This window comes from Acinetobacter kookii (assembly GCF_900096895.1).
Taxonomy (GTDB): Bacteria; Pseudomonadota; Gammaproteobacteria; order Pseudomonadales; family Moraxellaceae; genus Acinetobacter; species Acinetobacter kookii.
Map to the genome: position 1 here is coordinate 519,041 of NZ_FMYO01000001.1, position 115,343 is coordinate 634,383.

At 43.3% G+C, this 115,343-nt stretch carries 108 protein-coding genes (1 of these 108 cut by a window edge); 56 read left to right on the forward strand and 52 right to left on the reverse strand.

Annotated elements, in window-relative coordinates; all coding sequences use genetic code 11:
- Positions 1-112 precede the first annotated feature (112 nt).
- Positions 113-817: an SIMPL domain-containing protein gene (locus BLP85_RS02570; protein WP_092818569.1), complete on the forward strand. Its 705-nt coding sequence runs from the start codon at positions 113-115 to the stop codon at positions 815-817.
- A 158-nt stretch (positions 818-975) separates the two neighbouring features.
- Positions 976-1,572: a phosphatase PAP2 family protein gene (locus BLP85_RS02575; protein WP_092818959.1), complete on the forward strand. Its 597-nt coding sequence runs from the start codon at positions 976-978 to the stop codon at positions 1,570-1,572.
- 60 nt (positions 1,573-1,632) lie between these two features.
- Here the strand turns inward: BLP85_RS02575 and proB are convergent, their stop codons facing one another.
- On the reverse strand, positions 1,633-2,766 hold the full coding sequence (gene proB / locus BLP85_RS02580; protein WP_092818570.1) for a glutamate 5-kinase: 1,134 nt from the start codon (positions 2,764-2,766) through the stop codon (positions 1,633-1,635).
- A 29-nt stretch (positions 2,767-2,795) separates the two neighbouring features.
- On the reverse strand, positions 2,796-4,007 hold the full coding sequence (gene cgtA / locus BLP85_RS02585; protein WP_092818571.1) for an Obg family GTPase CgtA: 1,212 nt from the start codon (positions 4,005-4,007) through the stop codon (positions 2,796-2,798).
- Positions 4,008-4,276: 269 nt separating this feature from the next.
- Here cgtA and BLP85_RS02590 point away from each other — a divergent pair, with 269 nt between their 5' ends.
- Positions 4,277-5,470, forward strand: a complete 1,194-nt coding sequence (locus BLP85_RS02590) for an MFS transporter (RefSeq protein WP_092818572.1) — start codon at positions 4,277-4,279, stop codon at positions 5,468-5,470.
- A gap of 211 nt (positions 5,471-5,681) precedes the next feature.
- On the opposite strand, the gene BLP85_RS02595 is transcribed toward BLP85_RS02590, so the two are convergent.
- The 5 genes from BLP85_RS02595 to uvrB all read right to left on the reverse strand — a co-directional run bounded on the left by BLP85_RS02595 (position 5,682) and on the right by uvrB (position 11,784).
- A complete protein-coding gene (locus BLP85_RS02595) occupies positions 5,682-6,062 on the reverse strand; it encodes a winged helix-turn-helix transcriptional regulator (protein ID WP_092818573.1) in 381 nt (126 codons plus the stop codon).
- A gap of 188 nt (positions 6,063-6,250) precedes the next feature.
- Positions 6,251-7,708: a glyceraldehyde-3-phosphate dehydrogenase gene (locus tag BLP85_RS02600; RefSeq protein ID WP_092818574.1), complete on the reverse strand. Its 1,458-nt coding sequence runs from the start codon at positions 7,706-7,708 to the stop codon at positions 6,251-6,253.
- Positions 7,709-7,977: 269 nt separating this feature from the next.
- Positions 7,978-8,907 (reverse strand): EamA family transporter RarD, encoded by a 930-nt coding sequence (rarD, locus tag BLP85_RS02605; protein WP_092818575.1) that lies wholly within the window; start codon positions 8,905-8,907, stop codon positions 7,978-7,980.
- A gap of 147 nt (positions 8,908-9,054) precedes the next feature.
- A complete protein-coding gene (locus BLP85_RS02610) occupies positions 9,055-9,642 on the reverse strand; it encodes a lipocalin family protein (protein ID WP_092818576.1) in 588 nt (195 codons plus the stop codon).
- A gap of 117 nt (positions 9,643-9,759) precedes the next feature.
- Complete coding sequence (uvrB, locus tag BLP85_RS02615; protein WP_092818577.1) at positions 9,760-11,784, reverse strand: excinuclease ABC subunit UvrB; 2,025 nt, start codon at positions 11,782-11,784, stop codon at positions 9,760-9,762.
- 182 nt (positions 11,785-11,966) lie between these two features.
- Here uvrB and BLP85_RS02620 point away from each other — a divergent pair, with 182 nt between their 5' ends.
- A complete protein-coding gene (locus tag BLP85_RS02620; RefSeq protein ID WP_092818578.1) occupies positions 11,967-12,755 on the forward strand; it encodes an A1S_2505 family phage non-structural protein in 789 nt (262 codons plus the stop codon).
- Positions 12,756-12,939: 184 nt separating this feature from the next.
- A complete protein-coding gene (locus BLP85_RS02625; RefSeq protein ID WP_092818579.1) occupies positions 12,940-14,397 on the forward strand; it encodes a sensor domain-containing diguanylate cyclase in 1,458 nt (485 codons plus the stop codon).
- Between the two features lie 75 nt (positions 14,398-14,472).
- Here the strand turns inward: BLP85_RS02625 and BLP85_RS02630 are convergent, their stop codons facing one another.
- Positions 14,473-14,652, reverse strand: a complete 180-nt coding sequence (locus BLP85_RS02630) for a hypothetical protein (RefSeq protein ID WP_092818580.1) — start codon at positions 14,650-14,652, stop codon at positions 14,473-14,475.
- A 420-nt stretch (positions 14,653-15,072) separates the two neighbouring features.
- On the opposite strand from BLP85_RS02630, the gene BLP85_RS02635 reads away from it, so the two are divergent.
- From BLP85_RS02635 to BLP85_RS02655, 6 genes are all read left to right on the forward strand, one after another.
- The gene (locus tag BLP85_RS02635) at positions 15,073-16,155 is read left to right on the forward strand and encodes an OmpW/AlkL family protein (protein WP_092818581.1); all 1,083 of its coding nucleotides are present in this window, start codon (positions 15,073-15,075) and stop codon (positions 16,153-16,155) included.
- 153 nt (positions 16,156-16,308) lie between these two features.
- Entirely contained in the window at positions 16,309-17,520 is a 1,212-nt protein-coding gene (locus BLP85_RS02640; protein ID WP_092818582.1) for an MFS transporter, read from the forward strand.
- Positions 17,513-17,647: a hypothetical protein gene (locus BLP85_RS15095; RefSeq protein WP_265733816.1), complete on the forward strand. Its 135-nt coding sequence runs from the start codon at positions 17,513-17,515 to the stop codon at positions 17,645-17,647. The genes BLP85_RS02640 and BLP85_RS15095 overlap by 8 nt, the downstream gene beginning before the upstream one ends.
- 190 nt (positions 17,648-17,837) lie before the next feature.
- Positions 17,838-18,800, forward strand: a complete 963-nt coding sequence (locus BLP85_RS02645) for a TauD/TfdA dioxygenase family protein (RefSeq protein ID WP_092818583.1) — start codon at positions 17,838-17,840, stop codon at positions 18,798-18,800.
- 477 nt (positions 18,801-19,277) lie between these two features.
- Positions 19,278-20,516, forward strand: a complete 1,239-nt coding sequence (chrA, locus tag BLP85_RS02650) for a chromate efflux transporter (protein ID WP_092818584.1) — start codon at positions 19,278-19,280, stop codon at positions 20,514-20,516.
- 166 nt (positions 20,517-20,682) lie between these two features.
- Positions 20,683-21,015 (forward strand): four-helix bundle copper-binding protein, encoded by a 333-nt coding sequence (locus BLP85_RS02655; RefSeq protein ID WP_092818585.1) that lies wholly within the window; start codon positions 20,683-20,685, stop codon positions 21,013-21,015.
- Between the two features lie 180 nt (positions 21,016-21,195).
- Here BLP85_RS02655 and sthA read toward each other — a convergent pair whose 3' ends face one another.
- Positions 21,196-22,611 (reverse strand): Si-specific NAD(P)(+) transhydrogenase, encoded by a 1,416-nt coding sequence (sthA, locus tag BLP85_RS02660; RefSeq protein WP_092818586.1) that lies wholly within the window; start codon positions 22,609-22,611, stop codon positions 21,196-21,198.
- Positions 22,612-22,820: 209 nt separating this feature from the next.
- Here sthA and lipA point away from each other — a divergent pair, with 209 nt between their 5' ends.
- A complete protein-coding gene (lipA, locus tag BLP85_RS02665) occupies positions 22,821-23,834 on the forward strand; it encodes a lipoyl synthase (RefSeq protein WP_092818587.1) in 1,014 nt (337 codons plus the stop codon).
- Between the two features lie 144 nt (positions 23,835-23,978).
- Here lipA and miaE read toward each other — a convergent pair whose 3' ends face one another.
- From miaE to BLP85_RS02720, 11 genes are all read right to left on the reverse strand, one after another.
- On the reverse strand, positions 23,979-24,632 hold the full coding sequence (gene miaE / locus BLP85_RS02670) for a tRNA-(ms[2]io[6]A)-hydroxylase (RefSeq protein WP_092818588.1): 654 nt from the start codon (positions 24,630-24,632) through the stop codon (positions 23,979-23,981).
- An 18-nt stretch (positions 24,633-24,650) separates the two neighbouring features.
- A complete protein-coding gene (pdxJ, locus tag BLP85_RS02675; protein ID WP_092818589.1) occupies positions 24,651-25,376 on the reverse strand; it encodes a pyridoxine 5'-phosphate synthase in 726 nt (241 codons plus the stop codon).
- 25 nt (positions 25,377-25,401) lie between these two features.
- Entirely contained in the window at positions 25,402-26,112 is a 711-nt protein-coding gene (recO, locus tag BLP85_RS02680; RefSeq protein ID WP_092818590.1) for a DNA repair protein RecO, read from the reverse strand.
- A 12-nt stretch (positions 26,113-26,124) separates the two neighbouring features.
- Positions 26,125-26,316, reverse strand: a complete 192-nt coding sequence (locus BLP85_RS02685; protein ID WP_092818591.1) for an NF038104 family lipoprotein — start codon at positions 26,314-26,316, stop codon at positions 26,125-26,127.
- A 30-nt stretch (positions 26,317-26,346) separates the two neighbouring features.
- Positions 26,347-27,375, reverse strand: coding sequence for a GTPase Era (era, locus tag BLP85_RS02690; RefSeq protein WP_092818592.1), 1,029 nt, complete (start codon positions 27,373-27,375; stop codon positions 26,347-26,349).
- Positions 27,375-28,073: a ribonuclease III gene (rnc, locus tag BLP85_RS02695; protein ID WP_092818593.1), complete on the reverse strand. Its 699-nt coding sequence runs from the start codon at positions 28,071-28,073 to the stop codon at positions 27,375-27,377. Before rnc ends, era begins: the two co-directional genes overlap by 1 nt.
- Complete coding sequence (locus BLP85_RS02700; RefSeq protein WP_092818594.1) at positions 28,045-28,419, reverse strand: DUF4845 domain-containing protein; 375 nt, start codon at positions 28,417-28,419, stop codon at positions 28,045-28,047. The genes rnc and BLP85_RS02700 overlap by 29 nt, the downstream gene beginning before the upstream one ends.
- Positions 28,420-28,439: 20 nt before the next feature.
- Positions 28,440-29,267 carry a signal peptidase I gene (lepB, locus tag BLP85_RS02705; protein ID WP_092818595.1) on the reverse strand — a complete coding sequence of 276 codons (828 nt, stop codon included), beginning with the start codon at positions 29,265-29,267 and terminating at the stop codon, positions 28,440-28,442.
- Positions 29,268-29,291: 24 nt separating this feature from the next.
- Positions 29,292-31,109: a translation elongation factor 4 gene (lepA, locus tag BLP85_RS02710; protein ID WP_092818596.1), complete on the reverse strand. Its 1,818-nt coding sequence runs from the start codon at positions 31,107-31,109 to the stop codon at positions 29,292-29,294.
- 173 nt (positions 31,110-31,282) lie between these two features.
- Positions 31,283-31,744, reverse strand: a complete 462-nt coding sequence (locus BLP85_RS02715) for an acyl-CoA thioesterase (RefSeq protein ID WP_092818597.1) — start codon at positions 31,742-31,744, stop codon at positions 31,283-31,285.
- Between the two features lie 141 nt (positions 31,745-31,885).
- Positions 31,886-33,268 (reverse strand): Do family serine endopeptidase, encoded by a 1,383-nt coding sequence (locus BLP85_RS02720; protein WP_092818598.1) that lies wholly within the window; start codon positions 33,266-33,268, stop codon positions 31,886-31,888.
- A gap of 226 nt (positions 33,269-33,494) precedes the next feature.
- On the opposite strand from BLP85_RS02720, the gene nadB reads away from it, so the two are divergent.
- Positions 33,495-35,138, forward strand: coding sequence for an L-aspartate oxidase (gene nadB / locus BLP85_RS02725; protein ID WP_171259620.1), 1,644 nt, complete (start codon positions 33,495-33,497; stop codon positions 35,136-35,138).
- 67 nt (positions 35,139-35,205) lie between these two features.
- On the opposite strand, the gene BLP85_RS02730 is transcribed toward nadB, so the two are convergent.
- From BLP85_RS02730 to pabC, 4 genes are all read right to left on the reverse strand, one after another.
- A complete protein-coding gene (locus BLP85_RS02730) occupies positions 35,206-35,622 on the reverse strand; it encodes a PaaI family thioesterase (RefSeq protein ID WP_092818599.1) in 417 nt (138 codons plus the stop codon).
- Between the two features lie 74 nt (positions 35,623-35,696).
- Positions 35,697-36,302 (reverse strand): dTMP kinase, encoded by a 606-nt coding sequence (tmk, locus tag BLP85_RS02735; protein ID WP_092818600.1) that lies wholly within the window; start codon positions 36,300-36,302, stop codon positions 35,697-35,699.
- A 9-nt stretch (positions 36,303-36,311) separates the two neighbouring features.
- On the reverse strand, positions 36,312-37,358 hold the full coding sequence (gene mltG / locus BLP85_RS02740; RefSeq protein WP_092818601.1) for an endolytic transglycosylase MltG: 1,047 nt from the start codon (positions 37,356-37,358) through the stop codon (positions 36,312-36,314).
- Position 37,359: 1 nt separating this feature from the next.
- Positions 37,360-38,172, reverse strand: a complete 813-nt coding sequence (pabC, locus tag BLP85_RS02745; protein WP_092818602.1) for an aminodeoxychorismate lyase — start codon at positions 38,170-38,172, stop codon at positions 37,360-37,362.
- 160 nt (positions 38,173-38,332) lie between these two features.
- Here pabC and BLP85_RS02750 point away from each other — a divergent pair, with 160 nt between their 5' ends.
- From BLP85_RS02750 to BLP85_RS02785, 8 genes are all read left to right on the forward strand, one after another.
- Positions 38,333-39,337: a sulfate ABC transporter substrate-binding protein gene (locus BLP85_RS02750; protein WP_092818603.1), complete on the forward strand. Its 1,005-nt coding sequence runs from the start codon at positions 38,333-38,335 to the stop codon at positions 39,335-39,337.
- 177 nt (positions 39,338-39,514) lie between these two features.
- Positions 39,515-40,528: a sulfate ABC transporter substrate-binding protein gene (locus tag BLP85_RS02755; protein ID WP_092818604.1), complete on the forward strand. Its 1,014-nt coding sequence runs from the start codon at positions 39,515-39,517 to the stop codon at positions 40,526-40,528.
- A gap of 27 nt (positions 40,529-40,555) precedes the next feature.
- Positions 40,556-41,161 (forward strand): alpha/beta hydrolase, encoded by a 606-nt coding sequence (locus BLP85_RS02760; RefSeq protein WP_092818605.1) that lies wholly within the window; start codon positions 40,556-40,558, stop codon positions 41,159-41,161.
- Positions 41,162-41,246: 85 nt separating this feature from the next.
- On the forward strand, positions 41,247-42,080 hold the full coding sequence (gene cysT, locus BLP85_RS02765; protein ID WP_092818606.1) for a sulfate ABC transporter permease subunit CysT: 834 nt from the start codon (positions 41,247-41,249) through the stop codon (positions 42,078-42,080).
- Positions 42,077-42,970 (forward strand): sulfate ABC transporter permease subunit CysW, encoded by an 894-nt coding sequence (gene cysW / locus BLP85_RS02770; RefSeq protein ID WP_092818607.1) that lies wholly within the window; start codon positions 42,077-42,079, stop codon positions 42,968-42,970. The genes cysT and cysW overlap by 4 nt, the downstream gene beginning before the upstream one ends.
- Before the next feature lie 11 nt (positions 42,971-42,981).
- A complete protein-coding gene (locus BLP85_RS02775; protein ID WP_092818608.1) occupies positions 42,982-44,043 on the forward strand; it encodes a sulfate/molybdate ABC transporter ATP-binding protein in 1,062 nt (353 codons plus the stop codon).
- A gap of 53 nt (positions 44,044-44,096) precedes the next feature.
- Positions 44,097-45,020: a CysB family HTH-type transcriptional regulator gene (locus tag BLP85_RS02780; RefSeq protein WP_092818609.1), complete on the forward strand. Its 924-nt coding sequence runs from the start codon at positions 44,097-44,099 to the stop codon at positions 45,018-45,020.
- Between the two features lie 253 nt (positions 45,021-45,273).
- A complete protein-coding gene (locus tag BLP85_RS02785) occupies positions 45,274-46,470 on the forward strand; it encodes an outer membrane protein transport protein (protein WP_171259621.1) in 1,197 nt (398 codons plus the stop codon).
- Positions 46,471-46,537: 67 nt separating this feature from the next.
- Here BLP85_RS02785 and carO read toward each other — a convergent pair whose 3' ends face one another.
- Entirely contained in the window at positions 46,538-47,290 is a 753-nt protein-coding gene (gene carO / locus BLP85_RS02790; RefSeq protein WP_092818611.1) for an ornithine uptake porin CarO, read from the reverse strand.
- 301 nt (positions 47,291-47,591) lie between these two features.
- On the opposite strand from carO, the gene dapD reads away from it, so the two are divergent.
- The 5 genes from dapD to BLP85_RS02815 all read left to right on the forward strand — a co-directional run bounded on the left by dapD (position 47,592) and on the right by BLP85_RS02815 (position 50,999).
- The gene (gene dapD, locus BLP85_RS02795; protein WP_092818612.1) at positions 47,592-48,413 is read left to right on the forward strand and encodes a 2,3,4,5-tetrahydropyridine-2,6-dicarboxylate N-succinyltransferase; all 822 of its coding nucleotides are present in this window, start codon (positions 47,592-47,594) and stop codon (positions 48,411-48,413) included.
- A 130-nt stretch (positions 48,414-48,543) separates the two neighbouring features.
- Complete coding sequence (queE, locus tag BLP85_RS02800) at positions 48,544-49,254, forward strand: 7-carboxy-7-deazaguanine synthase QueE (protein ID WP_092818613.1); 711 nt, start codon at positions 48,544-48,546, stop codon at positions 49,252-49,254.
- 38 nt (positions 49,255-49,292) lie between these two features.
- Complete coding sequence (queC, locus tag BLP85_RS02805; RefSeq protein WP_092818614.1) at positions 49,293-49,964, forward strand: 7-cyano-7-deazaguanine synthase QueC; 672 nt, start codon at positions 49,293-49,295, stop codon at positions 49,962-49,964.
- Between the two features lie 13 nt (positions 49,965-49,977).
- Positions 49,978-50,388 carry a hypothetical protein gene (locus BLP85_RS02810; RefSeq protein WP_092818615.1) on the forward strand — a complete coding sequence of 137 codons (411 nt, stop codon included), beginning with the start codon at positions 49,978-49,980 and terminating at the stop codon, positions 50,386-50,388.
- A gap of 152 nt (positions 50,389-50,540) precedes the next feature.
- A complete protein-coding gene (locus BLP85_RS02815; RefSeq protein WP_092818616.1) occupies positions 50,541-50,999 on the forward strand; it encodes a peroxiredoxin in 459 nt (152 codons plus the stop codon).
- Between the two features lie 84 nt (positions 51,000-51,083).
- Here BLP85_RS02815 and BLP85_RS02820 read toward each other — a convergent pair whose 3' ends face one another.
- Positions 51,084-51,683 carry a LysE/ArgO family amino acid transporter gene (locus BLP85_RS02820; protein ID WP_092818617.1) on the reverse strand — a complete coding sequence of 200 codons (600 nt, stop codon included), beginning with the start codon at positions 51,681-51,683 and terminating at the stop codon, positions 51,084-51,086.
- Positions 51,684-51,802: 119 nt separating this feature from the next.
- On the opposite strand from BLP85_RS02820, the gene BLP85_RS02825 reads away from it, so the two are divergent.
- Positions 51,803-52,696, forward strand: a complete 894-nt coding sequence (locus BLP85_RS02825; RefSeq protein ID WP_092818618.1) for a LysR family transcriptional regulator ArgP — start codon at positions 51,803-51,805, stop codon at positions 52,694-52,696.
- Between the two features lie 39 nt (positions 52,697-52,735).
- Here BLP85_RS02825 and BLP85_RS02830 read toward each other — a convergent pair whose 3' ends face one another.
- Both BLP85_RS02830 and BLP85_RS02835 read right to left on the reverse strand, forming a co-directional pair.
- On the reverse strand, positions 52,736-53,305 hold the full coding sequence (locus tag BLP85_RS02830) for a YceI family protein (protein ID WP_092818619.1): 570 nt from the start codon (positions 53,303-53,305) through the stop codon (positions 52,736-52,738).
- A gap of 57 nt (positions 53,306-53,362) precedes the next feature.
- Positions 53,363-53,932 (reverse strand): nicotinate-nicotinamide nucleotide adenylyltransferase, encoded by a 570-nt coding sequence (locus BLP85_RS02835; protein ID WP_092818620.1) that lies wholly within the window; start codon positions 53,930-53,932, stop codon positions 53,363-53,365.
- 104 nt (positions 53,933-54,036) lie between these two features.
- Between BLP85_RS02835 and BLP85_RS02840 the strand changes: the two genes are divergently transcribed.
- Complete coding sequence (locus tag BLP85_RS02840) at positions 54,037-54,837, forward strand: enoyl-CoA hydratase-related protein (RefSeq protein ID WP_092818621.1); 801 nt, start codon at positions 54,037-54,039, stop codon at positions 54,835-54,837.
- Positions 54,838-54,935: 98 nt separating this feature from the next.
- Positions 54,936-55,697, forward strand: a complete 762-nt coding sequence (locus BLP85_RS02845; RefSeq protein ID WP_092818622.1) for a nitroreductase family protein — start codon at positions 54,936-54,938, stop codon at positions 55,695-55,697.
- 178 nt (positions 55,698-55,875) lie between these two features.
- Here the strand turns inward: BLP85_RS02845 and BLP85_RS02850 are convergent, their stop codons facing one another.
- A complete protein-coding gene (locus BLP85_RS02850; RefSeq protein WP_092818623.1) occupies positions 55,876-56,193 on the reverse strand; it encodes a YqfO family protein in 318 nt (105 codons plus the stop codon).
- 361 nt (positions 56,194-56,554) lie between these two features.
- On the opposite strand from BLP85_RS02850, the gene BLP85_RS02855 reads away from it, so the two are divergent.
- On the forward strand, positions 56,555-59,059 hold the full coding sequence (locus BLP85_RS02855) for an acyl-CoA dehydrogenase (RefSeq protein WP_092818624.1): 2,505 nt from the start codon (positions 56,555-56,557) through the stop codon (positions 59,057-59,059).
- A 523-nt stretch (positions 59,060-59,582) separates the two neighbouring features.
- On the opposite strand, the gene BLP85_RS15100 is transcribed toward BLP85_RS02855, so the two are convergent.
- Positions 59,583-59,723 carry a KGW motif small protein gene (locus BLP85_RS15100; protein WP_265733817.1) on the reverse strand — a complete coding sequence of 47 codons (141 nt, stop codon included), beginning with the start codon at positions 59,721-59,723 and terminating at the stop codon, positions 59,583-59,585.
- 316 nt (positions 59,724-60,039) lie between these two features.
- Positions 60,040-63,876, reverse strand: a complete 3,837-nt coding sequence (purL, locus tag BLP85_RS02860; protein WP_092818625.1) for a phosphoribosylformylglycinamidine synthase — start codon at positions 63,874-63,876, stop codon at positions 60,040-60,042.
- Between the two features lie 449 nt (positions 63,877-64,325).
- Here purL and BLP85_RS02865 point away from each other — a divergent pair, with 449 nt between their 5' ends.
- The 3 genes from BLP85_RS02865 to ruvB all read left to right on the forward strand — a co-directional run bounded on the left by BLP85_RS02865 (position 64,326) and on the right by ruvB (position 67,650).
- Entirely contained in the window at positions 64,326-65,666 is a 1,341-nt protein-coding gene (locus BLP85_RS02865) for a deoxyguanosinetriphosphate triphosphohydrolase (protein ID WP_092818626.1), read from the forward strand.
- A gap of 122 nt (positions 65,667-65,788) precedes the next feature.
- Complete coding sequence (ruvA, locus tag BLP85_RS02870; protein WP_092818627.1) at positions 65,789-66,391, forward strand: Holliday junction branch migration protein RuvA; 603 nt, start codon at positions 65,789-65,791, stop codon at positions 66,389-66,391.
- A 251-nt stretch (positions 66,392-66,642) separates the two neighbouring features.
- Positions 66,643-67,650, forward strand: coding sequence for a Holliday junction branch migration DNA helicase RuvB (gene ruvB, locus BLP85_RS02875; protein WP_092818628.1), 1,008 nt, complete (start codon positions 66,643-66,645; stop codon positions 67,648-67,650).
- A gap of 29 nt (positions 67,651-67,679) precedes the next feature.
- Here the strand turns inward: ruvB and BLP85_RS02880 are convergent, their stop codons facing one another.
- Positions 67,680-68,453, reverse strand: a complete 774-nt coding sequence (locus tag BLP85_RS02880) for a hypothetical protein (protein ID WP_092818629.1) — start codon at positions 68,451-68,453, stop codon at positions 67,680-67,682.
- Positions 68,454-68,532: 79 nt separating this feature from the next.
- The gene (locus BLP85_RS02885; protein WP_092818630.1) at positions 68,533-69,114 is read right to left on the reverse strand and encodes a hypothetical protein; all 582 of its coding nucleotides are present in this window, start codon (positions 69,112-69,114) and stop codon (positions 68,533-68,535) included.
- A gap of 306 nt (positions 69,115-69,420) precedes the next feature.
- On the opposite strand from BLP85_RS02885, the gene BLP85_RS02890 reads away from it, so the two are divergent.
- The 7 genes from BLP85_RS02890 to pal all read left to right on the forward strand — a co-directional run bounded on the left by BLP85_RS02890 (position 69,421) and on the right by pal (position 75,961).
- The gene (locus BLP85_RS02890) at positions 69,421-70,770 is read left to right on the forward strand and encodes an amidohydrolase (protein WP_171259622.1); all 1,350 of its coding nucleotides are present in this window, start codon (positions 69,421-69,423) and stop codon (positions 70,768-70,770) included.
- Between the two features lie 247 nt (positions 70,771-71,017).
- Positions 71,018-71,428 (forward strand): tol-pal system-associated acyl-CoA thioesterase, encoded by a 411-nt coding sequence (ybgC, locus tag BLP85_RS02895; protein ID WP_092818632.1) that lies wholly within the window; start codon positions 71,018-71,020, stop codon positions 71,426-71,428.
- 25 nt (positions 71,429-71,453) lie between these two features.
- Positions 71,454-72,152: a protein TolQ gene (gene tolQ / locus BLP85_RS02900; protein WP_092818633.1), complete on the forward strand. Its 699-nt coding sequence runs from the start codon at positions 71,454-71,456 to the stop codon at positions 72,150-72,152.
- Positions 72,152-72,601: a protein TolR gene (gene tolR / locus BLP85_RS02905; RefSeq protein ID WP_092818634.1), complete on the forward strand. Its 450-nt coding sequence runs from the start codon at positions 72,152-72,154 to the stop codon at positions 72,599-72,601. Before tolQ ends, tolR begins: the two co-directional genes overlap by 1 nt.
- A gap of 3 nt (positions 72,602-72,604) precedes the next feature.
- Positions 72,605-73,852 (forward strand): cell envelope integrity protein TolA, encoded by a 1,248-nt coding sequence (gene tolA, locus BLP85_RS02910; RefSeq protein WP_092818635.1) that lies wholly within the window; start codon positions 72,605-72,607, stop codon positions 73,850-73,852.
- A gap of 208 nt (positions 73,853-74,060) precedes the next feature.
- Positions 74,061-75,344, forward strand: coding sequence for a Tol-Pal system beta propeller repeat protein TolB (gene tolB / locus BLP85_RS02915; protein WP_171259639.1), 1,284 nt, complete (start codon positions 74,061-74,063; stop codon positions 75,342-75,344).
- 47 nt (positions 75,345-75,391) lie between these two features.
- On the forward strand, positions 75,392-75,961 hold the full coding sequence (gene pal / locus BLP85_RS02920) for a peptidoglycan-associated lipoprotein Pal (RefSeq protein ID WP_092818637.1): 570 nt from the start codon (positions 75,392-75,394) through the stop codon (positions 75,959-75,961).
- 39 nt (positions 75,962-76,000) lie between these two features.
- On the opposite strand, the gene BLP85_RS02925 is transcribed toward pal, so the two are convergent.
- Positions 76,001-76,195, reverse strand: a complete 195-nt coding sequence (locus tag BLP85_RS02925) for an NF038105 family protein (RefSeq protein ID WP_086196183.1) — start codon at positions 76,193-76,195, stop codon at positions 76,001-76,003.
- 186 nt (positions 76,196-76,381) lie between these two features.
- On the opposite strand from BLP85_RS02925, the gene BLP85_RS02930 reads away from it, so the two are divergent.
- The 5 genes from BLP85_RS02930 (at position 76,382) to BLP85_RS02950 (ending at position 79,679) form a co-directional block, all read left to right on the forward strand.
- Complete coding sequence (locus BLP85_RS02930; RefSeq protein WP_092818638.1) at positions 76,382-77,356, forward strand: class 1 fructose-bisphosphatase; 975 nt, start codon at positions 76,382-76,384, stop codon at positions 77,354-77,356.
- Between the two features lie 54 nt (positions 77,357-77,410).
- Complete coding sequence (locus BLP85_RS02935; RefSeq protein WP_092818639.1) at positions 77,411-78,187, forward strand: TrmH family RNA methyltransferase; 777 nt, start codon at positions 77,411-77,413, stop codon at positions 78,185-78,187.
- Between the two features lie 166 nt (positions 78,188-78,353).
- Positions 78,354-78,968: an RNA polymerase sigma factor gene (locus BLP85_RS02940; RefSeq protein WP_092818640.1), complete on the forward strand. Its 615-nt coding sequence runs from the start codon at positions 78,354-78,356 to the stop codon at positions 78,966-78,968.
- Positions 78,965-79,285 (forward strand): hypothetical protein, encoded by a 321-nt coding sequence (locus BLP85_RS02945; RefSeq protein ID WP_092818641.1) that lies wholly within the window; start codon positions 78,965-78,967, stop codon positions 79,283-79,285. Before BLP85_RS02940 ends, BLP85_RS02945 begins: the two co-directional genes overlap by 4 nt.
- Positions 79,275-79,679 (forward strand): DUF3106 domain-containing protein, encoded by a 405-nt coding sequence (locus tag BLP85_RS02950; protein WP_092818642.1) that lies wholly within the window; start codon positions 79,275-79,277, stop codon positions 79,677-79,679. The genes BLP85_RS02945 and BLP85_RS02950 overlap by 11 nt, the downstream gene beginning before the upstream one ends.
- 61 nt (positions 79,680-79,740) lie before the next feature.
- Here BLP85_RS02950 and BLP85_RS02955 read toward each other — a convergent pair whose 3' ends face one another.
- From BLP85_RS02955 to cxpE, 4 genes are all read right to left on the reverse strand, one after another.
- Entirely contained in the window at positions 79,741-82,158 is a 2,418-nt protein-coding gene (locus tag BLP85_RS02955) for a CSLREA domain-containing protein (RefSeq protein ID WP_092818643.1), read from the reverse strand.
- Positions 82,159-82,174: 16 nt separating this feature from the next.
- Positions 82,175-83,977 (reverse strand): rhombotarget A, encoded by a 1,803-nt coding sequence (rbtA, locus tag BLP85_RS02960; protein ID WP_092818644.1) that lies wholly within the window; start codon positions 83,975-83,977, stop codon positions 82,175-82,177.
- Positions 83,978-84,095: 118 nt separating this feature from the next.
- Positions 84,096-84,800, reverse strand: coding sequence for a DnaA regulatory inactivator Hda (gene hda / locus BLP85_RS02965; RefSeq protein ID WP_092818645.1), 705 nt, complete (start codon positions 84,798-84,800; stop codon positions 84,096-84,098).
- A 15-nt stretch (positions 84,801-84,815) separates the two neighbouring features.
- Positions 84,816-86,036 carry a chloramphenicol efflux transporter CxpE gene (cxpE, locus tag BLP85_RS02970; protein ID WP_092818646.1) on the reverse strand — a complete coding sequence of 407 codons (1,221 nt, stop codon included), beginning with the start codon at positions 86,034-86,036 and terminating at the stop codon, positions 84,816-84,818.
- A gap of 134 nt (positions 86,037-86,170) precedes the next feature.
- On the opposite strand from cxpE, the gene purM reads away from it, so the two are divergent.
- Together purM and purN are read left to right on the forward strand one after the other, a co-directional pair.
- Entirely contained in the window at positions 86,171-87,238 is a 1,068-nt protein-coding gene (gene purM / locus BLP85_RS02975) for a phosphoribosylformylglycinamidine cyclo-ligase (protein ID WP_092818647.1), read from the forward strand.
- Between the two features lie 9 nt (positions 87,239-87,247).
- A complete protein-coding gene (purN, locus tag BLP85_RS02980; RefSeq protein ID WP_092818648.1) occupies positions 87,248-87,877 on the forward strand; it encodes a phosphoribosylglycinamide formyltransferase in 630 nt (209 codons plus the stop codon).
- A 69-nt stretch (positions 87,878-87,946) separates the two neighbouring features.
- Here the strand turns inward: purN and BLP85_RS02985 are convergent, their stop codons facing one another.
- Both BLP85_RS02985 and sppA read right to left on the reverse strand, forming a co-directional pair.
- Positions 87,947-88,750: an alpha/beta fold hydrolase gene (locus BLP85_RS02985; RefSeq protein WP_092818649.1), complete on the reverse strand. Its 804-nt coding sequence runs from the start codon at positions 88,748-88,750 to the stop codon at positions 87,947-87,949.
- Positions 88,747-89,772: a signal peptide peptidase SppA gene (sppA, locus tag BLP85_RS02990; protein ID WP_092818650.1), complete on the reverse strand. Its 1,026-nt coding sequence runs from the start codon at positions 89,770-89,772 to the stop codon at positions 88,747-88,749. Before sppA ends, BLP85_RS02985 begins: the two co-directional genes overlap by 4 nt.
- Before the next feature lie 131 nt (positions 89,773-89,903).
- On the opposite strand from sppA, the gene BLP85_RS02995 reads away from it, so the two are divergent.
- Positions 89,904-90,887: a lysophospholipid acyltransferase family protein gene (locus BLP85_RS02995; protein WP_092818961.1), complete on the forward strand. Its 984-nt coding sequence runs from the start codon at positions 89,904-89,906 to the stop codon at positions 90,885-90,887.
- Between the two features lie 22 nt (positions 90,888-90,909).
- Here BLP85_RS02995 and BLP85_RS03000 read toward each other — a convergent pair whose 3' ends face one another.
- From BLP85_RS03000 to BLP85_RS03010, 3 genes are all read right to left on the reverse strand, one after another.
- Entirely contained in the window at positions 90,910-93,360 is a 2,451-nt protein-coding gene (locus tag BLP85_RS03000) for a DNA internalization-related competence protein ComEC/Rec2 (protein WP_092818962.1), read from the reverse strand.
- 202 nt (positions 93,361-93,562) lie between these two features.
- Entirely contained in the window at positions 93,563-94,246 is a 684-nt protein-coding gene (lolD, locus tag BLP85_RS03005) for a lipoprotein-releasing ABC transporter ATP-binding protein LolD (protein ID WP_092818651.1), read from the reverse strand.
- On the reverse strand, positions 94,239-95,474 hold the full coding sequence (locus BLP85_RS03010) for a lipoprotein-releasing ABC transporter permease subunit (RefSeq protein ID WP_092818652.1): 1,236 nt from the start codon (positions 95,472-95,474) through the stop codon (positions 94,239-94,241). The genes lolD and BLP85_RS03010 overlap by 8 nt, the downstream gene beginning before the upstream one ends.
- Before the next feature lie 23 nt (positions 95,475-95,497).
- Here BLP85_RS03010 and BLP85_RS03015 point away from each other — a divergent pair, with 23 nt between their 5' ends.
- Entirely contained in the window at positions 95,498-96,067 is a 570-nt protein-coding gene (locus BLP85_RS03015) for a PilZ domain-containing protein (protein ID WP_092818653.1), read from the forward strand.
- A 4-nt stretch (positions 96,068-96,071) separates the two neighbouring features.
- Here BLP85_RS03015 and BLP85_RS03020 read toward each other — a convergent pair whose 3' ends face one another.
- Both BLP85_RS03020 and BLP85_RS03025 read right to left on the reverse strand, forming a co-directional pair.
- The gene (locus tag BLP85_RS03020; protein ID WP_092818654.1) at positions 96,072-96,983 is read right to left on the reverse strand and encodes a DMT family transporter; all 912 of its coding nucleotides are present in this window, start codon (positions 96,981-96,983) and stop codon (positions 96,072-96,074) included.
- Positions 96,984-96,995: 12 nt separating this feature from the next.
- Positions 96,996-97,466, reverse strand: a complete 471-nt coding sequence (locus BLP85_RS03025; protein WP_092818655.1) for a YaiI/YqxD family protein — start codon at positions 97,464-97,466, stop codon at positions 96,996-96,998.
- A 271-nt stretch (positions 97,467-97,737) separates the two neighbouring features.
- Between BLP85_RS03025 and BLP85_RS03030 the strand changes: the two genes are divergently transcribed.
- Positions 97,738-98,667: a hypothetical protein gene (locus BLP85_RS03030; RefSeq protein WP_092818656.1), complete on the forward strand. Its 930-nt coding sequence runs from the start codon at positions 97,738-97,740 to the stop codon at positions 98,665-98,667.
- Positions 98,668-99,305: 638 nt separating this feature from the next.
- On the opposite strand, the gene serC is transcribed toward BLP85_RS03030, so the two are convergent.
- Positions 99,306-100,385 carry a 3-phosphoserine/phosphohydroxythreonine transaminase gene (gene serC, locus BLP85_RS03035; RefSeq protein ID WP_092818657.1) on the reverse strand — a complete coding sequence of 360 codons (1,080 nt, stop codon included), beginning with the start codon at positions 100,383-100,385 and terminating at the stop codon, positions 99,306-99,308.
- A gap of 351 nt (positions 100,386-100,736) precedes the next feature.
- Here serC and BLP85_RS03040 point away from each other — a divergent pair, with 351 nt between their 5' ends.
- The 5 genes from BLP85_RS03040 to gltP all read left to right on the forward strand — a co-directional run bounded on the left by BLP85_RS03040 (position 100,737) and on the right by gltP (position 107,219).
- On the forward strand, positions 100,737-102,224 hold the full coding sequence (locus BLP85_RS03040) for a TolC family protein (protein WP_092818658.1): 1,488 nt from the start codon (positions 100,737-100,739) through the stop codon (positions 102,222-102,224).
- Positions 102,225-102,332: 108 nt separating this feature from the next.
- Positions 102,333-103,418, forward strand: a complete 1,086-nt coding sequence (locus BLP85_RS03045) for an HlyD family secretion protein (RefSeq protein WP_409449175.1) — start codon at positions 102,333-102,335, stop codon at positions 103,416-103,418.
- Positions 103,419-103,420: 2 nt separating this feature from the next.
- Positions 103,421-104,551 carry an ABC transporter permease gene (locus BLP85_RS03050; RefSeq protein ID WP_092818660.1) on the forward strand — a complete coding sequence of 377 codons (1,131 nt, stop codon included), beginning with the start codon at positions 103,421-103,423 and terminating at the stop codon, positions 104,549-104,551.
- On the forward strand, positions 104,548-105,654 hold the full coding sequence (locus tag BLP85_RS03055; RefSeq protein WP_092818661.1) for an ABC transporter permease: 1,107 nt from the start codon (positions 104,548-104,550) through the stop codon (positions 105,652-105,654). Before BLP85_RS03050 ends, BLP85_RS03055 begins: the two co-directional genes overlap by 4 nt.
- Before the next feature lie 269 nt (positions 105,655-105,923).
- A complete protein-coding gene (gltP, locus tag BLP85_RS03060; RefSeq protein ID WP_092818662.1) occupies positions 105,924-107,219 on the forward strand; it encodes a glutamate/aspartate:proton symporter GltP in 1,296 nt (431 codons plus the stop codon).
- A gap of 380 nt (positions 107,220-107,599) precedes the next feature.
- Here gltP and BLP85_RS15105 read toward each other — a convergent pair whose 3' ends face one another.
- The 5 genes from BLP85_RS15105 to BLP85_RS03080 form a co-directional block, all read right to left on the reverse strand.
- Positions 107,600-107,725, reverse strand: a complete 126-nt coding sequence (locus BLP85_RS15105; protein WP_265733818.1) for a hypothetical protein — start codon at positions 107,723-107,725, stop codon at positions 107,600-107,602.
- Between the two features lie 87 nt (positions 107,726-107,812).
- Positions 107,813-110,821, reverse strand: a complete 3,009-nt coding sequence (gene gyrA, locus BLP85_RS03065) for a DNA gyrase subunit A (protein WP_092818663.1) — start codon at positions 110,819-110,821, stop codon at positions 107,813-107,815.
- A 558-nt stretch (positions 110,822-111,379) separates the two neighbouring features.
- Positions 111,380-112,312, reverse strand: coding sequence for an electron transfer flavoprotein subunit alpha/FixB family protein (locus tag BLP85_RS03070; RefSeq protein WP_092818664.1), 933 nt, complete (start codon positions 112,310-112,312; stop codon positions 111,380-111,382).
- Positions 112,313-112,330: 18 nt separating this feature from the next.
- Complete coding sequence (locus tag BLP85_RS03075) at positions 112,331-113,083, reverse strand: electron transfer flavoprotein subunit beta/FixA family protein (protein WP_092818665.1); 753 nt, start codon at positions 113,081-113,083, stop codon at positions 112,331-112,333.
- Between the two features lie 500 nt (positions 113,084-113,583).
- Entirely contained in the window at positions 113,584-114,189 is a 606-nt protein-coding gene (locus BLP85_RS03080) for a LysE family translocator (protein ID WP_092818666.1), read from the reverse strand.
- A 113-nt stretch (positions 114,190-114,302) separates the two neighbouring features.
- Between BLP85_RS03080 and BLP85_RS03085 the strand changes: the two genes are divergently transcribed.
- Positions 114,303-114,797, forward strand: coding sequence for an Lrp/AsnC family transcriptional regulator (locus tag BLP85_RS03085; RefSeq protein ID WP_092818667.1), 495 nt, complete (start codon positions 114,303-114,305; stop codon positions 114,795-114,797).
- A 196-nt stretch (positions 114,798-114,993) separates the two neighbouring features.
- Here BLP85_RS03085 and BLP85_RS03090 read toward each other — a convergent pair whose 3' ends face one another.
- Positions 114,994-115,343, reverse strand: the 3' portion of a protein-coding gene (locus BLP85_RS03090; protein WP_228143239.1) for a hypothetical protein. 37 nt of this gene lie beyond the right edge of the window; only the last 350 of its 387 coding nucleotides appear in the window; the start codon falls outside the window, past its right edge — the gene reads right to left on this strand; its stop codon occupies positions 114,994-114,996.

Genomic DNA, 115,343 nt, shown 5'->3' on the forward strand with positions numbered 1-115,343 from the left:
AAATGAAATCATTTACAATCTTGACACAAAGTCTACAAAAAATCCTCATGAAGTAGCGATACCATGCCTATCAGAGGCTGAACTTCTCTTTACAAAAAAATAGGTAAAAATAATGCGATATTTAACTCTCCCCTCCCTGGTATTTGCCAGCCTGCTTTCAACCGCTGCCTTTGCTCAGCAGGCAGAACCACTGAACTATAATTTAGTCAACGTACAGGCTGAGGCAACGCGCCAGATTTCCAATGATGAAATGCATGCGGTTTTATATATTGAAAGAAGCAAGAAACAGCCAGCTGAACTTTCTGCACTCATCACACAGCTCATGAACCAAGCCATTGCAGCCTCGAAAAAATACCCGCAAGTAAAAGTCGAAACGGGTACGCAGAGCACTTATCCTGTGTATGACAATGACAGCCAGAAATTGAAAGAATGGCGTGGTCGGGCTGAAATTCGTTTAGAAAGTACCGACTTTAAAGCCGTCAGCCAGTTAATTAGCGAATTGCAGCAAGATTTCCAGACCCAGTCGATTGAATTTACCGTTTCCGATGCAAAGCGTAAAAAAGTGGAAAATGAATTGATGGTGGAAGCCTCAAAAAACTTCCAGCAACGTGCACAAATGTTGACTTCGGCATGGAATAAATCCAGTTATAATCTGGTGAACCTCAACCTGAATACCAATAACTATTACCCACAACCGGTGATGATGCGTGCCAATATGGCGAAATTTGCCGGTGCTGAAGCCGCAGATGCGCAAAATGTTGCTGCTGGTGAATCGAAAATTACAGTCAATGCCAATGGTTCAATCCAGTTTAAATAATTAAAGGGTGATTTAAATAAAACCGTGTGCACACACGGTTTTTTTATGAGCTAAATGGACGATTTGGAACAATATAGCGACAATCCTGTCGAATGTTTCATTTTATTTTTCTTGTAAAATCATCCTATCTTTCAGCTTTTATCTCTCCTCACTATCCCATGTCCCTTGAAAGTTTAAATCTTGATCTGTTTAGCATCCTGAACGTGCCCGAACAGGCTTCCCCATTGATGATGCACTTTGCCACTTTTGTCGCCCATGATTTAGTCTATCTGCTGATTACCTGCTTTGCCTTGTTTTGGTTTTATGGTCATCAAAATTCAAAAGTTCTGATTCTAAAAGCCTTTGTATTTTGTTGTGTCGCACTTTCGATCAGTGAAGTAGCATCTTACCTGTTCAATACTCCACGTCCTTTTGTGATGCATGTCGGTCAGACTTTAATTGCACACGAAGCAACAGGTTCTTTCCCCAGCAATCACATGACCATTTTTAGCAGTATTGCCTTTGCCTATTATTTTTCGGCGCGACGGGATATTGGCAGGTTTTTGCTGGCAGTTGCCTGGCTGGTGGCATGGTCACGGATTTATGTGGGAGTGCATTTCCCGGTTGATATGTTCGGTGCCTTTATTTTATCGTGGGCTGTGAATCTTGCTGGTTTAAAACTATGGCATCGTTATCAGACAAAACTGATGTGTTGGGTCATGTTCCTCTATGAAAAATTATTTAGTGCATTAATTCAACGTGGTTTAATTAAATAAGCAATTAAAAAATATATAAAAAATCCCGCTCTAAAGCGGGATTTTTTGAATCTATAAAACTTAATAGATCGCCATATGATTGCGGTGAATCATCTCAAGTGAACGCGCTTCACCTAAAACCTGATGCACTTTATCCGATGCCAGACCTTTGACAATTTCAGCTGAGCGCGAACTGAAGTTGACGCGACCGACAGCAATGCGATGTCCCTCTTGGTCCACACACTCCACTACATCACCACGTTCAAAGTGACCTTCCACCGCTTTTACCCCGACAGGGAGCAAGCTGCGGTGATTGTCTTTAATCGCTTTGACTGCACCATCATCCAGCACCAGACGGCCAGCGGTTTGTAAATGTGCCGCCAGCCATTGCTGATGTGCGGTAATGCGGTCATTGTCGGTAATAAACAGGGTTCCCAGCAATTCACCCGACATTAAACGCGCCAGGACATTGTCGCTTTCACCACTGGCAATCAGGGTTGGACAACCCGATTTTGCCGCCAGACGCGCAGCACGGACTTTGGTCAGCATACCGCCACGACCAAACTTGCCACCACCGCCTGCCATATCGAACAGGCTTTCATCCAGTGCACGCACGGTATGGAACAGTTTGGCATTTGGATTAGAACGCGGGTCGGAGTCAAACATGCCTTGCTGATCGGTCAGGATAATCAGCAAATCGGCATGTACCTGCCCGGCGACCATCGCAGCCAGGGTATCGTTATCACCAAAGCGGATTTCATCGGTCGAAACCGTGTCATTTTCATTGATCACCGGAATCACATGCCAGTCAATCAGGTGCTGCAAGGCATCACATGAATTGAGATAGCGACGGCGGTCTGCCAGGTCATCATGGGTTAACAAAACCTGCGCCGTTTGAATGGAATGCTTTTCCAGCACACTCGACCAGGTTTGAATCAGCCCCATTTGACCAATGGCAGCACAGGCCTGAAGACTGGGTAGATCGGTGGGTCGATTCTCAAGTTTCATTCGAACCATACCTTCAGCCACAGCTCCGGAAGACACCAGAATAATCTCATGCCCTGCATTGTGCAGATCTGCAATCTGTTTCGCCCAATGCGAAATTGCATCCAGATCTAACCCTGTTCCGTTTGCTGTAAGTAAAGATGATCCGATTTTAACAACGATTCGTTTACAAGCCTTGAGCTGACGTTGCCCATCTACCACTTCTATCATCTTGTCCTCAGTTACTCATATTTCAGAGCTTAACGTACGTAATACGACTCTGCTTCATCTTCGCCATCTTCATCATCTTCGTCATCGCCAAGAATACCGGCAAGACGTTGCTGACGACGCATCTCACGATACGCTTCTTTTGCAGCGATGGTTTGTTCACGTGTTTCAGCTTCAAGCTGGTCACGGAATGCTTTTACTTGTGCTGCGTATTCCGGATCTTCAGCTTCGAGTTCACGCTGTTTCTCGATTTCATCCATCAGGTAATACACAACTTCTTTGGTCCCTTCAGACATTAAGCCCGAAGTCTTGAATACCGGACCTGTCCACTGCATCTCTTCAAGAAGATGGTTACACCATTCTTCACGCGTCTCTTCAGGTAACTGGTCAACCTTGTTCAGCACCAGTACCACTGGCAATTTAGAAAGCGTTGGGGAGAATTTTTTCAACTCATTCAAAATTGCTTTGGCATTGTACGCCGGGTCCGAACCGTCAATCGGCTGGACATCGACAATGTGCAACAAGATACGGGTACGTGCCAGATGCTTAAGGAAACGAATACCCAGACCCGCACCTTCAGATGCACCTTCAATTAGTCCTGGAATATCGGCCATCACGAATGAACGGTGACGGTCGGCATCTACCACGCCCAGATTCGGTACCATGGTGGTAAATGGATAGTCTGCAACTTTTGGTTTTGCGGCAGAAACTGCACGAATAAAGGTCGATTTACCTGCGTTAGGCATCCCGAGCAAGCCAACATCCGCCAATACTTTAAGTTCTAAACGCACTTCACGGAATTCACCTTTGGCACCGTGGGTACATTTACGTGGTGAACGGTTGGTCGAAGATTTAAAGTGTGTATTCCCTAAACCGCCCTCACCGCCTGCTGCAACCAATACACGCTGACCATCTGCAACCAGGTCACCGATAATATCGCCAGATTCTGTATCGACAATGGTGGTTCCAACCGGAACCAGCAATACGGTGTCTTCACCGCCACGGCCTGCACAGTTTGCACCGCGACCATTTTTTGCACGTTCTGCACGGAATTTACGTGTATAACGATAATCTACAAGGGTACTGGTGTCGTCGTCGGCCTGAATATAAATGCTACCGCCACGACCACCGTCACCACCATCTGGACCACCAAATGGTACGAACTTTTCACGGCGAAAACTGGCTACGCCATTGCCACCGTCGCCAGCCTCTACGGTAATGACTGCTTCATCAACAAAGCGCATGCTGCCAATCCTCTAAAAACTTTAAAACCCCATATTCTGCCATATTTTAAAGCATTTCTCGAATATATTTATTCAGCACTTTATGAAGATGACTGAATTCAGTCTTATTTTATAAACATGCGTCGAAAAGCTGATGCTATCCGATCTTTTTGCCAAGCCATTATTTTCCGACCCTTAATATAAATTAATGATCACATGATTGATTTTACTTATTTCAGAATCTGAACAACTCTCCTTATAGTGCATGCAGCGTTGTTTGAGTCCTGATCATGTCTTTGCCAAAACCTGAAACTGTCCGCCCGTTGTCATCACAATTTGTATTGCTTATGGCAATCGCCTGCGGTTTATGTGCCGGTTCGGCTTATTTTAATCAGCCGCTGATTTATTCGATTGAAAAGAGTTTGAGAATTAGCACCAGTCAGGCTGGCCTAACCGTCGTGCTTGCCCAAATTGGCTATGTGCTTGGCTTGATGCTATTGGTGCCTTTAGGCGATTTCCTGAATAAACGCAAGCTTGTGGTCAGCCTGATGGTATTTGCAGCCCTCTCGCAAATTCTGCTGTCATTCAGCACGACTCTCAGTACCTTATATCTTTTCACCCTGTGTGCCACCTTTGGGGCAATTTCAGCCCAGGTTCTGATTCCCTTTGCTTCAACAATCAGTCCACCCGAATCGAGTGCTGCAACGGTCGGAAAACTCATGAGCGGTTTGGTGATGGGGATTATCCTGTCACGGACTTTCGCCGGTTTTGTCTCGACTTACTGGTCCTGGGAAGGTGTGTATTTATCCAGTGGCATCATCACCCTGATGTTCGCAATAGTGATGTGGAAAAAACTGCCCAATACAGAGCCTCAAACCGGCTTAACCATCAGCAGTATTTACCGTTCACTGTTTGTTCTTGCCCGAAACAATCCGCATTTAATCCGTAGAGCCTGTGCCGGTGCCTTGGGCTTTGGCATCTTGTCGATGGTCTTTACCTCGATGACCTTTGTTCTCGGCAATGCACCTTACGACTTTAGTGATTTTGAAATAGGCCTGTTTGGCTTGCTCGGCGTTATCGGGATTTATTCATCTAGCTGGTCGGGAAAAACCGTGGGGCAAGGCAAGGAAAACCTGGTCGCAAAACTGTGTATTTTCCTGATGCTGTTTTCATGCATTCCCCTGTTCTTTGCCCAGCAGAATATCTGGGTTTACGCGCTTGGGGTTTTGATGAGTTATTTTGGCCTTACCGCCTTTCATGTACTGAACCAAAATCTGGTTTACCGGATTGACCTGAAAGCACGTTCCCGGATTAATGCAGTCTATATGACCATCTATTTTTCGGGTGCAGCTTTGGGTTCGCTGGGTGCAGTATATGCATGGGAACACTTGGGATGGATGGGCTGTGTCGCGCTTGGCTTGGGCTTTTCAATTGGAATTTTGCTGATTGACCGTTTTGATTTTAAGCGGATGCAGAAGGCTTAATTTTTTAAAAAGGAATAAATTAAAAAGTTTATTGCTGATTTATTCAAACCTTATCAGTCTAATTCGAATAACTTAATTCGAACAACCTAGACCCATGATCGCTATATTGCAGTCATTTTTACTGATCAAGAATCGTGTAACTTGACCCGTACAGAATAACAGACTTGTTACGCAAAGCGCCTTTCCAGGTCTGGCTTTTCATGCATTCAACTTAAGGAGTCGTATTGATACGTTGCTGATTCTGCAAAATCTCAGGCAAATTTTTTTCAATCCAGCCAATCAGATAGTTCATTTTTTCTGCAGCTTGCGAACCTAAAATGGTCAATTGATATTCCACCTTGGGTGGCACCACCGGATAGACCGTGCGCAGAATAAAACCATCCTGTTCCAGCATTTTCAGCGTTTGTGACAGCATTTTTTCACTCACCCCTTCAATGCGCTGTTTCAGCTCGCTAAAACGGTGTACCCCATCACTTAAACAGCGCAGAACCAATACTGACCATTTATTCGCGAGATGTTCCAATATTTCACGTGATGGACACTCCGTGGATAAGACCTGGCCCAATACAGGGCTGATCGCATAATTTGTCATAGCGTCCTCTCAGTATTCTTATTACTTACTAATTTTAATGTACTTACTCTTTGTAAGTTAACAGAATAATATTTCAGCAGCAAGTTTGTTGATGAGTTTATATGGATTGATTAAATATCCCTTCCAGCAATCAACCGCCATAAAAAAAGAGCCTCAATTGAGACTCTTTTTTAATTCTGCTTTACAAATTATGCATTTGTTTCAGCAGGAATTTTTGGATAGCTTCCGCCGCCCATTTGTTCTGCAATACGCAATACCTGGCAGCTATAACCTACTTCGTTATCGTACCAAACGTAGCAAGTTAAACGGTTGCCTGAAGTGATTGTCGCTTGCGCATCAAATACACCTGCAGTACGTGAACCGATAAAGTCAGAAGATACCACTTCAGTTGAGTTGGTATAACCGATTTGACCTTGAAGGTTAGAGTTGATAGAGATTTGACGAATATATTCGTTCACTTCCTCACGATCAACTTCTTTATCAAGTGTTAAGTTAAGAATTGCAAGAGATACGTTTGGTGTTGGAACACGTACAGAGTTACCAGTCAACTTGCCTTTAAGAGCAGGAAGTGCTTTCGCAACCGCTTTAGCAGCACCCGTTTCGGTAATAACCATGTTCAGAGTAGCAGCACGACCACGACGGTCAGCTTTATGGTAGTTGTCGATCAGGTTCTGGTCGTTCGTGAACGAGTGAACTGTTTCAACGTGACCATTGATTACTTTGTATTTGTCATCTAACACTTTAAGTGTTGGCGTGATGGCGTTAGTTGTACAGCTTGCTGCAGAGATGATGGTATCTTCATCAAGAATGTCGGCCTGGTTCACACCAAATACAACGTTCTTCATGTCACCTTTACCAGGCGCAGTCAAGATTACACGTGCAGCGCCCGGGCATTGAAGGTGCTGAGCAAGACCTTCTACATCACGCCATTTACCAGTGTTATCAATCACTAATGCATTTTCAATGCCGTAAGCAGTGTAATCAACTTCAGACGGGCTAGACGCATAGATCACTTTAATGAAGTTACCGTTTGCAATAATAGCTTCGTTTTCTTCATCAACTGAAATTGTGCCTTGGAACGGACCGTGGATAGAGTCACGGCGCAGCAATGAAGCACGTTTTTCCAAATCGCCATCAGATGATTTACGCACCACGATTGCTTTAAGATTTAAACCACGACCCAAACCTGACTGGCCAATGATTAAACGAGCCAGAATACGGCCGATACGACCAAAACCGTAAAGCACAACATCTTTGCCTTCTACAGCCTTCGCATTACCTGCTAAAGATTTCACTGCATCAGCAACAAAAGCGTCTACATCGCCGCCTTTTTCCTTGAATTCAACAGCAAGTTTACCTAGATCAATTTCTGCTGAACCAATATTTTCAATTTTAGCTAAAGCTTCTAAAATCGGGAAAGTGTGAACCACTGAAAGCTCAACATCCATAACACGTGTACGGCGATGCGCTTTTAAAATCTGGATTACTGAACGGTTAACTAAAGAACGACCGTATACAGAAGTCACGATATTTTTTTCACGATATAATTGACCAATCAGGGCAATCATACGTTCCGCGATTTCTTCACGGTTTTTCCAGCGACCTTGGTGCTCTGCATGTAGGGCGATGATAGTGTCTTTGCTCACAGCTACGTCCTCTAATTAATTGTATATCTAGGCATAAATTTCAAAACCCGACAATTGTAAAGGAATTATCGGCAACTTTGAATCAAAAGCTGAATGTTCAACGTGCTTTTTACGATATATTCACTATAAATTTATAAAATAGTTGTAATTATTTTCATGATTTTACTGTTAAAAGATCAGAAAGCTGTCTAAACACAAAAACTATACTTTTTTGTTAAATGTTGCTTAATCAAACAAGCTGAGTTTTCACCCAGCTTACCGAACGCAGTCTATTTCAAACGATCCTGATAGTTTTCCAGATTTTGATTCAGCGCCTGCTGTTTACGTTTTTGCCTGAAGATATGAAGGGTGCCTTCAATGACCAGCAATAAAACCGCAATCCAGATGGGAATATAAGTCAGCCATTCTCCAGCCTCCACCCGCTCACCTAGCACAATAGAAGCACAGGCCAAAAGCATGGGTTCGAGATAACTCAGCAATCCAAAAATCACAAAGGGCAAATAACGGCTGGCCAGCATATAACTGCCCAGTCCCAACGCACTTAAAAAACCCAGGCCAATCACGGCCATAATTAAATGTGGAAAATGAGCCATTAAACTCAGACTATCGCTATGCATAAAGCCCAAGTAAAAAGCGACCGGTAAAATGAGGCATAAATCCCACCAGAAACCGCCTAAATGGTCCGTTTTAAAGGCACGGCGCAAAAAGAAATATAAGGGATAAGCCAAAGCGACATAAACGGTTTCCCAGGCGATACTGCCGATACGCCAGATTTCATGCCCTACCCCTAGCATGGCCAACATTACGGCAGCCAACTGCCATTTCGACAGTTTTTCCTTATAAAGTACACAACCGATCAGCACCATCACCAAAGGCAACAGGAAATAACCCAGTGAAACCTGCAAGCCACGACCATTCATGGGTCCCCACAGAAACAGCCACAATTGTGTGGTACAAAGCAGGGAACTAAAAATCAGCCAGATCAGAAATACCGGCTGTTGAACAATGCGCTTGAAAATCTGGGAAATATGCTGCAAATCACCCGACCACCACATAAACAGGGTTAGAAAAGGCAGCGTGGCCAGCATGCGCCAGGCAAAAGTCTGTTCGCTGTCCAAAGGTTTTAAAAATTGCGTATAAAAATACAGTACCCCAAAAGTAACAGATGCCAATACTGACAAAGCCAAGCCTTTATACATCTTTTACCTCAGGGAGATTATTCATTTCATGATGGTGCGAACCCATCCAAAATACTGGATCATTCAACTTTAAAACCGGCGCTATCTTAACAAATAAAAAACCATGCCTAAGCATGGTTTTAAACTTTTGTTAAAATATTGGGTATTTTATTTGATCGTTTGCTTGGTATGAATCACATCACCCAGATCATAGCCCAGAGTCTTGGCATATTCTAAATACTCGTTGACGACTGCCTGATCGGGTTGTGGGCTACGGGACAATACCCACATATATTTGCGGCGTGGCTCACCCACCAATACAGTCTGATAGTTTTCATCAAGTTTAAGTACCCAATAATCACCGCGACCGAAAGGCAACCAGCGAATCGCTTCAGGCAGGAAACTAACTTTTAATTTGCTATTGAAAGGTGCATTTTGAATAAATGCCTCTCCAATTGACTGGGTGAGTTTACCCTCTTTGGTATAGCAGCGGTTATCTACGACTACATTACCGTTCTCGTTCAGGGTATAGGTCGCAGTGACATCACGATCACACTTATTTTGAAAATATAAAGGCTTACGGGCAACTTCATACCAGACACCCAGATATTTATCCAGCTCAACCCTTTCCACCGTTTGCAGTGGCTTAGTTTGTGCATATGCCATTGTCGCCATGCCCAAACCCACCAACACCGCTCCACCCAGAGCAATTTTAGCCAGTGTATAGCCCGCTTTTGGAAGATTATTGCTTGTCATAAAAGTACCTTCAGTCAATTTTTTAAATTCTTAAAGTGCTTACGCTTTTAAAAATAACGACTCCGACCAAATCATACTGTAGCGTTATGTAATGATTTTGCAATAAAAATCATCCAACTAACTGAGCATCTGTGCCTTCAAGCGTACAATCTCATCCCGTAGTCGCGCTGCCTGTTCAAACTGCAGTTCCTTCGAGGCTTTGAGCATCTCTTTTTCCAGTTTGGACAAATGCTTTGCCAGCAATTTAGGGTCTGCCAGAATGTGGCGCTCATCGGCACTCAAGGCACGGGCCTGATCCGAAATTTTCTCGTCAATCTGGTCATCAGTCAGCACTTCACCGGTATCAATATCCTGGCTGTTTTGACGCTTGGTGCTGCGCGGTGTAATGCCATGCAGTTCATTAAATTCGATCTGTTTGGCACGGCGGCGTTCGGTTTCATCAATGGCTTTCTGCATAGAGTCCGTAATCCGGTCGGCATACAAAATCGCTTTACCTTTCACGTTACGTGCAGCACGACCAATGGTCTGGATCAATGAACGCTCCGAGCGCAGGAAGCCTTCTTTGTCGGCATCCAGAATAGCCACAAGCGACACTTCCGGCATATCCAGACCTTCCCGCAGCAGGTTAATACCGACCAGCACATCATGCACACCGCTACGCAACTCATGGATAATCTTGGTCCGCTCCACGGTATCAATGTCTGAATGCAGATAAGCCACCTTGACCCCGTATTCTTTTAAATACGAAGTTAAATCTTCTGCCATCCGCTTGGTCAAAGTCGTCACCAGAACACGCTCATCCAGTTCCTTACGGATATTGATTTCCGACAGTACATCATCCACCTGGGTCAGCACGGGACGAATTTCGATTTCAGGATCGACCAGTCCGGTTGGACGAACTACCTGCTCGGCAATCTGCTGCGCTTTTTCCAGCTCATATTTTGCTGGCGTTGCACTGACATAAATCGTGGAGGGAATAATCCGTTCCCATTCTTCAAACTGCATGGGACGGTTATCCAGCGCACTTGGCAAACGGAAACCATAGTTGACCAGATTCTCTTTACGCGAGCGGTCGCCTTTATACATGGCACCAATCTGCGGCACCGTAACATGCGATTCATCAATAATCAGCAAGGCATCATCGGGAATATAGTCAAACAATGTCGGTGGTGCTTCGCCTGCCGGACGGCCGGATAAATGCCGTGAATAGTTTTCGATGCCGTTGGTATAGCCCAACTGCTGCATCATCTCCAGGTCATAGCGGGTACGCTGTTCAATGCGCTGTGCTTCCAGCAGTTTGTCATTGGCCCGAAAGAAGCCTAAACGCTCCTGAAGTTCCTCGCGGATGGTGCCGATGGCACGCTGCAAGTTATCTTTCGGCGTAACATAATGACTTTTAGGATAAATGGTCACGCGTGGAACTTTACGCACCATTTTTCCGGTTAAGGGGTCAAACCAGCGAATCGAATCGACTTCATCATCAAACAGCTCGATACGAATTGCATCCTGATCCGACTCGGCCGGGAAAATATCAATAATTTCCCCACGGATACGGTAAGTACCGCGCAAGAATTCCAGTTCATTACGGGTATATTGCATTTCCACCAGACGGCGAATAATGTCATCACGGCTGATCCGGTCCCCCTGCACAATATGCAGCAACATGCTCATATAGGCATTCGGATCACCCAGACCATAAATGGCCGAAACGGAAGCGACAATAATGGCATCACGGCGTTCTAATAATGCCCGGGTCGCTGAAAGGCGCATCTGGTCAATATGGTCATTAATGGCCGAGTCTTTTTCAATGAAGGTATCGGAAGATGGCACATAAGCTTCCGGCTGATAATAATCGTAATAGCTGACAAAATATTCAACCGCATTATTGGGGAAAAATGACTTGAACTCGCCATACAGCTGCGCAGCCAGAGTCTTGTTATGTGCCATCACAATGGTGGGACGCTGCAACTGGGAAATCACATTGGCCATGGTATAGGTTTTACCTGAACCGGTTACTCCAAGCAGCAACTGGTCGTGATAGCCTTTTTGAATGCCCTTGACCAATTTTTCAATGGCTTGTGGCTGATCACCTGCAGGCTGATAGCTGGTCACTAATTCAAAAGGTTGATGACTATCCGACATATTATTCAGCTTCTATACTTAAATGCAGTTTCAATAATATGAGGATTAAAGCTCAACATTCAACATCAATGTTCCGATATTTACTGAGGGACTTATATCAAGAAAATTCCAACATTTTTGTCTTGACCGCATGCGCATTCAATAGCAACATGAAACAAAGCATCCTGATCACAATAAAGCCTATGACTTACCATTACCATGACGAAAGTATTGTCAAAAATTTACCGGAAGATACCGTTTTTGTTTTTGGCAGCAACATGGCAGGAAACCATGCAGGTGGGGCTGCGCGTACCGCCCTACAACATTTTGGTGCAGTGCAAGGCGTAGGTCGTGGCTGGGCCGGTCAAAGTTATGCCATTCCGACCATGAACGAGCATTTGCAGCAAATGCCCTTGTCGCAAATTCAGCACTATATTGATGACTTCAAGATTTATACCAAAAACCATCCGAAAATGACCTATTTCATTACCTCGGTGGGTTGCGGGATTGCCGGCTATAAAACCGAAGAAATTGCGCCAATGTTCAAGGGCATTTCCCATAATGTGATTTTCCCCATTTCTTTCCGCCCTTTTGTAGAAAGAGCCTTACCCAAACTGACCCGTCATTTTTTAAGAACGGTATTTACCGATGAGGTTATTTTCTCCTCTCCAGATGAAGATATTACTACCACTTTAGATTTGTCAGAAAATGAAAAAAGTGCTGCCCGAATTATTTTAAATACTCAAATGTACCCAACCGACAGTAATGGCCGGGACCGAAATTTTGAAATTTCAGACATTTTGCATGTATTAAACGGCAAGATTTTTGACTGGCAAAACCATTCTGAAGGTTCCATGATGTTTGGCGGAGTCATTCTAGCCTTGCTTGAACTCTACAATATCAATGAAAAAGACTTTATGGATGTCTGGCAAGGTGAACGTGAAATTTCTCCACCCAAGCCAGAAAATAAAGCCCGCAGAAAACCGCGTTAATTGTTAATTCCAGCGAATCAAAGCCAATTCCTGAATTGGCTTTTTTTATTCGTCTTACTTTTTTATTTTGCGACACAGCTCTCATTAAAGATAAATATTATTTTGCTTATCACATGATTTTAAAATAATTTTTTTAAGCATATACTTCATACTTAAATGACCATAAAAATGACGAGCACCTTGAATGGATATGCTGGACTCCCCTTTTTTTGAACTGTCTCCCGTTGCCATGTGGCTGGAAGACTATAGTGAAATCAAAAAACAATTTGATCTCTGGCGTAATCAGGGCGTGCAAGACCTGTTCAGTTTCCTGCAAGAAGATGAATCGCGCATTCTTGAATGCGCAAAAAAAATTAAATTATTAAAAGTGAATTCTAAGACCCTTGAGCTTTATCAGGCCAATAACTTTGAACATTTATCTCAAAACCTGGCGTCAGTCTTTAAGGAAGACATGACAAAAACCCATATTCACGAACTTGTTGCATTGTGGAATGGTGAAACCCGTTTTTCCAATCCCGCAGTAAACTATACCTTGACTGGAAAGCGCCTGGATATCCAGCTCAAAGGCCTTGTATTGCCTCAACATGAACAGGATTTATCCTTAGTCTTAATTACCACTGAAGACATCACGCCTTACACCGAAGCCTGCCGTATGGAAGAACGAAGCCGCCATATGGCAGAGGCGCGCTTTACTTATTCTCCGACCTCGCTTTGGATCGAAGATTTCAGCCGTATTAAAATTAAACTGGATCAATTACGTAGATTAGGCATTGAAGATTTTCCAACTTTTCTGGATGTGCATAATGAATTTGTCATTGAATGCATCAAGGAAATTAAAGTTATTGATGTCAATCAAGCCACACTCGATTTGTTTGGTGCCCCGAGCAAAGATATTTTATTAAAAAATATTCATATCGTTTTTGCCGAGGAAATGGTTCGGACTTTTCGGGAACAATTGATTGAACTGTGGAATGGTCATCTGCATCATCAACGTGAAGCGGTCAATTACGCAATTGATGGCAGCATTCGCCATGTACTGCTGCAATTTACCGTATTTCCAGACTATCTGGATGACTGGAGCATTGTACAGGTTGCCCTGACTGATATTACCGCGCGTAAAAAGGCTGAACATTATCTTGAATATTTAGGCAAACACGATGTACTCACCAAACTGTGCAACCGTTCTTTTTATGTGGCAGAACTGAACCGGCTTGAACGTAATCTATTACGTCCGATCTCATGTATTTTTATAGATTTAAACGGGCTGAAAACCCTGAATGACAGTCAGGGACACGATGCAGGTGACGGCGTCTTGCGGCGTATAGGCAATATCCTGAACCAGTTGATCCAGCATACACCCTATTCGGCCTCACGCATTGGCGGAGACGAGTTTGTAGTCCTTTTACCGGGTGCAGATGAAGCAGCCTTGCAAAACTGCCTGCAAAGCCTGCATGAACTTTTGCTGGTAGACAATCAATTTTACGCCAATCAGCCGATCAGCCTGTCTATAGGTCATGCGACAAATTTGGAGCACGAACGGATTGAAGATATGCTGAAGCGTGCTGACCTGGAGATGTATCACCAGAAAAAGAATTACTATCAGAACAATGATAGACGAAGCCAGCTTTCCAGCTCGAGTTAAAGGTTCCCCCCCGGGTTATACGGCAATAAAAAAGCCATGGTCTGACCATGGCTTTTTTATTTCTATATGAAGAATTTAACGCTTGCCCATGGAACGGCGTGTACCACGTGGTGGCATCCAGGTACGATCAGCATAGCGCTGCGGTTTAGGGCGTAAATCTTCAAAGACTTCATCGGAAGAATTTTCATCGACCTTTTTAATCGGGAAAGGTAAATTAACCAAGGGTTTTTTCTTGGGCGTATTTTGGGTGCTCATGTGATTCACTCAAGGATTTCTACGACATATTGTACGGAAAAATGCCTCTCAGTGCGAGACAGGATTTTTACTCAGCTTGCAAACCCTGGAGTTTGCTGAAGATGATCGGTTTTTAACCACACCGGCCTGTTCATTGATCAGGTCAGAACCTTATATTCACCCCAGAAATGCATTAAAAAAATATAAATATCATATTAATTTTTGGCTCTTTTTAAGCTCAAGAATTTTTTTCTATTAATCAAAATAACGTGTTACATAAAATTATTTTTCCACATGTTATTGAAACAAAATAGCTATTTTTTTACATGAATACTACCCGATTAATATTTTTTAGTAACAAAGTGATTTTTCTCTAAATATAGAATAAGAAAAGTGAACGAAAAAAAATGAATAATCGCAAAATGGACATGGAGTCCCTGAATGAAAAAAACATTCCTTTATATGATGTCGTCTCTTGCTGCCCTACCTGCTGTGAGCTATGCCGATTCCCCCTATTTCAGTTTAAAAGATGGCGATGGCTTTAAACGCTTTTCTGTTTCTGTGGGAGCACTACATGTCATGCCTCAAGGTAAAGCCCAGCCCTTTCAGGTGAATACGGCTGTTAAAAACGGTGAAGTGGCCAAGAATGGCGATATTCAGGTTGATACCGTACTCAACAATCTGAATCCCGAGGTCAATCAGGCTGCACTGGCCACCGTTTTAAGAGGTTTAGGCTTTTTTACCGGAGGTCAGCTGGGAAGCGAACTCAGTGGCAGCTCACAGATTTATGGGTTAGAGCAATGGGATAATCCGGGTACGGGTCTTGAGGCCGATGATGTTACTACCCTGGGGATCATGACCAATTATTTCTTTACCGATAATGTGTCCTTTGAGATGAAAGCAGGTATTCCGCCCAAAGTTGACTTACAGGGTAAAGGAAAAATTTATGCACCTTTCTCTGCTGTGGCAACACCGCAAATTGGCAACTTGCCTTTAGAGTTCCTCAATATTGACCTGAAAAATGATATTTTTATTACCGACCTGGAAGCTCATGGACCTGCGGCTTCAGCACGTGCCTGGACGCCTGCCTTTGAGTTCCAATATCACTTTGGTAAAACTGGAGTCAATAAATTCCGCCCTTATGTGGGTGTAGGTCTGATGTATGCTTATTTTAATGAATTGGAAATTAACCCGCGTACGGAACAGGACTTGATTGCAGCCGGTCATATGATTGCCAATATCAAACAGGGCAATGCCGGAGCCTCACTGGAAGGCAAACCGAGTCTAGCCAATCCTAAAGTCGACCTGGAAGCAACCGATGCTATTGCCCCAATTGCGACTGTCGGTTTCACCTATGATTTTAATGAGCGCTGGTTTGCTGTGGGATCTGTATCTTATGCTCATCTTAAAAATGAAACCACGATTACGGTATCTGATGAAAAATTAGGGACATTAATTACCTCCAAAGCGGATATTGAAGTCAACCCGATACTTGCTTATGCAGGGATCGGTATGCGTTTCTAAGTTTTCAATCATTAAAAGACGGCGTTATGTCGTCTTTTCATTTTTATAAACCTTTCTATAACTTAATTTTATCTTTTGTTGAAATTTAATTTAATCGCCTCGTCCTTTATAATCGAATAACATAGCCACAACACAGCCCAGCATGGATGAATTATGTCAGACACCCGTTTTTCCAAACCTCTGATTTACATGTTAATTGGAAGTGCCATTATTCTGGCTTTGTCCTTGGGTGTACGTCATGCATTTGGTCTGTATCTGGTGCCCATGAGCCATGAATTTGGCTGGGGCCATAATGTGTTTAGTCTGGCCATCGCCATGCAAAACCTGATTTGGGGCGCAGTGCAACCCGTTACCGGCGCTTTTGCTGACAAATATGGCAGTAAAGTTGTGGTTGCGGTGGGTGGTACCCTCTATAGCCTTGGCCTGTTGCTGATGGCGGTCAGCTCAAGTGGTTTGCTGCTGAATTTAAGTGTCGGCTTAATTCTGGGTCTGGCACTTTCTGCGACCTCTTTTCCCGTGCTGCTGTCTGCTGTGGGACGTGCCGCACATCCTGAAAAGCGCAGTCTGGCGATGGGTATTGCCAGTGCTGCAGGTTCTTTCGGACAGTTTATTATGCTGCCGTCTACCCTGCTGCTGTTACAGAGCATCGGCTGGTCGGCCGCATTGATGGTCAGTGCCATTTTAATTGCTTTAATTATTCCATTGGCATGGACATTAAAAGCTCCGGCTTATGTACATCCGAACATATCGGCTACCATCAAACCCGCATTGGGCATCAAAGAAATTCTGGTGATTGCCAAAAACCATAAACCGTTCTGGTTCCTGTCTTTAGGCTTTTTTGTCTGCGGTTTTCAGGTGGTCTTTATTGGTATTCATTTACCTGGCTATCTGATTGATCACGGTTTTGATGCCACTACAGGTACAGTGTTCTTGGCCCTGGTCGGTTTATTTAATATTGTCGGTACCTATACCGCAGGCTGGCTGGGTGGAAAATACTCCAAGCCTCATTTGCTGATGGGTCTATATGGCCTGCGTGGTATTGCCATTATTGGCTTTTTATTGCTGCCTTTGAGTACCTGGACAATTTACAGCTTTGGCGTCATTATGGGCTTATTGTGGTTATCCACTGTCCCCCTGACCAATGGCATTGTGGCGAACATGTTTGGCATAAAATACTTAAGTATGCTCAGTGGCATCGTGTTCTTTACCCATCAGGTCGGTTCATTTTTTGGTGGATGGCTGGGTGGTGTCAATCATGACATGACCGGCAACTATAATATGATCTGGATGTTTTCTATCCTGTTAAGTGTATTTGGTGTTCTGGTTCATTTCTTTGTCAATGAGGAGCATGTGGTTCATGACTGATTCTATGCTTGGACTTAAAATCCTGATTACTGCAGCGATTGTCCTGTTATTGGCCATCGCCATTATGCTTTGGGTCCAAACCCCACAACTGTTTGAGTATTTCAATCAGGCCTTTTGTGCGCATTAAACTGCTGATTTTCAAACACAGCAACAGCTATTTTTATACTAAAAAATACAGTTTTTATTAAAAGCTGTATTTTCAATATATTAGTTAAATTTATGTATTTTTTCATAAACTTAGAATAATTTTTGATTTTTCATCCCCTGCCTTTTTTCTTAGATTGAGTATTAACGAAAAAACAATCTGAGCAACAAACATGACCGCATTAACCCAACTTTCTCAAGCTATTCATGATGCACCGCGCTGGCACCAGCCAGAACAATTTCAAAACCCACAGGAAATTACGATTGTGCCCTTAGAGGGCGAAGCTTTAGGGGCTGTGGTTTTTGGCCTGGATGCGCGTAAAGCCCAAGCGGGTGAAACCATTTACCGTCTGAAGCAGGCACTGGCCGAGCATCTGATTTTAATCTTTAAAAACCAGCGTCTGGACGATTTACAGTATTTGGCCTTTGCCAGCTATTTTGGTTCCATTTTCCGCCCAAGCGCAGATAATCCCGTACTTGCCACCCAAGCCGATACCGGTACACCACCCGATGTCGTGCCTGTTTCCAATGCAGTGGGACAGGGTGATTACACCGGGCATGGCGAATTGAATCCGCATGCCGATCACCAATGGACGCCACAACCGTCTTTTGGCTCATTGCTTTATGCCATTGAATTACCTAAAGACGGCGGACAAACCTCCTGGTTTAATACCATCCGGGCTTATGACACTTTAGATGAAGCAACCAAACAGCAGATCGATCAATTACAACTGATTACCTATAACCCCTTTGTCCGCCGCCAATACCTAAAAGATAATGATACCAATGGTTATGGCAGCAGTCCCTTATACCGTTTTAAAGATCAGCCGATTATTGGCCATGCCTATCCCCATCCACTGGTGCGCACCCATCCTGAGAGTGGTCGTAAAGCGCTTTGGTTAAATACCCATTCCGAAGTAGAGCTGGTCAATTATGATGATCAGGCTGGCAGTGAATTGATTGCTTCATTGCGCGAACATCTGTTAAAACCTGAATTCCGCTATGAACATCAATGGCAACAGGGCGATATTGTATTTTGGGATAATCAGGTCACCCTGCATTCACGCAAACCTTTCCCAAGCGAGCAACGCCGCTTATTGAAACGCATCAGTCTGGCAGGCGGTCGACCTTATTAAGGCTATTCCTTGATCTGAAATAATAACAATAAAAAAGTGTTATAAAATTACTCCACAGCATCATGACCCCATCTACATTTACGAATACGCAAAATCGTAAATAAAATAAAAAATGTGTCATGATGCTGCAATTTTTTAACCCCTTTATCTTAGGATATGCTCCATTCCCTTATCAGTAACGACCCGGGTGATACATCAAATCGGGGATGATTAGACTTCTTTCATAAATTCCCCTTATTTCTCTCTAGGGGAGAAAAATAAAGAGGGTGTGAACAATCATGAAAGAAGTCTATTTTTAATGATGGTCATCTTGTTTAAATATTTACGAGTTAAATTAAAAAATAAAAGCCCATCAAAAGTAACTACTTGGGATGGGCTTTTTCATGTTAGAAATATGCATTGCGGAAAAACCGCATAACAAGGCAAATCTGGCCTGTTAATCTTGCTTAAGCTAAAACTCAAATATTTTGGATCATTATGTTGCCTTCTGTTCCTACGCTGTCAAATTTCAGCTTATTTAAAATATTTCTTAAATTAGGCTGTACGGCATTTGGCGGCCCGGCAGCGCATCTGGTGTTTTTTTATCGGCGTTTTGTGCAACAGCTTGGCTATCTGGATGAGCAGCAATATAGCCATCTCCTGGCCTTGGCACAAATTTTACCTGGCCCGACCAGTAGCCAGATGGGCATTGCAATTGGTTATCAACTGAAAGGTTATCGGGGTGCACTGCTGGCATGGCTGGGCTTTACTTTACCTTCAGCACTGCTTATGACCCTTGCGGCAATGCTGGGCCTGCAATTTTCTGCTTATTTTTCTGCCGATTTTTTCCATGTGATTCAACTGATTGTATTTAGCGTGGTGGCATGGGCATTCTGGCAAATGTTACGCAGCTTTTGCAAAGACCAATGGCAATATGTATTAATGCTGCTGTCGGGCTTATTTGTCTATCTGGTTCCCATCAGTATCAATCAGATGTTGGTGATCCTGTTCGGTGCTTTGGCAGGACTGGTTTATCTGCATTATTTTCCGCAAAAAAGTACCCTTAAACCTGTTACGAGCATCTCCATCACCGCTAAAAAATCTTTTGCTTATCTCTGGCTGATTTTATTTGCCTTGCCTTTTGTGCTGGTTCCACCGCTACAATATTTCTTTCCCCATATTTGGCTAGACAGTTTTACCGGTTTATACCGCACGGCTTCTCTAGTCTTTGGTGGCGGTCATATTATTTTGCCATTTTTACAGCAGGACTTTGTTGAATCCGGCCTGGTCTCCCAGCAACATTTTGACCTGGGCTATGCCATTGCCCAGCTGATGCCAGGCCCCTTATTCAGTTTTGCCAGTTATCTGGGTGCCTTATTGCCTTTAAGTTCATCGGCGGCACTGAATGCAGCTTTTGCAACGGCAGTGATTTTCTTGCCTTCTTTTTTCCTCATTTTTGGCGCTTTACCTTACTGGTCACGTTTAATGCAATTTCCGCGTTTATTTCAGGCTTTGGCAGGAATTAATGCCGCTGTGGTGGGTCTGTTATTATGCCTGGTGGTGCAGATGGGTGAAAAATATATACGGTCTGGCCTAGATATTGTTTTTATTATCGCAGTCATTGCATTGCTTAAGAGCAAAGTTCCAGTCTGGCTGACCTTAATCAGCAGTTTCTTCAGTTATTATGGACTGTTGTGGCTATTGGATCATTATGCCCTTTTCTCATTCGGCCTCTAATATGCAGTGATCTCATATTTACATACGGAAAGTTTTTATCTAGCGCATTTGATTACTTAAAGCGGACACTGTTTACCTTTAATCACTCAATCTCTCTATTTTCTTGCTCTATTTCTGATTAGCTTATTTAGATATCAATTTTAAACCTATCGATCAGGAAAATAGGATGAATAATATAGTCAGCTTTTCAGATTGTGCCCAAATGTGTATGACCTGCTCTTTGACCTGTACCGGTTGTGCAGCCGCTTGTCTGGATGAAAATGACCTGGAGATGATGCGTGAATGCATCAAGCGCTGTCTGGACTGTGCAGATATCTGCAACTTATGTGCCCGTTCTGAACAAAGGTCTTCCGCCTTTATGCAGGAAATCTGTCAGCTTTGTGCCCAAATGTGTGATTACTGCGCCAAAGAATGCAGCAAGCATGACGCTGAACATTGCCAGCAATGTGCAGAAACTTGCCAGCAATGTGCGGCAGAATGCCGTAAAATGGCAACCTAAATGCAGATGCTTGATAGAAAAAATAGCAAATCCATCTAATCACTATTTTTTCATTTGATCCGCTGGCTTGCACTGAGCACTATTTTACGCTCATACACTAATGAGATATTTTATCCTTCAAAATAAACAAAAACCCGCAAGCATGCACTTACGGGTTTCGCATCTAAAATTCAGAAAATCTTAGAATAAACGGTTCATACCATTCAATGTCGCTACACGGTACGCTTCCGCCATGGTCGGATAGTTGAACGTGGTTTCCACAAAATACTTGATTGTATTGTTCGGGCTGTTCATCACGGCTTGACCAATGTGAATAATCTCGGCAGCGTTATTACCAAAGCAATGTACACCCAGAATTTCCAGAGTGTCACGGTGGAATAGAATCTTCAATTCACCTACCGTATCCCCGGTAATTTGCGCACGCGCCAAATGACGGAAAGAGGCCTGCCCCACTTCATACGGGATTTTTTCTTCAGTCAGTTGCTGTTCAGTTTTACCAATCGAAGAAATCTCCGGAATGGTATAAATTCCTGTCGGGATATCAGTCACTGGTGCAACGTCTTTCTCGCCGCTCATATTCGCGCCCGCACAACGACCTTGGTCATAAGCAGCAGAAGCCAGGGATGGCCAACCAATCACGTCACCCGCAGCATAGATATTGTCCACTTCAGTCTGGTACTTATCATTGACATTCAATTGACCACGGCTGTTTGGTGTAATACCTACATTTTCAAGACCTAAACCATCCGTATTCCCTGAACGGCCATTACACCATAAAATGGCATCGGCTTTAATTTTCTTACCACTTTGTAAATGCATTACTACGTGATCATCAAAAGTTTCCAGATGATCAATCTGTTCATTGTGACGAATCAAGACACCCTGTTCACGCAAGTGATAAGACAGCGCATCTGAAATTTCATCATCCAGATAACTGAGCAATTTAGGCTGGGTATTGATCAAATCAACTTTATGGTCCAAACCAATAAAGATGGATGCATATTCACAACCAATCACACCTGCACCATAAATGATGATTTTCTTGATGGAGAAATCCAGATCCAGAATTTTGTCTGAATCAAATACACGTGGATGATTAAAATCAAGCACTGAAGGACGGTATGGACGTGAACCTGTCGCAATCACCAACTGCTGAAAACTTAAAGTTTCAGTAATACCTTCCGGACTGAAAATCAGGATGGTATTTTTGTCTTGTATATAAGCACGACCATGATAGATATCAATTTTGTTACGATCATAGAAGCGCGAGTGGGTATCGACTTGCAACTGAATGACTTTGTGTGCATTGCGCAGCACTTGTTTCATGGTGAACTGTTTCCATTCACCCACTTTTTGGAACATTGGGTCACGTTGGTAACGCAAAATACTCGATACAGTTTGACGTAATGCTTTACTTGGAATGGTACCTACGTGTGTACAGTTACCACCTAACTGTTCACGCATATCAACTATTGCAACACGCTTGCCTGATTTAGCAAGTTTCATTGCCGCGCCTTCACCCGCAGGGCCTGAACCGAGAACTACCGCATCGTATTTAACGAAAGTTCCACTAATGACCTCTTTTTTACGTGGCATTCAACGCTCCTATCTTCAATATTGGTCTATCTTGGCTATATTATGACGTAAATACTCGCAATTTTCTGTATTTACCTCACATATATTAAGTGATGACTACATTTATTAAATGAATATCCTTTTTACCCCATTTAGATTCAAGTCCGTTATAATGAGAGACCTAATATATCTAGTATCTCCCCCGTCAAAAAACAGTGGAAAAGTTGAATATGTCTGAAAACCGTAAACCTGAACAGGGTGTCAAACTTCGTGGCGCAGAGAAAGTCGCTCGTATTCCTGTAAAAGTTGTACCTACGGTTGAAACGCCACGCAAACCGGACTGGATTCGCGTGAAAATGGCGGCACCAGATGAAGTTCAACGCATTAAAACCACCTTGCGTGCACAAAAACTGCATACAGTGTGTGAAGAAGCCGCTTGCCCGAACCTGCCAGAATGTTTTGGTGGCGGTACCGCAACCTTTATGATCATGGGTGATATCTGTACCCGTCGCTGTCCGTTCTGCGACGTGGCACATGGTCGTCCAAACGCACTGGACCCGGACGAACCGCGTCATATGGCCGAAACCATTGCCAACCTAGGCTTAAAATATGCCGTGATTACTTCGGTTGACCGTGATGATCTCAGAGATGGCGGTGCACAGCATTTCGTGGACTGCATTAAAGAAGCCCGCAGCTTGAGCCCAAATACCTTATTGGAAATTCTGGTTCCGGATTTCCGTGGTCGTATGGACGTAGCGCTTCGCATCATGACCGAGTGTCCACCGGACGTATTTAACCACAATATTGAAACCGTACCACGCCTGTATAAAGCGATGCGTCCGGGTTCAGACTATCAGCATTCTTTAAACCTGCTGAAAATGTTCAAGGAATACTGCCCGGATGTTCCAACCAAATGTGGACTGATGGTCGGTATTGGTGAAACTGAAGAAGAAGTGATTGCCCTGCTGGATGACTTAAAAGCCCATGATGTCGATTACGTGACTATTGGTCAGTATTTACAGCCTTCTAAAGAACATGCACCGATTGACCGTTTCGTGACTCCAGAAGAATTTGAGCGCTACACAGCCCATGGTCAAAAACTCGGATTCAAGAATATCTGGGCAGCCCCGATGGTTCGCTCAAGTTACTTTGCCGACCGTCAATATTATGGTGAACCGGTTCCAGCCGTACGCCGTAAAGCTGACCCTGCGAAAAAAATTGCGGTTCAGACCATTGAAGCTTAATTGAAAATCAGCCTGAAACCAGGCGGTTCAACAAATGCCAATCTAATAAGTTTAGATTGGCATTTTTATTTCCGACTAAAAAAGATAAAACTGAGACATACAAAATTCCCTATTTGAATAAAGGATTTGTGAAATCAAAAGTATTTAAGCAGCTTGATGTGGTACACCACTATGGAAACGGAAAGTATCATCTTCAGAGAGGATTAAATTCTTTTCCACTTCACGGATATGTTCGATACGTCCCTGAATATCTTCTTCCGGATCTTTCATTTTAGACGTTTTGGCAACATCTAAAGCCAGTGCCAGATAATCTTCATAATGGCGTGATTCAGACTTGAGTAGGTAACGGTAATAACGTCCTAACTCTTCATCAACCAGTGGTGCAAGCGCATAAAAACGCTCGCAGGAACGTGCTTCCACAAAGGCACCAATAATCAGCACGTCAATTAGTGCTTCAGGCTCATAGGTGCGAATTTCCTTGCGCAAGATCCCTGCATAACGACCGGCACTCACTGCTTTCCATTCCTGTCCGCGTTTCGACATGAATTCCAGCACCTGCTCATAATGCAGCATCTCTTCGCGTACCAGTTGTGCCAGCTTGACCTGCAAATCGGTAAAAAAGCTGTAACGGAACATCAGGTTCATGGCTGTTCCAGCGGCTTTTTTCTCACAATTGGCATGATCCTGCATGAGCAATTCCAGGTTATTCACTGCTTCATCTAGCCAGGCTTTTGGCGTTTCACATCCCAGGAAGCCAATCACAGGTTTCATGAGATCATCATAATGGGTTATCGACATAACTTTTAAACTTAAATCTTAACGTGCTGCTTTAATCACAGCTTTCATTTGTTGAACAGCTTGCGCCAAACCGACAAAGACTGCATCGGCGATAATGGAATGACCGATATTAAGCTCATGAATGTGTGGAATTGCAGCAATTGGCGTGACATTGTCCAGGTTCAGACCATGTCCTGCATTCACGATCAGACCTTTAGATGCAGCATATTCCGCACCTTTGACAATACGCTCAAGTTCATGCTGCTGAGCTTCAGCGGTTTCAGCATCGGCATAGGCACCTGTATGCAACTCGATGGTGGGCGCACCGCAAGCCACGGCTGCGTCAATCTGCTCAAAGTCGGCATCAATAAATAAAGACACTTCACAGCCAATGGCAGACAAGGCTTGAGTCGCGGCTTTAACCTCTTCAAAATGCCCCACTACATCCAGGCCACCTTCAGTGGTGACTTCCTGGCGCTTTTCAGGCACGAAGCACACATGATGCGGCTGAATTTCCTTGGCAAACTCCACCATCTCAGGCGTGACTGCCATTTCCAGGTTCATATGGGTTTTTAGCACCGGACGCATACGGCGTACATCATCATCCTGAATGTGACGACGGTCTTCACGCAAATGCAGGGTAATCCCCTCCGCTCCTGCCTGTTCGCAAATTAAAGCAGCATTCACTGGATCTGGATAAGTGGTTCCGCGCGCCTGTCGCAAAGTCGCCACATGGTCAATATTTACACCAAGCAATGCAGCCATAACAATTTCCTAACCATGTTTAAAATTAAGATTGAGATTGAGTATTTTGAATCCACAATTGACGGCTTTTCAGCGGTCGGTCGCCCAAAAGAGCGGTGATAATCTGCCGATAAAGCTTAGTCAATAATTGTAACTGCTCATGATTGAAATCCCTACCTTTTTCATAATCACGCATCGAAAGAATCTGCTGTCCAGATAAAGTCGAACGTGACTGTTGCACTGTAGGAATAAAGCCATCATTGAGCTGAAACAGATAAGATTGTGATTCCTGAATTTTATGTTGCTGTGCATCCACCGTAAAATCAAGTGCATAGCCCAGTTCTTCCAAAAGTGCATGTTCGAACTGACGTAAAATTTGTCTTAAGAAAAGATCCGGATGCTCCTGCTGTGCCAGCTTTTGCAATTGCTGCAAGGTCTGATGATACTGCACAAAGCTTTGCGGCATTTCCACTTCAACCGGGCACAAGCGCAGGATAATTTCATTCAGATAAAAACCGGAAAAGAAGGCATCGCCAAAAAAGAAAATGGGCTGATTGACAATTTCCAGTTTGGTAAAATTTTTAAGCTCAGATTTACCGGAAGCCTGTAAACAGATCGGCTGGTATTGCGGTGGCGGTGTTTGCCTTAAAATTCCATCCACGCGTCCATGCTCCTGGGTAAACAGATGCACAATATGGCTGCGCTCACGGTATTTACGATGATGGATTAAATAGCCATGCAAGGTTTCATTGCGCATAAAGAATGAAGTCTAATCCTTTTTCTTTTCCGGATCAGAATCTTCATCCTCTCCATCCGGAATGACAGCACCCACCACAGCTGCTGTACCTTTCACCACGCCTTTGGTGGTTTTATACGCCACTTTTACCGGAACTGTAACAATCTTGTGAATACAGCCTTGCAGGAACACTACACATGCTACAACAGTCAGTACTCTAATCATTACAGTTCCTTTCAAAGTCAAACCTAGATTTTAGATATCACTATAACCCAAGCTTTTCAGTGCACGTTCATCATCAGACCAGCCACCTTTGACTTTCACCCAAAGAGTCAGCATGATTTTCTGTTCAAACATTTTTTCCATGTCGGTACGGGCATCCATACCAATTTTCTTCAATTTTGAACCTTTTTCACCAATCACGATAGCCTTTTGACCAGGGCGATCGACAAAAATGGTGGCATCAATATAGGTACATGCCGCTTTTGGACGGCCAGTTTTCGGATTGATGGTGGCTTCCTCAGTCTTGAAAGACTCAATTTGCACGGTCAAATCATACGGCAGTTCTTCACCCAGTTGACGCATGATTTTTTCACGAATCACTTCCGAAGCAAGGAAACGTTCTGAACGGTCCGTAATCTGATCCAGTGAATAAAGCGGCGGCTGAAATGGCAAATACTTTTCAATGGTATTCCGCAAATGCTCAAGGTTGGCACCACGTAAGGCTGATACAGGTACGATCTCGGCAAAGTTCATCAATTTTGCACGTTCCTGAATCAAGGGTAATGCCTGATTCTTGTTTTCAAAAGTATCCAGCTTATTGATCACCAGAATCACCGGCATTTCTGCATTTTTCAGCTTTTCCAGCACCAGCTCATCGTTCTGGGTCCATTTTTGCGCATCCACCACAAACAGCACCAGGTTCACATCTCGTAGTGCCGAATGAGCGGCACGGTTCATCATTTTATTGATGGCACGTACTTCTTTCTTGTGCATCCCCGGCGTATCCACAAAAACTGCCTGAGATTTTTCACGGCTATCAATCCCGACAATTTTATGACGTGTGGTTTGCGGTTTACGTGAAGTTATAGAGAGCTTTTGACCCAGCAAATGGTTCATCAATGTAGATTTACCCACATTCGGGCGTCCTACAATTGCAACAAAGCCACTTTTAAAGTCCGAAGGAATCGTGGTTCCTTGCGAACTGAAGAATTGATTAATTAAATCATTGCCACTGTCTTGCGGCTCGTGATCAGCATCGATGTGATCGGAATGAGTAGTCATTAAGACTTTTGCTCCAATTGTTTTAAGATATCTGCCGCAACTGCCTGCTCGGCAAAGCGACGACTTGAACCCTCACCATACAATACAGGCAAGCCCTCAATGGTACATTCCACCTTGAAATGCTGATTGGGAGCATCACCTTGAATATCTACAACATCATAAACAGGGAGAGGCTTTTTACGTGCCTGCAAATATTCCTGTAAGCGTGATTTAGGATCTTTGAGTTGGTCTGTAGGCTCAATATGGTCCAAATATGGCGCGTACCATTTCAATACGATGTCTTGTAAGACCTTCAGATCATGACAATCGACATAAATTGCACCAATAATCGCTTCTACAGTATCAGCAAGAATAGATTCCCGATGATGTCCACCCGATTTCAACTCACCCGTGCTCAGAATTAAACATGGGCCGAGTTTCAAATCGTTTGCAATTTTGCCTAATGCTTCCTGACGAACCAGTGTGGCACGCATACGCGTTAAACGCCCTTCATTTTCATGCGGGTAGGCTTGATACAAATAATGGGCAATGATCATCCCTAACAATGAATCGCCGAGAAATTCCAGGCGCTCATAGTTAGTTTTATGACTAACCGATCGGTGGGTCAGTGCAAGCTGCAATAATTCAGGCTGTTTGAACTGATAACCGATACGGTGGACTAAGCGCATATCACTTAGTTTGGACTGACCTTTGATCAAAACTTTTCTCGAACTTTAACACTAAATCTATATTGAGCAAGAAAGGCTTTCTTATCTCATAATCTTTTTTCACTTGTAGCCCATCAATATTGGTCACCTGTGCAATATCTTTAAAATTGATATCACGCACGCCATTCATATCTAAACGCTGTGACATTTGCTGAGCAAATTTTTCAGGCGATGTATTTGCCGGACTGTCTTGCATTAATTCCGTAATCTGGGTATCGATCAAACGATCATCGACATACGGTCCCCAAACAGCAATGGCAATTTTCACTAAAAAAGCGAAACCAATCACTGCAATTAAAATTGCAATATAGGATGCCCCTTGTTGATTTTTACGCATTTGTTATTTTCCAATCATGCTTAATCAATAATACCGTTGCGGTTAAACGACGGTAATTTAAATCCAGGTTCTTTATGCATCCATTTATAGAATGCACGACCTGTGAGGTTTTCTTCTGGTACAAAGCCCCAAAAACGACTGTCAGCACTTTGATCGCGGTTATCCCCCATCGCGAAGTAGTGACCTTCAGGTACTTTTACTTCCCAATATAAACCATTTTCAGATGAATATTTACCATTTTCAACATAGTTGATAAAGGGTGCCTGACGGGCAACATTTACCCCTTCAAGCTCACGCATCTTGAAGGTATGTTTACCGAGCGTTTCCTGATGGTAAATGGATTCTGGTGTATCGAGAATATCTTTTTCACGGCTAAATTCTACAGGAACTTTCGCCACTTTTTGTCCATTGATAATGAGCTGGCCATGGTCATAGACGATATGATCTCCCGGCAAACCCACCACACGTTTGATATAACTGATGGTCGGTTGTGGCGGATAACGGAATACAATCACATCGCCACGTTCCGGTTCACCGACATCAATTACCTTGGTATTGACAATCGGTAGACGTACACCGTAGTTAAACTTGTTGACCAGAATAAAATCACCCGTTTCCAAGGTCGGAACCATAGAATCGGACGGAATGTTAAATGGCTCATACAGGAATGAACGCAGCACCAGCACGACGGCCAGTACTGGCCAGAAATCATATGCCCATGTGATGATGAAATTTTCATTCCCCTTGCCCCGTGTTTGTCTTTGTTTAAAGACAAATTTATCGAGTAGCCACACCAAAAAGAAAATCAGTGTGACGGGTACAAGGATTAAATTAAAATCAAAATCCATGAGCGATATAACCTCTATTATTTATTATCTTTCTACTTTCAACACAGCAAGGAACGCTTCCTGCGGGATTTCAACACTACCCACCTGCTTCATACGTTTCTTACCTTCTTTCTGCTTGGCAAGAAGTTTTTTCTTACGTGATACGTCACCACCATAACATTTGGCCAGTACGTTTTTACGCATGGCTTTTACGGTAGAACGGGCAATGATTTGCGCACCAATCGCGGCCTGAATCGCAACATCAAACATTTGACGCGGAATCAGATCTTTCATTTTTTCAACCAGTGCAATACCACGGTGACGTGCATCCTGACGGTGACAGATCATCGCTAAAGCATCGACTTTCTCACCATTAATGAGCACATCCACTTTCACCAGCGATGAACTTTCAAAACGGATAAAGTTGTAGTCTAAAGATGCAAAACCACGTGAACATGATTTCAATTTATCAAAGAAATCCATGACCACTTCTGCCATCGGAATTTCAAAGGTAATCGAAACCTGATTAGCCATGAACTTCATGTCTTTTTGTACACCACGGCGTTCCACGCATAAGGTCATCACGTTACCCAGGTATTCTTGTGGTACCAGAATATGACACTCTGCAATCGGTTCACGCAAATCTTCTACCGTCGAACCATCCGGCATTTTTGATGGACTGTCGATATAGATCGTTTCACCATTCTTCATCACGGCTTCGTAAATTACGGTTGGCGCAGAAGAAATGAGGTCAAGATCGTACTCACGCTCTAGACGTTCCTGTACGATTTCCATGTGCAACATGCCGAGGAAGCCACAGCGGAAACCAAAACCTAAGGCATCTGAACTTTCAGGTTCAAAGAATAATGCCGAGTCATTGATTTGCAGTTTATGCAGCGCTTCACGGAACGGTTCAAAATCACTTGAGTCGATCGGGAAAAGACCCGCATAAACCTGCGGTTTAACCTTTTTGAAACCCGGTAAAGTCGGTACTTCTGGCGTTGCTGCAAGCGTGATGGTATCGCCGACTGGCGCACCAAAAATATCTTTAATCCCGGCAATGATAAAACCCACTTCTCCGGCTTCTAAAATGCCGGTTTCGGTATGTTTAGGATTGAAGATACCGACTGAGGTAATGATGTGCGATTGGCCTGTTGATTTAATCAACATTTTATCGCCCTTACGCACACGCCCCTGTTTGATACGCACCAAAGACACCACACCGAGGTAATTATCGAACCATGAGTCAATAATCAAGGCTTGTAGCGGTGCTTCGCGATCACCTGTAGGTGCGGGAATAACATTGACCAGCGTTTCAAGCACACCTTCAATACCGAGACCTGTTTTCGCTGAACAGGTCGGTGCCTCTGTCGCTTCAATTCCGATGATGTCTTCAATTTCCTGAATCACACGTTCAGGTTCAGCCTGCGGCAAGTCAATCTTGTTGAGTACAGGGAGTACTTCAAGTCCCTGTTCAATCGCGGTATAGCAGTTCGCCACAGACTGAGCTTCAACGCCCTGCGCAGCATCGACAACCAGAAGTGCACCTTCACATGCCGCAAGCGAACGTGATACTTCGTATGAAAAGTCTACGTGTCCTGGGGTGTCAATAAAGTTTAATTGGTATTCCTGACCGTTCGGATGGGTATAGTACAGGGTCACGGATGCCGCTTTAATGGTAATACCGCGCTCACGTTCCAATTCCATAGAATCCAGAACCTGAGCCTGCATTTCGCGATCTTGCAAACCGCCACAGGTTTGAATAAAGCGATCCGCCAGTGTCGATTTACCATGATCGATATGCGCAATAATCGAGAAGTTACGAATGTTTTTAATATCAACAGATTTTTTAGCTTGCGCCATGGGCTACCTTGAGAAAAAAACACGCCATGCAAACAATAGTTAATGCATGGCAAAAGCTGAATAGAAATTGCGTAGGATTATAGCAGATGGATTTTTCAATGTATCCTAAATAATGAGTTCGTTTTTCGCTTTGACTATTATTTTCAAAATAAAACCGGATTGCACTCATGCACTCAGTTTGAAGCCGTTACATCATACTGGCTAAAATTCAGTGGATTCACGTGTTCCGATATCGGCTGGTAGGCTTGGCTAAAAGTGGGAGACATGCGTTTTGGCCGACCTGTGGCAATTTCCACACACGCCCATTTGGTATTCCCCATAAATAAAACGCTTTGGTCCTGGGGACGATAAAACACATATTGCCGGAAAGAATACAAGGCATTGATATCATCCAGCCAGGTACGCAAGATAATCTTTTCGCCTTCAAATGCCGCTTTACGGTATTGCACATGGTGCTCTACTGCAACCATGGCATGCTTCAGTTCCAGGTACTCACGCAAGCCCAAGCCCAGCGCATCAATATGTGCAGTAGCAACATCCTGCATCCAGTGCATATACACCACGTTATTCACGTGCCCCAGACTGTCAATATCTTTTGCTTGAACGGTGATTTCCAAATCAAAAACTGTGCTCATTTATTTTACTGATCCTTACGCTATGCAAAAATGACCTTCAAGGCCAGACAGTCTACGTAATTTTGCCTTGCAGTAAAATTGCAAAATATAAAAAAACCACTCAGCTGTAGAGTGGTTTTCTGTTGAATAGATTGATTTATGCTATTCAATCCGCATGCCTAGAATTGCGCGTTGATCCTGACGGATAATGGAAACCCGTGCAATTGAACCTTTTTTCAATTCGGATACTGCCTTAATGAAGTCATTACTATTCAAAATGGTTTTATTATTGATTTGAGTAATGATATCTCCTGCAGCGATACGGGATTGTGAAGCGATTCCTCCCCGTTTGACTTCTTGAATCAGAATACCGCCTTTAAGATTCAGTTGGGATTGTTCACTGGCCGTCAAGTTACGAATCGTCACCCCCAAAACAGGACCTTTATTTTGGGCTGCCTGTTCCACCGGTGCCGGCGTGTCGTCCGGTGCAGTCGTCAATGTTGCCGAGATATTACGGGTCTTATCATCCCGCAAAACTTGCAATTGAATATTTTGATTCGGTGAAGTCCGGTTTAAGTAATTAAGCAAATCAGAGGTTCTGGAAATAGGCAAGCCATTATATTTCAGGATCACATCACCCGCCTTAAAGCCAGCTTTAGCTGCCGGAGAGTTCGGTGCGACCTGGGTTACCAGTGAACCTTCAGGTTTGGACAGGTTATAAGATTCTGCAAGGTTGCGATCGATATCCTGCAACATCACCCCCAGATATGAGCGAGTGACCTTGCCATTCTTTTTCAGTTGCTCTGCCACATCCATCGCCACATCAATCGGGATGGAAAATGACAGCCCCATATATCCGCCGGTACCGCTGAAGATACGCGAGTTCACTCCCACCACTTCACCATTCTGGTTAAACAGGGGACCGCCTGAGTTACCCGGATTCAAGGCTACATCGGTTTGAATAAAAGGCACCGAGGTTTCCCCCATCATGTTACGCATTTTCGCACTGACAATTCCGGCAGATGCAGAATAGTCAAAACCAAAAGGTGAACCAATCGCCAGTACTGGCTCACCGACTTTGAGCCGGTCTACATTTCCGGTACGCAATTCAGGGAAATTGGAACCATTGACTTTGAGCAATGCCACATCGGTACGGGCATCACTTCCGACCACGGTGGCATCAATTTCACGGCGGTCATTAAACATAATGGTCACTTTAGATGCATCTTCAACCACATGATGATTGGTTAACAGATAACCATCCTTACTGATAAAGAATGCGCTGCCGTAAGCGGTTTTCTCTTGCTGAGCCTGTTGCTGCGGAACAATCACCTGATTGCCAAAAAAGCGTTTTAAAATTTCAGGGATTTGCTGTTGGATCAGCTCTTCCTGAGTCATTTTTTTTACGACATTGACACTCACTACAGCAGGGCTGACCTGTTCAACCAGATTGGAAAAGTCTACCGAAGAAGCTGCTTGTGTTTGCATTGCTGCCATGGTGAATACAGCAGCATACATTCCTTTTTGTATATAGCGATTGTTCATGTAAAGCATTCACTCCATTCATTATAAGTATGCGTAAACAGTATTTAGCACAAAATATGCCTGTCTTGAGTAATAATATGTTGGATTATATTTGTATAAACAACAGCTTAAATCTTTCTTAAAAGTTTGTTGCCTTATTACTTTTTCTCATCATACATTAGCATATTAGGTCTTGTTTTTTGAGTAAAAAAGGGGTGTTATTAGCAAACTTTTTTCAAATTAGCTGATGGACATGTCTAATTTAAATACAACACATCATTTTGACGTGATCATTGTGGGCAGTGGTGGCGCAGGTTTGAGTCTGGCCTTATCATTACCCGATCATTTCAATATTGCTGTTTTGGCCAAATCGACACTCACCGAAGCCAGTACTTTTTATGCGCAAGGCGGCGTTGCTGCGGTTTTAGATGAAACCGACTCCATTGCACAACATATTGATGACACCATGATTGCAGGTGCGCAGTTATGCGAACGTGCAGCCGTCAAGCAGACTGTAGAAGGCGGCAAACCTTCGGTCGATTTCCTGTTAAAACATGGCGTGCAATTTACCTTAGATGAACAGGAACAGCTGCATTTAACCCGTGAAGGTGGTCATTCACAGCGCCGTATTATCCATGCCGCAGATGCGACCGGTCGTGCCATTTCAACCACTTTGGTGCAACGTGCCCGTGAAAAGCAAAACATCACTATTTTTGAAAATTATATTGCCATTGATTTAATTACTTCAAAAAAACTCGGCCTGAAAGATCAAAGTAATCGTGCCCTGGGCTTATACGCACTCGATGAAAAGACTGAAAAAGTCCATACTTTCTTGGCACCCTCTACAGCCTTGGCGTGTGGCGGGGCGATGAAAGCCTATCTGTATACTTCTAATCCGGATATTGCGACCGGTGATGGCATTGCCATGGCCTATCGTGCCGGATGCCGGGTTGCCAACATGGAATTCAACCAGTTCCATCCAACCTGCCTGTATCATCCGCAAGCACGTTCTTTTTTAATTACCGAAGCCATGCGCGGTGAAGGGGCTTATTTACGCTTGCCTGACGGTGAACGTTTCATGCTGCGTTTTGACGAACGTGCGGAACTGGCACCGCGTGATATCGTGGCACGTGCCATTGACTATGAAATTAAGCGTTTGGGTATCCGTCATGTCTGGCTGGACATTAGCCATAAAGATGAAGCGTTTATTAAAGAGCACTTCCCGACCCTGTATGCACGTTTACTTGAATTAGGAATCGACATTACCAAGGACATGATTCCAGTGGTTCCTGCAGCCCACTATACCTGTGGCGGCGTGGTGGTTGATGAAAATAGCCAGACCGACATCGAAGGTTTATATGCCATTGGTGAAACTTCTTATACCGGCTTGCATGGTGCTAACCGAATGGCCAGTAACTCACTTTTAGAATGTTTTGTGTATGGCATGAGCGCAGCAAAACATATAGAAAGCCTGTTCAATCCGGATTATGTTTCACCCGCTATCCCTGCCTGGGATGATTCCCAAGTGATGAATCCAGATGAAGATGTCGTTATTCTGCAAAACTGGGATGAACTGCGTCAGACCATGTGGAACTATGTCGGCATTGTACGGACCACCAAACGCCTGCAACGTGCCTTACATCGTATTGAAATGTTGAAGCGTGAAATCACTGAATATTATCAGGATTACCAGGTCAGCAAAAACCTGATTGAACTGCGTAACCTGGTACTGGTTTCAGAGATGATTGTGCGGTGTGCCATGGAACGCAAGGAATCACGCGGTTTGCACTACACCCTGGATTATCCGGAGCTTGGACCTGAACTGCGTAAAACGGTACTGACTCCACCAAACTTTAAGGTGGAAACCCCGTTGGTCAATGTGGATGCTTAAATCCGTGTAGCCTAAATAAAAAGACCGAACATTTTGTTCGGTCTTTTTCAATCTGCATGATGTCTATTTATTGCCGGGGTGGGATGGAATAAGTACCTACCGCGTGGGCAATCGGTTCATCCAGATCAATGGAATATAACCATACATCCCCGACAATGAGGGCTTTACCCACTTTCATTAATTGGCAAACTGCACGAATATCCTGTGCTGCGGTGGGTTTTCTTAAAAAATTAACCGATAAGTTGGTCGTGACAGCCAATGCCACAATCCCGATTTCCCCGAGTATCGCAATATAAAGCGCATAATCGGCAGCAGTCATCATGGTTGGGCCAGACACCGTTCCTCCAGGTCTTAAATCTGCACTTCCCACATGATAAATAATGGATGCGCCTTTTTCAGTGATGGTTTCTATTTCGCATTTTTGCAGGCTTTGCGGAAACTCGCGTTGCAAAAAATCAATAATTTCGGCTTTATTACTTTTCATTGTTGATAAAAAAATCTCCCATAATATTGCCCACTATAGAAGATTTTTCATTTAAACCCAATCGCAGAGAATGGCTACACCGATTGCAAACATGCAAGTGCCTGGTGAAATACCTGTTCTGGAGTTTGGGTGGCATCCAGACGCTTAATCCGTTCACCCTGCCGTTCCCAAAGCTCCTGATAGCCTGAACGTACTTTCTCAAAAAAAGCCGCTTTTTCCTGTTCAAAACGGTCCAGTGCACCCCGTGCACGCGCGCGCGACATTCCCAGTTCAGTCGGCGCATCCAGCCAAAAAGTGATATCAGGCATATGTGAAACAAAGTTGGCATTCAATAACTGTAATTTTTCTTTGCTTAAGCCACGCCCTGCACACTGATAGGCAAAACTGGCATCGGTAAAGCGGTCGCACATTACTGTTTTACCTGTCGCCAATGCAGGAACAATGACTTGCTGTAAATGCTGTGCACGTGCCGCATACATTAACAACAGTTCGGTGTCGTTCGACATGCTTTCTTCATGATTGACTGACAGCAACAGGGAACGGATTTGTTCTGCCATCGGCGTGCCACCCGGTTCACGTGTGAGAACGACATCTTGACCTTGCTGAACCAAGTGCTCGTGGATTTTACGAATGAGTGTGGTTTTCCCGACACCTTCAGTGCCTTCAAAACTAATAAACATCCCCACTCCTTAATTTTTTGAACGTATGACAGTTAAATATTCTTGCACAGCGCGATTATGCTCATCCAAACTGGCGCTAAATTTATGCCCACCATTGCCCGTAGCCACAAAATAAATATTGTTGGAATTGTCCGGGTGCATAGCCGCTTCAATGGCTTTTTGACTTGGCAAAGCAATCGGCGTCGGCGGTAAGCCATTGTTGGTATAGGTATTATATGGTGTAGGCGTGCGCAAATCGGTACGGGTGATGTTGCCCTTATAACGGTCGCCCATGCCATAAATTACGGTTGGATCGGTTTGCAGACGCATGCCTTGTTGCAGACGACGGACAAACACCCCCGACACCTGATTTAACTCATGATCCAGGCTGGTCTCTTTTTCCACAATGGAAGCCATAATCAGCGCTTCATATTTATCCTTATAAGGTAAGCCGCTGGCACGGTTTTCCCATGCCGTATCCAAAGCCTTCATTTGGCGTTTATATAAATCGGTCAAAATTTTCTTATCGCTTTCCCCTTTGGCAAAGAAATAGGTATCTGGCGCGAACAGGCCTTCGGGATGATTAAACGGAATACTTAAGGCTTTTAGCATTTGATCCTGAGGCAGATTAATCACATCCTTGGTAACCAGATCATCCTTTTTCAGCTGCTCAATCAGCTGTTTAAACGTGGTGCCTTCAATCACCAGAATACGGTTCATCTGTGCATTTTCAGCATTCGAGACCAGTTCCATAACTTCACGTACCGACATGCCTTGGTGAATTTCATAAACACCGGCTTTCATGCTGTCATGAATCATGATTTTTTGATAAAGCTTCAACACGACAGGAAAACTGACTTTATTTTCCTTGGCTAAACGGTCAATAAAGCTGGAATAACTATCACCGTCTCCAATCGCCAGCATTTGCTTTTCACCTTGCACCGGATAGGACCTGAACAAGCTTGACCCCAGGATTACGCCAATCAGGACCATAAAACCTGCAATTAGAACGACAATGCCTTTGAATGGAAATACGCGGGTTGCTTTCTTTTTCGATTTTTTCTTTGGGTTGGACATATTAATGAATCTGATCTAATTGAAGGATATTAAAAAGTTCAATACACGGTTGAACATTCAAGGCGTGTTGATTAAGTTCAGTCACAACTTTCATGGGACTTAGGGCATTACAGAAAAACAGGCTTTCAAATTTTGCAATGTCATCCAGATCGATAAAACGCTGTTCGCATTGAATGCCATGCTGCTGCATCCGGGACAAAATTTCCGCCCGCATCACCCCATGCACGCCATTATAGCGAAGTTCCGGTGTAACCCATGTATTGTTTAAACGAATGAAACAATTACTGCTTACTCCTTCAACAACCGTCCCTTGTACATCGGTCACCAAAGCTTCATTCCATCCGCGCTGATCGGCTTCATGTTTCAACAGGACCTGTTCCAGACGGTTCAGGCTTTTTAAGCCGACCAGATTGGGCATGCTCAAGCCCAATGCCTGTTGTAGCACCCCGGATTTAATTTTCTCTATCTGAAAATCATCCACTGCTTGGGGATAAAAAAACACCCAGACATCGGCCGGATGATCTGGCAGGCTATAGCCGCGCTGCCCCTCTCCGCGACTGATGATGATTTTCAATGTGCCATTGACTTGCAAAAATTGCTGCTGCAACACAGCCAAAGTTTTTTCAATGCAGCTTAAATCTGCCTGCAGCATCAGCCGCTCACAACTTAACTGTAACCGCGACTTATGCAAATTTTCGAGTTCCATTTTGCCATGCCGAACACGTGCTGTAGTGAAACAGCCATCTCCGTAATGAAAGGCACGGTCCTGTAATGACACTTCATTTATTTCCCGTGCATTCTTAAAACATGGCATAACAAATATCCTGCAAATGATGACCTAGTTTAAAAATAGTGGCGCTGAATTGATAGCTTTTTTATTCATATCAAATTCGTTTCTTATTATTTTTTCAACAAAAAAGATGACGCTATGCTTGGCTCCGTTACAAAACATTAATAATTCAAAGGATAGCAAAATGCGCTCACTAAAAATCGGGGTTTTAGCAGCTCTTATTTCAGCAACGTCTTTTACTGCACTGGCAAAAGACTTTTTAAACGTTTCCTATGATCCAACGCGTGAATTGTATGAAAACTACAATAAAGAGTTTGCTGCATACTGGAAGAAAACCACAGGCCAAGATATTAATTTTAAACAGTCACACGGCGGTTCTGGCAAACAGGCACGTGCCGTGATTGATGGTCTGGGTGCCGATGTGGTGACGTTGGCACTTGCAGCAGATATCGATGCAATTGCAGCAAACTCAAATTTACTTCCAAAAGACTGGCAAAAAAAATTTCCAAATAACTCTACTCCCTATACCTCTACCATCGTCTTCCTTGTACATAAAGGCAACCCGAAAGGCATTAAAGACTGGGGCGATCTGGTCAAAAATAATGTCGGCATTATTACCCCAAACCCAAAAACCTCTGGTGGCGCCCGCTGGAATTATCTGGCAGCATGGGCTTGGGCGAAACATCAGCCAGGCGGTAACGATGCCAAAGCACAGGAGTTCGTACGTCAAATCTATAAGAACACCAAGGTCCTCGACTCTGGTGCACGCGGTGCAACCACGACATTTGCTGAACGTGGCATTGGAGATGTATTGCTGGCCTGGGAAAACGAAGCTCATTTAGCTATTCGTGAACAACCGGGCAAGTTTGAAATTATCACGCCGTCATTGTCTATTTTGGCTGAACCACCCGTTGCTATTGTAGAAAAGAATGCCCAAAAAGACGGCAACCTGAATTTAGCTAAAGCCTACTTAAATTACCTGTATTCACCTGCAGGTCAAAAGATTGCTGCCAGTAACTTCTACCGTCCACGTAATGCAGTAGTATTGGCAAAATACAAATCCGTATTCAAACCACTGAAACTGGTCACCATTGATAAAGAATTTGGCGGATGGAGCAAAGTCCAAAAAGCACATTTTGAAAATGGCGGCGTATTTGACCAGATTGTGAAAGCCAATAGCACCAAATAATCTTAGCCAATCACCCTAAGCATCAGTTTTATGCATAAAGCTGGTGCTTATTTTATAAACCCAACCCTTTTATCTTTTTTATTCATATTAAATTCATTTTTTATTATTTTTTATGCATAAAGAATAGGACTATTCTGTACTCCTGTAATGAAACACATTAAGAATATTGAGGTTCGCATGAGCATTTCGGCAAAATTGAAACTTGGGGTTTTAGCGGCAGTTATATCGACCATTTCTTTAGGTGCTGCAGCGAAAGATTTTCTCAATGTCTCTTATGACCCAACACGCGAACTGTATGAAAGCGTGAACAAGGATTTCAGCAAATACTGGGAAAGCCGTACCGGACAGAAAATCAATTTCAAGCAGTCTCATGGCGGTTCAGGCAAACAGGCTCGTGCGGTGATTGATGGTCTGGATGCCGATGTGGTGACTTTAGCCCTTTCCGCCGACATTGATGTGATTGCGGAAAAAACCAGACAGTTACCTGCAGACTGGCAAAAGAAGCTGCCGCACAACTCGACACCCTATACCTCTACCATCGTATTTTTAGTGCGTAAAGGCAATCCGAAACAGATTAAGGACTGGGGTGATCTGGTTAAACCAGGTGTAGACATCATTACCCCAAACCCTAAAACGTCTGGCGGCGCACGCTGGAACTATCTGGCGGCATGGGCCTGGGCAAAACACCAAGCGGGTGGCAACGACAAAACTGCACAGGAATTTGTACGTAAAATTTATAAAAACACCAAGGTTCTCGATTCTGGCGCACGCGGTTCAACCACAACATTTGCAGAACGTGGCATTGGTGATGTGCTGCTGGCTTGGGAAAACGAAGCTCACTTAGCCCTTCGTGAACAACCAGGTAAGTTTGAAATTATCACACCATCTTTGTCTATTTTGGCTGAGCCACCCGTGGCGATTGTCGAAAAAAATGCAGAGAAAAAAGGCAACAAATATCTCGCTCAAGGCTACTTGAACTTCCTTTACTCGCCACGCGGCCAGCAACTTGCGGCTGAGAACTTTTATCGTCCACGCAACGCAAAAACACTGGCGCAATACAGCAAGGTATTCAAGCCATTAAAACTGATCAGCATCGATCAGGAATTTGGCGGCTGGAATAAAGTTCAAAAAGCGCACTTTGAAAATGGCGGCGTATTTGACCAGATTGTTAAAGCCAATAATGCAAAATAACAGTATTCGATAGACAGGAGCATCGACATGATTCATACCGTAATTGTTCCGGGCGTAGGTGGCAGTGAGCCTGCCCACTGGCAGTCATGGCTACAACGACAGCTCATGTCATGCTCCCGTGTGCAGCAACAGGACTGGAACACGCCTGTGTTACAAAACTGGGTTGCCGAGTTTGTAAAGACCGTGGCACCTATTCAAGGCAGCATCCAGATTGTGGCGCATAGTTTTGGCTGTTTAACCACAGTGGCAGCTTTAGCCCAGCATCCGGAACTCAATCAAAAAATTAAAAATTTGATTCTGGTTGCACCAGCCAACCCTGCCCGTTTTGGTGAAGCCGGTTTTTCACGTGATAGCCAGCAAGATTATCAACGCTATTTTCATCAGCTGAAAATTGCGGTGCCAACCACTTTACTGATCAGTGAAAATGATCCCTGGTTAAATTTTGAAGATGCCCAGCAACTTGCAAAGGCGTGGAAACTTAATCCGGTTAATCTGGGTCAGGTTGGACATATTAATGTTGCTTCCGGTTTTGGGCCTTTTCCTGAAATTTTTGATTATCTGATTTCAGAAAATGTGCTGCAAAATATCAATTTTACTGATGACAGCAAGTGCTTTTTTAAATTTGCAATTTAAACCCTGCAAATTATGCTTGTGCCGAATTAAACTTTTATTTTCGCTGACTTTATTGGTCAGTATTCGCTCTTTTTAAGGAATCATCATGTCGCAGCGATCCCGAGTGCTGCCAGGATTTGGTCTTTCTCTAGGCTTTACCCTAGCGTATCTGTCATTAATTGTTCTTATTCCTCTATCTGCGGTGTTTATCAAATCGCTAGGTATAGGCTGGGACGGTTTATGGGAAATTTTAAGTTCAGAACGTATCTTGAAATCCTTGCAGTTAAGTTTTAGTGCTGCTCTATTTGCAGCCTTAATCAATGTCGTGTTTGGCTTGTTACTGGCATGGTGTCTGGTCCGCTACAGTTTTCCCGGTAAACGCATTGTTGATGCTTTGGTCGATTTGCCCTTTGCCCTGCCGACAGCTGTGGCGGGTATTGCCTTAACCTCGTTATATGCACCGACTGGCTGGATTGGCCAGTATCTGGAACCGATGGGAATTAAAGTAGCCTACACCCCGATCGGGATTACGCTGGCGCTGATTTTTATTGGCTTGCCTTTCGTGGTACGTACCGTACAGCCTGTACTGAGTGACCTTGAAACCGAACTTGAAGAAGCGGCTTCTGCTCTGGGTGCCAACCGTTTTCAGATTGTCACAAAAATTATCCTGCCAATTCTGTTTCCAGCGCTACTGACCGGTTTTGCCCTGGCCTTTGCACGCGGTGTAGGTGAATATGGTTCCGTGATTTTCATTGCCGGTAACCAGCCGTTTGAAACTGAAATTGCGCCCCTGATGATTATTTCCCGTCTGGAAGAATATGACTATGCCGGTGCAACCACCATTGCCGTGGTCATGTTAGTACTGTCTTTTGCCATCTTGTTCCTGATTAACTTGTTACAAGCTTGGGCAAGCAAACGTACCGGGAGAACTGCACGATGAGTTTAATCACCAATAGCAATGCCTTAGCCGAGAAATTACAGTCTCGCGATGCAACGCGTGAACCAGCCTGGGTTCGCTATTTACTGCTGACCATTGCCCTGATTTTCTTTTTAAGCTGTCTAATTCTGCCCTTAATTCTGGTCTTTGTGGAAGCATTTAAACAGGGGGTTGGGGTTTATTTTCAGGCACTGGTGCATCCAGATACCTTGTCTGCCGTGAAACTGACCTTATTGACTGCCGCAATTGCCGTGCCATTAAATGTGGTGTTTGGCGTAGCAGCCGCATGGTCTGTAGCAAAATTCAATTTCCGTGGCAAATCCATTTTAACCACCATTATTGATATCCCTTTCTCGGTTTCACCTGTGATCGCAGGCATGATGTTAGTACTGATTTTCGGCACCCAAGGCTGGCTTGGCGGCTGGCTGATGGATCATGACATTAAAATCCTGTATGCCGTTCCTGCTATTGTGTTGGCAACCGTGTTTATTACTGTGCCATTTGTAGCGCGTGAACTGATTCCTTTGATGGAAGCACAAGGGACAGAGGAAGAAGAAGCTGCAATTGTGCTGGGTGCTTCAGGTTGGCAAACCTTCTGGAAAGTGACCTTACCCAACATTAAATGGGGTCTGATTTACGGAGTGATTCTGTGTAATGCCCGTGCCATGGGTGAATTCGGTGCTGTATCGGTAGTATCAGGTCACATTCGTGGCGAAACCAACACCCTGCCGCTACATGTAGAAATCCTTTATAACGAATATACCTTTAGTGCGGCGTTTGCGGTGTCATCGCTTCTGGCGTTACTGGCGATTGTGACCCTGATTTTGAAAACATGGGTAGAAGTGCGCCAGGAAAAACAAAACAAACGTAATGACGATTCAACAGTTTCTTAAGGAATGACATCATGAGTATTCAAGTTAAAAATATTGAAAAACACTTTGGTGCATTCCATGCACTTAAAAATATTTCGCTGGATTTTCCAGATGGTCAGCTGGTGGCATTACTCGGCCCATCTGGCTGCGGTAAGACCACTCTGCTGCGTATTATCGCAGGACTGGAATCGGCTGATGGCGGTCAGGTGATTCTTGAAGGCGAAGATGCGACCAATGTGCATGTACGTGAACGTGAAGTCGGTTTTGTATTCCAGCATTATGCGCTGTTCCGTCATATGACCGTATTTGACAACATTGCCTTTGGATTGCGTGTGCGCCCGCGCTCAACCCGACCATCGGAAGCGGAAATTAAAAAACGTGTCACCCGTCTGCTTGATCTGGTGCAATTGGGCTTTCTGGCTGACCGTTATCCTGCACAGCTCTCGGGCGGGCAACGTCAGCGTATTGCCCTGGCACGCGCCTTAGCGGTTGAACCTCGCGTATTATTGCTGGATGAACCTTTTGGCGCACTGGATGCCAAAGTGCGTAAAGAACTGCGTCGCTGGTTACGTACTTTGCATGATGAATTGCATATCACCTCGATTTTCGTGACCCATGACCAGGAAGAAGCTTTGGAAGTGGCCGATCAAATCGTGGTCATGAACAAAGGTAATGTTGAACAGATCGGTTCACCGCGTGAAGTTTACGAAAAACCGGCAACGCCATTTGTATTCGACTTCCTGGGCCAGGCCAACCGTTTCGAAGGTCAAAACCAGCAAGGCATTATCCAGATTGGGGATGACCGTCTGCAACTGCCGCAGGTGAAAGATGCTCCACAAGGTAATGTGATTGCCTTTGCCCGTCCAAATGAACTGCGTATTCATGCCACTCCGCAAGAAAATGCCATTCAGGCGACTTTCCTGCGTGAAATCTGGATTGCCGGCAAAGTCATTGCTGAGCTTCAAGACCGCCAAGGCAATTTAATTGAAATTGCGCTTAATTCGGATGAAGCGAAGTTGCATCAGTTCAAACCAAATCAAACAGTGTGGTTAAGTCCAACGGCATTGCATCTATTTGCCAATGACGTCGCTTAAAAACCAATAGATGGGGCAAAAACAGCCCCATCCTCTTTAGGGTATACAGAATTATGAATTTCCAACAATTAAGAATTATTCGGGAAACTGTTAGACAAAACTTTAATTTAACCGAAGCTTCGGCAGCACTTTATACCTCGCAATCTGGCGTAAGTAAGCACATTAAAGATTTAGAAGATGAACTGGGCGTACAGCTGTTTATCCGTAAAGGGAAACGTTTACTGGGACTGACCGAACCTGGCCAGTCTTTACTCGGGATTGTGGAACGCATGCTGGTAGATGCCGACAATATTAAACGTCTGGCAGATGACTTTAACCGCGTCGATGAAGGTACGCTGACCATTGCAACCACGCATACCCAAGCGCGTTATGTATTACCGCCGATTGTGAACCAGTTCAAAAAAGAATTCCCCAAAGTTCATTTGATTCTGCAACAGGCCAGCCCGGTTGAAATTACCGAAATGTTGCTGCAAGGTGAAGCGGATATTGGTATTGCCACCGAGTCTCTGACCACGGAAGAAAATCTGGCCAGCGTACCTTATTATAATTGGCAGCACAGTATTATTACTCCGCAAAACCATGCGCTTGCCAATAAAGCAGACATCACCCTGGAAGATTTGGCGCAATATCCGATTATTACCTACCATGGCGGTTTCACAGGTCGCTCTAAAATTGACAAGGCCTTTGAAGAGGCTGGCATTGACGTTGATATTGTGATGTCAGCACTGGATGCCGATGTCATCAAAACCTATGTCGAATTGAATATGGGGGTCGGTATTGTCAACAATGTCGCTTATGACGCTGAACGCGACTATCGCCTCAAACAGATTCAAACCGATATCTTCGGAGTAAATACCACCTGGATTGCGGTGCGCAAAGGCCATTTGCTGCGCGGTTATGGTTATGAGTTTATTTCACTCTGCTCGCCAGAAGCCGACATTAAGGCACTGAAAAAAGTGGCTTATCCCGAAGAATAAGCATTTCATGATTTTTTTAAAAAAGGGATATAAAAAATATCCCTTTTTTCATTCATTTTTCACGGCAAAGACTGATTCATAAAAATACTTTCAATTATTCAATTATTTAAATAAAAAAAATTCACACAAAACTTGCTCATTCCATACAAAATCACATACAGTAACCCTGTCCATAAAAAGAATTCTATTTCATGTGTGTATTCACACTTTATACAGACATTGACATAACGAAAAAAATTGAATGGGGATATCCATGAAAGCAGCGGCATTTGGCATCAGTATTTGCATTTTCATGCCTGGCGATCTCTATGCTTCGGCACTGGAAAGCTCTAGCCAATCCATCGCCTCTTTTTTACAGCCGCATCATTATGCCGAGCTCTCAACTGCTATTGTAGATGCCAATATTTCAGGCAAAACGCTTCGACCAGATGCAAATAATCCCTCCACATTTACTGAAATTTCTACCCCCAATTTTACGGATTCCTTTTATATTTCAAATGCGGCATTTAAATTACAATTACACCCTCACTGGTCTTTGGGGCTAATTTACGATCAGCCTTTTGCTACAGATATCGGCTACGCGCTAGAACCTGTCGTCACCAGTCCTGCCGATTTAGTCAATGCCGTACATTTCCAACTGGACACCCATAATTTAACCGCCCTTATCGGTTATCAGCCCAATCCATCCTGGAATTTTTATACGGGTTTAAGTTATCAAACCCTGGACATGGAGCTGAAAATTTCAGGACAATCGATGGGAATACTGGCTGATTATATGGCAACTACGGATCAAGACCCGGCTGTAGGCTGGTTAACAGGCATCAGTTATGAAATACCCGAATATGCGCTGAAGACTTCTCTCACCTATCGTTCCAGGATTCAGCATAAACCGCAATTTCATGAACAGACCTCATCTACACCTGAAATTTCCATCTTGAATTTAACGTCTACACAGCACATCAGCATCGACACACCGCAGTCCATAAACCTGGAGTTTCAATCCGGGATTACGCCACGGAATATCGTGTATAGCACGTTGCGTTGGGTAAATTGGAAAAAATTCAAAATGATATCCCCCCTGATGAGTTCAGCTGAGCCTGTACCAGTCAATTTGGTGGATTATCAGAAAAATCAGCTTTCCACCACCCTGGGAGTTGCCCATGTTTTCAATGAACAATGGACTACGGCTCTGGATATAGGATTCGATTCAGGTATTGGCAATCCAGCCTCCACCTTAAGCCCTTCGGATGATTACTACAGTTTTGGGGTTGGCGGTTTTTATCATATGCGCTCTAATTTATTTATTGCTGGGGGCATCAAATATTTTAGACTCAACAAAGCCAAAGTTGAACAAAATCAGGCAGGTTCAGGCAGTCTGTTTGGTGTGTTATCTTCGGTAAATCATAACAAGATTATTGCTTATGGCCTGAAGCTCGGTTACCGCTTTTAATTAAAATGGTTTCATTTTAAAAAATAAAAAACGGGCCGAAGCCCGTTTTTTAGATGCTAATATTTTATTACCAATGATAGCTTACACCTATTTTACCGACAGGAAGCCATTTGTGTTTGTCATCAGTCGCAATTTTGGCTTCGTCGGCTGCAATGTTGTCAACCAATGAGCCGCGTGTTGGGTTATCGGCCGCACCGCCACTAACTAACTGCAAGTTGACATCCGGGTTATCTGCATAGTAAGCGCCGACTTCACCAAACACGCCCCAGTTTTTATTAATCTTAGGCGCCCATCCAAAGCCTAAATAGGGAGCGATGTCATTTTTGTAGTCCATGTTACCTCTAATATGAGCGCCATCTGGACCTGCGACAAAGTCTGTATGGTTAATGGTAAAACCTTCTCCCGCATTTACACGGCGATCAAGTTCATACTCATTGTCTAAATAGGCTACACCAGCGGCCATATATAAACCTTGCACCCATCTATTTTCACTTGCGCCCCAAGGGCGAATTTCAGCATTTAAATAGGTATTTTTATTCTCCATATCAATGTCATAGTCTGAGCCATTGACCGAGATATCATCAGACCAAGAGATATCACCACCATTATAACCTAGCGCCAAACCTACATAGGGGTTTGCAGTCCACAGTAATGCACCACCATAACCGGTTGTACCTACTTCAGCACGAACGCCAGTTGGAATCAGCTGGTTACGTTCAAAGGCATAGCCGTCTTGTACTACTGCTTCATCAGCTGCCATGGCTGTTCCAGCAATAGAGGTCAAAACAGATACTGCTAAAAGCTTAGCTAAAGTTTTCATTGTAGATCTCCTCAAAAAAGTTTCTATTTCATCATTAGTGCTTTTCTATCTAATAGTTAAAACTATAAAATATTAATTGCTTAACTTTTATTCGAAATTTGCTTAGTTTTTGTTATTTTTTGATACATTTTCTATTTGTTTTTGATTATTAACCTATTTTTTGTTTACTTAATCTCAATCGTCAATTTTTGTCCGATTTTGCTCCTCTTTCATAAGAAATTCCGATCCAAAGCCACTTTTTCATCTATTTCTGTCTCAATATAGTGTAAAATCTTGAAAAATTTTTTCTGGAAGGAAGATCATGTCTCAGCTTTCAACAATCATTGAACAGGCTTTTGAAGACCGTGCGAATTTCACAGCAGCAGATTGCCCTGCTGAAATCCGTCAAGCAGTTGAGGAAGTCATTGCTGGCCTGGACAATGGTACTTTACGTGTTGCTGAAAAAATCGAGGGTGAATGGGTTGTTCATCAATGGATTAAGAAAGCGGTATTGTTATCATTTAAATTAAACGACAACAAACCAATGGAAGCTTGTGATCTTCGTTTCTATGACAAAGTTGATACTAAATTTGGCGATTGGACTGAAGAACAGTTTAAAGCTGCAGGTGTACGTGTAGTACCTCCTGCTGTAGCCCGTAAAGGTTCATTCCAGGCGAAAAATGTGGTCTTGATGCCTTCTTATGTGAACATTGGTGCTTATGTGGATGAAGGTACCATGGTTGATACATGGGCAACTGTGGGTTCATGTGCGCAAATTGGTAAAAACGTTCACTTGTCTGGTGGTGTAGGCATTGGTGGCGTGCTTGAACCGCTTCAAGCGAACCCAACCATTATTGAAGACAACTGCTTCATCGGTGCTCGTTCTGAAATTGTTGAAGGCGTGATTGTTGAAGAAGGTTCTGTCATTTCAATGGGCGTATTCATTGGTCAATCTACCAAGATTTATGACCGTGAAACTGGCGAGATCCATTACGGCCGCGTTCCTGCAGGTTCGGTGGTTGTTTCTGGTAGCCTTCCATCTAAATGCGGTAAATACAGCCTGTACGCAGCTGTGATCGTGAAAAAAGTAGATGCGAAAACCCGTGCAAAAACTAGCTTGAACGATTTATTGCGCGAAGACTAAGATGTAGTCTGCTGCGGAACATTGATTGTTCCCCGGAGCTTCAACCGCTCCTCGTCTCTACGGTTAGCAATAGCCGTAGGGATTTTTATTTTTATACTGTGTTATTTATCCTGAGCTGGATTATGTTGTTATGAGTACTCTTCGATCTTCCGCTATTCCTGTTACCGATCCGTCTGCGGGGTTACGTATTACGGAGATTTTCTATTCATTACAAGGTGAAGCCAATGCTGCAGGATTGCCGACCGTATTTATCCGTTTAACCGGTTGCCCTTTACGTTGTACTTATTGCGATACCACTTATTCTTTTGAAGGTGGCGAACGCCAATCCCTGGATGACATTATTCAGACCGCACTGGATTTTAAAACACCCTATATTTGTGTGACCGGTGGTGAACCACTGGCACAGCCGAATGCCCTGCCTTTAATGCAGCGTTTAGCTGACCTGGGCTGTGAAGTGTCTTTAGAGACCAGTGGTGCACTCGATGTATCTAAAGTCGATCCGCGAGTTTCCAAAGTACTGGATTTTAAAACGCCAACTTCTGGAGAAGTTGCACGAAATTTGCTTAGCAATCTCGATCATTTAACCCCGCATGATCAAATCAAGTTTGTGATTTGTAACCGTGAAGACTATGAATGGTCAAAACAGCAGGTTGAACAATTCAAACTTGCCGATAAAGTCAGTACCGTGTGGTTCTCGCCTGCTTTTGCGGTAGAAAAAGGTGCGGTGAAATTACCCCAACTGGCACGTGATTTGGCTCAATGGATTTTAGATGATCATCTCCCGGTCCGTTTCCAGCTGCAATTACATAAATTGCTCTGGAATGATGAAACTGGTCGTTAATCCATTGTTATTTTGACTTATTTTTTGGAGATTTGAATATGCGCCCTCGTGCCATAGTTTTATTATCTGGCGGCTTAGACTCAACGACTTGTTTGGCTTGGGCGCAAGCACGTTATGAATGTATTGCTTTAAGTTTCATGTATGGTCAGCGTTCAACCACTGAACTGGATGCCGCTCGAGCATTAACCCAGCGTGCTGGTGTAGAACACCGGGTGATTAATATCGATTTAGGTAACCTGGGCGGTTCCGCATTAACAGACCATAACATTGACGTACCAGAACATGAACAAGAAGGTATTCCTGTAACTTATGTTCCAGCACGTAACACAATATTTCTGTCGTATGCGCTCGCAGCGGCGGAAGTTTTTGGTGCAGAAGCCATTGTAATTGGCATCAATGCCGTTGATTATTCAGGTTATCCGGACTGTCGCCCTGAATTTATTGAAGCTTTTGCCAACATGGCGCGCCTGGCAACCAAGGTTGGTGTAGAAGGAAAACCTCTTAAATTTGAAACACCTTTGTTACATTTATCCAAAGCAAATATCATTCGCTTAGGTATAGAACATGGCGTAGACTATAGTCAAACGGTGTCTTGCTACCAAGCAGACGACCAAGGACGTGCTTGTGGTAAATGCGATAGTTGCCGCTTACGTAAACAGGGTTTTGCTGATGCGGGTATCGCCGATCCGACACGTTATATACCGTCATAACAGGGTACAGTACATGAAAAATTTGAAGTCAAACATTATTCTTTCTACATTGGTTTCTGCAGTCGCATTGATGGCGACTGCTGCAAATGCAGCCGAAACAAACAAGCTTCAGGAAGCTTATAAAAGCACCAATGTAAAATCTGCTTTAATTAATGTTTGTAAGGAAGAAACTGCAAAAGGCAAAAAACTTACTTCTGCTGAAGTAAGCAAATACTGTACGTGTGCAGTGGAAGCGGATGGCCGTTTAACAAATGCACAAAAATGGGAAATCCAAAGTACCATTAACCAGAAGAAAAGTCCTGCGACTTTAGCTTTTGTGCAAAAACAAAATAAAGATTTACAAGCGTGTTTTGGTCCACAATTGACAGGCAAACTCAAAAGCTTGACTGAAGAAGCCATGAAATCTGCTCAACAAAAGAAATAATCGCTTTAGGTTGAAGAAAAGCCTGCATCGTTGCAGGCTTTTTTATGGGTAAAATTACCTTCCCGAGTTCAGCATAAACCTCGTTAAATTCGCTATCATGGCAGCATAAATTTACCATTCATATGACAATTTAACTTTATAAGGATGAACGCATGTCTGCTATTACGCTGCCTAATCAAGCCTTCCCGACCACAACCGGTGAAATTAACCTGACTGAAATTCCTACAGAATGGCTGATTGTGTATTTTTATCCTAAAGATTCTACTCCGGGCTGTACTACACAGGCGATCGGTTTCTCGTGTTTAAAAGATCAATTTGATGCCTTAAATAGCACCATTTTGGGTATTTCACGTGATTCGGTAAAAGCGCATCAGAACTTTACCGAAAAGCAGAAGCTGAGCATTAACCTGATCAGTGACAAAGAAGAAGTACTGTGCAATCTTTTCGACGTGATTAAAGAAAAGAACATGTATGGCAAACAGGTGATGGGCATTGAGCGCTCCACCTTTATTTTCCATAACGGCAAACTGGTCAAAGAATATCGCAAGGTCAAGGCTGCAGGACATGCCGAACAGGTCCTTGAAGATTTAAAAACCCTGCAAGCAGCCTAATTTCTTTTGATAAAAAGGCATGATTTAAACCAGAAATAGGATGACTCATGCCTTTTTCTTTTGGCCTGCTCTTTTACATTTTCCTTAGTTCAATAAAGAAATGGCAATGGACCACATCACACCGCCAATCACTATATCCAATATTTTCCAGGCTTTGGGACGTTGAAAAATCGGTTGCAAATAACGTGCTGCATAGCCCAAGCTAAAAAAGAACAGGAATGATGCACTGATTGCTCCCAAGGCAAAATACAGTTGCGTGTCTGGATATTGGGTCGAGATCGAGCCCAATAACACCACCGTATCCAGGTACACATGCGGATTCAGCCAGGTCAAGCCTAAACAGATGAACAAGACCTTGCCCAAAGAAGGGACTTCGGTTGAACTGATTTCTAAATGCTGCTCGTCTTTCCAGGCCTGATAAAAATGCTGGGCACCATAGAGCAATAAGAAAGTTGCACCCAAATACCTGGCAATATTCAGCCAATGCGGATGTAACGTGACCAGCTCTGAAAAGCCCAGCACTCCGGATGAAATCAATATCGCATCAGACAAGGCACAACACAGGCAAATGGCAAAGACGTGTTGCTGCTTTAAACCCTGTTTCAGCACAAACGCATTTTGTGCGCCAATCGGTACAATCAGACTTAAAGCCATGGCAAAACCATGTAAAGCACTATTTAACATAGGTATTAAAACGTTAAGGTCATTCAAAAAACATGTTTTGAATTATCCCAGTTCAAACCACAAATTAAGTATAATTAAGAAAATATCAATTCAACTCAGTTTTTCTTAGGTTGTGCTGTATGCTTTCAAGTAAGTTCTGTGAAGCTTTTCTTGCCGTGGCTGAATCCGGCAGTTTTGATGCGGCTGCGCAGCGCCTGTGTATTACGGCATCTGCAGTCACCTTGAGGGTGCAGGCTTTGGAAAAAGATTTGGGACAGATTTTATTGCTGCGCGAACGCCCCTGTCGGGTCACTCAAGCTGGCCAACAGCTGTTAGAGCATTTACAGCATCAACGCCTACGTGAACAGAATCTGTTACAACAATTCATGGGTCAATCCAGCCAGCATGAGTTTCATCAATTCAGTATTGCCACCAACGCTGATTCTTTATCGACCTGGCTGCTCAAGGTCCTGCAAAGCACATTAATCGAGCATAACATTGCCCTGAAACTGTCTCTGGATGACCAGACCCAAACCCATCAGCTGCTTGAAACCGGTTTGGTCAATGCCTGCATCTCCACAGAATCCTCTGCCATGACGGGCTGTGAAGTGCATTATCTGGGGCAGATGACTTATCGTATGGTCGCCACACCTTCCTTTGTAGAAAGGTGGTTTAAAGATGGCATTCACCGCGATGCCTTAAGACATGCACCAGCCATTATTTTTAATGGTAAAGATCTGATGCATCATCAGGTAATCCTGAACTTGTTTGGATTAAATCAGCAAAGTTATCCGCATTTTTTTATTCCCTCCTCCACTGCATTTGTGGAAGCAGTGCATTTGGGTTTAGGCTTTGGTTTGGTGCCGGAATATCAGATTGGTGATGATCTGCAAAGTGGGAAACTGATTGAAATTATGCCAAATGCCAAAACCGAAATGAAACTGTATTGGCATCACTGGAAGCAGCAATCTGCACTGCTGCAACAATTGACAATTGATTTGCTGGAAAAGGCTCAACATCAGATGAATGAATAAAGACGCTGACAAAGCTGGTTTCAGATGGATATGTCGTTTTTATTTCATGTGCCATTGTCCAGATACTTCAATATTGACTTTTTCCCCGATCCCGCCGAAGGCTTTTTTCATGCCAAAATCACTACGTTTCACCACAGTTTTGGATTCCACATCCAAGCGTTGTGGATTGGCTGGATTGGGTTGCAAGGAAGTGTCCAGAATCACCGGCCGGGTGATACCGCGCAAGGTCAGATCCCCTTTAATCTTGTATTGATGATTTCCCAAAGCAATAAATTCACGACTGTTAAAAGTCGCGGTGGGGTATTTCTCTGCATAAAATAAATCTTCACCCATCATCATATTTTTCAGTGAAGGTTTGCTCAAACTTAGGCTATTTACTTGCATGACAAACTGTGCCGAGGCATTCTGAGGTGCTGCCGGATCAAAGCTCATACTGGACTGAACCTGACCAAACTTGGCTTTTACGGTTGAAAAGCCCATCGACTTCACTTCAAAGCCCACATAGGTTTGAGGAGTTAGTGTCCATTCCTGTGCATTGACCTGTGTGACAATACCCAGAGGGATTAGCCCGAGAATCAGGATACGTTGCAATGTGGTTGGAATATTCATCTTATCCACTCCTGGGTCGCTGCAATTACTTGCCTCGACCTAGTAGCTTACTGAAGATTATTCCAGATTGGTTTTATCTTGGGTCAGGTATTTGTGCTGCAATTGTTGGTAAGTCGAAGTTTTTTGAAATTTGTGTAAAAACTCGCTGGTGCCCAGCGGAAAAGCGGATTCGATAATTTCACCACGGTAATACGCTTCACGTAGCGGGGTTGCTGAAATGGCCCCCACCAGGCTTTCCAGTTCCACCATCTCCCATTCCGGGAACAGCTTCAGATAATAAGAAGATTCATCTTTAAAATGACCGATCAAGCCGATTTTGGCTTCTGGTTCAGCAACTTCCGTCACCAGAGATTTAACCAGTTGTTGCCATTTCTGATCGTCATAGACATCAATGACATGCACAAACTTGATCCGCTGCTGGTCCGCTTCTGAAAAATTGGACAAGATCATCTGTTCACGTTCCGCAGCACTAAACGGATTTTTAATATTACGTTCATTTTGTGCTGAACCTAAGGCCAAAATCACCTGTTGGCTGTGTTGCAAGGCTATCTTAATCGTTTGCATATGTGCCAGATGAAAAGGCTGGAAGCGACCAATGAAAACCAGATAATCAAATGTATAGTTCATAACAGATCAAGTTTTTTATGACTCGTGAGTTGTGCCGCTAAAATAAATATGCGACATAATAAACGCCATAAAATCAAATTAAGTTTTAAAGCAAGGATAGTACGATGACACTGAGCTGTATTCAACAACCACATCAACATTTAAATGCGAATTTAGACAATGGCGTACTGACCTTAGCCATTCATCGTCCTGAAGCTAAAAATGCGTTATATGGCGAGCTGTATTTAAAAATTGCCCAAGCCCTGGATGAAGCCGATCAGGATAAAGACGTTCGCGTGGTGATTTTGCGTGGTGAGAATGCCGATTTCAGTGCCGGCAATGACATGCAGGATTTCATGAAGTTCATTCAGACACCACTGGCAGGCAAAGCCGGTGATGCGCCTCCATTCGTGGTTTTAAAATCTGCTGCGAAATTTTCCAAGCCCTTGATTGCCGCTGTCCGTGGTGTTGCGATTGGCATTGGAGTAACGATTTTACTGCATGCCGACCTGGTTTATAGCGATTCTACTGCCCTGTTCCAGATTCCATTTGTCAGCCTTGGACTTTCTCCGGAAGGCGCTTCGAGCAAATTGCTGATTCAGCAAGCGGGATATCATAAAGCTGCCGAGCTGCTGTTTACTGCACAAAAATTCAACAGTGAAAAAGCCTTAAGTGCCGGCATTGTGAATAGCATTGAAGATGATGTGTATACAACTGCACTGAAACAGGCCCAGACTTTAGCAGCGCTGCCGCTCGCTTCAATCAAGCAAACCAAAGCCTTAATGAAACATAATCTGCAGGAAATTATTGATTGTATTGATGATGAAGCCGAGATCTTTATGAAGCGCGTCTCTTCACCGGAAATGGCTGAAGCGGTTGCTGCATTTATGCAAAAGCGTAAACCGGATTTCGCTCAATTTAATTAATTGAAAGATACATAAAAAACCACTGAGTAATTTACCCTTGCTTGGTGGTTTTTTCATTTCTACCCCAACATCAAGTAAAAATTGTTAAGGAACGCACCATGACCAGCCAAGCCAAGACTGAAAAGAAACGTTACTTTGAGCCAGCCCCGACAGATATTGATGTCGAAAACTTTAAAAAAGTCGTGCAAAGCCGTCGTTCAGTACGTAAATTTACGAAAAAACCCATTCCTGCGGAAGTGCTGGATGATTGTTTAGATCTTGCCTTGCTTGCACCAAACTCATCCAATTTACAGCCCTGGACTTTTTATGTGGTGCAGAACCCTTCCAAAAAGAAACAGCTGGTCAAAGCCTGTTTAAGCCAACTTGCAGCAAAAACAGCTTCGGAATTAATTGTTTGTGTAGCACGTACCGATCGTATTGATGAAATGGCAAAGATGAATATTTCTGAGTTTCCATTTCCTGAAGCGCCTGCTGCTGTGCAGAAGTATTACAAGTTTATTCCGTATAATTATAAAACGGGTTATTTTAATGCTCTGGGTAACTTTAAGAAAGTTGCTTTCAAAATTGCACGTACACTGGATAAGCAATTGCCAGTAACTGCTTTTAACCCGGCAGATGCAAAACTTTGGGCAAGCAAAACTACAGCGTTGGCTTGTGAAAACCTGGTTTTAGCTTTGCGTGCCTATGGTTTTGACAGTTGCATGATGGAAGGTTTTGATGAACCGATGGTCAATAAAATTTTGAATCTGAATGACCAGCAATATCCGGTCATGGTCATTGCTGCCGGTGAACGTGCAGCGGATGGCGTGTTCTTCCCGCAATACCGTTTTGAGCGTGAGCTGTTTGTTCAGAAGGTTTGATTTGAATAATCTATTGGCACAGCCTCATATGCTGTCATAACTCAGTTTAAATTTGCATAGGCATTTACGTTACTTTGAAAGATCAAAGTAACCAAAATCTTTGCTAGCCAGAAGGTTCATCCCTGAACCTCTGGCGAGCGGGTGAAATCCATGTCACCCTTTCACCAATCAAATATCATCAATAATTTATATCCACAATCTGAATAAACTCAAAAGCTGGCTCTTCATACGGATGGCTGGCCTTGAGTGCTTTTGCCACATTGGATGCTTGATCTTCCGGCACAATGGTTTCTACCCGCCATTCTTCTACTTGTTCAAGTTCCCCAACTTCACCTATAAAAGGATCAGCGCCTTTTAAAGGCTTAAACTGTCCTGTACCTAATACCTGCCAGGCACAGTGTTCATAATTGCCAATGCCACCTGCCCCCGCTTCAAAGACCGCAATTTTAGTTGATTCAAGATGAGATTCAGGAACGTAATAAATCAGTTTAAGCATGCGATTAACAAACAGAATGAAGACAGGAATATTTTAGCGCTTAAACCTGAATTAATCTTTATGAGATTTTATTTAGACCTTAGCAAAGCTTCAAAATCAAAACCATTTTAAATACAACTGCCTATTACTTTTCTTGACATTTCTATGACAGTTCAATCTTTTACATCGTTCAAAAAACGATCTATGTTTAGTTCTAACACTTTGAATTAAATTTTGTTCTTTTCATCTCGGTCATGACAACAATATTTTTCATTACACCCCTAGTCTTTTAATAAAACAGTCCAAGGCAATGTTTAGGTATCGCACATCCCATTTACTGTTTCTCTGACTTTGTACTGGTGTAAGCAACTGGAGAAAAATCATGCTATTCATCATCAGTCTGCTTATTCAATTTTTTACAGTATGGGCCATCTTCTTTTTTGGATTAAGCCGTAATGCCGGCGCTATTACAACGATTATTGTGGCTGTCATCACTGCATTTATTAGCCCCTGGTCGCTGATTTTTGGTATTCCGCTCATCCTCATCAGTTTAATTGTGATGATTGATTCATTACGAATGGCATTGATGACCAAGCCTGCGTATAAAGCGCTGGCAAATGCCATGCCGACAATGAGTACCACTGAGCGCGAAGCTTTGGATGCCGGTACCAGCTGGTGGGAAAAAGACCTGTTTATGGGCGCACCGGACTGGTCTAAATTCGAAAGTTATCCCTATCCCACCCTTTCAGAAGAAGAACAGTCTTTTTTAGATCATGAAGTAGAGCACTTATGCACCATGCTGAATGACTGGGATATCCATCATCATTACAAACATTTAAGCCCAGAAGTATGGAGCTACATTCGTGAAAATGGTTTCTTGGGACTGATTATTCCCAAAGAATATGGTGGCCGTGACTTTAGTTCATTTGCGCAAAGCCGGATTATGAGCAAAATTGCCTCTCGCTCATTGACCGCTGCCGTGAGTTGTATGGTACCCAACTCTTTGGGACCAGGTGAACTGTTACTGCACTACGGCACTGAAGAACAAAAGAACCGTTACTTACCGGGTTTAGCCAAGGGCGAAGAAATCCCCTGTTTTGGCCTCACCAGTCCTGAAGCAGGTTCCGATGCCGGTGCCATTCCAGATACTGGCGTGGTCTGTTATGGCGAGTTTGATGGCCGGCAAGTGCTTGGCCTACGCATGAATTTTTCCAAACGCTGGATTACCCTTGCCCCGATTGCGACCGTGATTGGTCTGGCTTTTAAGCTATATGATCCGGATGGATTATTAGGCGATAAAAACAAGATGGACTATGGCATTACCTGTGCCCTGATTCCTGCCAGCCATGAAGGGGTGAAAGTCGGTGCACGGCACAATCCGGGATCTCCATTTATGAACGGAACAGTAGATGGCAAGGATGTGTTTATTCCACTGGACTGGATTATTGGCGGTGCTGAAAATATTGGGAAAGGCTGGCGCATGCTGATGGAATGTCTGGCAGTCGGTCGTGGTATTTCCCTGCCTGCCTTATCCACTGCGGCCAGTGAAATGACCTATCTAAACGTAGGCGCTTTTGCCAAAATCCGTCAGCAATTCAAGATTTCCGTGGGTAAATTTGAAGGGGTACAGGAAGCCACCAGTGATATTGCCAGTGATACCTATATGCTGGAAGCTTTCCGTTATCTGGTGACTTGTGGGCTGAATCAAGGCGGTAAACCTGCGGTGATGACAGCCATGGCCAAATACTATGCCACCGAAGCCATGCGCCGCGTGGTCAATCATGGGATGGATGTGGTCGGCGGTCGTGCCGTTCAGCTCGGTCCACGTAATTTTCTGGCGCTGTATTATCTGGCTATTCCAGTTTCCATCACCGTTGAAGGTGCCAATATTCTCAGTCGTTCACTGATGATCTTTGGTCAGGGTTCGATGCGCTGCCATCCCTATCTGTTTGAGGAATTGCAACTTCTGCAAGCCAAGGATAAGGACACAGCTCTAAAAAGCTTTAACGATATGCTGTTCAAGCACCTAGGCTATACCTTTAACCGTACCGCACGCGCATTTGCCTATGGCTATATCGGTGGCTCGTCAGATGCACCCAAAAATGTAGATGAATTTACCCGTCCTTATTACAAGATTGTTAACCGTTTAAGTGCCGATTTTTCAGTGACTGCCGATATGTGTCTGGGGCTGCTTGCCGGTGATATTAAACGTAAAGAAATGCTTTCGGGTCGCCTGGCAGATATTCATGCCAATCTGTTTATCAGTACCGCGATTCTTAAATATTATGAACACGGCCAGAAAACTGAAACTGAAAAAGTCCATGCCAAACTGGCTTTGCAAAAATCTCTTTACAACGCCCAGGAAGCTTTCTATGGCCTGTTTGAAAACTTCCCGGTAGGTATGGCAGCACGCCTGATCAAATTTATCTGTTTCCCGTTGGGCCGACCTTTGAAAAAACCAAGTGACAGCTTAAAACGTGAGTTAGGCGATATCATGATGCAGGAAAATGTCTTCCGTCGTGAACTGAAAAAACATGTGTTTTACACCACTGCGGAAAATGATGTGACTGGTCGTATGGAATCCACCTTTAACATGCTCTTAGAAATAGAACCTCTTTGGGATAAATTTAAAAAGGCTGAATCTAAAGGTAAATTTAGAGGCTTAACTTTTGATGAACGTCTTGCAGATGCGGTAGAAATCGGTTTTATCATTGAAGATGAAGCATCGAAACTTGCTGTTTATAATGCCAAGCGCTACGACAGTATGCTGACCGATGTTTTTGATTCTGAACTGGATCAGACACTGGAACTGGAAAATCCTTATAATGATGAGGAAGAATCCGCCCCTATGCCTGATCCAAAGCAGCAGGAACCGTTAGTACCATAAAAATTTCAGGAATAAAAACGGCTGATTGAGGCCGTTTTTTATAGTCTAATGCTGTCAAAAAGATAATTTTAAGAACAATTTATAATTCATAAGCTCTTTTATTAAATTTAACTTTAAATATAAAAAATTGGGTAAACCTCACTTTCTTGAACTTCAAAACGGCAGTTAAGCAAAATGAAAAAGCCACCTCACGGTGTAATGCTGATCAGTTAAGGAGTTTAGAAATAAACTCCTTAATTTTTAGTAATTCATGGCGGAGTCTTATCGTTTTAAATCAAATATTTGCAGTTAATTTGTTACTTTGGTTTCGCCCAAAGTAACCAAAGGCATTTGTCATCCGCAAAACTCGTCAACCACCATCAACTAGCAAATTTGTCGCAGAAACAATCATTTTTTAATGTAGTCCGGCCTCAAACAGTTGCGGATGACTTTTCCATATATCAACTACAATCATGAATTTAAAAAGAAAATGCCAGTCAGTTTCTTAACTGACTGGCATTAACCTCACGGTGGCTTTTTCAATCTAAAAATTAAGAACTTTAGGCAGCAAATAATTACCGATCAAGAACAACATTTGTAGCCCAACGACTGCCATAAAAAACATCCAGCCTTTCTTACGTAAAGTCGCTTTATCAATATTTGTATAGATTACAGTTTTTGGCATTGTGTCACCTCGCTTAGAGATTCAATCCTGAACTTGTATTTAGTGAACCATCTTTCTTCCATATTGCATCGAGATTGGGCATAAAACACAAAAATACCCTTTCACACCAATATAAAAGCAAAATCCAAACCAAGTCCAGCGGGAGAAATAAAATTAAAAAATAAAACTTACAAAACAAAAAGCCACCCTAAAGGTGGCGCTACTAACGGTGCTATTTTAAATTATTTTCCCATTTGGTCAAATATTTTCATCAATACACTTATTTAAATTAATAAAAAAGGGCTGCATTAGCAACCCTTTTTTATTTTAGAAATGATTAACCAATGAACTTACGGGCATTGCGGAACATGCGTAACCATGCACCATCTTCAGTCCATTCCTCAGGTTTCCAGGAATGCTGAACAGCACGGAAGTTACGTTCAGGGTGCGGCATCATAATCGTTGCACGACCGTCTTGTGATGTTACACCGGTAATTGCTTCTGGTGAACCGTTCGGGTTCAATGGATATTGCTGTGTAGCATTACCCAGACTGTCTACATAACGCAGGCTGACCTGATTGCCTGCATTTAACGCAGCAATCTTGTCTTCAGTTGCAACCACACGACCTTCACCATGTGCTACCGCGATTGGAAGAATCGAACCTTCCATACCATCTAGCAGAATAGAGTGAGATTTTTCAACACGTACGTTGACTGCACGCGCTTCAAACACTTCTGAAGTGTTGCGGTGGAAACGAGGCCAGTTTTCTGCACCCGGAATCAGTGGAGCCAATTGCGACAACATTTGACAACCGTTACAGATACCCAAAGAGAAGGTTTCTTGACGATGGAAGAATTTCTCGAACTGGTCACGCAGTTTAGGGTTAAACAAGACGGATTTCGCCCAGCCACCGCCTGCGCCCATTACGTCACCGTAAGAGAAACCGCCACAAGCCACAATACCTTCAAAGTCATCCAGGCTGATACGGCCAGCAAGCAAGTCGCTCATGTGCACGTCAACAGTGTTGAAGCCCACTTTGTCGAATGCCGCAGCCATTTCAACATGACCGTTTACGCCCTGTTCACGCAAAATCACCATGTTTGGACGACGTGAATTAATAAACGGCGCTTCTACAGGTTCATTCAGGTCAAATGTCGGCTGAGCAATAATACCTTTGTGGTTCTTGTCAGTGATTAAAGCAAACTCTGAATCCGCAGTTTCAACGTTGTCACGTAGACGCTGGATTTGATGTGATACTTCAGTCCAGGCCACTTGCAAGTCAGCACGTTCAAGCACCAGACCATTTACAGTTAATTGATCAGTGTTATTGACTGTACCTACTACAGAAATTGCATCTTTTAAGCTAGATGCTGCAACTTCTGCTTGAAGTTCTGCCCAATCAGATTTGCTGATTTGAAGAACTGCACCAATTTCTTCGGCAAATAAAGCCTCAGTCGATTGATCTTCAAGCGCTACACCCAGACGTGAAGCAAACATCATTTCTGCAACAGTGGCCAGTAAACCGCCATCACCGATGTCATGATAAGCCTTGATCAAGCCACGGTTGTTCCAGTCCTGAACCAATGCAAAGAATGCCTTGAAGTCTTCGAAGCTGTCTACATCAGGCGTTACCGAACCAATCGCTTTATACACCTGAGCCAGAATCGAACCGCCCAAACGGAACTGACCTTTAGACAAGTCGATACGTACCAGTACTGAATCTTCATTTTTCAGTTCAGGCGTCAAGGTTTTGCGTACATCGGTTACCGGTGCAAATGCGGTAATCACGCCAGACATTGGAGATGTTACAGACTTGTCTTCGCCTTCGTCGTTCCAGGTGGTACGCATAGACAACGAGTCTTTACCAACAGGAATCGCGATACCCAGCGCAGGACACATTTCCATACCGATGGCTTTCACACCTTCGAATAGAGCCTGGTCTTCACCCGGTTGACCTGCAGCCGCCATCCAGTTCGCAGACAGTTTAATGTCGCTAATCTGGTCAATTTTTGCAGACATGATGTTCGAGATTGACTCAGCCACAGCCAAACGTGCAGAAGCTGCTGGATTTAACAATGCTACTGGCGGACGTTCACCCATCGCCATCGCTTCACCAGTGTAACCCACAAGGCTGGTGGTAGTGACCGCAGCATCCGCTACAGGAACCTGCCAAGGACCGACCATCTGGTCACGCGCAACCATACCGGTAATTGAACGGTCACCGATCGTGATCAGGAACGATTTAGAAGCAACGGTCGGATTTTTCAGAACGCGGAAAATCGCATCTTTCAGGTCAGTGACTTTAGATGCATCAAAGTCGTCGCCTTTGCGTTCAATCGTTTCATATGAACGGCTCATGCGCGGTGTACCGCCAAGCATCACCTGCATTGGCATATCCACGGCTTTGTTTTCAAACAATGGATCTTCAACTGTTAAGTGACGTGCTTCAGTCGCTTCACCCAACACCGCAAACGGACAACGTTCACGTGCACAAAGAGATTCAAACAGGCTTAAAGAACTTGGACGAATTGCCAGGACATAACGTTCTTGCGCTTCGTTTGACCAGATTTCCATTGGAGACATGCCTGGCTCAAGTGATGGAATCTTACGCAGGTCAAGCACCGCACCCAACTCATGATCATTCACAAGCTCAGGCATGGCATTGGAGATACCGCCCGCACCCACGTCATGTACAGATACGATCGGGTTGAAATCTTCCATGCGCCAGCAGGCATCAATCACTTCCTGACAACGGCGTTCCATTTCCGGATTTTCACGTTGTACCGAAGCGAAATCGAGGTTTTCACCCAATTTACCGCTGTCTACTGAAGATGCTGCACCACCCCCTAGGCCGATCAGCATTGCAGGACCGCCAAGTACGATCAATAGATCGCCCGGTTGGATTGCATCTTTTTCAACATGGTCAGGACGGATGTTACCGTAACCACCAGCGATCATGATTGGCTTATGGAAACCTTTCACGTCACCATTGACGTTTTGTTCAAATGTACGGAAGTAACCATTTAAGGCAGGACGACCAAATTCGTTGTTAAACGCAGCACCACCCAATGGCCCTTCAATCATGATTTGAAGTGGAGATGCCATACGTGATGGCTTGCCGTAGTTTTCTTCCCAAGGCTGTTCAAAGCCTGGAATGTTCAGGTTAGATACCGTGAAACCGGTTAAGCCAGCTTTTGGTTTACCACCACGGCCAGTTGCGCCTTCATCACGAATTTCACCGCCTGAACCGGTCGCAGCACCGGCAAATGGTGCAATCGCGGTTGGATGGTTGTGGGTTTCCACTTTCATCAAAATGTGAGCAGCCTGGCTCTTGTATTTATAAACGTGATGACCTGTTTCATTGTCTTTTTTAGGATAGAAACGCTGCGTGTCAAAGCCCACGATCACAGAAGCGTTGTCTTTATAAGCCGACAATACGTCTGTTGGAGATTCTTTATAGGTGTTTTTGATCATCTGGAACAATGACAATGGCTGCTTTTCACCATCAATGGTCCATTCAGAACCGAAGATTTTATGACGGCAGTGCTCAGAGTTGGCTTGAGCAAACATCATCAGTTCGATGTCGTGCGGATTACGACCCAGCTTGTTAAACGCTGCGGTTAAATAATCAATTTCTTCATCTGACAAGGCAAAACCAAATTCAGAGTTGGCTTTAACCAATGCATCTTTGCCTTGACCTAAAATATCAATGCTATTTAAAGGTTTTGGTGCAGTTTCGACAAACAAAGCCGCAGCGTCATCAATATGATTGAACACGCTTTCAGTCATACGGTCATGTAAAACCTGTTTAACTTCATTAGATACTTCAGAGATACCTTTTAAAGTAAACAAAACACCGCGTTCTAGGCGGTGTATCGGAGTATTACAGTTGGCAAAAATATCAGTCGCTTTAGAAGACCACGGAGAAATCGTGCCTAAACGTGGCGTTACAAGAATCTGAATTTCATCACTTGCTGCCTGACGAACTTCAAAAGAAGCACCATCATTTAATAATTGTAATGCAGATTGATGCTGCTGTTCGTTGAGCGCTTGATCAAACAGATAAATCCATTGACTTTCAATTGATTGAACAGAACTCATTGACGCAAGACGGTTTAAGAGTTGAGTTTTCTTAAAAGAAGAGTGTGCTGGTGCACCGGCCACGATAAACATGCTGATTTTGGCTCCACGGGCAGGTCTATTTGACCCTACCGCCAATGTGACTTAGAGAGAGCGCATATTCTACTGTGTATTGGCAAAATCAGCTAGATAGAAATTCACGAATGTGGCATCTATTCACTCAAGAACAGGGAAGAATATTTTATTTTTCAGATAAAAATTTTAAAACTCATGAAGATTTAATCGATGAATATCTTGTTTCTAAATATTATCGCAACAACTTGAGTTTATTCCGAATCCTGTATGGACCATTGATTTTAAGGCATGGTATTCGAATCTTATTTTTTATCTCAACAAATACCCTGCTGTCGACTCCTTCATATAACTTGTCATGAATCCATCTATAGACTGTTTTATTAGAAAGACAAATCATGTCGCCCTGCTCTAGTCGGTGAGACTTTTTTTTGGCATGATGAATTCAGGTCTTCACTGAATAATGATAAATGGAACAAATGCGTTGGTTGGAACTGCTTTCGACAGTTCGTATTGGTAGCAAAAAACAAAGTTCAGAACAGGCACGTAGCCCTTTTCACAAAGATTATGACCGCATTATCTTTTCACAAAGTTTTCGCCAGTTAAACCGTAAAACCCAGGTGCATCCGTTAACTCAGCACGATGGCATTCACACCCGTTTGACCCATTCACTGGAAGTGTCGTGTATTGGCCGTTCACTGGGCATGCTGGCAGCGGAAAAAATTAAAGATCAACTCCCTGTGTGGATTTCCCCTGCCGATGTCGGTGCCATTATTCAGGCCGCCTGCCTCGCGCATGATATTGGCAATCCCCCTTTTGGGCATGCCGGTGAATACGCCATTCGTGAATGGTTTGATGATGTATCTCATGGCAATTTTCTGGAAAAATTGACACCGGAAGAACAGGCCGATGTACGCCAGTTTGAAGGCAATGCCCAAGGCTTACGTTTATTAACAAAAATTGATTACCATCCGAATGACGGTGGTATGCGCCTGACTTTTGCCACATTAGGGGCTTATCTCAAATATCCGTGGCTGTCTAAAACCATTGCCTCGCAAGGGGATCGCCCGGCCAGTCAGCGAGCAAAATTTGGCTGTTACCAGTCTGAAAGAGAGATCTTGAAACAAATTGCTGAACAGCTCGGTTTAATTCAGCTCGGTGAATATCATTATTGCCGACATCCGCTAACCTATTTACTGGAAGCCGCCGATGACATCTGTTATGCCCTGATTGATCTGGAAGATGGCATTATTTTAAATATGCTGTCCTATGAAGAAGTCGAACCGATTTTTCTCGACTTAATCTCGGATTATGGCAAGCCCGAAGAACTGTCCATGCCAACCACCACATGGCAGCAAAAAATTGCCGCTTTACGTGGCCGGGTGATGAAACGGCTGGTGGATGAAGTCACCACGGCATTTGCCAAACATCACTTTGAAATTTTATCGGGTCAACTGAAAGGCAGTTTATTGCAATATTGTTCAGAAGATATTGAACATGGCATTGAACGGGCAAAAAACCTGGCGCGTGACAAGATTTTTGAACATCCGCAAAAGGCGGGTCTGGAAATTATCGCCCATCAAAGTCTGCAAAACATTCTGGATGCCTTTATTCCGCTGACGACACCGCATAAGACTTTAAGTTTTAAAGAACAGCGCTTGATGTCCATGCTGCAACGTGCCGGTGTCAATTTTCAAAGCAACCACTATGAAAATATTATGCAGGTGCTGGACATTATTTCTAAATTCTCAGACCATCAGGCCTACAACCTGTCGCAAGAGTTACAGGGCAATAAAGCCGGCTTGATGTAAAGATGTTGCAGCTATTCTGACTGGAATTTCTGCTAAATTTAAACCATTATGCCTGAGCATTTTGCCTTTATGACAAATGCTCTCTACTATGCAACCAACGATAGATAAGTGAATAAATTAACATGATTGGATGTCTTATTGGCGAGGTGTTGGCTCTAGAAGCACCGACAGTATTGTTAAATGTAAATGGTGTGGGCTATGAAATCGACACCCCGCTTTCAACATTTTGCCAATTACAAAAAGGCCAGAAAGTTACACTATGGACGCACCTGGCCGTTCGTGAAGATGCGCAGCTTCTGTATGGCTTCCTGAATGCACAGGAAAAAACCATCTTCCGTACCCTGCTGAAAGTCAACGGCGTGGGTCCTAAAATGGCACTGGGTATTCTGTCGACTTTAAGTGTGGAAATGCTGATTCATACTGTTGAACATGAAGATGTAAATACCCTGGTCAAAGTTCCAGGGGTCGGTAAAAAAACCGCTGAACGCTTGATGATTGAACTGCGTGACCGCTTCAAAGCCATGTCAGCTGGCACGACACCAGGCAATTCTACCGTAGAGCAAATCCAGTTTAGTGGTAACTCCGCTGTCGCCGAGGCAGAAGCGGCGTTACAGTCATTAGGTTATAAACCTTTAGAAGCACAAAAACTGATTAATGCCGTTAAAGCTGACTATACTGAAGCTAGCGACATTATCCGTGCTGCATTAAAGTCGATGAATAAATAAAAATGTCCAACAATCTTGGATACACGCAGGCGACATGGATGTCGCCGTTAGATTGACTTGCGCTACGCTTTAAAGCAATGCTTAAAGCTTGCTCAGGATATATCCTCAATCTAACAAAAGATTTTTGTTACTTTTGATCTTTCAAAAGTAAAACAATGCCTACACAATGGTAGTTAAACACAAATCATTAGTTGAGGCTGTGCTTTATGCAGCATCAAACAGCTCCAATAAAGAGATTAAGTTAAATAGATATGCAAGACCGTCTCATCAGTGGTTCTGAAAAACCCGAAGATCATTTTGATCGTGCCATTCGCCCCACTTCCCTGGAAGACTATATTGGTCAGCCGGTAGTACGTGAGCAAATGGAAATCTTTATTGGCGCAGCACGAGGTCGTGGTGAAGCACTTGATCACACTTTAATTTTTGGCCCACCGGGTTTAGGTAAAACCACGCTGGCCAATATTATCGCACGGGAAATGGGCGGTAATTTAAAATCGACTTCAGGCCCGGTCCTTGAACGTGCAGGCGATCTGGCTGCCATGCTAACCAATCTGGAAGAAGGCGATGTACTCTTTATTGATGAAATTCACCGTCTTTCACCTGTAATTGAAGAAATTCTGTATCCAGCGATGGAAGATTACCAGCTGGATATCATGATTGGTGAAGGTCCTGGCGCACGTTCCATTAAACTGGATTTGCCACCATTTACCTTGGTCGCTGCAACCACACGTGCGGGCTTGCTTACCTCTCCACTGCGTGACCGTTTTGGTATTGTGCAACGTCTGGAGTTTTATTCGGTTGCAGACCTAACCCATATTGTTTCGCGTTCAGCGAATTTAATGGATGTGCCTATCACTGAAGAAGGGGCTAAAGAAGTTGCCCGTCGTGCACGTGGTACACCGCGTATTGCCAACCGTCTGCTGCGTCGTGTGCGTGACTATGCCCAAGTCAAAGGTACCGGTGAAGTGACTCAGGAAATGGCACAACGTGCACTGGATATGCTGAATGTCGATAAAGATGGTTTAGACACTTTAGACCGTCGTTACTTGAGCATGCTGTTAGAACGTTTTGATGGCGGTCCTGCCGGTGTGGAAGCTTTAGCTGCCGCTATGGCTGAAGATTCAGGTACTCTGGAAGATGTGATTGAACCGTATTTGATTCAGCAAGGTTATACCATGCGAACCGCACGGGGTCGTATTGCGACTAATATGGCGTATTTGCAGTTTGGAATGACACCGCCAGAGCCGAAGGATAAGTAATTTTAGAGCCCATTAATTGGGCTTTAATTTTAGTAAATTTCTAAAATTTCATTCAGTATAAATTTCGCTTTCTCAATTTTTTTCATACAATCTATTGAATAATTTCCAAAATTATCTCTACCTCTAATTAAAGAATTACGAACATCTAAAGCCGACATATAAACGTCTTTAAGAGTATTTGCTATTTCCTCATAATCCTTTTTACTAATTCGCAAATAATAAAGTATGATTTTTGATCGTTCAATTCCTAGTACTTCAAAGGACTTTCCAATCTCATTAAAAAACAAATCTTGGTAAGAATTCGGTTCTATTTTTTCTAGAAAATCATATCCTTTATGCTTTTGCTCCAACAAGGTTATCTTCAAAAGAAAATTTTCAGCTTCTACTATAAATCTTACTATCGAACTATGTAATAAATTTAGATTTTCAGTATTTTGAGCATTTTTGTTTTGATCATTCTGAAGTTTTTGTTGTTGTTCAAATAATCTTTGATTTAAATCTAAAGCTACTTGTTCAGAACTTTTAATTTGAGCAATCACAGTATCGAAAGACTGTCTCGTTAAATCAAAACTTCTCCGCCCATACCAATATGCTAACCATGTTGCAAAACCACCAAGAATGAGGGCAATAATTACCGATAGTGCAAAAGAGGAAATTGCGGTTGTATCTGTGGAATGATTTAAATCCAAATACACTTTCTGCCCATTTGGCTGTTGCAAAATAATAGCTTGTGTATTTTCTTGTTGCGGTACTGTCCATGGAAGCTGGATCATTAACGCTTGTTTGCCTTCTTGTTCTGCCATCTTTCCCCCAACTTATTTTTAAATATTCCTTAGGGTTATCTTAAAGGTTTTTTCTTTTTAATTTAAATTAATTAGATACTTATAAATTAGAGATGACACGTACCTCTTCCACCAACATCAGCTCACACGCACCATTCCCTGTATCTTCACGACTCAAAGAACTGCGCCACTTCCAGCCATCAGCAGCCGAGACCTCAACCAGTTGTCCTTTCAAATAAATCAAATCATCCTGATCAATCTCTTTCAGCTGTTTTGCAATCTGTTTCGAGGCCGGGATCAAGTGTGTATTGGCGCTGTGCGTTGAAATTTCATTCACAGGTATAGGGGGTGCATTTTCATAACGCCAGTAATACCAGCGATTACTCTGACTAATCGACAACTGCTTATAAACAGCAGAATTGGTCATACTGCCCCATCCCAAAGCAAAATCAACCGGACTGAGTTCCGCCTCTCGCCCAAAACTATAGTCTTCTCTGGATAAAACCCGAAACTCACCAGCGTAAGCTTCCAGATTGTTGATACGATACCCCTGAAACTGATGGACTGCTCCAGTAGACTGATAATCAGCTGCATCTGAAATTCCCTTATCCGGTTTCAGCCAGTAATTCCACAGTGCAAAACCAATGGCGAAAATGATGAGATATTTCAAAAAACGGTTCATTTTAAACTCTAATATTTACCCGTCATGCAATGCGCCATCCATAGATTGAATCAAATGAAATCGCTAAGCATAGATTCAAAAAGTAAGTGTTATATACAAATTTTATAAACTCACTCTCACATGAAATACATAATTTTACAATGTAAAAAAGCGAATAAAGCCCTTTTAGAACAAACATTAATACTTAGTATACTTTTAAAGTATAAACAAATACTTAGAGGGTTTTGATTAAATTTAAAACAATATGCAATTCTAGAAAGTCACTTTAACTATTTCAAACTCTTAAGGTTCTCCCAAGATATGAACATGTACAAGCAGATTTCCCTTTGTCTTCCACTTCTCTTTTGTAGCCAACTCAGCCTTGCTGACTGGATTGATGATTCCGTTAAAAACGTAGAAGCCCACACCATTAAGCTGCGGGAACATATTCATCAGCATCCTGAACTTGGCAACATGGAATTCAAAACTTCTGAGCTGGTACAAAAAGAGTTGAAATCCTATGGCATTGAAGTGCGTAAAGGTTATGCCAAAACCGGTGTGATTGGGGTGCTTAAAGGCGCGAAACCCGGTCCAGTGATGGCACTCCGTGCCGACATGGATGCCCTTCCGATTGAAGAAAAAACTGGACTCCCTTATGCCAGCAAAGCCAAAGCCATGTATCAGGGTGCAGAAACGCATGTCATGCATGGCTGTGGTCACGATGCGCATACCGCGATGTTACTGGGTGCAGCCAAAGCCCTGGCAGCCAATAAAGATAAAATTGCAGGTACAGTGGTATTCGTATTCCAGCCGGCTGAAGAAGGCGGCGCCGATGTCGATAACTTTAGCCAAGGCCATTTAATCGGTTCACGTAAAATGATTGCCGATGGTGCATTGGACAATCCAAAACCGGAAGTGATTTTTGGTATGCACGTCATGGCAGGTATGCCAAGCGGCAATATCTTGTATAAAGATGGCGCGATTCTGAACAGTGCCGATCATTTACGCATTCAAGTGAATGGTAAACAAGTCCACGGCTCCATGCCTTGGCTCGGTCGCGATCCAATCTATGCTTCTTCGCAAATGATCAACAACATGCAAAGTTTGATCAGCCGTAATGCAGATTTGACCAAAGGCATGGGCGTAGTCAGTATTGGCAGCATTCACGGCGGGACAACGGGTAATGTCATCCCCGATCAGGTAAATATGGTCGGCACCATTCGTTCTAACAGTGAAGATGTCCGCCAGGGCATTTTAAAAAGTTTGCCTAAAATGCTAGAACATAATGCTGCTGCAAATAATGTCACTGCAAAAGTGGAAATTGCGCCATACGCGCCTGTGACCACCAATGACAAAACCTTAACAAAACTGATGCAACCCACCCTGGCTCAGGTGAATGGCGAAGACAAACTGCATGTGCTGGACAACAATGCCAGTGCCAGCGAAGATTTTTCATATTATGGTCAGCTGATGCCATCCCTGTTTGTTTTTGTAGGCGCAACGCCTGCTGATCAGGACATGACCAAAGCCGCGCCGAACCATAACCCGTTATTTATCGTCGATAATGCGACCTTAAAAACCGGGGTAGAAAGCCATGTGCGCTTTATCCTGGATTATCCAAAAGTTGCCGAACAGGTACAGGCAGACTGGAAAAAGATGCAAGCTGCAAAAAAATAAAGTCCATTTTTAAAAAAGTGAGCATCCTTTGCTCACTTTTTTACATCTATGTAAAAGTCTTGACGATTGAACACAGAATAGATTTCATTTGAAACCTTGTGCCATTGGACTCAAATCTCAGAATGATAAACTGCAATGCGTTACACAGCTTGACTCTTGGCAGAAAAAACGTCATTTCTCACAGTTTTTTTAACCTGCTAAAAGTACAGCTAAAACCATAAAACTGAATTGAAAAATGGGATCCATCATGGCGAATAAATTCGAATTCAACATTCGTGTATATATTGAAGACACCGATGCAGGTGGCATTGTCTATCATGCTAACCATATTCGTTTTATGGAACGTACGCGTACTGAATGGTTACGTGCGGCAGGTGTTGAACATTACTGGCACCAAAAAGATTATCACTTTGTGGTCCATAAAATTAACGTAAAATATGCACGCCCTATCCTGATGGATGACCTGATTACTGTTACCGCGAGTGTAGTTTCGTGTAAAGCGACATCATTTGTATTGCAACAGAATATTTATCGTGGTGAAATCATGCTTGCATCTGGTGAAGTCGAATTGGCATGTATCAGTGTAGACGGCATGCGTCCAACACGACTTCCTGAGGAAATCCGTTCACTAATTCTGAAAGAGTTAGGACAAGACTAAAAAAATTTATTGGCACATTGTAACTATGGCAACACAACTAGAATCTTCGCTACACGTATCAGATCTTATTTTACAAGCAAGTCCTGTCGTTCAACTGGTAATGCTGCTGCTCCTTCTGGCATCACTATATAGTTGGTATCTGATTGCTAAGTTACATATGAGTTATAAAAAAGCCCAGGCCGAAGATCAACACTTTCAAAAAATCTTCTGGTCGGGCGCCGAATTAAACACCCTGTATAACAATGCCCAGCTCAATTCCAAACGTGTAGGTCTGGAAGATATCTTTTATCAGGGCCTGGGTGAATTTTTAAAACTCAAAAAACGCAATGCGCCTGCCCAGCAAAGCATTGAAGGCACAGAACGCCTTTTACGCGTTGGCTTAAGCCGTGATCAAGGCAATCTGGAGCAGGGTTTGGGTGCGTTGGCGAGCATTGGTTCCGTTGCCCCTTATGTCGGACTGTTCGGTACGGTTTGGGGTATCATGAATGCCTTTATTGGCCTGGCAGATGTCGATCAGGTGACGCTGGCCACTGTTGCTCCGGGTATTGCCGAGGCACTGATTGCAACTGCAATTGGCCTGTTTGCCGCCATTCCTGCCGTTTTGGCCTTTAACCATTACACTGCAAAAGGTGAAGCGGTTTATTCAGACCGTGCTTTATTTGCTGAAGAAATGGTGGCGCTATTACAACGTCAAACTGTGGGTTCTGCACAGGAAAATGACTGATGGCGATTCAACGTTCCGGACGCTTTGAGCGTATCAAAAAACCGTTAAAAAGCGACATGAATGTCGTGCCTTATATTGACGTCATGCTGGTACTTCTGGTGATTTTCATGGTTACTGCACCCATGATTACGACCGGTGTAAAAGTTGATTTGCCTCAAGCCAATGGCACGCCCATGCAGGCCGAAGACCGCCCTGCCATTGTTACGCTTGAAACGGATGGCACCATTAAACTTAAAGATAAATCACATAATAATGATGTACTTACACTGGACGAATTAAAAGCGGTACTGACTGAATCGCAACGCGAAGCTTCAGCACAGAAAAAACAGATGAGTGTACTGATTAACGGCAGTGAATCTCGTCCTTATGGTGAAGTCATGAAACTCATGTCTGCCTTACAGGATGCAGGATTAACTCAAGTAGGTTTACTGACTGAGCCATTAAAATAATTTATGAAAGATTTCACAAAGCCACAATCTAAAGAAAAAACGATTGCGCTTGGATTTACCATCGGTGTCCATGTGGTGGCATTGACTGGCTTACTTTTTTTAGGCATGAGTAAACCACTTGAGCCTCCTAAAAAGATCACGACGGTTTTAGTTAAACCTGAAGATTTAAAACCTGTGACACGTGAAGTCACAGAGTTTGATGAAACAGCCCACCAAAATGTCGCCGAGCAAATTACCCAAACGGCTGAACCAAGTGTGGAACCGGCTCCGGTGATTCCAGTAGCGCCCCCTACTCCAGCGCAAGTAAAACCTGATACTGATAAAGCCGCACAGCAAGCCAAGGCGGCTGCCGAAGCGATGCAAAAAGCTGAACAACAAGCCGCTGAAAATGCAAAAGTCGCTGCAGCCAACAAACTAAAAGCTCAAGCAGAGGCTGCTGAAAAAGCCAAAGCTGATGCGGCAAATAAAGCCAAGACAGAGGCAGCTGCCAAAGCAGAAGCTGATGCCAAACGCAAAATAGATCAGGCTGAACGTGCAAAAGCAGAAAAAGTAAAAGCGGATGCATTAAGAAAAGCGGAAGCGGATAAACAGCGCGCTGAAGCCGCTGCTAAAGCTAAAATAGATGCAGCGAATAAAGCCAAGGCAGATGCAGCTGCGAAAGCAAAAACTGATGCTGCAAATAAAGCCAAGGCTGACGCCGCCGCAAAAGCAAAAGCTGAGGCCACTGCAAAAGCTAAAGCCGATGCCGCTAACAAAGCCAAGGCTGATGCTGCTGCAAAGGCGAAAGCAGATGCAGCGAATAAAGCCAAAGTCGATGCCGCTGCAAAAGCGAAAGCAGATGCGGCTAACAAAGCCAAGGCTGATGCCGCTGCAAAGGCGAAAGCAGATGCGGAAGCTCGTGAACGTGCCGCGGAAGAAGCCAAGGCATCAGCTGCTAAACAGGCTGCAGAAGAAGCGGCAACCAAAAAGGCTGAAGCAAAGAAAATTGCCTCAACTGCAAAACGTGATTTTGAAAATAAAATCAAACGTGCATGGGATATTCCAAGTGGCTCATCAGGTCAAAAAGCCACTGCCCGTGTGACTTTAAGTGATAGCGGTTCGGTTCAGTCAGTAATTGTCAACTCAAGTGACCCTGACATGAAAGCCAGCGTAGAAGCCGCAGTTCGGGCAGCTGCACCTTATCCTATGCCATCCGATCCAGATGCACGACGTGAAGCAAGAACCTTTACTTCGAGCTTTACGGCGAAATAGTATAAAAAGCCACATCAAATTTTGTTTGATGTGGCTTTTTTGGCATTTAAACTAAGACAGCTGATAAAACAGCTAAAATTTTATTCACTTTTCACAGTCTTATAACAGTTTAGTCATCATGATGTGCTTTCAATCATTCAAAATCATGCCATTATGTGACACAAGCAAATTCACAATAATTTATATCTTTTAGAGTACGTAGCAGATGATGGAAATGACGCGTAAACATCTACTTTGCCTGACCATTTTGACCGCTTTAAGCCCGGTATTAGCCACCCAATCCCATGCTCAGTTACATCTGGAGATTGCCAAAGCCCCTGAAGAAGCGCCAAAAATTGCCATTATTCCATTTAATAATGATCAAAGTATTTATCCAATCGTCGAAAACGACCTGAACCGTTCCGGCAAATTTTCCAGCGCTTCCAAAAATCTTCCTGCAACAGCAAGCATGAATGCTCCAAATGCAGAAGCCTGGAAATCTGCCGGTGTTCCCTATGTGGTGACCGGAACAGTGAAAACCACGGACAATGGCAGTTTTGAAGTTCATTATCAGCTCTATGATGTAGAAAAACAGCAATACCTGTTAAATGAATTATTGACTGTACCTGCTTCACGTATTCGTCAAGCCGGCCACATGATCAGTGATGCCATTTATCAGGCTTTAACCGGTATTCCAGGCGATTTTAGCGGTCGTATTGCCTATGTCCTGCGTAATCCTGCCACTCCGGAACAGCGCTATACCCTGCAAATTGCCGATACCGATGGTGAACAGCCGAAAACCATTCTGACTTCCCGTGATCCTATCCTTTCACCAGCCTGGACCCCAGACGCGAAAAAAATTGCTTACGTTTCATTTGAAACCAAACGTCCGGCCATTTACGTACAGGACCTGGCTACAGGAAAACGTGAAAAACTGGCTAGTTTCCGTGGGCTCAATGGCGCACCGAGCTTCTCACCAGATGGCAAGAACATGTTGTTTACGGCTTCCATGCATGGCAATCCTGAAATCTATCAAATGAACCTGGATACGCGAGAACTGCAGCGTATGACCAATGACAGTGCCATTGATACCGAAGCGCGTTATGCTCCTGACGGCAAATCCTTTATTTTCACCTCTGACCGCGGTGGCTCAGCACAGATTTATAGCTATAATTTTGCCAATAGTACAAGTAAGCGTCTGACCTTCCGGGGCGCATTTAATGCCCGTGGTACATTAAGTGCAGATGGCAAAAAAATTGCTTTGGTCCATCGTCCAAGTGGCAGCAATTACAAAGTTGCCATTCAGGACATCAACACCGGTATTACCAACATTCTTACCCCGACCAGCCTGGATGAGTCACCAAGTTTCTCTCCAAATGGTCAAATGGTGGTCTATGCAACCCGTGAAGGAAATCGAGGCTTATTGTCCATCATGTCACTGGATGGCCGTTTCCGCATGAACTTGCCAAGTGAACAGGGCGAAGTTCGCGAACCGGCTTGGGCACCAAAATAACAATTTAATTTTATTAATCTAAAGTAATGATAATCATGGAGATAAAGATGAAAGCAGTTCAATTATTGGTACTTCCTGTGCTTGCAACGGCATTGGTGATGACTGGATGTGCCAGCCGCAAGCCTGCTGCTGAAATTCAGGCAGGACAAAATCCGAGTGAGGCCACTAGCGTCAGTACTGAAGGTCTAAGTGAAGATGCAGCCTTGAATGCACAGAACCTGGCAGGTGCATCATCTAAAGGTGTCACTGCTGCGAACAAGGCGTTCTTGGCCAAGCGTGTGGTTCACTTTGACTATGACAGCAGTGAACTTTCAAATGAAGACTATCAAACCCTTCAGGCACATGCCCAATTTCTTGTCGCCAATGCCAATTCAAAAGTTGCTTTGACCGGTCATACCGATGAACGTGGTACCCGTGAATACAACATGGCTTTGGGTGAACGCCGTGCCAAAGCTGTAGAAAGTTTCCTGCTGACTAACGGTGTTGCTGCAACCCAATTGGAAGCCGTGAGCTATGGTAAGGAAATGCCGATTAATCCAGGTCATGACGAAAATGCATGGAAAGAAAACCGCCGCGTAGAAATTAACTACGAAGCCGTTCCCCCTCTATTAAAATAAGGGTTCCAATAAAAAAGCGCTCAATCTTGAGCGCTTTTTTTAAGCTTTCTCAGATGCTTGAGAGGCTTCTTGCGGATGCTGCATGGATTCAATCAGATCATGCTTGTTGAATTTTTTGTATTCAGGTTTAGCTTCATATGCTTTCCACGCTTCTTTCACTTTTTCGGCAGAAATATCATCTAAACTCATAGCTTCATTTGGCGTTGGAGTCGCATCAAACTTTTGCGTTGTCATAATTATGCTCCTATCACGTTTTCCATAACCTATAGACCCCAACATAGCATTTTCCACAGAACTTACAAGAGTAAAATCGCGACAAATAGTCGAGTTTAATTGTTCTTTTGCCGCGTTCTCATCTAAAATAGCTGCCCATATTCTTTTGATAATTTTTTATCATTTTCTAATTGGAGCTTTCCTGTCATGTCATACCTCACCCTTTCCCAGTATTTACAACAACAAAACGGGAATCTTACACCTGAATTGGCTCAAGTTATTGAAACAATTGGCAATACATGTAAAGACATCGATCAATTATTGCAAAAAGGTGCTTTGGCTGGTGTTTTAGGGAGTGCACAACACGAAAACGTTCAGGGTGAAGAACAAAAGAAACTTGATATTATTTCAAATGATTATTTAATTGATGCCCTAAAAGTCCATCCACACGTGGGTGGTCTGGCTTCTGAAGAATTGGACGAATTCACTCCAGCTCAAGAAAATGGCAAGTATCTGGTATTGTTTGATCCTCTTGATGGTTCTAGCAACATTGATATCAACATGTGTGTCGGGACTATTTTCTCGATTCTTCCAGCAAAACATGCGCTAACCCAGGCAGAAGATTTCTTGCAGGCAGGTACCAACCAGGTCGCAGCAGGTTATGTTCTTTATGGTCCATCCACCATGATGGCGCTGACTGTAGGTGCGGGTGTGGTATTCTTTACTTTCGACCCAGAATCTAAAGAATTTTTGCTGACTTCTGAAAATATTCAGGTTGCCGCAGATACCAAAGAATATGCGATCAATGCATCGAATCAACGTCATTGGGAAGCACCGGTAAAACGTTATATCGACGAGTTGCTTGCAGGTAAAACAGGCCCGCGTGAAAAAGACTTCAACATGCGTTGGGTGGCGTGTATGGTGGGTGATATCCACCGTATTCTTTGCCGTAGCGGTATCTTTATGTACCCATATGACACTAAAGACCCGAAAAAAGCCGGTCGTCTACGTTTAATGTATGAAGCCAACCCTATGAGTATGCTGATGGAACAGGCAGGTGGCGCTTCAACAACGGGGCGTGTACGTATTCTGGACATCCAGCCGACTGAACTTCACCAACGTGTTCCTGTTGTGATTGGTTCTAAAAACGAAGTTGACCTCGTAACTGGCTATCATAATTAATTTTTTATAGCGGAAGTAAGTCCTCATGACTTGCTTCCGTGGATTTATTCTCCCATGCCGACTATTTTTCTAGAATCAAAAGATAATCCCAAAATTAAACACTTGCGTGGCTTAATTGAGCAAAATTCATATCGTAAAAAACAAGGTCAAACCGTACTTGAAGGTACCCATTTGTGTCTGGCCTGGTTAGCTGAAGATAGAAAAATCAAATCTATTTTTACCACCGAACAGGCTTTAAGCCATCCTGACTTCGACCGTATTGCCGAGCAATACCAGGGTGCAGTCTTTGTTATTAGTGAGTCCCTGTATAAGGATTTGAGTACGCTCGGTACCACACTGGCTTGTCTTGCCATCGTCGATTTACCCAGCTCCCGAAATGCACTCGATTTCACAGCAGACACCTTGATTCTGGAAAATATTCAGGATCCGGGCAATGTCGGTACATTACTCCGCTCTGCCGCCGCCGCCGGTATTCACCAAATTGTCTGCACCAAAGGTTCAGCTTCACTCTGGTCGCCACGGGTACTCCGTGCAGGAATGGGTGCACATTTTTCCTTGCATACTTATGAAAATGTGGCGCTGGAAGATATTTTGTCTCAATTCAAGATTCCGGTATACGTAACCAGTTCACATGAATCAGAAAGTTTGTATACGAAAGATTTGACCCAAGCCTGTGTCTGGATTTTAGGCAACGAAGGCCAAGGTGTTTCTGAATATGCGCTTGCACATGCACAGGCGGTTTCAATTCCCCAGCCGGGCGGACAGGAATCGTTAAACGTTGCCATCGCCGGTTCAGTCTGTTTCTTCGAGATGGTTCGCCAGCGTTTATAAACTGCTCTTTCGTTACTTTATTTTAAACATCCCTGGTGGATGTTTAAAAATAGACTACACTAGAAAAATAATATTATTTTTGTCAACCAAACCATTATTTCCAACGTTATTTGATCATGAAATTGGAAATAATGGTGGGTATCCAATGACAGGATTTTCCATCTCTATGGATTCAGCACCGAAACAGTCTCAGTCGGAAAATTTAAGTACTTTGAAGAGTACGGCTGAACAACGCCTGAAGATTTTTATGCAGGATGTGACTGGACGTGCCCTGGTCATGATGGAAAGTGCGACCCAAGGTCAACAAGGCATTGCGATGGATTTGGTACAGGAAGCATTTATTTCCTTGCACAAAGCCTATGCCGATAAATCGACTGATGAATGGTATCCCCTGTTTTATACCATCTTAAACCATAAACTGCAGGACTGGCGCAGAAAGGAAGCCCGTCGGGCGCAACCTTTTTCTTTTTTCAAGAAAGTTAGTCTGGATGATGATGATATTGAGCTGAATGATATTGTCGATGAAAACACTCCCAGTCCCTTCGATTTTCTTGATCAAGCCGTGACGGCCGAAGAAATAAAAGAAGCCATCGCTCAGCTTCCTGTTCGCCAGCAACAAGCCTTTATGCTTCGTGCCTGGGAAGGTTTTGATACACACACGACGGCACAAATCATGCAGTGCAGTGAAGGTAGTGTAAAAACTCATTATCACCGTGCTATTCAAGGTCTCCGGGCTGCTTTAGCACATTTGAATCCATATCGTGGAGGGTCATCCGAATGAAACAAGATGATTTCTTAAAACAAGTTACTTCCAAACTCGATGGGCTCGCACAACATCACCAAGCTAAACCTGTGGTGATGAATCACGTGATCGAAGAAATTCAAGCACGGGAAACATCCCGTTATGGTCTTTGGAAAATGTCAGGTTTTGCTCTTGCTGCAGCCATAGCTGGATTTGTGGTGTTGCCAGACTCCTTTGAAATGTCAACAAAACCTCAAAATCAAGTGGTGGTGACTCCAAAACTATCCCCTCAAATGGTTGAAGATTTGGAAATGTTACTGGTATTAGGTGAGGATAAGGTTCCACATGGCAGCTAAAAAATTAGCATTTGCTTTTTGTGCACTCGGATTTTTACAAACCAGTTTTGCTGGTTTCGAACGTTTTTGGATTTTTTCCAAAGATGCCGATACTCAAGTTGCAGAAACCTGGGAAACATTATCCGATAGTGAACAACGTGCACTCATTCAACGTTACCAATCGCTGAAAGAATTACCTGAAGCCCAAAGTACCACCTTACAGCAACGTATGGATTGGTTTACCCAGCTTCCAGAGCAAGAAAAACAAAAAATGCGTGAAACCTGGCAGAAAATGAGCAGCCAGGAACGTAGAGAATTAGGTCTCCGTATGCAAAAGGCGACACCCGAAGAGCGCCCCCTCATTCGTGAAGAATATATCAGTAAATATTTCCCACAAACGACTACCATTCATTAATCATGTGATTATTTTTAAAAAGTTAAAGTCAAAAAAGCCGCTGAAGTCAGCGGCTTTTTTATCACTTCATGCGATAACGTCGATATAAAGTTAAACCTAGAAGAGCAAATACCCCATACACTCCGAATGAACCCCCACCACTCGATGTTGAATTGGTATTCTGGGCAGTGTTGTTTAAATAAATAGTTGCCGTATTCGATCCCAATCCCTCAGCATCATATATTTTATAAGTCACCGGATAATCGAACTGACTGAAATTATTCTTAACTGCAAAATGTAATTTTCCACCATAACATATATTGCTGACATCATTACCAGGACAAGGACCCTGACGCTCTGCCGTCATAGTCAACCCAGCTGGTAACTTCTCAATTTGGATTGGAATCTCTTGTCCTTGTTTATCCTGGTAAAATGCTGGTTTTGCTGCAGGTAAAGTAGAAGTCAGGCCATCACCATCATCATGATCATTTTCCAGAGGATTAACGGTTATTTCCAGATTAGAACTTGAGCTAATTGAATAGATATCGTTCTTTGCAACAGGAGTAATATTAACAAAACTTGCCTGTAAAATACCTGAAGACTGCTTGGCTTCACCACCTTTCTCTTTAAGCGTGTATTTACAGTAGGCATAATCAGCAGGATTCAGCAATTCACCGCGTGTGCGATAGATCATGATCTGTTTAAAATCTGCATTCCATTCGCATTTTAAGTCATCCAGTCCACCTTTTAGCACAGCATTACCACCGGTGACGGTGAGTGTGCCAATGCCATAAGGCTCAACCTCAACGGTATAGTTATCGGCATTTAAACTCTTGATGCGATAATCTTCACCCGATGTATCACTTACCCGCTCTTCTGTAGGAATCGCCAGTACAAATGGATCAAAATAAATTGCACGGTATTTTTGGTGCTGCTTGGTATATGTCAACAGGTTTTCATATTGAACTAATTCCTCTTTGAAATCATTGATCCCGGTTGAGTTTTTAACTCCTTCTGCAATTAATGCCTTAAGTTCATCAATATTGGACTGATAAAATTCCAATAAACTAATAATCGAGCTATTTTTTAAATCTGTAATATCTATAGCGGATAAATTCATACGTTCAACCGAACCAATATCGCAGCTATTCTTTTTGCTTGGTTCAAGTTGTAAAACCGTATCTAAAAAACGGCTTAAACCGCGTTGATCAAAATCACTGCAACCTGAACGATTGACATCAATTAAATCTGCCGCATTTTGATTATCTCTTGGATAATATAAAGGCAAGAACATATTATATGCTGATGATTCTGTCATCCTAGACAGTAAGCTAGAAAAACTGATATTAGAGACATCTAAGTTTTTCGAACTTTCAATCGTGGATTCTAAAGCAATTTTTGGTAACACACATTGATTTAATCCTGTCGCCAAGTTCAAGGCATTATTGCTTGCAACAAAGATCATTTTTTCACTCGGAACACCATTATCCGAGTTATAACGACAAGATTTATCCGAATTATTAAAAGCTAAAATGTTAAATGCGAAAACTTTGGCGCCCGATTCATCATATAAAAAAGTGCTATATCCCGAGTTTTCTACAATCGTATTACTGATAGCAGTAAAAGTCGAATAAGGGCTAAAACGATCTAAACCGTCGCTTACTGCCCGTAGAATGCTACCGCTGCTTGAGTTTGCTATATTCTGTGCAATCGTATTCGCAGATAAGTTTATATTTGCAACACCACAAAAATCCAATGTACTGGTACTGCTGGTCGAACCATTCTGAATAATACTGCTTTGAGAAATAGTCACTGCAGGTTTGGTATCACCCAGATTGCTGTAACAATCCATTGCTATGACACTGCCTTTATTGGCCTGATTTCCTTGAATTAAGCTGTTACTTATCTTGACTTCTTTTTCAATATTTTGCGCAATATTATAAATTGCCCCACCCGCAATATCCGCCTTCGAGTTTAGAATTGCACCTTTATTGAAGCTTAAAGTCCCACCGAGCAATAATGCTCCACCCCGACCATTTTCAGCATAACCTTTTTCAAGTTGAATATCATTTAGCGTTAGACTGGTTTCACTCTCGCTGGTATTAAAAATTCTTGAACGATTTTCACCACTAATAATAGTTTTGATCTTTTCAAATCCAGGATATTTTTGCGTCAGTTTATCTTTTTCATCATAGTTAAAACGTGAAATGCCACTAATCACCAAAGCCGATTCCGGCACCAGCTCTGAATTTAACCTATATATACCAGCTTCTAATTGAATCTTATCCGCTACACCATTCAGTGTATTTCCGGAAGTACATCCCCCATAAGCTGTATTTTTTTTCGCAGTAATGATTGCTTCACGCAATGAACAAGCATTTGTGTTCTCGCCATTTTCATCTGCAAATGTTGTGACTTTAATGGTTTTATCTTCTGCTGCCATTAATGACATAGCGGATAAAACCATCACACAGAGCAATCCTTTTTTATAATTGTGCATCACTTTTCCCTATTTCTTATTTTTTATAATGACGTAGACCCATTAGACCTAATAAAGCCAATATATTCAACAACCCCAATGCACCACCTGATGTGTTGACGCTCTTGCTTTCCATAGCATTACTTTGCTCTTGCACGATATTTGCACTAAGCACCAGATATTTTTTATTTTCATTAAAACGTGTAGAAGATGTAACGACACGCAGTTCAAAAATATCCGCACCGCGCCAACTACCATTTGGCGTGTAAACCAAATTACCATCAATATCTAAAGTCAGTGAACCTTTGCTCTCCGTTAAGGTTTGATCAACATATACACAGCCGTCTTGCCATTGTTCACCATTAGGATGTTTGCCCAATAACGCTTCACATTTTTCTTTCGGATATAGGTCGCTGTCACCCAGGTATTGCAAAATATTGATTTTCGCTGTTTCACCTACTTTTAAATCCTGTCCAATACGTGAAATAGTCGTGGGTACAATAATCTCGATAGCACCGCGGTCACACCAGCTGTTATCAGTGGTTCGGCTCATATCACGCTGGTCTAATCCTTCACAGATCACCTGGACATGCTCAGTATTTGAATCAACTCGCCCTTTATTTAAAATGAGCGTATCAAACATGTTCTTTGCACTCAGTAAAATACGTGGCCGTATATATCCTAAAAAGCTATCTTTTGGTGTTGCATAAGGACAAAGTAAGGCTTCCTGGTCTGCAATAAGTGATTTACAACTACTCTCGCTACTGTCTCCTGCAAAAACTTTATTTCCAGTCCAAAATTCATTCGGATAATTGAGATCACCACTTCTACATTCAGAAGTAACCAGGTTATTTTGCAAAATACTTTTATCATCACCACTAAATTGGCAATTATTATTTGTTCCGTTTGGATTACCAATCACAATACTGTTAGCCATATAGCCTTGAGCATTTGGTGCTTCAAATTGCACCCCAGCGGTATTTGCAACAATGGTAAGGTTATTTAAGCCTACCCCATCCCGAATGTTAACAGCATGGCCTGTGTTATTCACAAAGGTACTATTGGTAATCATATTGATCTTAGAGGGAAAGGTCAGTTTAGAGGGGTCTAGAATATTCTTTTCGCTAAAAATATTAGCCGCACCCGACGTGGTTTTATTATTTTTAAAAACGACATTCGTGATGGTGAAATTTGGCCGTTGGCTGTATAAAATACCACCACTCACTGCTTCGTTATTTTCAATCAAACTGTTGCTAATCGATACACGGCTACTATATACGTCGGCATCGGCATTTTCACCCACATTATAGATAGCTCCTCCTAAACGCGCTATTCCTCCCGTGAGTTTGACATACTTTAGAACCAGGTTTTCATTGTTGTATAAAATACCACCGCGATCGGCACAGACGCTCTTTTGACAACCTTCAAAACTGACTTCTTGTATGTTTACCGTAACGCGTTCTTGGGCATTATCATCAATATTAAAAATTTGATCTTGGCCTGTCATACGAATAATCGCGTTGTTTAAACCGGCAACAGCAGTATCACTCACATTAGTTTCATAATAAGTTTTCAGATTAAGTGCTGATGTAATATTAATTTTGCTTGTCAGCGTATAGATTTTTAATTTATCTAACAGAATAGTTGAGGTAGAGTTTTCTCCTCCACATCCATAAAAACCTTGTTTAGGCAACCCCAGATTAACGTATTCTATTGCTTCACGTAATGAGCATTCTTTATCATCTTTTTTAGTATCTTCAGTGGTATTTACAATAATGTCCGCACTATAAGCATGTCCTGCAAAGCATAACATCCCTATACCTATGCTCCGTTTGAGCATATTACTCTCCTTATATTCTTTAATTTTTTTTATTCTTTAGTTGCAATATCCCTGCAACATCGAACTATTTTGATGTACTTTGTCACAGCTTGAACAATTTCTCAAGATTTTTTATTGTTTACCGATATTCATCGATCAGGGCATAAATTTGTCTTAAATTCGCATGACTGATTTTGGTTTTTTCCCCTTTTAACAGTTGAATAAGCTGTTCTAAGGTTTGCAGTAAAACCGAAGTCTGATGAGGTCCATGCGCCAACAAATAATCGATAATCTGCTGGTCAATATGAATTCCCCGACGCGATAATACCGAGTTCACCAATGCATAACGGTCAGCATATAAACTCCCCGATGGCACCTTCACACTGACTGCCTGAGTCAAGCGAGACTGTAAATCCGGAAGTTCAAGCTTCAATTCAATCGGTGCGACACGGGATGAAAAAACCAGTTGCCCCCCACCTTCATTATTATAATTAATTAAATGAAAGACTGCTTTTTGCCAATGTGGAACACCACTAATCGCTTCAATATCATCCAGTGCGACCAGATCATATTGATCTAATGAGGTAATTGCTTCAGTAGGGGCATCCAGCAATTCAAGCAGTGAAACCTGAATTGCCGATTTACCTATTTCCAGATAAGAATCACAAATAGCAGAAAGCAAATGACTCTTGCCAGATCCTGCGCCGCCATAGACATAAAAGCGGTTCATTAAACCGGCATGGAGTTGTCGAACTGCATCGATCACATGTCCCCATCCCGGCCCAGAAAAATCGCTAATTCTGGCATCCAGTTGCGGTTCTATATCGAGTTGCAGTTGACGCATATATGAGCTTTAACCTTAAGGTTCTTTATTGTCTATCAGTTCAATCTTACTCGATTTTTCAGCCTCTTGCAGATTTTTTGATTCCTGATTTTTCACTTCAATATCGACATCTACTTGATCGGCTTCAATCGAAATTGAGTTTGCTCCAGCATCTTGTATGATCAGTGTAGATTGCCTATAAATATGGCTCTTTTCATAACATTCTCGTGCGTGACGTAGCAATACCACAATCACGGCAGCAACAGGCAAGGCAATCAGCATTCCCAAGAAACCAGCAAGCTGGGCACCAGCCAATACCGCGAATACCACAGCAACTGGAGATAAACCAATTTTATCACCTAACAGGAAGGGTTGCAGAATATAACCTTCTACTGCCTGCCCTACCATGAAAACCACACCGACCAATGCCAGGTGAACCCAGTCAAGACCAAATTGAAATAAGGCCGCAATAACAGCAGCGATTATTCCAACCGCAAACCCCAGATAAGGAATGATACTGGCCAGCCCTGCAATCATGCCAATAATCAGGCCCACTTCCAGTCCGATCAGCTGCAAACCCGCTGCATACACTACCCCCAGCAAAAACATCACCAAGAACTGACCTTTAACAAAGGCACCTAGAACACTATGACACTCCGCTACAATATTTAAGGTGGTCTTTTCATAGGGACGCGGAATCAGGCGGCGCAGGCTGTCTAGCATACGGTCCCAATCCAGCAGAAAATAGAAGGCAATAATTGGAATTAATATGATCGTTCCGCCAATCTGAATAAAATTCAGACCCGACTGGGCAACTTTCAGCACGACCGCCTGAATACTGTCTGCACTATAATTGGTTTGAATGTAATCCATAATGGCCAAGGACATCTGCTCGGTATCTATTTCCATTGGCACCAGATTGAATGTATTCGACAACCACGGCAGGAAGGTATAGTTTACCCAGTGAATACCTGCAGGAATACTGGTTTTAGCATACATCAGCTGTTTCCAGACCAATGGGACCAAATACCACATTGCCAAGGTAAGCACGATACCAATACCGATAAAGACCACACTAATCGACATCCAGCGCGGCAAACCGATATTATGCAACTTATCTACTAAAGGACTAAATAAATAGGCAATTAAAAATGCCCCTATAAAGGGTAATACCACCGGTTTAAGCAGATACAGAACCCACAGGAGGAATACGATTGCTGCAAGTATAAAAATGCGTCGTGAGGTGCGATCGACCATAGAAACTCGCCTTTTTTCGGTTTATTTGTTCTAGACAGTAAAATATTTTAATAAAGATAGCATTTTAGCGCATAAATAACATAAGAGTTTCGTATATTCGGGTATAATCGCGGCGCGAATGCGGAGACTTCATTATGAGCAACTCAACTTCCCCTAACACTGGTTTAAGCTATAAAGATGCGGGTGTCGACATTGAAGCGGGCGACTTACTTGTCGATCGTATCAAATCTGTCGCAAAACGTACTTCCCGTCCTGAAGTAATGGGCGGACTAGGCGGCTTCGGCGCACTTTGTAAAATCCCTAAAGGTTATGAAGAACCTGTTCTCGTATCTGGCACAGATGGTGTTGGTACAAAATTACGTTTGGCATTGAATTTGAACCGTCATGACACGATTGGTCAGGACCTGGTGGCAATGTGTGTCAACGATCTTCTTGTATGTGGTGCAGAACCATTATTCTTCCTCGATTACTATGCAACGGGTCACCTCAATGTAGACGTTGCAGCAAATGTAGTGACAGGTATTGGCGCGGGTTGTGAGCTTGCTGGCTGTGCACTTGTAGGCGGTGAAACTGCTGAAATGCCAGGCATGTATGAAGGCGAAGACTATGACCTGGCAGGCTTCTGTGTAGGTGTGGTTGAGCAAAGCAAAATTATTGATGGCTCTAAAGTCAAAGCGGGTGACGTTTTAGTGGGTGTTGCGTCTTCAGGTGCACATTCAAACGGCTACTCTCTTCTTCGTAAAATTCTTGACGTGAAAAACGTTGACCTCACTCAAATTGTTGACGGTCGTCCCCTTGCAGATACGGCAATGGAACCAACACGTATTTACGTCAAACCAATTCTTGAATTGCTTAAACAGGTTGATGTTCACGCGATGGCACACATCACGGGTGGCGGTTTACCGGGTAATTTACCTCGCGTACTTCCAAACGGTGCTCAGGCAGTGATTAATGAATCTTCTTGGCAATGGCCTGAACTGTTCAAACTTCTTCAAAAAGAAGGTGGCGTTGAACAATTTGAAATGTACCGCACATTCAACTGTGGCGTAGGTATGGTGCTTGCTGTTGACGCTGCTGATGCAGACAAAACTGTTGAAATCCTCAACGGCCTTGGCGAAAAAGCATGGACCATGGGTCATATCGTTGACAATGCCGAATCAGTTGAAGGCGCAGACGAAAAAATCCGTGTGGTTTTTGCATAAGTACTTCGCATGATTAAAATTGCTGTTCTTGTTTCCGGAAGTGGATCTAACCTGCAAGCCCTGATTGATGCCAATCTCTCAGGTCAAATTGTCGGGGTGATTTCCAATAAACCGGAAGCATATGCTTTAGAGCGTGCTGCAAAAGCAGGAATTCAAACTGCAGTAATTGAACACAAGCAATATCCTAACCGTGAAGCCTTTGATGATGTGATGCATCAGCAATTGCTCGATTGGGATGTTGATCTGGTGGTTCTTGCAGGCTTTATGCGCATCTTGAGTGCCAAATTTGTCAAAGCCTGGGAAGGAAAAATGCTCAACATTCACCCTTCCCTGCTGCCGTACTACAAAGGCATGCACACCCATCAACGGGTACTCAACACAGGTGATGTACTGCATGGCTGTACGGTGCATTATGTCACTGCCGAACTGGATGCAGGTCAGCCACTTGCGCAAGGTGTGCTAAAAGTAAATCTGCATGATAATGCTACTTCTTTAGCAAATCGGGTTCATGTGCTTGAACATTTAATCTACCCGCAAGTGGTGGAATGGATTTGTACAGGCGCAGTCCAGCATACTGAACAGGGTGTGCTGTATCGTGGTCAGGCAATAAAAGAGCCCGTGCAATTCTGCAGGTTTTAAAGAATAAAAAACGCATCCGAGGATGCGTTTTTTATTGCTTTATTTTTTAATCATTAACTGGAGCAGAAATTACACTGCCGGCTGCTGAATCAGTTGCTTGATCAACGCGACGGTCTCTAGCGGTTTTTCCAGTGGAAACATGTGGCTTCCCGGAACAACCGTATATGGAATACCAAACTTCTTTTTCGCGATTTGCGGAAAGCCCCGCCCAATAAACGGCCCTTGTTCCGCCATTAGCAGCTGGACAGGCACTTGAGGTTTCGGCTGCGGCAGCCACCATAATGATGGATTGGTTCTAAAAATATTCACCTCATCCATTTTTGCAATGGTCAACTCCACACCGCCCCGCACCTTATCCTCAGTTAAAGCATGATCGATATAGGCCTGAAAGCAGTCCGCATCAAAGTGTTGATAAAAGCCTTTGGGACGAAGCAATTCTGCCGCCTGTTCACGACTTTCCCAATGATCTCTGCGACGTAAAGATAAAGAGGCTGGCGACATTTTATCCACGGCTTTTAGCTTCAAGGTTTTAGCTACATGTAAAGCAAAGCCCTCTTTACCCATAATTAAGGGCGGATCAATCATAATGACCTGTTGAAACAGCTCTGGACGTTTTAAGGCTGCCTGAAAAGTCAGCACCGATCCTAAAGAATGACCGAGGCCAATGACTTTGCTGCCATTGGCCTGGCGCACAATACTGTCAATGACCTGATTGGTCAGGCTGTTCCAGTGATTGTCTATGGGGTAACGCTTGTCTGGACCAAGCAAGGGCACATAAATAATGTCATATTCATCTTTCAGTCCATCAAACAGCTTTTGATAAACTTTTGATGGCACGCCATTGGCGTGCGCAAAGTGGATCACGGGTTTCATTGCAATTTTGTCGTTTGTTCAGATTGGACCTGTTGTGAAATTGAGCTGGCAAAACCTTGCCCCATTGAACTTCCCATACGTCCTAGTACTGAATCGAAAGGATTATATTCAATGGTGTAATTGACTGCTTTTTCCAGTTTCAGCTCTCGTTTCAAGCTATTTAAACTGCCGGTACGGTCTGCAATGCCCAGTTTCACGGCCTGTTCACCTGTCCAGAACAAACCTGAGAATATTGCAGGATCGTTCGACTTCAATTTTTTACCCCGCCCCTGTTTCACGGCATTGATAAAGTGGTCATGTACATTATCCAGCACCCCTTGTACATGGGCTTTTTGCGCAGCATCCACCGGCTGAGTCATGGATAAAAGTGCCTTATTTTCACCAGAGGTCATGGTACGGTCTTCAACACCTAATTTCTGCATTAAACCATTCACGCCATAGTTCGGCATAATCACCCCAATAGAACCCACCAGACTTGAAGGATTGACAATAATTTCGTCAGCAGCAGAAGCAATGTAATATGCACCCGAAGCACCAGTATCCCCAATGATGGCGTACAGTTTTTTATCTGCATGGTCTTTTTTCAAATATTGAATTTCTTGCCAGATTTCATCCGATTGAACCGGTGAGCCACCTGGTGAATTAATATTGAGAACCACGGCTTTACTTTGCTTGTTTTCAAAGGCTTTCTTGAGCGCTTTAACGGTATCCGTGCTATTCACACTTTGCTTGTCTGCAGCAATGGTGCCAATAATATCGACTACGGCAATATGCGAACTGGTCGTTGCCGTAGGATCTGTGGTTGATGTACTGCAGCTTTTCGCCATCAGCACCAAAATAAAAAGAATATAAGCAAAAGTGAGAAATTTAAAGAAGATTCCCCAACGACGCGCACGGCGCTGTTCTTCTACAGAGGCTAAAACGGCTTTTTCTAAAATATGCCATTCTTTGCCAGTTATATTTTGTGAATTATGTGGTGTATTTTGAATTTCATTTTCTGGTTTTGGTGGCCAATCGGACATGGAAAACGATCCACTGTTGAGTTAAATTGGACTCATTATATACACTGATCGGGTTAAATCTGTCTAAATTATCTGTTTTCACTTATAATAAATTTATCTTTTCCATTCATGATGCAATTGACAATACAACAATGACCGATCGAAGCTCCCAGAATACAACCTATCGTCTTTTGCAGTTTATTAGCCGACAACCTATTCAAATTTCTCGATTTATAGCGCGTGGTTTAGCTGGTCTGGTCAATGCTCTCAAAATTTCCAAAACTTCAGAAACCATTCGGTTGAATTTAAATATCGCACTGCCTGAACTGAGTGATGCAGAGCGGGAAAAAATTACGGCTCAAGCCATCCGCAATGAGCTGATCTCTTATTTTGAGTTTTTCAGTATTTGGGGTTCCAGCAATGAAGCCAATCTTGCACGCATTCATAAAGTGCATGGTAAGCAGCTGCTGCTGGATGCACTTGCCGCAAACAAAGGTGTGGTTTTAATCGTTCCACATTTTGGCACCTGGGAAATCATGAATGCCTATATTGCCCAATTTACCAAAATGACCATCATGTACAAGCCGGTCAAAAATGAGGCGGCCGACCTGTTTGTCCGGAACGCGCGCAGTCGCGAACAGGCAACCTTGGTCCCTACCGATGAATCCGGAGTTCGCCAGATTTTCAAGGCCTTGAAACAGGGTGGAACAACAGTGATTTTGCCCGACCATACCCCAAACGTTGGCGGTGAAATGATTCCTTATTTTGGACTGCCGTTGGCCACCAGTAATTTAAGTGCCAAACTGATTCAAAAAACCAAAGCTAAAACCTTGTTTTTATATGCACTACGTAATGAGGATCAGGGCTTTGATCTATATTTTGAAGCAATTGATGAACGCATCTATTCAGTCGATACCAATCAAGGCACAGGCATTATTTTTCAAGCCATTGAAAACCTGATCCGCCGTTACCCCGAGCATTACCACTGGAGCTATAAACGTTTTAAAGCCAGCCCCGAATTGGATGCCCTGTATTATCTCAATAAAACAGAGGCATTGGCCCTGGTCGCTAAAGTCCGCGCAGAAGCTGCCGCTCAAAATCCTGCAATTCCAGTAGAAAATGAACAAGTCATATAGTCAGGTCTTCTATAGTCAGACCCTAGTATTTAAGTTTTACTGCTGCACGTTTTAACCATTGCCGTTGTTCACGTGCATACTGTAATTGCATTTGTCCATTGGCCTGTCTGCTAAATTGGATGCTGCCCTGCTGTACTGTGCTCAAGACAGGAATATCCAGCTGCTGTAGACGTTGCAGCGTCATTTTACTGGGATGTCCATAGCGATTGTGAAAGCCAGCCGACGCGATCACGATTTTCGGGTTTAACTGCTTTAAAAAAGCGTAGGCCGAGCTATGCCGACTGCCATGATGTCCCAAAACCAGCACATCGACTTTTAAGTCTGGATAATCCTGCAGAATTTGATATTCCGTTTGCCAACCGGCATCTCCCATCAGTAAAAAATTTTGATAGGGTTGGGCATTTTTCACCTGCAGATAAATCACACAGGACATTTCATTTTTCTCAGCGTTGGCATAGGCCAAATTTTCGGTTTTGGGCGACAGCACGGTCATGTTTACGCGATCACGCCACTGCCAGTTTTGCCCTTGATGACAATAATCAAACTGGCTGGAATCCGCGACTTCAAGTTTCTCATTTGAATAGACCTGCCTGATGGGGAACTGCTGTCTGATCGACTCATAGCCACCTTTATGATCCTGGTCTAAGTGGGTCAAAATCAGCTGATTCAATTCACTCACCCCCTTCACCGATAAAAAGGGCAAAATGATTTGCTTGCCCACACTAAATTTACCTTCATCATAATTTCCGCCCATATCAATCATCATGGTCTGGTCTTGATCGCGGATAAAAATCGCCTGTCCTTGTCCAACATCCAATACATTCAATTCAAATTCATTTTTACTGGCATCGAGGGCAACTAAAGGCATAAAGCACAAGATAGACCACGCTTTAGGCAACACAGCGCGCGGTAAAAACAGGATCATCAATCCCAGACACACACTGAGCCACACGGCAAAGTTCATGGCAATCGGCTGTAAGGTCGGGGCAAACAGCCGATCTAAAAGTTGCAGCAACCCCAGCAAGGCAGCAAGACACAGATCGTTGATTTGAAAAACCAGTCCGCCCAAAGGCTCAGCAATGAAATAGCACAGGGCTGCCAACAGATCCAAGGGCACAATCACCAGGCCAATCCAGGGAATGGCAAACAGATTACTCAGTGGCGTAATCCATGCCATCTGTTTAAAAAACAGCATCATCAGGGGAAATAAGGCCAGAAATATTTTCCACTGCGATTCGATTAAAAGTTTCAGCTGCATTTTGAGGTAGTGTGTTCGGGTCTTGAGCTCCTCCGTGCCGCTTTGCTGCTGCATGGTCTGGTAAATGCGCAGCAACACAAAACATGCGCCATAGGACAGCCAGAATGCAGCCGATAAAATACTGAAAGGATCAAAAATTAACAGGATAGAGGCACTAAACAGCAAAATATTCAGTGGTCGGAGCTTTTGCTTGAACAAGATAAATACACTGATCAACAAGCAGCTCAATAGCGTTCTGAGCGCAGGAATTTCAAAGCCAACAAATGCACAGTACAGTGCTACGCTCGCGCAAAAGGGCCAGATCAGCAGATATTGCCTGGGCCATTTCAAATAGAGTTGCGGTCGATAATGAGCAATGAGCTGATGCAGACTCCAACACAGCAGTACGGCAAAAATCAACACATGCGGCCCGGATATGGCGAGCAGATGACTCATACCAAAGCGCTGAAACAGTTGCTCGGTGTCTGTAGCCAGCAAACTCTTGTCTCCGGTCAATAAAGCCAGTATTAAACCTTTATGCTGCACGGGCTGCTGATGGATAAAATTGCGTAATGCCAAACGCTGCTGCTCAACCCAGAGTTGAATCTGACTGGAAACAGAAGCATGTTGCCTGAGGTATCGTCCATGCCCTAAAGCATCAACTTCTTGTTCAGTCAGCTTGTGGATTGATGAAACTTTAAATCCGGACATGATATTTTGCTGGATATACCATTGTTCCTGATCAAAGGCTCCTTCAGTGGCATAGCTATGCGCAGGCAGGACTTGTCCCTGCAAACGGTAATATTGACCTAGCTCAAGTACCGCAGATGAACTTGAATCTGGTGCATTTTTTAAAAATGCCTGCCACTGCACCACTTGTGTATGGCGATTCAATACCTGAATTTTTTGCTGGATGGTCGGATCGCCTAATTCATTGATGTGTTTAACATAGGCAATCACCTCCACTGCTTCAGGCTGTTGTTCCCGAAACAGTAAACGCTTATTTAATTGATGATCAGCATAACTATAGCCGAGTGCAATCCCCAGGCTCAGTCCCAGAGAAAGCTGTAAAAACTTAAATCCTAAGGAATAAGCCTGTTTGAAAACAGTCAGCTTTAAAAGGAGAAGCACGATAAAAAGAGCGATACATGGAATGAGTAAAGACTGCAATATCGGGTAGTTTTTTCCCATTGTGGCAATCCCTAGCACCCAGCCGATACAGATTATTTGAATCATTGTGATTATAATTTTTTTATTTTTGGCAATATTAAAGCCCACCGGAGTGAGCTTCAATCGTTTTCTAAATTTATCGATCAGTGTCTAGGGTTGGGTGACACTTCATCCTTGTTTGTGACAACGAATATTTTTTACGCTGTATACATCTCATTGTTTAATTGGAGCTTACAACGCAAATCATTTATGAAGTGTCAGACAATCCTTAACCATCAATCCAGACGCCGTCTTGCATATGCAAAATCGAGTCGGCAGTCTGGGCCAGCTGTTCATCATGGGTCACAATCAGCATCGCCATATTGAACTCATCACGTAATTCACTCAGCAATTCAAAAATTTTCACTGCCGTTTTACGGTCCAGATTCCCCGTCGGCTCATCTGCCAGCATCAGTTCCGGCTTTGCCACCAGAGCACGCGCCAAGGCAACACGCTGACGTTCACCACCAGACAGCTCGCCCGGTTTATGCGTCATGCGATGCGACAGTCCGACCCGATTAAGCAAATATTCAGCCTGCTCTTTAGATTGCTTATAGGTCGTTCCTGCACGCAGCATCAGCGGCATGGCCACATTTTCCAGTGCGGTAAATTCAGGCAACAGATGATGGAACTGATAGACAAAGCCTAAATGCTGGTTACGCAAATAGCCACGCTCGGCTTCACCCAAATTATCGAAGCGCTTGCCGTTTAAGAACACCTGCCCTGCTGTTGGACAGTCCAGACCACCCAACACATGCAGCAAGGTACTTTTACCCGACCCACTCGAACCGACAATAGACACAAACTCGCCTTTTTTGACCTCTAAGGACAAGTTTTTAATCACTTCAACGGTGGTTTTGCCATCGGTAAAACTTTTCGAGATATTTTTCGCTTCGAGGACAAGATTACTCATAACGTAAGGCCTCTGCTGGTTGGGTTTTTGCAGCACGCAGTGCCGGGTAAATTGTAGCCAGGAAACTTAAAACCAGTGACAGGCTGACAATCACCACCACATCTTGCCAGCGCAAATAAGACGGCAAGTAATTAATGAAATAGGCATCAAACAGGTTCAAACCAAATGCTGTATTCAACCAGCCAATAAAGCCACTGATACTTGAAGCGAAGATAATTCCCAGAATGGCACCGGAAACTGTCCCGATCACGCCAATAATGGTGCCCTGTACCATAAAAATCCGGGTAATGGTTGCAGGTGAAGCCCCCAGCGTGCGCAAAATGGCAATGTCGGATTTCTTGTCGGTGACGACCATCACCAGTGAGGACACAATATTAAATACAGCCACCAGTACAATCAGGAACAGCAGCAAGCTGACCATGGCTTTTTCCATCTGAATCGCACTAAACAAATTACCGTGGGTAAAGGTCCAGTTCGATGCATAGAAATTGCTTGGCAGGTCTTTGACAATATCATCCGCCACTTCTGGCGCCAGGAAAATGTCATCCAGTTTTAAACGCACACCTTGAGCACCATCCGGCAAGCGCAATAAAGTGGAGGCATCATTCAGGGCGATATAGCCCATCATCGAATCCACTTCCGCCCCGATACTGAAAATACCGACAATTTTAAAGCGCTTGAAACGTGGCACCACCCCTGCAGGCGACGGCGTAGCTTCAGGCAGCACTAAGGTAATATTGTCGTTTAATCCCAAACCCAGTGAATCGGTCATTTGTTTACCCAAAACAATGCCAAATTCACCCTTTTTCAAGCTATCAATACTTCCCGCAATCATGTGATTCTGGATAATGGACACGTTCTTTTCGTATTCAGGTTCGATGCCCGTGACCATAATTCCGGCCACTTGCCCCTGTGCCGTCAGCATGCCCTGTAATTGGGTAAAGGGCGCTACACCCTTGACATGCTCATGCTGTTCAACTTTTTTTGCAAGTTCCGGCCAATTTGTTAATATTTGTGTTGAAGAAACAGTAGCTTGAGGTATCATTCCCAATACACGGTTTTTCAGCTCGCGGTCAAAGCCATTCATTACAGATAAGACTGTAATCAGTACGGCCACACCCAAGGTGAGACCGATCATAGAAACCAGAGCAATAAAAGAAATAAAGTGGTTGCTACGCCGTGCACGAGTATATCTCAACCCGATGTACAGCGAGATTGGTTTAAACATACCATTTAGTCCGAGGAATAATTATGGAAAATTTACAGCATCAAGGCGGCAATAAGGAACGCCGCGTTATGTCGCGTATCGATGCTGCTTTGCGAATAAATTATCAGATTATTTCTGATGATGTCGCGCTTAATGACCCTTATGATCCTAACTTTGTGCTGCCCCGCTATTTTCTACTACTCGCAGAATTAGATCAATTTGATCACGCTGTAAACTACGAATTAGAACAATTAAATGAAAAAGATCAACAAATTGCTAGAATATTATCCTTATTTAACCAAAAGTTAAACCTCATTACCGGCTCTTTATACGATGCAATTGTACAATCCATGTTACCAATCCCGGAACATGTCAATTTTTCCGAAACCGGTTTCAGTTTCTTTAGTGATCACCCTATTCAGGAAGGCACCTATATTCATGTGACCTTAAGTCACCCTGAAAATTTCTTCCATATTGCTGCAACTGCCCAAGTGGTCTATAGCCGAACGGAAGAGAACGGCAAGTTCCGCACCGGCGCTTATTTTATTACCTTGCATCCACAAGACCGGGTCAAACTTGCCGAATGTGTCAACCTCGGCAAAAATAAAGACTAGAAATTTAACTGTTGAACTTGATCTTGGTGGCGAGATTCTGGCTCGCCTTAAGATCGCGATAGAAATAAACAAACAGGCCAAACAATAAAATAAAGGCCCCGACAAAAACCATCACCGATAATTTTTCATCATTCAGCATCGCTCCAAACAGCATGGCCAACATGGGTGTCAGCACCGTAGTCAATGATAAGGTCGTCGCCTTAATATTTTGTACCAGTTTGAAATAACAGAACATCGCCAGCAGTGAAGCCATAATCACCGCATAAAACAAACCGATCAATGCCTTGGTATTCGGGATATGATCTGGTGCATGCTGCCAGATCAACGGCAGCATGCCCAGTGCAAACAGGCTGGAGACCAGAATCGATCCCGTTGCCTGGGCCATGGGTTTCAGTGGTGCATTGACTTTTTTGACCCAAAAAATGGATGCGCAATACACCAAAACACTGATCAACATCAGTCCTATGCCCATCGGCTGGACATGCTGGTCACTGCCCCCCAGACAGATAATCCCCAGCCCCACTACTGCAATGCACATGCCCAGCCACTGCAGGCGATGCAAATGAATGTTAAAAGCAAAACGTCCGATTAATCCGGTCATGATCGGAGCCAAACCAAACATCAGGGCGATAATGCCTGAGCTTAAATAGTCAGTAGCTAGATAGGTAAAGATTTGCGATCCAATAAAACTGCAGGCACCTGCAACATAGCTATGCAGGGAGATGGCATTGAGAGGCAACTTGGTTTTCAGTAAAACCAGCAAACCCAAGGCTAAAGGCAAGGCAATAAAAAAGCGCAGTGCCAAAGCCCACAAACTATGCAGATCTGAAACACTCCAGACAATTGCCAGAGGCGTGGTTGCCCAAATAAACACCAATAAGGCATACGTGGACATAATGTTGGTTTTTGACGGCATGAAGAGCTCAAGTTACGCTGCGGTTTTACGTTTCTGTTTCTGAATGGTTTGATCCAGTGCACTGGAAAATTCGCGCTTGTCTCGTTCGGAAATCGGAGGAGGTCCACCGGTTTGTACACCCGCCCCTCTTAAGGTATCCATAAAATCACGTAGATGCAGGCGTGCTTTTACATTGGCAGCAGTATAGATTTCACCGCGCGGATGAATGGCTATTCCGCCCTTTTCAATGACTTGAGCAGCCAGGGGAATATCCTGAGTCATGACAATATCATGCTCTTTCATGCGCTCGATAATTTCTTTATCTGCCGCATCTGCGCCACTCATGACCTGAAGGGAGTTAATCCGTACGGACGGGGTAATACCCACATTCTGGTTGGCCACAAAAGTGACTTCCAGCTGATAACGGTCGGAAGCGCGAATGATCACATCACGCAGGATTTTAGGCAATGCATCGGCATCAACCCAAAGTTTAAATGGCAGCACACCATATCCATAGTCAAAAAAGAAGAGTACCTAGTTTAGCAAATTCCATGTGACAGGAGGATGGCTAAATCTATTGTGCCTCTTGCTTGTTTTTAGCTTTACTCTTCAATCATCATAGTTTCAATCGCCAAGTTTCAGATCGCATCACATCTAAATTCAGAATTTAAAGTACATTGTATGGACTTTAATGGTTAAATTTGGCTCTTTGACTTGAAATTTAACAATAACCCTCGATTTAATAGATAAATACAGCCCAACATCAATTGTGAATATGAAAAATCAAAATAGACCGGAACTGATCACCATTGAAGATCAGAACTTTGGCAGTCATGTCGAACATTGGAATCTGCTCACAGAAAATCCGGCTACAGATGTGCCCAAGTGGTTGGGCCTGGCTCTTGATGCGCCGGTCATGCCCATGGGTTTATGCAAAGAAGAATGTGACATGGACGCATCAGCCTGGCTCATTCAAGGGCCCAAGCAGGAAAAAATACAATTAACCCAAGTCATTGCAGTTGAAAACAACAAACCCCAAGCGCTAAAAACGGCATTTCCAAGCTTTGAAAGCCCCTACAAAGTCAAGGCCACCATTGAACGGATTATTACCTGTAAATCCAACACTCAGGCGGTACTGCGCTTGAATCTGGGTGCCAATACCATTGTCTATGCCTTTGATACACTGTATAGCGTCAATCATGACCAGTATGAAAAAGATCAACCCTATCTTGCTCAGCTCAATGCCTGGGCCTATGAGCTGGAAGCGGTGTCAGACCATGAACATCTGGTGGTAGATGATCCTGCCTCAATCAAGCATCACCGTGCCTTGAATGACATTCTGGCGGCCAATAACGGCGTGGCACCTGCCAACCTGCAAGAACAGATTGATGCCTGGGAACCCAAATCGGAAGATGACAAAGAACCGGTTACGGTCGATTTTTCCAAGATGGTCGCTTATCTGTATGGCGAAAACATGGGTCAGGAAGATGAAGCCTGGTTCCAGGGCAATATTGTCGGTAAAACCTCCATGTCATTTATGGATCAGGAATACACCCTGTATGATGTTGCCCTAATTCATGATGAAAACCAGGAAGCCACCCTGATTCGCATTGCTACCAAGAATCCGGCGTATAAAGACTTTGCAATTGGCCAATTCATTCGTGGCAATTTATGGATTCAAGTGAATATTTACGCTAAAAAATAATCCTCTCTAAAAAGCAGTGCTATAGCCTGATTATCTCTTCACGCTATGGCACTGCTTTTTTATGCTTATGTATTTATTATCTGCACATTCATTCTGATCAAAAATTATCCACAGAAGACTATTATATTTAACGATTTTAAATTCAAATTAAAATGCATTTATCCACAGTTTTAAATTCAAAATTTTATTTTAAATAAATCGTGCACCGATTATATTTTTATGAGGCATTTTGAAGTCTTTTCTCCAGCACAACCCTGTAGTGACAATAATTTGCTAAATAATCAGATATTCTGTCCAATACCATAAATATTTTAATTACATATTTTTATTTAGTACTTTATTTAATCAATTTTTTATGATAAAAATAAATACAAGCAATATAAATTAACGATAAATAAATCGGAATAGAGTTTCCATGAAAATCGTGCAAGAAGAAAATATACGAACTGTTGAACATCAACTGGTTAAACGCTTCCAGTTAGACACTCTCTCATGCCTGTTTTTTGTCCTGGGTATATTTATGTCTGCCTATATTTTGCATCACTTTATTTTTTAAGCCTATTTTAACAATTTTATCTTCAACATTATTCAAGTCAACAAAAAGCCCATCATGTGATGGGCTTTTTTAGCTTTAGCAATTAAGCATTGCGTTTGGCAAAGTCATCCATAAAGTTAACCAGAGCCTGTACGCCTTCTAAAGGTACAGCATTGTAAATACTGGCACGCATACCACCCACTGAACGGTGACCTGCCAAGTTAAGTAGATGATTCGCTTCGGCTTCTTTCAAGAATTGTTTCTCAAGCTCAGCTTTTGCCAAGGTAAACGGTACATTCATGATAGAACGGTTGGCTTCTGCAATCGGGTTGGCATAGAAATCGCTAGCATCGATATAGCCATACAGTAATTTGGCTTTTTCAAGATTCACTTTATGCATGGCATCGACTCCGCCATTTTCAAGCAGCCACTCAAATACCAGACCAGACAGGTACCAGGCATAGGTAGATGGTGTGTTGACCATAGAACCGTTTTTCGCCTGATCTGAATATTTCAGAATGCTTGGAATTTCAGGTTTCGCCTGATCAAGCAAATCTTCACGGATAATGACTAAAGTTAAGCCGGCAGGACCAATATTCTTTTGTGCACCTGCATAAATTAAACCAAACTTGGATACATCTAATGGCGCAGATAAAATGCTTGATGAAAAGTCACATACCAAAGGTTTATCTGTTTCAGGAATACCCGCAAACTGAAGGCCGCCAATGGTTTCGTTATCTGCATAATGGACATAAGCTGCATCGTCAGACAAGTTCCAGGTACTTTGCTCTGTAATGGCCAATTTACCGTTAATGCTGGTACCTGCTTCTACAACATTGATGTCGCCATAGCGTTTTGCTTCTTTTAACGCTTTTTCAGACCAGATTCCGGTATGAATATAATCAGCCTTGCTGTTTTTACCCAATAGGTTTAAAGGAATGGCAGAGAATTGCAGTGAAGCGCCACCTTGCAAGAACAATACTTTATAGTTCTCAGGAATGTTCATCAATTTACGCAAATCTGCTTCTGCTTTTTCTGCCACAGCCACATAATCACTGCTACGGTGACTCATTTCCATGATCGAAAGACCCTTGCCATGCCAATCAAGCAATTCAGCCTGAGCTTTTTCTAAAACGGCAGTAGGTAATGCAGCAGGACCAGCACAGAAGTTGTACGCGCGCATGATTTTTCCTTTCAGAGTGAAACACAATAAAATGATGGCATTTAACCACAGATAGGCGTTGCTTGCAGTAAATTATCCTGAAAATATTTCAATGCTGTCGGACATTTAAAGTCAAAATCTCAATAAAGAGCGGATTTGAATACAGCCTGTACAATCCCTGACATTCGGCTTAAAGGAGCAACTGCATCTTATCTCCGGTGTTTTCAAAGTGGCGATGCAAGTCGTCAAGATCAAAAACCTGATCAGGTGATTGCTATACAGATGCATATTAAACAATACAACAACTTATTGATTAGACATACAATTCAATCTATGCAATATAATTGTTACAAAGAAATTGAGAGCTGAGTGATGTCATTGCATTTACAGGCACAACCCAAAAAAATTGCACTCCTCATACAACAAAATTTTCGTATTGGCATTTGTACGGCTAGTCTGGTTTTTGCTGGCCCAGCATTCGCCGAAAGCATCAGTTATGCACAGGCTGAACAGTCGATTTTAAAGGATTCCTACAGCACGCAGGCCAGTCAGGCTTTGCAACAATCCGCACAATTACAAGCTGAAGCGGTCAAGGGTTTAGGTCTGCCCCGTGTCGATTTAAATGTCCGCGCTTACGCTTTTCATAATGAAGTGGATCTTCCTCTTGGGGCTTTAAAAAACAATCTAGAACAGTCCTTGACTAATGGCCTGAATAATAAGATTGATGAATTGAATTTAGGTGGCTTTGCCGATCCGTTGAAAGAGGGTTTAAAACAACCGATACATGATGGCGTGGGATTAATTCCAGATGAGTCAACCGTTCGCCTGGATGATCAGGTGATACGTCCAACCGTGTCCGTCATTATGCCTTTATATACCGGTGGCCTGACCTCAAGTGCCAAGGAAATGGCTCAGATTCAGGCTCAGCGCAGTCAACTCAATAGCAAGCAACAGCAAGATGCGCAACGCTTTGAACTGATTCAGGCCTATTTTAATGCCCAACTGCAAAAGCAGCTTTTAGCCTCCAGTCAGTCCAATTTCAATGCTATGCAAATACATTACAGCAATGCTTTAAAGCTGGAACGCCAAGGTTTTATCAGCAAAGGACAGCGCATGCAATTTGAGGTGGCAAAGAACAATGCCGAGCGTAGCGTGCAAAATGCAGCAGCCAATTTAAGATCGAGCCTGTTTCAGCTCAACAACCTGTTACAGCAAAGTCAGATTACCGAACTGAGCACTCCCCTATTTGTCAACGCTACCCAGACTCAGAACCTGAATGCGCTGTTAAAAAGCTATCCGGACCAATCTTCTCTGGTTCGCAAAATGCAGATGGACACCCAGCTGGCCAATGCCAATGTTAAGGCGCAAACTGCCTCGAAAAAACCTAATTTGTTCGCCTTTGGCGAATATAGCCTGGATGAAAAGCAAAACTGGATTGTCGGTGTCGCAGCGCGTTACAACCTGTTTTCCGGAATAGACAAGAATAAAAATGTTCAGGCAGCAGAGTTGCAACGCTATGCCTCTGAACTGTTAACCGAGCGTACCAAGCAGGAAGTCGAAAACATCATTTATCGCTCTTACAATGAAATGACCTCAGCCCAGCAAAGTCATCAGCTGTTACAGCAAAACATGAAAGCCGCCGAGGAAAATCTGCGTATTCAGACTTTATCTTTTAAGGAAGATATGGGAACGGCCACCCAGCTGATTGATGCACAAAATAGCCTGAACGCTTTAAAAAGCGAAATGGCGCTGAATGCCTATAAATACATTATGTCACTGGCCACTTTACTGCAAAGCCATGGCTCGATTGAGCAGTTTCAAAGCTATGTCAGCCAAAGCAATAGCAGTTATATTCGTTAATTTTTGATGGGGAAAACCATGACACAAGATCAAAACAGGCCTGATCAAGATGTAGAAAATGCCTCATCAAAAGAGGCTGCTTGCAATCCATCCGCTCAGCAAAGTGAATTGAACACTTTAGAGCAGTCTCACGAACAGCCAAATCTTACAGATTCAGCATTTTTCAGTTATTCAGAACAAGCGCCAGCCACTGAAAATACCGATTCAAAATCTTCAGCTGCCATTAAAGTGATTGGCATCATCATACTGATCTTGCTTTTAGGCCTGATTGGTTTTGGCTTATGGAAAAGCTATCAGCCCAAGGAAGTCGAGCTGCAAGGTCGTGTTGAAGCTGAAACCGTCCATGTCAGTAGCAAGGTGCCGAGCCGCATTGAAGAAATATATATCCACGACGGACAAAAAGTGCTTAAAGGCCAGCCACTGGTCCGTTTGTTTAGTCCGGAAGTTGAAGCTAAAAAACAGCAGGCTCTGGCCAGCCTGCAGTCTGCTTTAGCCTTGCAAGCCACAGCGGAGCGCGGTTCCCAGCAGGAAAATATCGACAGTCTATATGCCAACTGGCAGGCCATGAAAGCCCAGCAAGACCTGGCTCAAACCACCTATCAGCGTGGTGCCAACCTGTTTAAGGAAGGCGTCATTTCACGCCAGCGCCGCGATGAAATGCACGCCGCGGCTCAATCTGCCGCACAAATGACCGAAGCGGCTTATCAGCAATATGCACGTGCCAAACGCGGCAGCACGCCAGAACAGAAATCCTCCGCCGATGCCCAGGTGGAGATTGCCAAAGCGGCCGTTGCAGAAGCCAATGCACTGGAAGCTGAAACCAAACTGGTGTCCCCGATCAACGGCACAGTGTCTAAAACCTATGGCAAGGTGTCGGAACTGGTGGCTATGGGTGTACCCGTGGTCAGTATTATTCAGGAGGATGAGCTTTGGGTCAGCCTGAATATCCGTGAAGATCAATACGCGCAGGTCTATCAGGCCAAATCGGTTGAAGGCTTTATTCCTGCATTAAACAAAAAGGCCCTGTTCAAGATCAAAAAGATTGATGCCGAGGGTGAATTTGCCACCATTAAAACCACGCGCCAAACCGGTGGCTATGATATTCGCAGTTTCAAGATTCAGCTCACCCCTGCCCAGCCAATTGCAGATTTAAAAGTCGGCATGAGTGTGCTGTTTAAAGTACAAGAGTCTTGATCATGCTACAGGGCATACTGCGCGAACTCGGCTATTTGCTCAGGCATAAGTGGGACTTGTGCATGATCACGCTTGCACCTGTCTTTGTGATTGTGCTGTTTGCCAGTATGTTTTCTGCCGGGAAACCGAGCCATCTGCCAATTGCAATTATTGATCAGGACCAGAGCGAACTGAGCCGGACGATTATTCATCATGCCAGTCTGAATCACACCCTGAGCATCAACAGTATTTCCAGCAGTCAGGATGAGGTTGAACAGTTACTCAATCAAAACAAAATCTGGGGTTATATCACTATTCCCGCAGGTGCCGAACAACGCCTGGTACAAGCCAAGGATGCTGGAATCAGCATTGCCTATAACCAAAGCTATTTTAGTGTCGGCAATAGCATTTCATCGGCGATGCTGGTCAGCACCTTGCAGGCACTGGCCGATTTTACCGGGCACAGTTATCTGGAAAACCAGATTCCCTATTTGAATGCACCAACGCCCAATATCAAAATTTCGCCGCTGTTTAATCCGGGGCTCAGTTATGAGTTCTATCTGGAACCTTACATGATTCCGGCAATTTTACATTTATTGCTCTGCTGTTGCGTGGCTTTTGCCGTAGGACAGGAGCTGAAATTTGGCTCGGCCAAAACATGGCTCGATGGTCAAAATTTATGGCTTGCCCTGCTTTCCAAAAATATGACCTATGTGCTGATTTTCAGTTTCTGGACCTGGTTATGGATGTTCTGGATGATTGAAATGCGTGGCTGGTTTGTACAGGGACAGCTCTGGCCCATTTTATTGGGACAATTTCTGCTCTATAGCGCTTATGCCCTGATCAGCAGCAGCGTGGTTTTGGCCACCCGTGATCTGGCGAAAAGTTTTGGTTTTATTGCGGTCTATGGCGGGTCATCTTTAAGTTTTGCCGGCGTGACTTTACCGCTGAACAATGCCCCCTTATTCACCCAGTTCTGGTCCAATATTATTCCCTATACGCCTTATGCCAAATTACAGACGGAACAATGGGTGGTGGGCAGTCCCATATCCATTTCACTGTTACCGCTTGCAATTTTAGCCGTGTATTGCCTGTTTTATCTGGGCACAGCCTACTTCTTCCTTAAAAAATATGTAAAGGGAGTACAGGCATGAAAACGCTTAAAAACTTTTTGTACTTTTATTTTAAAACCTTTCAGGATATTGCACGTAACAGTTCGATCTTGACCACATTGGTACTTTCGGTATTTTTATATAGTTTCTTCTACCCAACGGCTTATAAGGCAGAACATGCCGAATCTTTACCGATTGTGATTGTCGATGAAGAACAAAGCCTGGTGAGCTCGAGTATTATTGGCGAAGTGGCTAAAAGTCCCAATGTTGAAATCCGTGCAGTCACCGGGAATTTTGCCGAAGCAGAGCAGATGATCAGGCTGCAACAGGCGGACGGAATTTTACTACTTCCAGATAACTTATCTGGCAGTCTGCGTCGAGGTGAAGTTGGGGGCATCGGTTTATATTTAAGTGCCGCCAATTTCTTGAAAACCCAAAAGATTGGTTTGGGACTGGCGGCATCGATTGAACATGCGCTGGCCGAACAGGCTGAAAAATTTCAGCATATTTCTGAATTTTCCCCTGCGCTGTCCATTCATCAAATTCCATTATTTAACACCCTGTCCGGGTATGGCAGCTATATTTTCCCTGCCGTTGCCCCACTGATTATCCATCAAACCATTTTGCTGGGCTTGTGCATGTTAATTGCGACTTATCGTGAAAAGCACTGGATACCCAGTCGAACCGAATTTTGGGCTTTATGGAGTGCTATTTTAACCATTGGCTTTTTGGGCTGTTTGTATCTGTTTGGATTTACCTTCTGGCTGAATGACTATCCGCGTGGTGGCAACTTCTGGGGCATGCTCATTGCGGTTCCTATATTTCTGAGCTGCGTGATTGGCCTCAGCATGCTGATTGCCTCTTTTCTGGATATGCCTGAACGTGCCGGCCATGTGATCGTGTTTAGCTCGATTCCCCTGTTTCTGCTTTCAGGTACGGCCTGGCCGCATGCCGCCATGCCAGAGTGGATGCAGTATTTAGGCAAAGCCCTCCCTTCCACCCAAGGCATACAGATGTTTATTCAATTGAACCAGATGGGCGTGCCTACTCAACTGGTCATTCCGAAAATGATTTATCTGGCAAGCTTTGCCGGCATTTGTCTGGTTTGGGCTTTTTTTCGCCTGACTCGATCTACCAGAAAGTAAGCTTTTAGCTATGAGCTTATAAGTTTATTAAATGAAACCTTACAATTTGATTATTTTTTATACCAATACTGCTTTTTTTTTGACCTTTTGAATCAATTGTGAAGAAAAAAGTTAGATTGAATATATTAATCGATGCAAAATAGCCCCCTGTTTATATTTCATGAATATTTTTTATATTATTCATTCCCACGCTCCCCTTTAACATGCCGATGTGATATCGACAGTGTTATAGCAGCTTTTTTATTAAAATTTGATTTTAAGGGCTTAGCATGAAAAAGATTAGGATTAGTCTTGCTTGGCAAATCGTCATTGCGCTCATTTTAGGTGTGCTTGTAGGCTCCTTTCTACATTATTCTCCCGAATATCGTGAAACTCTGATTAATAATCTGCTGAGCCCTTTGGGCGCAATCTTTATTAATTTGATTAAGATGATTGTTGTTCCACTTGTACTTTCAATGCTGATACTCGGTATTGCAAATGCAAGTCATGGTCAAAACCTAGGTAAACTGGGTTTCAAAACCATTGTTTATTTTGAAATTATTACCACTGTTGCGATTATTGTCGGTCTGGTTGCTGCGAATATATTCCAGCCGGGCGCCGGTATTGACATGTCGAGCCTAACTCAAACCGATATTTCCCAATATCAGCAAACCACCCAAGAAGTGAGTAGCCACTCGCATGGTCTGGTCAACACCATTTTATCTTTAATCCCGTCTAATATTTTTGGATCACTGACCGATGGGCATATGTTGCCAATCATCTTCTTCTCCGTGATCTTCGGTATTGGTTTGGGATCTTTGGCGAAAGAAACCAGAAAACCGCTGATTGATGTATTGCATGCGATTTCTGAAACCATGTTCAAAGTCACCCATATGATCATGCTTTTTGCACCATTCGGCGTATTTGGCCTGATTGCGGCAACCGTTGCCAACTTTGGCTTTAGCTCACTGCTGCCATTAGTGAAATTGGCGCTTCTGGTTTATGGTGCTATTTTCTTCTTCATCTTTGTCATTTTAGGACTTGTCGCCAAATTCTGCGGTTTCAGTATTTGGGAAATTATTAAAATTCTGAAAGATGAGCTGATTCTGTCTTATTCAACTGCAAGTTCCGAGACAGTATTACCGCGCCTGATGGAAAAAATGGAAGCCTATGGTGCGCCAAAATCCATTACCAGTTTCGTGATTCCAATCGGTTATTCATTTAACCTCGATGGTTCGACCTTATATCAAAGTATTGCAGCCATCTTTATTGCGCAGCTTTACGGTATTGATTTAACCATGACCCAGCAGATCATTCTGGTGTTAACCCTGATGATTACTTCTAAAGGTATTGCCGGTGTGCCTGGCGTGTCTTTTGTTGTGCTGTTGGCAACCTTGGGCAGTGTCGGTATTCCGCTTGAAGGCCTGGCATTTATTGCCGGTATTGACCGTATTCTGGATATGGCACGTACTGTATTGAACGTAATTGGTAACTCATTGGCTGTTCTTGTGATCAGTAAATGGGAAGGCCAGTTCGATGCTGAAAAGCAAAAAAATTATGCTGTTGAAATCAAAGAAGCTGCATAATTTATAAATCAAAAAAAGGAAGCTTCGGCTTCCTTTTTTAAAGCAATTGCTAAAACCACGCCAACAACACTAATGGCTGCCATTGCAAATTTTGCTAAACTTTGCCAAGTTTCATTATTTTCTTTAATTATTTCGGCAATTCTTAAATGTAAATTTGCTAAATCTTTAGTAATTTCAGCGATGGTACGTAAAGTTTATTCAGTCTGCGCTTTTTCAGTAATTTTTTCTAAAAGTCGCATCGTAGATTCCAAGCTATTATGAATACTATCTAAACTATGAACTTGTGTAGTTTTTACACCATCAATTATTAATTTTAAGCTATCTAAATAATCTTTTTGAAGATCAATAATATTAGGAATTAATTTCACTAATTGGGATAGTTATTCAATTGAAAAATTATCATTTTGTATTAATTCCATAATTTTTCCATACTGTTCTTTTGATAAATTATCAAAATCAGAAATATTTAATTTATTTTTTAATTGCTCAATAAAATTATTATTCATACCCCCTAAAATTAATTTTATTTTCAATTATTTATAAATTTTGTCAACAAAAAGAGCGCCTAAGCGCCCTTCTTTTTAAGTCAAAACTTATTCTGAGTCAGAATCTCTTAAATCCGATTCAGTATCAGCTTCGTCAGCAATGGTTTCATCATCCACCAAAGTTTCAGAATCAATCAAGGCCTCAGAGGCAACGACTTCTTCGCCTTCCACTGCTTCAATAAACTCATCTTCTTCCACTGCTTCAACCGAAACAACACCTACAAGCAACTCGTCATTACCTAAACGGATCAGACGTACGCCTTGTGCATTACGACCGGTTTGAGCCACTTCAGAAGCACGGGTACGGACCAAAGTACCGCCATCAGAAATCAGCATCAGTTCTTTAGAAGCATCAATTGCAACCGCACCCACCAACTGACCGTTACGTTCAGAGGTCTTGATCGCAATCACACCCTTACCGCCACGTTTCTTGGTTGGGAAGTCATCTACCGGGGTACGTTTACCGTAACCGTTTTCAGATGCACACAGCACTTCACCCGTTTCAGGAACAACTACCAATGAAACGATACGGCTGATTAATGCTGAATCTGAAGCATCTTCGTCATCTGAATCGATATCGGCATCTTCGGCATCTTCAACTTGCGCTGCACCAATGGTCACACGCATACCGCGTACACCTTTCGCTGAACGACCCATTGAACGGACATCAGTTTCTGCGAAGCGAATCGCTTTACCTTCATTCGAGAACAACATGATTTGCTGTTCGCCATCGGTAATCGCAACGCCAATCAAGGTGTCATCGCCATTCAGTTCAATGGCACGCAAACCGTTTGAACGGACATTACTGAACTGTTCAAGTTCTACACGCTTGATCGTACCGTACTCGGTCGCCATAAACACATAGAAGTTTTTACGTACCGCTTCGGCTTGCTGCGCAAAGTCAGCAATGATTTCATCATCCAGATCGCTTGCTGAAAGTTCAATGCCCAATTGTTTCAATTGAATACGTAATGCATCAGACAAGTCATCTGCACCCTCTTCAAGTTCAGCAAGTGCTGCTTGAAGTTCAGCATAATGCGCATTGATGATTTCATTTTCTTGCAGTTTTGCAGCATTGGCTTTTACAAATGCCTTGAAATCTGCCAGACGTTCTTTGAATTTCTTCGGCGCATCAATCACCGGAAGAATGGCAGTAATGGTTTCGTTGGCTTCAAGCGGCAACAGGTTCACCATTGGGCGACCTTTGGCACCACGCGAAGCTTGCGGCACTTCAAACACTTTCAGACGATAGACCTTACCGACATCGGTGAAGCAAAGTACGGTTGCATGGTTCGAGGTCACAATCAGATGCTGGATATAATCATCTTCTTTCATTGAAGTTGCAGACTTGCCACGCCCCCCACGACGCTGTGCAGCATAATCAGAAAGCGGCTGGGTTTTCGCATAACCGGTTTTAGAAACGGTCAATACCACCTGTTCTTCTGGAATCAGATCTTCGCGAGAGAAATCAATACGTGATTCAACAATCGCGGTACGACGCGCATCGCCATACTGTTGCAGAATTAACGCCAACTCTTCTTTAATCACACCCATCAACAGGTTGAAATCGTTCAGGATTGCCGTTAATTCAGCAATTTGACCCAAAATTTCGCTGTATTCTGCATGCAGCTTGTCTTGTTCCAGACCAGTTAAGCGGTGTAAACGCAATTCAAGGATTGCACCGACCTGTGCCGGAGATAAACGGTAAACATTGCCATCTAAACCGAATGGACGGCTTGGATCTTCACCTTCAATCTCGTCAGGACGTACAGAAACCGAACCTGCTTTTTCCAGTAAGGCAACCACACCACCCGCAGCCCACTCGCCCGCCTGTAAACGCTCACGCGCTTCGCCCGGGTTGGCAGAGGTCTTGATGGTTTCAATAATCGCATCGATGTTTGCAAGTGCGACAGTCAAGCCTTCCAAAATATGGCCACGTTCACGTGCTTTACGCAATTCGAACATGGTACGGCGAGTCACTACTTCCTGACGGTGACGGATAAACGCCGCAATGATGTCTTTCAGGTTCATCAACTTCGGCTGGCCATTGTCCAGGCAGACCATGTTGATGCTGAATGAATTTTCCAACTGGGTATTCAGGAACAGGTTGTTGACAATCACTTCAGCGTTTTCACCACGCTTCAGGTCAATGGCAATACGCATGCCTTCTTTATCTGACTCATCACGAAGTTCAGAAATACCTTCCAGTTTTTTCTCTTTGACTAACTCGGCAATACGCTCAATGGTTTTTGCCTTGTTGACCTGATAAGGAATTTCAGTAAACACGATGGTGCTACGGCCAGATTTCTGGTCTTCTTCAATATGGTATTTACCACGGATGTGAAGACGGCCTTTACCGGTACGGTAAGCATCGACAATACCCGATTTACCGTAAATGATACCGCCTGTAGGGAAATCCGGACCAGAGATGTGCTCCATCAAGCCTTCAATGGAAATATTCGGGTTTTCCGCATAAGCCAAACATGCATTGATGACTTCGGTCATGTTGTGTGGCGCCATATTGGTCGCCATACCAACCGCAATACCGGTCACACCGTTAATCAGCAAGTTGGGAACACGTGTCGGCATCACTTCTGGAATACGTTCAGAACCGTCGTAGTTGTCTTCCCACTCGACAGTGTCTTTTTCCAGATCAGCCAGAAGTTCATGGGTGAGCTTACGCATACGTACTTCGGTATAACGCATTGCTGCTGCGCTATCGCCATCGACTGAACCGAAGTTACCCTGACCATCCACCAATTGATAACGCAGGCTAAAGTCTTGCGCCATACGAACAATGGTTTCATAAACAGCTGAGTCACCATGCGGGTGATATTTACCGATCACGTCACCGACGACACGGGCTGACTTTTTGTATGCTTTATTGTAGTCGTTGCCCAATTCGTGCATAGCGAAAAGCACACGACGATGAACAGGCTTTAAACCGTCTCTCACGTCAGGTAATGCACGAGAAACAATAACACTCATGGCATAGTCGAGATACGAGCTTTTGAGTTCATCCTCAATGGCAATCGGTCGGATTTCCGATACGCTCATGCATACTCCTTATTACAAACAGCCATTCAGACTGTTCGTTTTATATAATCAATCTAGCAAAAAATTAACCCAAAATAAGCTGAGTTAAAGTCTAAATACAGCCATAAATTATAGCATAAATTCTGCTGTTTTTGTGCCATATCTCTTATCTTAATCTTGTTAATTTTCTATAATTTATCGTTTATTTTTTCAGCACTTTCATTTGTCGGAATTTTATGTGAATTCGTTCATTTTATTCGAGGTTGAATCGAAAAATTTAGCGTTCTATGTTTATGCAGCTTATTCAGTTAAAATGCACTTTTCACTTTAAAAAAGATAGAAATCAATCAAATCTCATTTATATACCAGCTATGCAAATACAAGCACCCTACATTACCCTTTTTAAGCGCATACAGACGCTCATCAGCTTCGGGCACATTTACGCCATCGCTTGACTCTTCAAGCCATAAAAATGAATAAATGAAGAAATCCAGCCATAAAAAAACGCCCCCGAGCTGAGCAGAAAAGCATTGCTTTCACTGCTTGCACAAGAGCGTTTTTTGAAACTGATTTCGAGAATTAGATTTTAGAAACCAATTCTGGAACTACAGTGTTCAAGTCACCAACTAACCAGTAGTCAGCTACTGCGTTAATTGGCGCTTCTTCATCTTTGTTGATCGCAACGATCACTTTAGACTCTTTCATACCCGCCAAATGCTGGATGGCACCAGAAATACCGACAGCGATGTATAGCTCAGGCGCAACGATTTTACCCGTTTGACCAACCTGCATGTCGTTTGGAACGAAACCAGCGTCAACCGCAGCACGTGAAGCACCTTGAGCAGCGCCAAGCTTGTCCGCCAATGGATCCAGGATCTTGTGATAGTTTTCACCAGAACCCACACCACGACCACCAGAAACCACAATGCGTGCAGCGGTTAATTCTGGGCGTTCAGATTTCACAATTTCTTCTGAAACGAATTTAGAGATACCCGCATCGCCAGTAGACACAGCGGCTTCAACACTAGCAGAACCACCATCGCTTGCTACAGCATCAAATGCAGTACCACGAACAGTTGCAACAACAACTGCTTCGCCAGATTCTACAGTGGCAATTGCGTTACCTGCATAGATTGGACGTTTAAACGTTTTAGGACCTTCAACCGCGATAATGTCAGTGATCATGCTGACATCTAAAAGCGCAGCTGCACGTGGCAGAATGTTTTTACCTGTTGTGGTAGAAGCAGCAAGGATATGGCTATAGCCTTTGCCCAATTCAGCAACAAGTTTAGCCACATTTTCAGCCAACTGGTTTGCATAAGCAGCGTCGTCTGCAAGCAATACTTTGCTTACACCCGCAACTTTAGCTGCCTGGTCAGCAACGGCTTGCGCGTTCGAGCCAGCTACCAATACAGTGATATCACCACCGATTTTTTGCGCCGCAGCAACAACGTTTAAAGTAGCAGCGTTTAATGCTTTGTTGTCGTGCTCAGCGATAACTAAAATACTCATGATTTTTATCCTTCTGTATTAGATCACTTTCGCTTCATTTTTCAATTTTTCTACAAGCTCGTCTACAGACTTCACTTGTACGCCCGCTTTACGCTCAGCAGGAGCTTCAACTTTCACTGTTTTCAGTTTAGTTGTCGCAGTAACACCGAAATCTGCTGGAGATTTGGTATCAAGCGGTTTTTTACGCGCTTTCATGATGTTTGGCAGAGCCGCATAACGTGGTTCGTTCAAACGCAAGTCAGTCGTAATAATTGCTGGAAGTGCAAGCTCAACAGTTTGTAAACCACCGTCAATTTCACGAGTCACTTGTACTTTGTCGCCTTCAACTTTCACTTCTGATGCGAATGTACCTTGACCTGCACCAAGTAAAGCGCCAAGCATCTGACCCACCTGGTTAGAGTCGTCATCAATAGCTTGCTTACCTAGAAGGATGAGTTGTGGCTGTTCAGCATCAACAACACCTTTCAGGATTTTAGCAACTTCCAAAGCACCGAGCTGGCTGTCGTCAGCTTCAACCAGGATACCGCGGTCAGCGCCAAGTGCCATAGAAGAACGGATTTGTTCTTGCGCCTCTTTAGGACCAATAGAAACAACAACGATTTCTGAAACAGTTCCTTTTTCTTTTAAACGAACCGCTTCTTCCACCGCGATTTCACAAAATGGGTTAATTGACATTTTAACGTTTGTTAAGTCAACACCACTGTTGTCCGGTTTAACGCGAACTTTAACGTTGGCATCAACCACACGTTTTACAGCAACAAGAGCCTTCATGTAATCCTCGGCTGTTTTAGCAAATGTAAATGTTGAGAAAAGTTATAATAACTCTTCACTTAAATTTTTTTAGGTGCCCTATCTTGCAATGTGTACGGCATTTCGGTCAAGTCACAATTATCGAAACAGCTGTAAAAATGCATCATTTTCCTTGAACTTGGCGTTCATATTTTTTTCACACACTTTTATTAAGATGAAATTCCTGAATATTTATTTATTTTTTAAGCATTGATTTTTAGTATTTTTTTATCTGATTAACTTCATCAAAAGTTCTGATTTAATACATATTTTCGATGAGTTTCTGGCGGGTCTGGCGCATATGGCTGACAAAATAGCCAAATTAATACCTTGTCATTTAAGACAGCTTACCCAAATTTTTTTAGCCCGTTTGCCCTAAAATTGAGCGCTTTTTTAAGTTAAAGATGTAACAAATTACTTTTTAAAAATAAATACCCTGTCCTACAGGGAAGCATGCCGACAACATGCTTCCCTGACATTTATCAGTTCATGATCAGCCAGGTTGCAGCCAGCATGAGCAAGCCGCCTGAAGCGCCATCAATCCATTTCTGCTTACGCTCATCAATATCGGCTTTTTGGGTCACTTTGGCAAAGACTATGCTCAAACTGCCATACACCACAAAGATAAGTCCAATAAAGATCAAGGACAGGATTAAACCCTGGTTCACCGTATTCCCGGCCTTATCAATAAACTGCGGTAAAATTGCAAAATAGATCAGCATGCCTTTGGGATTCAAGAGTGCAGTAAAAAAACCTTTTTTGATCGGACTGGACGACAATTTTTTCTCGATCGTGATTTTATTTTGACTGAACACGGACTTGATCAGGCTAAAAGCCAGAAATAAGAGATAAGCGATCCCGAGCCAGCGAATGCTTTCAAATAATACCGGGAACGAGACAACAATGGCTGCAATACCCAAAGCCACCAACACAGAATGGACTAAATAGCCCAGGCAAATCCCTACAGTGGCCAGCATGCCTGCTTTTGCATCTTTACCCATCACTTGTGACAGGATAAACAGCATATCTGGCCCAGGGGTGAAAATAAGCGGGATAACCGTTAAAGCGAACAGTGCAAATACAGACATTTCCTTTTCCCTTTCCATGCCTTGAAAGTGAAAATTAGTATCGAATAAATAGTACAAAATAGGATTTCAAATATTCTATAATTATGATTATTTTTCGAATTATATTCTAATTTATGAAACTATCTTCCAAGTCTGTTTCAGTAAAGCTGGATCGTATTGATAAAAATATCATTCAAGCCTTGCAAAATAATGGCCGTATGCAAAATAACGATCTGGCCCGTGAAATAGGGCTGTCGCCATCTTCCTGCCTGCGTCGGGTAAAATTACTAGAAGAAGCAGGCGTGATTCAGAGCTACACCACTGTGGTCGATCCGCAAAAAATTGGCTTGCAGCTGATTCTGTTTTCACGAATCTGGTTAACCGGACAGGACGCCGAAACCATTGATACCTTCATTGAAGCCATGAAGGAGCTTCCTCAGGTTATGGAGTGTTATATTATTTTGGGAGAATGCGATGCCATGCTGAAAGTGGTCGTGCCCGATCTGGAAAGTTACCGTAAATTTCAGTCGGCGCATCTCACCAAGAAAAACGGCATCACCAGTGTAAAAACCGATTTACCCAGTCAGATTATTAAGCAGAGTTTCCAATTACCGCTTGATAACCTTTAGGCACGCTCATCATTTTTCAGCATGCTGAAAATTGCCGTGCACATAAATCTGTTATTGCTTAGATAGAAAGTTGAAGTGGAGCAGCAAGAACTTGCTTCGCTTTGCGCTTGATCATCTTATAAAACTTTAGGGCTACATTCATGATATCGCATGAAATCAGGTAGCCCTTGATCAAGTCTGCAAATTAAAAGGCTGCTTATACAGGCTGGCTTTGCAAAAAGTCACGATGGATGTGGCTTAAATCAATCAAATCGTAAGCTTGAAGATTAAATATTTCCCAGACTGCTAAAAAGTCTTCTTTTAAATCCACATTTGAGGTTGCAATGGGACGTTCCTGCCATTGCAGGTCTGAAATCCACAGATAGGTCTGGTGAGTCACATCATTAATCGCCTGTACCTTACCTTCTGAATTGATCCCTTGTACATGCGCACCTGCAGGTAAAACCGGTTCGATGTTAGGCAAACTAATTTCTACAAAATGTTTCACTTGACGAAGTCCATAACCTGCAAAAATTTCTTTTTGCGCAGCCGTTAACTGGTCATACT

Coding starts and splice junctions, on each gene's coding strand:
- tolA (WP_092818635.1), top strand. CDS start 72,605: ATGAAAGATTTCACAAAGCCACAATCTAAAGAAAAAACGATTGCGCTT.
- BLP85_RS02645 (WP_092818583.1), top strand. CDS start 17,838: ATGACCGCATTAACCCAACTTTCTCAAGCTATTCATGATGCACCGCGC.
- BLP85_RS02630 (WP_092818580.1), bottom strand. CDS start 14,652: ATGAGCACCCAAAATACGCCCAAGAAAAAACCCTTGGTTAATTTACCT.
- BLP85_RS03080 (WP_092818666.1), bottom strand. CDS start 114,189: ATGTCTGTATTTGCACTGTTCGCTTTAACGGTTATCCCGCTTATTTTC.
- gltP (WP_092818662.1), top strand. CDS start 105,924: ATGAAAAAGATTAGGATTAGTCTTGCTTGGCAAATCGTCATTGCGCTC.
- BLP85_RS02925 (WP_086196183.1), bottom strand. CDS start 76,195: ATGACAACGCAAAAGTTTGATGCGACTCCAACGCCAAATGAAGCTATG.
- hda (WP_092818645.1), bottom strand. CDS start 84,800: ATGCGTCAACTGCAACTCGATATAGAACCGCAACTGGATGCCAGAATT.
- BLP85_RS15105 (WP_265733818.1), bottom strand. CDS start 107,725: ATGAATAATAATTTTATTGAGCAATTAAAAAATAAATTAAATATTTCT.
- cgtA (WP_092818571.1), bottom strand. CDS start 4,007: ATGCGCTTTGTTGATGAAGCAGTCATTACCGTAGAGGCTGGCGACGGT.
- lepA (WP_092818596.1), bottom strand. CDS start 31,109: ATGGCGCAAGCTAAAAAATCTGTTGATATTAAAAACATTCGTAACTTC.
- rbtA (WP_092818644.1), bottom strand. CDS start 83,977: ATGCTCAAACGGAGCATAGGTATAGGGATGTTATGCTTTGCAGGACAT.
- dapD (WP_092818612.1), top strand. CDS start 47,592: ATGTCTCAGCTTTCAACAATCATTGAACAGGCTTTTGAAGACCGTGCG.
- BLP85_RS15095 (WP_265733816.1), top strand. CDS start 17,513: ATGACTGATTCTATGCTTGGACTTAAAATCCTGATTACTGCAGCGATT.
- BLP85_RS03015 (WP_092818653.1), top strand. CDS start 95,498: ATGGAAAATTTACAGCATCAAGGCGGCAATAAGGAACGCCGCGTTATG.
- recO (WP_092818590.1), bottom strand. CDS start 26,112: ATGCGCAATGAAACCTTGCATGGCTATTTAATCCATCATCGTAAATAC.
- queC (WP_092818614.1), top strand. CDS start 49,293: ATGCGCCCTCGTGCCATAGTTTTATTATCTGGCGGCTTAGACTCAACG.
- BLP85_RS02940 (WP_092818640.1), top strand. CDS start 78,354: ATGGATTCAGCACCGAAACAGTCTCAGTCGGAAAATTTAAGTACTTTG.
- gyrA (WP_092818663.1), bottom strand. CDS start 110,821: ATGAGCGTATCGGAAATCCGACCGATTGCCATTGAGGATGAACTCAAA.
- BLP85_RS02850 (WP_092818623.1), bottom strand. CDS start 56,193: ATGCTTAAACTGATTTATTACGTTCCTGAATCTCATCTTGAATCAACT.
- BLP85_RS02950 (WP_092818642.1), top strand. CDS start 79,275: ATGGCAGCTAAAAAATTAGCATTTGCTTTTTGTGCACTCGGATTTTTA.
- BLP85_RS02775 (WP_092818608.1), top strand. CDS start 42,982: ATGAGTATTCAAGTTAAAAATATTGAAAAACACTTTGGTGCATTCCAT.
- BLP85_RS02935 (WP_092818639.1), top strand. CDS start 77,411: ATGCCGACTATTTTTCTAGAATCAAAAGATAATCCCAAAATTAAACAC.
- ruvA (WP_092818627.1), top strand. CDS start 65,789: ATGATTGGATGTCTTATTGGCGAGGTGTTGGCTCTAGAAGCACCGACA.
- BLP85_RS02845 (WP_092818622.1), top strand. CDS start 54,936: ATGACCAGCCAAGCCAAGACTGAAAAGAAACGTTACTTTGAGCCAGCC.
- proB (WP_092818570.1), bottom strand. CDS start 2,766: ATGATAGAAGTGGTAGATGGGCAACGTCAGCTCAAGGCTTGTAAACGA.
- ruvB (WP_092818628.1), top strand. CDS start 66,643: ATGCAAGACCGTCTCATCAGTGGTTCTGAAAAACCCGAAGATCATTTT.
- BLP85_RS02830 (WP_092818619.1), bottom strand. CDS start 53,305: ATGAATATTCCAACCACATTGCAACGTATCCTGATTCTCGGGCTAATC.
- BLP85_RS03030 (WP_092818656.1), top strand. CDS start 97,738: ATGAAAAATCAAAATAGACCGGAACTGATCACCATTGAAGATCAGAAC.
- BLP85_RS03050 (WP_092818660.1), top strand. CDS start 103,421: ATGCTACAGGGCATACTGCGCGAACTCGGCTATTTGCTCAGGCATAAG.
- cysW (WP_092818607.1), top strand. CDS start 42,077: ATGAGTTTAATCACCAATAGCAATGCCTTAGCCGAGAAATTACAGTCT.
- BLP85_RS02760 (WP_092818605.1), top strand. CDS start 40,556: ATGATTCATACCGTAATTGTTCCGGGCGTAGGTGGCAGTGAGCCTGCC.
- BLP85_RS02620 (WP_092818578.1), top strand. CDS start 11,967: ATGACTTACCATTACCATGACGAAAGTATTGTCAAAAATTTACCGGAA.
- BLP85_RS03000 (WP_092818962.1), bottom strand. CDS start 93,360: ATGATTCAAATAATCTGTATCGGCTGGGTGCTAGGGATTGCCACAATG.
- BLP85_RS02840 (WP_092818621.1), top strand. CDS start 54,037: ATGACACTGAGCTGTATTCAACAACCACATCAACATTTAAATGCGAAT.
- BLP85_RS02890 (WP_171259622.1), top strand. CDS start 69,421: ATGTACAAGCAGATTTCCCTTTGTCTTCCACTTCTCTTTTGTAGCCAA.
- ybgC (WP_092818632.1), top strand. CDS start 71,018: ATGGCGAATAAATTCGAATTCAACATTCGTGTATATATTGAAGACACC.
- BLP85_RS03075 (WP_092818665.1), bottom strand. CDS start 113,083: ATGAAGGCTCTTGTTGCTGTAAAACGTGTGGTTGATGCCAACGTTAAA.
- tolB (WP_171259639.1), top strand. CDS start 74,061: ATGGAAATGACGCGTAAACATCTACTTTGCCTGACCATTTTGACCGCT.
- uvrB (WP_092818577.1), bottom strand. CDS start 11,784: ATGTCGGATAGTCATCAACCTTTTGAATTAGTGACCAGCTATCAGCCT.
- lipA (WP_092818587.1), top strand. CDS start 22,821: ATGTCTGAAAACCGTAAACCTGAACAGGGTGTCAAACTTCGTGGCGCA.
- cxpE (WP_092818646.1), bottom strand. CDS start 86,036: ATGGTCGATCGCACCTCACGACGCATTTTTATACTTGCAGCAATCGTA.
- BLP85_RS03010 (WP_092818652.1), bottom strand. CDS start 95,474: ATGTTTAAACCAATCTCGCTGTACATCGGGTTGAGATATACTCGTGCA.
- carO (WP_092818611.1), bottom strand. CDS start 47,290: ATGAAAACTTTAGCTAAGCTTTTAGCAGTATCTGTTTTGACCTCTATT.
- lepB (WP_092818595.1), bottom strand. CDS start 29,267: ATGGATTTTGATTTTAATTTAATCCTTGTACCCGTCACACTGATTTTC.
- cysT (WP_092818606.1), top strand. CDS start 41,247: ATGTCGCAGCGATCCCGAGTGCTGCCAGGATTTGGTCTTTCTCTAGGC.
- BLP85_RS02930 (WP_092818638.1), top strand. CDS start 76,382: ATGTCATACCTCACCCTTTCCCAGTATTTACAACAACAAAACGGGAAT.
- BLP85_RS03040 (WP_092818658.1), top strand. CDS start 100,737: ATGTCATTGCATTTACAGGCACAACCCAAAAAAATTGCACTCCTCATA.
- BLP85_RS02825 (WP_092818618.1), top strand. CDS start 51,803: ATGCTTTCAAGTAAGTTCTGTGAAGCTTTTCTTGCCGTGGCTGAATCC.
- BLP85_RS02755 (WP_092818604.1), top strand. CDS start 39,515: ATGAGCATTTCGGCAAAATTGAAACTTGGGGTTTTAGCGGCAGTTATA.
- BLP85_RS02655 (WP_092818585.1), top strand. CDS start 20,683: ATGAATAATATAGTCAGCTTTTCAGATTGTGCCCAAATGTGTATGACC.
- era (WP_092818592.1), bottom strand. CDS start 27,375: ATGACTACTCATTCCGATCACATCGATGCTGATCACGAGCCGCAAGAC.
- BLP85_RS02835 (WP_092818620.1), bottom strand. CDS start 53,932: ATGAACTATACATTTGATTATCTGGTTTTCATTGGTCGCTTCCAGCCT.
- rarD (WP_092818575.1), bottom strand. CDS start 8,907: ATGTATAAAGGCTTGGCTTTGTCAGTATTGGCATCTGTTACTTTTGGG.
- BLP85_RS02955 (WP_092818643.1), bottom strand. CDS start 82,158: ATGCACAATTATAAAAAAGGATTGCTCTGTGTGATGGTTTTATCCGCT.
- BLP85_RS02785 (WP_171259621.1), top strand. CDS start 45,274: ATGAAAGCAGCGGCATTTGGCATCAGTATTTGCATTTTCATGCCTGGC.
- BLP85_RS02945 (WP_092818641.1), top strand. CDS start 78,965: ATGAAACAAGATGATTTCTTAAAACAAGTTACTTCCAAACTCGATGGG.
- BLP85_RS15100 (WP_265733817.1), bottom strand. CDS start 59,723: ATGCCAAAAACTGTAATCTATACAAATATTGATAAAGCGACTTTACGT.
- BLP85_RS02685 (WP_092818591.1), bottom strand. CDS start 26,316: ATGATTAGAGTACTGACTGTTGTAGCATGTGTAGTGTTCCTGCAAGGC.
- chrA (WP_092818584.1), top strand. CDS start 19,278: ATGTTGCCTTCTGTTCCTACGCTGTCAAATTTCAGCTTATTTAAAATA.
- lolD (WP_092818651.1), bottom strand. CDS start 94,246: ATGAGTAATCTTGTCCTCGAAGCGAAAAATATCTCGAAAAGTTTTACC.
- BLP85_RS02570 (WP_092818569.1), top strand. CDS start 113: ATGCGATATTTAACTCTCCCCTCCCTGGTATTTGCCAGCCTGCTTTCA.
- mltG (WP_092818601.1), bottom strand. CDS start 37,358: ATGTCCAACCCAAAGAAAAAATCGAAAAAGAAAGCAACCCGCGTATTT.
- BLP85_RS03070 (WP_092818664.1), bottom strand. CDS start 112,312: ATGAGTATTTTAGTTATCGCTGAGCACGACAACAAAGCATTAAACGCT.
- BLP85_RS02720 (WP_092818598.1), bottom strand. CDS start 33,268: ATGAACAATCGCTATATACAAAAAGGAATGTATGCTGCTGTATTCACC.
- BLP85_RS03020 (WP_092818654.1), bottom strand. CDS start 96,983: ATGCCGTCAAAAACCAACATTATGTCCACGTATGCCTTATTGGTGTTT.
- BLP85_RS02730 (WP_092818599.1), bottom strand. CDS start 35,622: ATGAAAAGTAATAAAGCCGAAATTATTGATTTTTTGCAACGCGAGTTT.
- BLP85_RS02880 (WP_092818629.1), bottom strand. CDS start 68,453: ATGGCAGAACAAGAAGGCAAACAAGCGTTAATGATCCAGCTTCCATGG.
- purM (WP_092818647.1), top strand. CDS start 86,171: ATGAGCAACTCAACTTCCCCTAACACTGGTTTAAGCTATAAAGATGCG.
- nadB (WP_171259620.1), top strand. CDS start 33,495: ATGGACATGTCTAATTTAAATACAACACATCATTTTGACGTGATCATT.
- tolR (WP_092818634.1), top strand. CDS start 72,152: ATGGCGATTCAACGTTCCGGACGCTTTGAGCGTATCAAAAAACCGTTA.
- queE (WP_092818613.1), top strand. CDS start 48,544: ATGAGTACTCTTCGATCTTCCGCTATTCCTGTTACCGATCCGTCTGCG.
- tolQ (WP_092818633.1), top strand. CDS start 71,454: ATGGCAACACAACTAGAATCTTCGCTACACGTATCAGATCTTATTTTA.
- BLP85_RS02885 (WP_092818630.1), bottom strand. CDS start 69,114: ATGAACCGTTTTTTGAAATATCTCATCATTTTCGCCATTGGTTTTGCA.
- BLP85_RS02855 (WP_092818624.1), top strand. CDS start 56,555: ATGCTATTCATCATCAGTCTGCTTATTCAATTTTTTACAGTATGGGCC.
- pdxJ (WP_092818589.1), bottom strand. CDS start 25,376: ATGGCTGCATTGCTTGGTGTAAATATTGACCATGTGGCGACTTTGCGA.
- pabC (WP_092818602.1), bottom strand. CDS start 38,172: ATGCCATGTTTTAAGAATGCACGGGAAATAAATGAAGTGTCATTACAG.
- sthA (WP_092818586.1), bottom strand. CDS start 22,611: ATGCCACGTAAAAAAGAGGTCATTAGTGGAACTTTCGTTAAATACGAT.
- BLP85_RS02780 (WP_092818609.1), top strand. CDS start 44,097: ATGAATTTCCAACAATTAAGAATTATTCGGGAAACTGTTAGACAAAAC.
- BLP85_RS02810 (WP_092818615.1), top strand. CDS start 49,978: ATGAAAAATTTGAAGTCAAACATTATTCTTTCTACATTGGTTTCTGCA.
- BLP85_RS02750 (WP_092818603.1), top strand. CDS start 38,333: ATGCGCTCACTAAAAATCGGGGTTTTAGCAGCTCTTATTTCAGCAACG.
- BLP85_RS02640 (WP_092818582.1), top strand. CDS start 16,309: ATGTCAGACACCCGTTTTTCCAAACCTCTGATTTACATGTTAATTGGA.
- miaE (WP_092818588.1), bottom strand. CDS start 24,632: ATGTCGATAACCCATTATGATGATCTCATGAAACCTGTGATTGGCTTC.
- BLP85_RS03085 (WP_092818667.1), top strand. CDS start 114,303: ATGAAACTATCTTCCAAGTCTGTTTCAGTAAAGCTGGATCGTATTGAT.
- purN (WP_092818648.1), top strand. CDS start 87,248: ATGATTAAAATTGCTGTTCTTGTTTCCGGAAGTGGATCTAACCTGCAA.
- BLP85_RS02865 (WP_092818626.1), top strand. CDS start 64,326: ATGGAACAAATGCGTTGGTTGGAACTGCTTTCGACAGTTCGTATTGGT.
- BLP85_RS02820 (WP_092818617.1), bottom strand. CDS start 51,683: ATGTTAAATAGTGCTTTACATGGTTTTGCCATGGCTTTAAGTCTGATT.
- BLP85_RS02575 (WP_092818959.1), top strand. CDS start 976: ATGTCCCTTGAAAGTTTAAATCTTGATCTGTTTAGCATCCTGAACGTG.
- BLP85_RS02995 (WP_092818961.1), top strand. CDS start 89,904: ATGACCGATCGAAGCTCCCAGAATACAACCTATCGTCTTTTGCAGTTT.
- purL (WP_092818625.1), bottom strand. CDS start 63,876: ATGTTTATCGTGGCCGGTGCACCAGCACACTCTTCTTTTAAGAAAACT.
- BLP85_RS03055 (WP_092818661.1), top strand. CDS start 104,548: ATGAAAACGCTTAAAAACTTTTTGTACTTTTATTTTAAAACCTTTCAG.
- BLP85_RS02595 (WP_092818573.1), bottom strand. CDS start 6,062: ATGACAAATTATGCGATCAGCCCTGTATTGGGCCAGGTCTTATCCACG.
- BLP85_RS02700 (WP_092818594.1), bottom strand. CDS start 28,419: ATGCGTAAAAATCAACAAGGGGCATCCTATATTGCAATTTTAATTGCA.
- serC (WP_092818657.1), bottom strand. CDS start 100,385: ATGCGCGCGTACAACTTCTGTGCTGGTCCTGCTGCATTACCTACTGCC.
- BLP85_RS02625 (WP_092818579.1), top strand. CDS start 12,940: ATGGATATGCTGGACTCCCCTTTTTTTGAACTGTCTCCCGTTGCCATG.
- BLP85_RS02610 (WP_092818576.1), bottom strand. CDS start 9,642: ATGACAAGCAATAATCTTCCAAAAGCGGGCTATACACTGGCTAAAATT.
- BLP85_RS02985 (WP_092818649.1), bottom strand. CDS start 88,750: ATGAAACCCGTGATCCACTTTGCGCACGCCAATGGCGTGCCATCAAAA.
- BLP85_RS02590 (WP_092818572.1), top strand. CDS start 4,277: ATGTCTTTGCCAAAACCTGAAACTGTCCGCCCGTTGTCATCACAATTT.
- BLP85_RS02815 (WP_092818616.1), top strand. CDS start 50,541: ATGTCTGCTATTACGCTGCCTAATCAAGCCTTCCCGACCACAACCGGT.
- BLP85_RS02715 (WP_092818597.1), bottom strand. CDS start 31,744: ATGAGCACAGTTTTTGATTTGGAAATCACCGTTCAAGCAAAAGATATT.
- pal (WP_092818637.1), top strand. CDS start 75,392: ATGAAAGCAGTTCAATTATTGGTACTTCCTGTGCTTGCAACGGCATTG.
- sppA (WP_092818650.1), bottom strand. CDS start 89,772: ATGTCCGATTGGCCACCAAAACCAGAAAATGAAATTCAAAATACACCA.
- BLP85_RS02635 (WP_092818581.1), top strand. CDS start 15,073: ATGAAAAAAACATTCCTTTATATGATGTCGTCTCTTGCTGCCCTACCT.
- tmk (WP_092818600.1), bottom strand. CDS start 36,302: ATGTTTATTAGTTTTGAAGGCACTGAAGGTGTCGGGAAAACCACACTC.